We start from the raw sequence: 115343 nt of genomic DNA, 5'->3' as shown, positions 1-115343 counted from the left end.
ATGTGAAAATAAGCGCCCAGAGCGATGGTGTGATCAGACCTTCGGCTTCATCCGGAGAAGAGGTTACTCAAAGAGATGTGGATCAGCTGGTGGATGATATGTATCGGGCCAAAATCGAGCCTAACTACGATGTGTTGCATGTGCTGCCGATGGAATTTGTAGTTGACAATTCAATGGGCGTGAAGGAGCCGGTGGGTAGGACGGGAATTAAGCTCGGAGGGAATTTCCTGATCATTTCGGCGAATAACCAATCTATCCTGCGCACAAAGAAGAGCCTTGCAGATGCAGACCAGAATCTGAGGTGTGATAAAATGGTATTTGGACCGCTGGCGACGAGCTTGGCGGTTTTGACAGATAATGAGATCAAAGCCGGAATTGCTTTGGTAGATATTGGTGACCATACTACGGACCTGATCATTTACCAGGACCGCATTATCCGTCACATTGCTTCTTTCCCGATCGGAGGCCGTCACATTACCAGTGATCTTGCCATTGGTTGCGGCATTCAGTTTGAAAATGCGGAACAACTTAAAAAGGAATATGGTGTAGCTGTTTCTGCGGACATTCCTCTTAACATTGAAATCCTTGTCAATTTCCTTGCAGGAAGAGCTCCGAAACAGGTTTTGAAAAAGAATGTTGCGCTGATTATTGAGGAAAGACTGAAAGAGATCGCGGCCATGGTGTATGCGGAAATCATCAAATCAGGCTACCTGGATAAACTGATCGGTGGTATCGTACTGACGGGCGGATCTGCAAACATTGATGACATTGAAGTCCTTTTTGAAAGGGTTACCGATATGTCGGTGCGGGTAGGGTATCCCGAAAACCTGGAACGCACAGCGAAAGCGGATGCAGTGAGCAATTCATCATTCAGTACTGCCATAGGGCTTGCCTGGGCTGGTCTGAAATCCATTGATCCAAGGGTAAAATCGGTGTGTAAGCCTGCGACTGCATTCAACACCGGTGCAGGGATTGTACAGAAAGAGAAGCCAAAAGAAGTGAAAGAACCGGTGAAGAAAAACGGTACTTTTTGGGATAATATTAACAGCATTATTGGGAAAAAAGATGATAGTCTGGACGACTATTGATCATAAACGAAGTTACACACTCAATCAACCCCGGAAGATATGAATACAAGCTTGTTGCACTCGTTAGACCAGGACTATATAGTGAACGAAATCATAAAGGACCAACCCAATGGCGAAAACCGCAGCGAACCAGCTATCATTAAGGTGATCGGGGTTGGTGGTGGTGGTAGCAATGCGGTCAACTACATGTTTGAGAAAAAAATCAAAGATGTAGAATTTGCTGTTTGTAACACTGACAGACAGGCGCTTGCCAATAGCCCTGTGCCCGTTAAAATCCAGCTTGGAGCGACTTTAACGCAAGGACTTGGAGCAGGTACGGACGCTACAAAAGGTAAGGAAGCTGCTCTGGAAACCATTGAAGAAATTAAAGGCTTGTTGGGCGGCTCTACTCAAATGGTGTTTATCACCGCGGGTATGGGTGGTGGAACGGGTACCGGTGCTGCTCCCGTGATCGCGCAACTTGCGAAGGAAATGGGTAAGCTTACGGTGGCAGTCGTGACCGCTCCTTATACCTGGGAAGGACTTGATAAAAAGGAACAGGCACTGGAAGGTATCGAACAACTGAAAGAGTACAGCGATACGGTTCTGGTAGTGCTTAATGATAAGCTGGAAGAGCTTTATGAGGATATGACGCTCACGCAGGCATTTGCCGAGGCGGACGGAATCCTTTTGAATGCCGTGAAAAGTATTTCCGAGATCATTACGACAAACGGTAACATCAATACGGATTTCAAGGACGTTGAAAAAGTACTCAAAAACGCCGGACAATCGGTAATGGGAACTTCCGAAGCTACCGGCGCTGATCGTGCACAGCTTGCTATTAAAGAAGCATTGGATTCTCCGCTTTTGAACGATCGTGATATCCGGGGTGCGAAACGTATTCTCGTGACTTTGGCGACCAGCAAGAAGAAGGAAGCGACTATGAAAGAGCAGCGCGACATCTGGCGCTATGTACTTTCACAGGTTGGCGGTGAGGCAAGGATGTTCAAACTGGGTACCATTACCGATGATTCTCTTGGTGATAAGCTACGGGTTACCATCGTTGCGGCAGGTTTCGACAGCATTGAATCGCCAATTCCAGGTATTGAGTTGAAAACAACCTTAAAAGGAAAACAGGAAGAGCCTGTTGTGGTGGTGTATGAAGAGAAAGTACAAGAAGTATTTGAAGAAGATCCCAAACTTGTACTGACTGGCGAACTCGAAGAAAACACGCCCACCGGAGCAATCGATCTGGTTATAGAAAAAGACATTGTTTCACCAGGCTTCCAATCGTTGCAAGGTTCGATCACCGACATGGTGGAAAGTAGCGACTGGTCTAATGAGGAAACAGAAAAGCTTGAACTCATGGTCCAGTCATTTAAAGACGGGCTTGTAAAATATGCCGATCTCGAAGGTCCGGCGTTCCGTCGCAACAGGGTAGAGCTCTGGAAAAGACCAGGAATTCCGGCCAGCGAAATGGAACAACATTGGTTGAAATGAAAAGAAAGAGGAGCAAGCCGCTCCTCTTTTTTGGTTAAAAGTGAATAATCTGCCCGGCCTGAATCTCCAATAGTTCTTTGTATAAAGCATTGGAAATCACTTTGTCATTATAATGGGATTTGATCTGTGCCAACTTTACCCTAAGTGCCAATGTATTCATTCCCAGGTAACTGAATACATCATTTAAATGACTTAATGCAATGGCGGCACCCTGCATATTGGAGGATAGTCCGACCAGGGCCGCTTTTTTATTAGCGAAACTGTTGGGATAAGGCAGGCCGTCGATAAATGCTTTCAATACACCCGGATAAGAACCATTGTATTCCGGAACTACAAAAACGAATTTGTCTGTTTTTTCAAGCAATGATTTCAGATCATTAAAAGCTTCATTTTTGCCGCTGTTCTCATACAAGGCGGAAACCGTGAAATCATGCGGCAGATTAACCAGGTCCAGAATAATGCTGGATGCATTCAACTGAGCTAGTATATCCTGATAGTATTCGGCAATTTTCCGTGACATTGAATTGGGCCTGTTGGTTCCAACTATTATCACGATCGGAGAAGATGTTGTTGTCATTTGTGAGCAATCAATGAGTCCCGGATTGTCAATTGTACCGGTTCGGTATTAAGCTGTTTATGTAACAAATTATGATCAGAATTGTTCATGCAAAGGGACGAGGCGCAGCCAAAACTAGTGATCAATAAAATACGATACCAGGCCTGATTTCAGGATAGATAACAATTATTGTTATATTTGAGCCCAATATTCATCATGAAAATGCGATAAGTTGCTGATATACAGTAATTTATTTAGATATTAACCCACATACAGATATGTCCTGGTTTATTCGGAAAGAAAAAGGTATCAATACGCCCACCGAAATGAAGCGTGAGGCTCCGGACGGATTATGGTATCAATGTCCAAATTGTAAAAAAATTACCCCTACCAGAGAACATAAGCAGAACGCTTTTACCTGTCCGCATTGCAATTACCATGAGAAGGTAGGATCGGATGTGTATTTCAATCTTTTATTTGACGACAACGAATTCACAGAACTTGATGCCAACCTGACTTCCGGCGACCCGTTACATTTTGTGGATACTAAGGCTTATCCGGACAGGATTAAGTCTACTATGAAAAAGACGGGTTTGAAGGATGCTGTTCGTACCGGTTACGGCAAAATGAATGAAGTGGACATTGTGATTGCCTGTATGGATTTCAATTTCATTGGCGGTTCCATGGGTTCAGTAGTTGGTGAAAAAATAGCACGTGCGATCACGTATGCGCTCGATCATAAAATCCCGTTCCTGATGATTTCGAAATCGGGTGGTGCGCGGATGATGGAGGCAGGTTTTTCATTGATGCAAATGGCCAAGACATCAGCTCGCCTTGCACAACTTTCGGAAGCAAAAATTCCATATATCTCACTTTTGACTGACCCTACCACTGGCGGTGTTACTGCGTCTTATGCTATGCTTGGCGATTTCAATATCTCGGAGCCAGAAGCATTGATAGGATTTGCAGGCCCACGGGTAATCCGGGAAACGATTGGTAAGGACCTTCCCAAAGGATTCCAGAGTGCAGAATTTGTTCTGGAACACGGATTCCTTGACTTCATTGTGGACAGAAAAGATTTGAAGGATAAATTAACCAGTCTTCTCTCTATGCTTCGTTGATATGCGTTTGGTATCCCATCCGGTCCTGTGTAATTACTATGTAACATACCGTTGCAATGCGTCATGCAGTTTCTGTGATATCTGGGAAAAACCTTCGCCATACATTACCGTTGAAAATCTAAGAGAAAATTTAAGGGATTTAAAGCAGCTCGGGGTTAAAGTAATTGACTTCACCGGAGGCGAGCCGTTGTTGCACCGACAACTGGATTTGCTGTTGAAGGAAGCCAAAGCCCATGGCATGATCACCACCGTGACCAGCAATGGGCTGCTTTATCCCAAGCAAGCGGAGAAGCTTCGCGGCCTGATTGATATGCTGCATTTCTCGCTGGATTCGCCGGATCGGGATGAGCATGATAAATCGAGAGGGGTCAAATGCTTCGACAAGGTGATGGAGTCTATTGAAATCGCCAAATCTTTTGGCGAGCGGCCTGACATTATTTTCACTGTTTTTGAAGACAATGTCAGCAAGATCCGTCAGTTATGGGAAGAGGTTTGCTTGCCGAATAATTTGGTACTGATACTCAATCCTGTTTTTGAATATAACAATGTAGGCTCCAATCTTTCGAAGGAAGCATTGAATGAGTTGCTTTGGTGGGGTAAGCAGAAGAATGTGTATCTCAATGAGGCATTCATCCAGCTCAGGATCGACGGAGGTAATCATGTAGACGATCCTGTTTGCAAAGCCGCCAGTACGACCATTGTTATTTCTCCTGAAAACAAGCTCGTTTTACCTTGCTATCATTTAGGATTGAAGGATTTTCCAATCGATGGAAAACTTTTCGATCTATATCATTCCGATGAGGTTCAGAAACTGGTCGCATTGGAAGGGCGCCTTCCTGCATGCGAGAGCTGTGCGATCAATTGTTATATGCAGCCTTCATTTGCCGTCGAAATGAATAAGTACTGGTGGAAAGCACTTCCCAGTACGATCAAATACAATCGCATGAAAGGTACCTGGAAGCAAATGGTAAGGTTTTAAAACTTACCGGCAAACGTCTTTTCTACGCGTATCAATAATGGAAGAAATTTTCCATTCGTTTTTGATTTGGATTAATGTAAAAACATTGACCCCACAATGTGAAAACTTATCTGTCAAAAAGAATTTGTAAGGGGCCCAGACAATTGCCATAGGCCCATCTACTGAAATCTTCACGTCGTATATTTGTTCATTCCATACTTCTGAATGAGGTTTGCCAACTGCTTTTACAAACCCATCTATCGAAACTTTTTTTAATGCAACAGAGTCCTTGGGATTTTCCGGGACCGACATCATAGTGCTTCCGTAGGTAAAGACACTTCGTACTTTCGAAGAATCTCCTGCACGCATTCCGTCGAAAAGGGCATCTACGGTTCCCATAATGCCAGGGTCATACTTTTGGCAAATACCGCTTTTGGCGGATAAAATAAAGGCGGTAAATAACAGAGCAAATCTTAAACAGTTCATACGTGCGTGATTTTTCATTTATTGGTATAGTTTTAACAAAAACTTAATTTTGATGCTCTTTGCTAATTCAGAGAATTAATATGTCAGAAAAAATAGTTAAAAAAGTAGATATAAAGAACAGGCGGGCGTCATTCGAATACTTTTTCCTGGAAGATTTCACGGCCGGTATCTCCTTGACGGGTACCGAGATCAAATCTATCAGACAGGGAAAGGTGAATTTTCAGGATGCCTACTGCCTGTTTATGGATGGAGAGCTATTCATACGCAGCCTGCACATTTCACCATATACCGAGGGTACACATTATAATCACGATCCTATGCGTGACCGGAAACTGTTGATTACCAAGCGGGAGCGCAAGAAGTTGATAGAAGGGCTTAAAGATCAGGGGCAAACCATTATCCCGGTGAGATTATTCACCAGTGAGCGGGGGTTTGCCAAGTTGCACATTGCGTTGGCCAAAGGTAAAAAGCTTTACGATAAACGGGACACGATCAAGGAGAGAGATATAAAACGCGAAACTGACCGCATTAACTACTAACGGTCAGCGATTTGTGAAAACCGTAAACCTGTAATAGAATGCCTCTTTTGACAATATCTTTTCACAATATTTGAAATAAAGAGAGCGTTTATTTTGGTAAAAAATTCCTATATTGTCGGAATTAACTACCACAGGGCACATGGGTAAAGTACTGGTTCTTAATCAAGATTATAGTGCGTTAAGTGTTTGCACAGTTCCAAAGGCGTTTTTGCTAGTCTACATGAATAAGGCCGAAATGTTGGCCGAATCTCCACGACATTACCTTCGGACTGTCAATGATCAATTCCCCATGCCCATTGTTATCCGTTTACATCGCTACATACATATTCCGTACAAAGGTGTGGTCATGACCAGGCAAAACCTGTTTAAACGGGACGGTAACCGATGTCAATACTGCGGAACGCATGATAATCTCACACTCGACCATGTAATCCCGAAGTCAAGAGGAGGGAAAACAACCTGGGATAATCTTGCCACCGCCTGTAAAAGGTGTAATTCAAGAAAAGGTGATCATACGCCGGAGGAGGTAGACATGCCATTGCGGCAGCGCCCTTTCCGGCCTTCTTTTTTAATGTTCATTCGTGATTTTTCAGGTTTGGCCGACGATGAATGGATGCCATACCTGGGCGTGAAGGAAAGAAGCTATTAATCCTGTCCAATATTTTTCCTTCGTAATACATTGCCAGGCTGTCAATTGCCTGATTCTCCGTTATTTTCAAATAAATTCCCCTCTGGCTATGGAATTGCATTTGAAAAGTCATAATTTTGCGCTCTAATTTTTCAAAAAATACTTGTTTAACTAATTTTCAGCTATTTAGCTCGTGAGCTGATGTATTCCAGAGCGATAATTCCTATTTATGTCTAAGGAAAAACAAAATCAACCACTTCCTGATTTCGATTGGGATAAAGCAGCAGACAAAGGTTTCGGTACAGGTTATTCAACTGCTGACCGCGATCGTCTGGAACAAATGTATGAGACTACCATTTCTCCTGTACAGGAAAAAGAAGTAGTAAAAGGTGTTGTAGTTGGAATTACAGACCGTGAGGTGATCCTTAACATCGGTTTCAAATCTGATGGTATCGTTTCATCCAATGAATTCCGTGACTTGCCGGGAATGAAAATCGGCGACGAAGTGGAAGTTTACGTAGAGAACCAGGAGGACGCACAAGGTCAGCTTGTTCTTTCGCGCAAGAAAGCAAAAGTTATTACTGCATGGGATAACATTCAGAAATCGTTTGACGAGGATGTGGTTATCGATGCTAATGTGAAGAGAAGAACCAAAGGAGGTCTTATCGTTGATATATTTGGTATTGAGGCTTTCTTGCCAGGTTCACAGATTGACGTGAAACCAATTCGTGATTTCGACATTTTTGTTGGAAAGCGTATGGAAGTTAAAGTTGTGAAAATCAACTATGCAAATGACAACGTTGTAGTTTCTCACAAAATATTGATTGAAAAAGATCTTGAAGCACAACGTCAGCAAATCCTGAACAACCTTGAAAAAGGTCAGGTATTGGAAGGCGTTATCAAGAACATGACAAACTTCGGTGTGTTCATCGATCTTGGTGGTGTAGATGGTCTTTTGCACATTACCGATATTTCATGGGGCCGTATCAACCATCCATCTGACCTGCTTGCATTGGATCAGAAATTGAACGTGGTTGTTCTGGATTTCGACGAAGAGAAAAAACGTATCTCTCTTGGTTTAAAACAACTTCAGTCTCACCCATGGGATTCACTGGCAGAAGAAATCCAGGTTGGATCGAAAGTTACTGGACGTATCGTCAATGTAGCTGATTACGGTGCATTCCTTGAAATTAAACCAGGTGTTGAAGGTTTGATCCACGTTTCTGAAATGTCATGGTCTCAGCACCTGCGCAATCCTCAGGAGTTCATGAACGTAAATGACGAGATCAGTGCAGTAGTATTGACACTGGATCGTAACGAGCGCAAAATGTCTCTTGGTATTAAGCAATTGACAGAAGATCCTTGGACACAAGCTTCGTTGAAAGAGAAATATGCGATTGGAACACGTCACAAAGGTGTTGTTCGTAACCTTACTAACTTCGGTTTGTTCATCGAGCTTGAAGAAGGTATCGACGGTCTTGTACACGTTTCAGATCTTTCTTGGACTAAGAAAATCAAACATCCTTCTGACTTCGTGAAAGTAAATGACGAACTGGAAGTAGTTGTTCTTGAACTAGACGCTGACAACCGTCGTCTGGCTCTTGGTCACAAGCAATTGGAAGAGAACCCATGGGATACTTTCGAAAGCATCTTTGAAGTTGGTTCTGTTCATAAATCTACGATCGTTGCAAAAGGCGATAAGTTTGCAACTCTTGAACTTCCTTACGGAATCGAAGGCGTTTCAGCTATCAAAAATCTGACGAAAGAAGATGGTACAGTTGCAGAAGTAGGCGAAAGTCTTGACTTTACAGTACTTGAATTCCTGAAAGACGAGAAGAAAATCGTTTTGACTCACTCGAAAGTGAAAGCTGCCCCAGCTTCGGAGGAAAAGAAAGAAGATAAGCCTGCAAAAGCATCTTCTCCGAAAGCAGCTGCAACAACTGAGACTTCATCCAGCAAGGAAGCAGAGAAATCCACTTTTGGAGATCTTAGCGTTCTTTCTGCTTTGAAAGAACAGATGGAAGAGAGCGAAAAGAAAGGAAAAAAATAAACAATAGTGCGAAGTAGAAAGTTTTTTTAATACTTTTGCACCCGGATTAGCTGTCAGCCTTTTGGACGGCAGCTAATCCAAATTTGGTTCCGTGGCCGAGTGGCTAGGCAGAGGTCTGCAAAACCTCGTACAGCGGTTCGAATCCGCTCGGAACCTCACTTACAAAAGTTGTGCTTTTTTAATATTTGAGCGCACAAATAAATACTTAAAAAATACCATTTGGCAGAAACTTCAACAAGGGTTTCCAAATGGTATTTTTTTTGTTAAATATCTGAAAATCAGCCCCTGACTAAGACGAGATTAAATTAGAATTAACGCTACAAATTAGACAAATTATAAATAAGAAGGCGGTTTAAAATATCCCTGAAATACTTTTGTGGATAAAAAAACGTGAACTAGTTTTGTCTGTTGAAGAATAATGAATAGTTGATTATGAATATACCATTCCGAAAGGACGCTAAGTTTTGTTCCTTCTTTAGTTACTCAAAAACTTTTGTAGCTATCGCCATAGCTCTCCTATTAAGTGTACCAAACTTAGTATTTGCACAAGATAGCACCGCCGCAGCTCCCGCAGGTGGAGGCGATGCTGCTAAGGGCGAAACGATTTTCAAAAACAATTGTGCTCAGTGCCATGCTCCGACTGATGAGCGAGTGGTTGGTCCCGGATTGAAAGGTGCCAGCTCACGTCACGATTTTGCCTGGCTATCCAAATGGGTTCGTAATTCTCAGGCAGTGATTGCTTCCGGCGATCCTTATGCTGTCAAAATCTACAATGAGTATGCCAAAGCTCAGATGACAAGCTTCCCTAATTTATCAGATGATGATATCAAGGGGATTTTTGCATATGTGGACAAAGCGGCAACTGCTGCTCCTGCGACAGCGGCTGCTGGTGGCGGAGCGGCTGCATCAGCCTCAGGCGATGAAAAGGGCGGCGCGCCATCTGACCTATTTGTTATTGTACTGGCGGCACTGGTTGTTGTAATGGTATTGGTACTGGGTGTCTTACTGGTAATCGTATCATTGCTGTCTAAGGCTGTTACCGGAGAAACAGAAGAAGCTGGCAAGCCTGACTTCATGACACGGTTCGGAGCTTCATTGAAAAAGATATCGACGGATCCTGCTATCAGATCTGCTACACTTTGGATTTTTGTTCTTTTAGTATTGAAAGCAACCATCGACGGTGCGTATAGTGTAGGTGTTCAGCAAGGATATGCTCCTAAGCAGCCAATTACATTCTCTCATAAACTGCACGCGGGTGAATACAAGATAGATTGTAACTATTGCCACACAGGGGTTAATCGTGGTAAATCTGCGCACATTCCTTCGGCTAACATTTGTATGAACTGCCACGGTGTTATCAAAAAGGAATCTCCTGAAATTCAGAAAATTTATACTTCCATTGAAAACAATCAGCCGATTGAATGGGTAAGAGTTCATAACCTTCCAGACTTGGCGTATTTTAACCACGCACAACACGTAAATGTTGGCGGATTGGAATGCCAGAATTGCCACGGTGAAGTTGAAAAAATGGAAGTGATACAACAACGTTCGTCATTGACGATGGGATGGTGTATTGATTGTCACCGTAAAACAGAAGTAAATACAAAAGACAATCAGTATTACGATAAGCTGGTACAGCTTCATGCATCTGAAAGTAAAGAAGCTCTCAAAGTAGCTGATATAGGTGGTTTGGAATGTTCTAAATGCCACTATTAATCAATAGAAATTAATACCTGATACAACTCATTTGTATTGAATAGTTTTATGGAAAATACTAATAAAAGATACTGGCGGGGACTTGAAGAGCTGCGGAACGATGAGAAGTTTGTAAAAGAAGCAAGCTCGGAGTTTGCCGCTGCGCCAACTGAAGGACAATATGAAAGTCTGGTGGACGGCGGAGGTACTCATCGTCGTGATTTTCTGAAAGTACTTGGCTTTGGAATGGCAGCGGTATCTTTGGCTGCTTGTGAAACACCGGTAAAAAAAGCAATACCTTACGTAAATAAGCCAGAAGGAGAGTTTCCAACGATAGCAAACTGGTACGCTTCGACTTACGCTGAAGGTGGTGACTATGCAAGCATTCTGGTTAAGACCCGTGAAGGCCGACCCATAAAAATTGAAAGTAATTCACTATCGAATGCATCATATGGCGTTAGCGCCCGTGCTCATGCATCTCTGCTGGGATTATATGATAACGAAAAATTAAAAGGTCCTAAGAAAGGGGACGATACAAAAGTTAGCTGGGATACAGTTGACAAGGAGATACTGGAACAACTTACGTCTATCTCTTCAAAAGGCGGAGCTATCAGGATTATTTCTCCGACAATTTTAAGTCCTTCTACAAAAGCGGTTATCGCCGATTTTACGGCAAAATATCCTACTACAAAGCATGTTACTTATGATGCTAACTCTTCTTCTGCAATAGTAAAGGGGAATGAGCTTTCATTTGGGAAAGCAGTTTTGCCTTCTTACGATTTCAGCAAGGCAAAACTAGTTGTAGGCATTGACGCCGATTTTCTTGGAACATGGATTGCTCCTGAAACATACTCTTCTCAATTTGCCGCAACACGTGTAGTAGGTAGTGCGAAAGAAGGAAAAAAAGAAATGTCGCGACACTACCAGTTTGAGGCAATCTTGTCATTGACTGGATCAAATGCGGACTATCGTACTGCTGTTAAGCCTTCTCAATTGGGATTGGTTGTTACTGCATTATATAATAAAGTAGCTGCCAAACTTGGTGGAAAGAGCATCACAGCCTCAGCTATCGAAGTTGCAAACCTGGATAAAGCTGCTGCCGAACTGGTAGCTGCAAAGGGACAAGCTCTGGTTGTTTGTGGTATTAATGATCCTTCGGTTCAAGTTGTGGTTAACGCGCTGAACAGTTTGCTTGGAAGCTACGGATCAACCATTGATATCGACAATCCTGTTTATCTCCGTCAAGGAAATGACATCGCAATGAATGAATTCGTTGACGAAGTTAAAGGAGGAAAAGTGGCAGCTGTAATTGTTTACGGTGCTAACCCTGTGTACGATCACCCTCGTGGTGCGGAGCTTGCTTCGGCATTGCCAAAAGTAGCGTTGGGAGTTTCTTTCAATGATCGTGCGGATGAAACTTCATCACTTCTGAAATATATCTGCCCTGCGCCTCACTACCTGGAAGCATGGAGCGATGCAGAACCAAAGGCTGGATTTTATAGCTTGGGTCAACCGACTATCAGTTTGATATTCAGTACACGTCAGGCTCAGACCAGCTTGTTGAAGTGGGCAGGTTTACAATCTGACTTTCACGAGTATATCAAGTCTTACTGGAGACAAAATATTTATACACAAGGTGGTACCGGAGATTTTGAGAAATTCTGGATACAATCTTTGCACGACGGTGTGTTTACAAGCAATCGTGCGGTAGCGCCATCAGCAGCGACATTTACGGGAAATGTAGATGCAGCAGCGGCAAGCATCGCCAAAAAATATAAGGCAAGTTCGACTGGCATTGAGCTTGCGATATTTGAAAATGTGGGTATAGGTAATGGATCGGCAGCAAACAACCCTTGGTTGCAAGAACTCCCCGAACCGGTTACAAAAGCATGCTGGGACAACCATGCAGGCCTTTCGCAGAAAACAGCAACAGAGCTTGGCGTAGTGCAGGGCGATATTGTTAAAGTTGAATTGAAAGGTAAGTCAATTGAGGTACCGGTAATTATTCAACCAGGCCTTGCTCACGGGACAGTGGCAGTAGCAATTGGATACGGTCGTGAGAAGGCAGGTAAGTCAGCCAACGGAGTCGGTAAGAATGTTTATCCATTCGCATCGTTTTCGGAAGGATTCTTGTCATTCGCTCCCGGAGAAGTGACTGTTTCCAAAACTGGTGAAACAAGAGAAATCGCTCAAACCCAAACGCATAATACTGTAATGAACCGTAAATCGGTTTTGCAGGAAACGGTGCTTTCTCACTTCCAGAAGGATCCACTTGCCGGTAGGTTTGTTCCTCAAATCCAGACTTCAGAAGGAACAGTAGACGCGACGGATCTGTCTCTTTGGAATGGTCATAAGTATAAAAACCATTCATGGGGCCTTGTAATTGACCTAAACACTTGTTTTGGTTGCGGGTCCTGTGTGGTTAGTTGCCAGGCAGAAAATAATATTCCGGTTGTAGGACGTCAGGAAATTATTAACAGCCGCGAAATGCACTGGCTGCGTATTGACAGATATTATAGCAGTGATGCAGATGTTGAAGACTTAAGAGGATTGGAAATAGCTTCGGAAAATCCTGAGGTAACATTCCAGCCAATGATGTGCCAACATTGTAACAATGCTCCTTGCGAGACTGTATGTCCGGTGTTGGCAACAACGCACAGTTCGGAAGGTTTAAACCAAATGACTTACAACCGTTGTGTAGGTACAAGATATTGCGCAAATAACTGCCCTTATAAAGTACGTCGTTTCAACTGGTTCAAATATTTTGATAACGATAACTTCGATTACAACTTTAACAATGATCTGGGTAAAATGGCCATCAATCCTGATGTAACCGTAAGATCACGCGGAGTTATAGAGAAGTGCTCAATGTGCGTCCACAAAATACAAGATGCTAAATTGACTGCTAAAAAAGAGAGAAGACGCATTGTTGATGGAGAGGTAAATGTAGCTTGTGCATCGTCTTGCCCCACAAATGCCATCACTTTCGGAGATATGAACGATCCTGAAAGCAAAATCTCCAAACTTCTGGAGGTTGAGCGTGAAGGACGCGCTTTCCATATGCTGGAAGAAATCAATGTACGTCCGCAGGTTTCTTACCTGACCAAGGTTCGGAACAAGGATGTTGCCGCGAAAGCAGAAGAGAAAAAAGAACACGCTTAATTTCCAGGAGATAGAATTTTTTGAAGATTAAATCATTATAAATAATAGTAGTATGCATGTTACTTCACCTGTAAGAGAACCGCTGATTCAAGGTGGGAAAACGTACGCGGACGTAACGGAAGATATATGCCGCCACGTGGAGGGAACTCCTACAAAAGAATGGAAGATCGCTTTCGGGATCTCACTTCTGGTGTTGGCTTATGGATCTGTTTGTCTTGCATGGACCTGGTGGGAAGGCCTTGGAGTGTGGGGGTTAAATAAAACTGTGGGCTGGGCCTGGGATATTACCAACTTCGTTTGGTGGGTAGGTATCGGTCACGCAGGAACACTTATCTCGGCAATCTTGCTCCTGTTCCGTCAGAAATGGAGAACATCTATTAACCGTGCAGCGGAAGCGATGACAATCTTCGCCGTTATTTGCGCCGCATCTTTTATTCTTATGCACATGGGCCGCCCATGGATGGCTTACTGGGCGCTGCCTTTGCCGAATGCATTTGGTTCACTTTGGGTTAACTTCAACTCTCCTCTTGTTTGGGACGTTTTTGCGATCAGTACATACTTCTCCGTTTCACTTGTATTCTGGTACATTGGTCTGATTCCTGACCTTGCTACAATCCGCGACCGTGCTACCAGCAAAGTTTCGAGATTGATGTATGGTACTTTCGCAATGGGCTGGGATGGATCAGCAAAAACCTGGGCGCGTTACGAGTACATCAGCTTAATCCTGGCCGGTTTGTCAACCCCTCTTGTACTTTCGGTTCACACGATCGTAAGTATGGACTTTGCAACATCGGTAATTCCGGGATGGCATACCACGATTTTCCCTCCGTACTTCGTTGCGGGTGCGATTTTCTCGGGATTTGCAATGGTTCAAAACCTGATGCTGATCACCAGGGTTGTTTACAAGCTGGAAGATTACATTACGCTGGAACACATTGAAACAATGAATAAGGTAATCACGCTGACAGGTTCTGTTGTGGGTGTTGCCTATATCACAGAGTTCTTTATCGCATGGTACAGCGGCGTTGAATATGAATATTATGCATTCTTTAACCGTATGACCGGACCTTACTGGTGGGCATACTGGGCGATGATGACTTGCAACGTAATTTCTCCACAGCTTTTCTGGTCAAGAAAATTACGCCGCAGTATTACTTTTACCTTCTTCATTTCAGTAGTAGTAAACATTGGAATGTGGTTTGAGCGATTTGTTATCATTGTAACATCTCTTCACCGTGACTATATTCCTTCGAGCTGGGCAATGTTCTCTCCAACCAGATATGATATCGGGGACTATATCTTCTCGTTTGGTCTGTTCTTTACATTGTTCCTGTTGTTCTCCAAGTATTTACCTGTTGTGAACATGGCGGAAGTGAAGGCAGTGATTCGCTCAACTTCGGCAAATCTTCCAAGCAAGATTGCAGGTGTGGCGAAGGTAAGACAACGCGGAGCCGCTGAACCGGCTTTTAACAAGGATCAAGAATAAAAGTAATTTCGAAAGAGCGATTACAGGCATTTAATATAGTAGTAGTATGGCAGAATTATCTGGTAAATATTTAGTCGGAGTTTATGACGATGACGATACTGTTCTTCACGCAGTACCGAGGCTTAGAAAGGCCGGAGTGAAAATAAAGGAAGTGTATTCTCCTTTCCCGATTCACGGATTGGACGAAGCGCTGGGGCATCCAAGAACAAGAATTGGTATTGCTGCCTTTATGTTCGGTGTTACAGGATGCTGCTGTGCATTGACCTTGATGATCTGGACAATGGGGATCGACTGGCCGATGATCGTCGGAGGTAAGGATCCTATTTCGATTCCTAACTACATTCCAATCACATTCGAGCTGACTGTATTGTTTACAGCATTTGGGATGGTTACAACATTCTTTATCTCAAATGGACTAGGACCCGGTACTCATTTTCATCCACGATTTGACGTTCGTTCAACAGACAACAAATTTGTAATGGCGATTGATCTTGGTAGAAACTCCATGAGTGTGGAAGAAATATCACGTGCTTTGAAGGACAGTGGAGCGGAGGAAGTCAACATTAAGCAATTTTAATGGAGTTTGTACAATGAAATTTAAAAGTTTATATAGATATCTGTTAGTTGCCGGAGTATTACTTACTGCCGCTGCTGGTTGTAAAAAGGATCCCAATAATCCTGGAACAGAATACGCGCCGAATATGTACTTGCCGGTGGGTTACGAACCTTACAAGCAAGAAAAAGCGAACCCAATTAATCCAATGGGATTGACAATGCGTTTGCCGGTTGCAGGTACTGTGGCAAGAAGAAACTACAAAACTTCTTTTGGTAATGCTGATTCAGCTTCTGTGGATCTAATGGTTTACAATATTCCTGCGGACAGCATTTCTATCGCTGAAAGAGTTTTGAAAAACCCTGTTCCTTTGAATGAAAAATCATTGGCAGAAGGAAAAGTATTGTATGACAGATATTGCCAGCACTGCCACGGAGCTTCCGGCGCAGGGGACGGTAAAGTAGGTGCTATGTATAAAGGGGTACCTAACTACGCCAGCGACGCATACAAGAATTTGAATGAAGGCCATATTTTCCATGTCATTACACACGGAAAGGCTCGCATGTGGCCTCACGGATCTCAGATTAATCCTGAGGAACGCTGGAAAATTGTACACTACGTACAAAAATTACAGAAAGGGGCTTAATTATAATTTTGATAACAGAGAAATAAAATTAGATAATGGCATCAGCACATTCGATTCCTTCTATTGAAGAACGGTTTGAATTTACATCGGAAGCTAAACGAAACTTACTCATCGGTGGTGGCGTAGGACTGGCTCTTGTTTTGCTGGGAGTATACCTTGCAGCTAACGGAGCTGGTGGACACGAGGCAGCTGCCCATGGAGCAGAGCATGCCGCGAGCGCCGTTGGACATGCGGCAACCGAACATGCAGCCGCTTCGGGACATGAGGTAGCAGCAGCAGGCGGACATCATGAAAAGGGATGGATGACTCGTGTTTGGGCAAATCTTTGGGTAAACGGCGTTTATTTTACTGGTATCTCAGTAGTAGGAATGTTCTTTATCTCATATAACTATCTGGCTCAGGCAGGGTGGTCAGCAGTGTTTAAAAGAATTCCCGAGGCGCTTCCTGCATTTCTTCCTTTCACAGGGATTGTAATGCTGGTAACGTTTTTTCTGGGCGGACATGATTTATTTCACTGGACGCATGAAGGACTTTATGAAGTAGGAGGGCCGGAATATGATCCTATTATCGCAGGAAAAAGAGGCTTTTTGAATACACCTTTCTTCGTAGCCCGATTGATATTTTATTTCGCGGTTTGGTACGGAATGTGGAGAGTGATTAGAAACCTGTCATTGCAGGAGGATGAAATAGGTGGAACCGAGTTTTACGAAAAGTCGATCCGTTTTGGGACGGCGTTTCTGGTAGTATTTGGGGTAACCTCATCTACGTCAGCATGGGATTTCGTGATGTCTATCGATACGCACTGGTTCAGCACGATGTTTGGATGGTATACTTTGGCGAGCTGGCACGTGGCTGGTCTGGCGGTTATCACGTTGACGATCGTCATGCTAAGAGAAAGAGGTTATTTGAGAGCTGTCAACTCCAGCCATTTGCGCGACCTTGGTAAATTCGTTTTTGCCTTCAGTATTTTCTGGACCTATGTTTGGTTTGCGCAGTTCCTGTTGATCTACTACGCCAACTTACCCGAAGAAACGATTTACTTCATCGAGCGTTTCAGAGGTTATGGAGAATATTACAAGGCTCCGTTCTTTATCACATTGTTTCTGAATTTCTTTTTCCCATTCCTGGTATTGATGACCAGGGACGCGAAGTTTACGCATTCAATTCTTAAAGTTGCTTGCTGGAGTGTGATCATCGGACATTATATGGATTTTTATACCAATATAATGCCGGGTTCAGTAGGAGCTGGCGCTGGATTTGGTCCGTTGGAATGGGGATTTTTCCTGATATTCCTTTGTGCGTTTGGTTATTCAATTGCGAGTCAGTTAGAAAAGGCGAATTTGATACCAAGAAATCACCCAATGTTGGAGGAATCATTGCATCACGATATTGCCTAATTGCAAAACCAGTTTATCATTATGTATATTATTATCGCATTAGTTGCTCTTGTTTTCGTGGTTCTCACAGGTATTGTGATTTCCAGACTTCAGACTGTACTTAAAAGTGTCAATAAATCGGATTCTCCAGATGCGGAGCCATCGGGCAACAAATGGAATGGAGCGATGTTTATAGTAATTCTTATTGGTGGTGCGATTAGCATTACCTGGTCTTACATGCATGCCCGGGAATTCTTTTTACCGGAAGCATCGTCGGTACACGGCAGAAGAACAGATGACCTGTTCTGGTTCTCAATGGCTATTCTGACCATTCCGTTCATCTTTGTTAACTTCCTTATTTTCTTCTTTGCATGGAAGTATCAGCACAAAAAGAATCACCGCGCGTCTTTTTATCCTGAAAACCATAAGCTCGAATTGATCTGGACTATTGTTCCGGCAATTGTTATGGCTTTGCTTGTTTTCACAGGTTGGAAAGCATGGTCTGATATTACATCGGATGCGCCTCGGGACGCAGAGGTTATCGAAATCACAGGAAAGCAATTTAACTGGATAGTTCGCTACGCCGGGGTTAATGACAATAAACTTGGAGATTACAACTACAAGCTGATTGACGCGCAGAATGAAGTAGGTATTGATTTGTCAGATGAAAATTCATTCGATGACTTTACCAATCCTAGCGAAATGCACATTCCGGTAGGCCGTCCAGTGCTTTTGAAAATTCGCGCACGTGACGTTTTGCATAGTGTATTTATACCTCATATGCGTGTGAAAATGGATGCAGTGCCGGGTATGCCAACCAAATTCTGGTTTGTACCGGACAAAACTACTGCGGATATGCGCTCAGAGCTCAATGATCCAAAGTTTGACTACGAAATAGCTTGTACTGAGGTTTGCGGACAAGGGCACTTTTCTATGAAAATGAGATTGATCGTAGAAGACGAGGCATCGTATAAGAAATGGTGCGCTGAGCAAGCGACATTCTTACAAACTTATCCGGAGTATCTTGCAAAAGTACCTGAGAATTTGAAAGCTAAGGCAATGAAATATGTGCCAGCCGAAGCCGCATCTCCAGCTGATAGCTCGTCCACTTCTGCGGGCGGTGCAGGAGCAAGTACCAGTTTACGCTAATTTGTTAATTTAAATACATTAAAAGTATATGTCAGCTATTGAAGGATTGGAAACAGCTCACCACCACGAAACTGAGCATGAACACCACCATGAAGCACAAAACTTTTGGCAGAAATATATATTTTGTGAAGATCACAAGGTTATAGCGAAGCAGTATCTGATTACAGGGATACTATGGGCTGTAATTGGTATTTCCATGTCCGTTATTTTCCGTATTCAATTGGGATTGCCAGATTCGAATTTGTCATGGCTTAAACCTATTTTGGGTGGGTGGATCAGTGATTCAGGAAAGTTGGATCCTAACTTTTACCTGGCATTGGTTACGATGCACGGTACCATCATGGTATTCTTTGTTTTGACTGCCGGGTTGAGCGGTACGTTCAGTAACTTCCTTATTCCATTGCAGATCGGTGCCCGTGATATGGCATCAGGTTTCATGAATATGCTATCCTACTGGTTCTTCTTCCTTGCCAGTGTGATCATGTTTGTTTCCCTGTTTCTGCAATCAGGTCCCGCCGCTGGTGGCTGGGTTATTTATCCACCATTGAGCGCGCTGCCGCAGGCGCACCCAGGCTCAGGAATGGGTATGACGCTCTGGTTGGCAAGTATGGCATTCTTTATTGTTTCTCAGTTATTGGGAGGTATCAACTACATTACTACGGTTATCAACCTGCGTACACGCGGAATGTCATTTGACCGTCTGCCATTGACGATCTGGTCATTTTTGATCACAGCTGTTCTGGGTCTTATTTCTTTCCCTGTTCTATTGTCATCAGTATTGTTGTTGATTTTTGACCGTCATTTCGGAACAAGCTTCTATCTGTCAGATATTTACATTAATGGTGAAGCACTTCCTAACGTGGGAGGTAGCCCTATTTTGTTCCAACATTTGTTCTGGTTCCTGGGACACCCTGAGGTTTACATCGTTTTGCTACCTGGTTTGGGTATCACTTCTGAGGTTATCGCTACCAACTCACGGAAACCTATCTTCGGATACCGTGCGATGATCGCGTCTATGTTAGGTATCGCTTTCCTTGCATTTATCGTTTGGGCCCACCATATGTTCGTAACAGGTATGAATCCTTTCCTGGGATCGGTATTTATGTTCCTTACATTGATCATTGCGGTTCCTTCTGCGGTAAAAGGCTTTAACTACATTACTACACTCTGGAAAGGGAATATCGTTTTCACACCGGGTATGTTGTTTTCGATCGGTCTGGTTTCCCTGTTCGTTTCAGGTGGTTTGACCGGGATTATCCTTGGTAACAGTGCTTTGGATATTCAGCTTCACGATACCTATTTTGTAGTAGCTCACTTCCACCTAGTAATGGGTGCTGCGTCGGCCTTCGGACTTTTTGCCGGAGTTTACCACTGGTTCCCAAAAATGTTCGGACGAATGATGAACACGACATTGGGACAAATCCACTTCTGGTTAACATTCATCGGTATATACCTGATATTTATCCCGATGCACTACGTTGGTATCGCCGGTTTCCCACGTCGTTACTACCAGTTTACGAGCTACGATTTTACGCATAAGTTTATGGATATGAATATGTTCATTTCCGTGGCAGCGATATTCTCGTTCCTTGCACAGTTCATTTTCCTTTGGAATTTCTTTTACAGCATTTTCAAAGGTCGTAGAGCACCTCAAAACCCATGGCGTTCCAATACCCTTGAATGGACCGCGCCGATTATTCCGGGACATGGAAACTGGGAAGGAGAGATACCAGCAGTATACCGTTGGTCTTACGATTACAGCAAACCAGGAGCGAAGGAAGATTTTATTCCTCAAAATATACCGTATTCTCAAACGCTTGAATCCAATTTCCCTCATGAAAATGAGTTGATCGCTACGGAAAAGGCAATTGAGTCACAAAACTTCAATGACCAGTTCAAAGTCTCGCATTGATTCCAAAGCCAATCGCCTGTTCCGGCGATTGGCTTTGAATACTGTCATAACACTCTATTTTCTAATTATTGCAGGTGGAGTGGTGCGTAGTACAGGTGCGGGTATGGGATGTCCGGACTGGCCAAGGTGTTTTGGTAGCTGGGTGCCCCCGACAGAAGCATCGCAATTGCCATCGAATTATAAGGAGCTTTACGGTGCTAAATTAAAAGGAGAAGTGGAGTTCAATCCGGTTAAAACATGGATTGAGTATGTCAACCGCCTGCTGGGAGCCTTTACGGGAATTATGATTTTTCTTACCCTGCTGGCGTCTACACCTTTTTTAAAATCCCGGAATAAGCATATTTTTTTTTTCAGTCTTGCCGCATTCATATTGGTGGGGGTACAGGGCTGGCTCGGTGCAAAGGTAGTCTCCTTTGAGTTATTGCCGGTAGTGGTAACATTACACATGTTGTTGGCTATCGTAATTGTTTTCATGCTGCTATATCTGTACACATGGGCAGAGTATGCTGAAAGTAGCTTGAAATTGAATTCTGATAGCAAGAAGACAATAAGCAGAATTGGACTGGTTGTAATGACTTTGTCGTTGTTACAAATTTTGTTAGGAACGCAGGTTCGGGAAGTAATGGACGAGGTGATTGCGAAGCTGGGTTATGGTGCAAGGAGTGAATGGATAGACTCTTTGGGGATCAAATTTTACATCCACCGCTCTTTTTCAATAGTTGTTTTCGCGCTGAATATTTGGTGGATCGCAAAAATTGTTAAATCCGAAGCCAGAGAATCAGTAACTGTGAAGGTTGCGAAGGCTTGCCTTTGGATACTCATTGCCGAGATAGCGACCGGAATTATAATGGCTTACATGGGAGTTCCTCCTTTCGCACAGCCATTACATTTGACTTTTGCCATTCTGTTAATAGGCCTTCAATTTGTGGTTTGGCTGGTGGTAAATGGAACAAAATATCTTAAATACAAAGAGAGTTTTCAAATCGGATAGTATGCCATTTGGAAGTAAATAGTTGAGTAAAATGATTTCAGCGGAAGAAGGAGTAGGAGGAATTGGCAGGATCAGAGAGAGACTGGGAGTTTTATTTGAATTGCTAAAATTCAGATTGGCTTCGCTGATTGCGTTTTCTGGTGCAATGGGTTATTGCCTGGGCTCTGATAATGTTAAGACGGCGGACCTTATTCTTTTTATAATTGCATCAATTGGTATAACCGGCGCAGCAAACATTATCAATCAGATCCTGGAAAAGGATTTTGACAAATTAATGAAAAGAACTGCTTCCCGGCCATTGCCGAGCGGCAGAATTACCAGCGAACAGGCTGCTTTGTGGGCTGTTTTTCTGGGTGTTTCGTCATTGGTGATCTTTGTAATGGTATTCAATCTGAGCACCGGACTAATTTCGTTGCTTTCGCTGGTACTTTACGGTTTTGTTTATACTCCCCTGAAAAGAGTCGGACCGATTGCAGTATTTGTAGGAGCTTTTCCAGGAGCATTTCCTCCAATGATCGGATGGGTTGCAGCAACAAATCATTTCGGTCTGGAACCGGGAATTTTGTTTGCGATTCAGTTTTTCTGGCAATTCCCGCATTTTTGGGCCATTGCCTGGGTTTTGGACGAAGACTACAAAAGAGCAGGTTTTAAGCTTTTACCCGCTAATGGCTTGAAGGATTCTGATACGACTTTGCAGATCATGATTTATACATTGTTTCTGCTGCCTATCGGCTGGTTGCCGTATAAGTTGGGGATGACGGGAATCAATTCAGCGTTTATTGCGACGATTTTTGGGGTATTGTTTTTGGCACAAACCTTTCATTTAATGAGAACTTGTACTGATAAAACCGCCCGTCAATTGATGTTTGGATCATTTATATATTTACCGATTGTGCAGATAGCATTCCTTTTGGATAAATTGTGAAATTGAAATATTAGGTGAAATGGAGAATGTTCAAGAATATAAAATAGAAAAAGGGCCACGGGAAACATTGGCAATGGATCCAAAGAAGTTTATTCTTTGGCTGTTTCTGGTGAGTATCATTATGCTTTTTGCGTCTCAAACCAGTGCTTATCTAGTTCGCAGGGCGGAAGGAAACTGGCTTGAATTTGAAATGCCGAAGATTTTCTGGTACAGTACAGCGGTATTATTAATCAGCAGTCTGGCTATGCAATGGGCTTACTTTTCGGCAAAAAAAGATCAGTTCAAACAATTGAAAATAGCAATTTCTATTACTTTTGTACTAGGCCTGATTTTCTTGTGGATGCAGTTTGAAGGGTGGAAACAGCTGGTAGCAATGAATGTGTATTTTGTTGGAAATCCGTCAGGCTCATTCTTTTATGTATTTACCGGTCTGCACGGTTTTCATATCATTAGCGGACTAATTGTTTTACTATTGGCATTGGCTTCTGCTTTTCGTTTGAAGGTCCACGCCAAGAATTTGAGAAGAATTCAAATCTGTGCTACCTACTGGCACTTTTTAGATATACTCTGGTTATACCTTTTTGTTTTTTTATTGACCTTTAATTAATATTTTTTATCAATGGCTGCAAATGTAACAACACCTGGCGCGGTAGAACCCAAAATGTGGATGGGGGGTATTGAGCCTATGAAAGCGAGTTACGGAAAACTGATGATGTGGTTTTTTCTCATCTCAGATACGTTTACTTTCTCCGCCCTGCTGGTGGCATATGGCACAGCCCGGTTTAGTTTCCCTGCATTCACCGGAAAGCACGCGGATTTTACATTTTCAAATATGTACTGGCCTGTTCCTGAAAGGGTATATGAGTCGGTACCATTCCTGCACGGAGTGTCCCTGCCATTGGTTTTTGTTGGTATCATGACATTCATTCTGATCGCGAGTAGCGTTACAATGGTACTTGCTGTGGAAGCGGGTCACCGGCTGGACCGCGCGAATGTTGAGAAATATATGCTTTGGACGATATTGGGAGGATTTACTTTCCTTGGATGCCAGGCTTGGGAATGGTCTCACTTTATCCACGGAACAGACGCGGGTAGTGTGATGAAGGTAATTGAAAACGGTACCTGGATTGAAAAGACAATATTTGGAGCGAATCTGACGGAAAACCAATATGGCCCTCCTGCATTTGCCGACTTCTTCTTCTTTATCACCGGCTTCCACGGAACCCACGTTTTTAGTGGTGTGATATTAAATATCCTTATTTTCTTTCGCTCGGCAACCGGTTTTTACGATAAAAGAGGAAGCTACGAAATGGTAGAAAAAGTAGGGCTTTACTGGCACTTTGTGGATTTGGTGTGGGTGTTCGTTTTTACATTCTTTTATCTGGTTTAAGTTACTGAACAATATTAATCTTTAAGTAAAATGGCAGAAGTACATCATGTTCACAATCAAGATCCTAATGCAGGAGCGGAGCAACGCAAAGCAATATGGAAAACGTTTTGGATCCTGTTGATCCTTACGACTCTTGAATTCGTGATCGCTTTTACAGTTCCTCACGGTATCTTGAAAATTACAATTTTCATAGTAATGACAATCGTGAAGGCATTTTATATTGTCGGTGAGTTTATGCACTTAAAGCATGAAACCAAGTCATTGATCTGGTCCATTCTGGTACCGGTCATCTTTGTCGCGTGGTTGATACTTGCATTGATGCTCGAAGGCAATGCGATTTTCAAAGCTATTTTCGATTAAGAAGTATACATGAAGAATTTTTCCAAGGCCGGATTACTGATTGTCACATTAGTAATTCCGGCTTTGATTTTTACTTTTTTGAGATTTTTTGCGACTAATCACTACGATCTCGGGTATTTTAATCCTGAACTGGATTTAACAGGAAAGGTTGTCGTTCAAAATGGAGACACGCTTTTTCGGAGAATCTCAAATATTTGTGGAGAAACGACAGGAGGTCAGATTAAAGGATTAACCGTTGTAAATTATCTGCCGGAAGTGTGTGACGATAGCTGTAAATTGGCATTGTCCCAGCTTCAAAGAATATTTGATTTACGAAGTGATATTGGTGACCTGAACATGGTAACCTTAGCCGTAAAAGGTACTGATAACGGAGCGGCGTTGCCAGCAGGAGCAGAAAGGCCTGGCTGGAAATTGATCGAAGTTTCAAAGGAAATGATCGATACCTGTTTTGCCAGTGCATTGGGATTCGATTTGAACCCGGCGAGTGCATTTAAACAAAATAGTCTGGTGCTGATAGACAGGCAGGGATATGTCAGAGGGTACTACAATGGTGCGGATGCAACGGAAGCGGATCGTCTGATGGCCGAAATTAAGATCCTCGATTATGAAAGTAAAACGAGTGGAAAGTAAAACTTATGGCAACAATAACAATAGAAAAGAAACCAAAATACGAGCGTATCATTAATGTGCTTGCGATTGCGATTCCGGTTGCAGTAGCAGTATTGCTGGGAATACGTCAAAAAATTGACCTGGGCGAATGGACTAAGGTCTTGCCACATGTAATTGGAATGATCAATTCGCTGACTGCGGTCTTGTTGTTATTGGGATACTATTTTATCCGAAACAATAACCTTACTGCGCACCGGCAAATGATGACCGCGGCGTTCTTGCTTGGAGCTGTGTTTTTGGTTTGCTATATTTTGTATCATGTATCAAACGAATCAACACCTTTCGGTGGAGAGGGGGCGATTAGGCCTGTTTACTATTTTTTGCTGATTTCGCATATTCTGTTGTCGATAGTGGTCGTTTGGTTTGTATTGCGTGCAGTTTATTTTGGTTACACCAATCAGATTTTACAGCATCGGAAAGCGGTTAAATGGGCTTTGCCTATCTGGCTTTATGTAAGTATAAGTGGTGTAATCGTTTATTTGATGATCAGTCCTTATTACGTATGAGAAAATTTGCAGTAGTATTCGGTTTAATGTTGCAATTCGTAATGGTGGGAGCTGACACCTGGGCTCAATGTGCAATGTGCCGTGGATCGGTTGAAAGTTCAATGGGCAATGGGCGGAACAACGTTGGAGTTGGGCTGAATACCGGCATTATGTTTTTATTTGTGATGCCTTATCTGCTGGTTGCCGTGATCGGTTATCTGTGGTACCGCAATAGCAAGCAAAATCAAAGAGAAAGAGAATTTATATCATCCCGTGTGAATCAGGCTTTTCACAGCTAGGATGGATAAACACATATTGAAAAGCGAGACCGTTTGCCGGTTTCGCTTTTTTTATGTCCAATCGCTAGCTAGAAATATGCCAAATGCAAGGTAGAAAAGCAATTTGAAGCCTTTAATCAAAAACTTTCATATGCGGCCGATCCTACTTTTTTTGCTTCTGTTAAAATGTACTCTGCTCAGCGCACAGGATATTTCCACCGCCAAACCATGGACATTCTGGTGGTGGATGGGTAGTGCGGTTAACAAGGCTGACATTACCAAGCAACTGGAATATTTTGCGAAATCTGGGATCGGAGGAGTTCATATTATACCGATTTATGGAGTAAAAGGATACGAATCACAGTCCATTTCATTTTTGAGTAAAGAATGGCTGGAAGTAATGGGCCATACAGTGCGAGAAGGAAAGCGGCTGGGTGTTGGCGTAGATATGACAACTGGTACTGGCTGGCCATTTGGCGGACCTAATGTCTCCGTAGAGTCAGCGGCGAAGAACATGACGGTTCAAAATAATAAATTGGTTGTCACTCCCACGAAGCAAAAGGTGAAGCGAGCTGCCCCCGGAGGTGACGGATTTGTTCTGGATCCGTTCAATGCGTCAGCGATGGATAAATATCTGTCCAGGTTTGACTCTGCTTTCGCGACAATAAAGGATTTGCCGAGATCAATGTATAACGATTCTTATGAAGCATACGGAGCCAATTGGACTGACGATTTTGCAGAACAGTTTAAAAAAAGAAGAGGCTACGATCTAGAACAGAATCTGACACTTCTGGCGGACAGTACCAATAAGGCGGACGGAGTTCTGGTCAGAATTGATTATCATCAAACCATTGCCGAACTACTACTGGAACGTTACGCATTACCCTGGACAAAATGGAGCACTGCGCATGGTTTCCTGACCAGGTATCAGGCTCACGGCTCTCCCGGGAATTTGCTTGATTTGTATGAGGCTGCTGATATCCCCGAAACGGAGTCTTTCGGAACCAGCCGTTTTCCGATACCGGGACTAAGAGTAGATCCTGATTATTCTATCGACCAGTTTGGCACTCCTAACGTGCTGGCAATGAAGTTTGCCTCATCGGCCGCTAATTTTTCTGGAAAAAAACTAGTTAGTTCAGAAACGGGAACCTGGCTTGCGAATCATTTCAAAGTTTCGTTATCGCAGATCAAGCCGCAGATTGACGAGCTTTTTACAGCGGGTATCAATCACATTTTTTATCACGGAAGTACCTATTCGCCGGAAAATGAGCCTTATCCGGGGTGGTTATTCTATGCTTCTACCAACTTTGGTAAGAGCTCACATTTCGCTGAGCACTTTTCTATCTTAAATGAATACGTAGAATGGTGCCAGAAGCTTCTTCAAAATAGCAAACCGGACAATGATGTGCTCGTGTATTTTCCTGTCCATGATCTTTGGTCGATGCCTGCGAAGTCTTCGGGTAATGTGCATTTGCTCGAAGTGCATCACGTGGATCGTTGGCTTCTGGATCTGCCATTTGGGAAGCTCACTCAATGGTTGTGGAAAGAAGGGTATGCATTCGACTATGTATCCGACTTGCAATTGACCAAATTGAAAATCGACAAGAATGGTGATCTAAATTCGGGTAGTACTTCCTACAAGACATTACTCATTCCCGCCAGTACTTATATGCCGGAGGAAACGCTCGCTCAGTTAAAGCGATTGGCTGCGGCGGGGGCTAAGATTGTTTTTGAAAAGCAGCTTCCATTGAAAGTTACCGGATACGCTGAACACACAAATAGGCAAAATGAATTTTTGACGGAATTAGAAAACCTACGCGGGGCTAGCAATGTTCGTGTTTCAAATGATCTTGAAAAAGACCTGAAAGCAAATGGCGTAATCGCGGAGGAATTATCAAAAAAGGGATTGACATTCATTCGCAAAAAGAACGAACGAGGGGTATTGTATTTTGTTGCCAATCTTGGAAATACCTTTAAGGAAGGTTGGGTTAGAATTGGAAAGTCGGAGATGGTTTCCAGGAACAGACCATTAAGGGGAACATCATTAATGTATGGAAGAACTACGAAGGATGGATATGAGGAAGTGTTCCTATCGTTACCTCCTGGTGAATCGTGTTTTTTACAGTCGGGAGATGGCTCGGAGTATGCTTACAAGGATATCAAAAAAAAGAAATACCCAGTTGTGGGTGAATGGAGCCTCTCTTTTTTGAAAGGAAGACCCTCACTTCCCGCACCTTCAAAGTCAACGGAGTTGAAATCTTGGACAACATTGCCAGATTCTGCGTCCTACTTTTCGGGAACTGCCAGATATACAATCAAATTTGATGTTCCGGCCTCTTTGCTTAAAAACGGGTCGTGCAAGCTTGACCTTGGAGATGTGAGGGAAGTGGCTAGTGTGAAGTTGAATGGAAAAGATATTGGAGTAGCCTGGCACATCCCTTTTCAACTCAGTATTGGGAATTTAAGACTAAAAGATAACATCCTGGAAATTGAAGTAACCAATCTTTCAGCTAATTATATGCGGCTCCGTGACCAGCAGAAGCCTGACTGGAAGAAATTTTATGATATCAATATTGTGGACATTACTTACAAGAAGTTTGATGCTTCGAAGTGGGAGCCAATGCCTTCCGGCCTGCTGGGACCCGTTACATTGATTTATGACTAAATTATTCCCACAAAGGATAATGCTCTAATTGAATCTGCCGGCCAAAAAAGATATTGGTTGACTGTTCAAATGAAAGTGTGTAATCTGACACATAGAATTGTCTTTTGCCGGACCCTTTTTCATTCACCAGATAATGTTGTTCCAGCCATGCTTTCAATGATCGGGCTACAATCTCAGACGTATCCAATATTTCTACTTTCTCTCCGTAAAAGTTGCTGATCTGGTTTTTAATCAGTGGATAATGCGTGCAGCCAAGGATGAGTGCTTCAATGGATGAAATGGACTGATCCGATAAATAGCTCGCTATAATGCTTTCACTAATGTTGTTGTCAAAGAAACCTTCCTCGATCATCGGCGCGAGTAATGGAGTCGCAAGGGATTTCAGATTGATATTTTTGCCTAATGCGTCTACCTTCTTTTTGTAAACATTGGAAAGTACTGTCTGTTTTGTTCCGATCAAGCCAATGGTCTTGCCATCATAGTGCTCCTTAATGTAGTCAACGACAGGATCGATCACATTCATAACCCTGGCTTTGCTGCCTACATACTCTTTCACCAATTCATAGGCCGCCGCAGAAGCTGAATTACAGGCAATTAGAATGAGCTTGCAATTTTGCTGCAAAAGCATATTGCAAATTTTAATCGAGTATGCCTGAATGGCCGCTGTGGACTTGTCCCCATATGGAAGGTGTGCAGTGTCACCAAAATAAATCGTGTTTTCCTGCGGCAAAAGCCTTGTCACTGCGCTGGCAACGGTCATACCGCCGATACCACTGTCAAAAATTCCTATCGGAGCCGAAGAGTCAAGCATGGGGGAACGTAAAGCGGGCGCTTTACCTGTTAAATGGATATTTGCCCAAAGCTAAAAAAAATCTGAAAAAACTTTTTAGGAACATGCAACCTCACGGTCAGGAATACGCATCTTGCTATTGAAACCACCAGAAAGAATGGGTAGAATTTTATCACTATTTAGCCAGGAAGCACAGCTTGTCAAAGCGCTACGGAAGGAGGATCCGAAAGCACAGCGGCAAGTCTATGATAAATACAGCACTCGCATGCTGGGTTTATGCTTTCGCTACATCTGTGATGATATGGCTGCTGAGGATGTGATGGTGGAAGGGTTTTTAAAGGTATTTGCGAAAATTGAGCAGTTCAATAGTGACGGGAGTTTTGAAGGCTGGATCCGCAGAATAATGGTTAATGAGGCGTTGGGCTATCTGAGAAAGCAAAAGAAGGTCTTGGAAGACACATTGTCTGACGAGGCGAACAATATACCCGACTATGTGTACGCGGACCAGAATTTGGAGGCGCAGGAGTTATTGAATCTGATCGAGGGATTGCCAATAGGATACAGAACGGTTTTTAACTTATTCGCAATCGAGGGATATGCTCATAGTGAAATCGCTCAAATGCTAAATATTACAGAAAGTACTTCCAAGTCGCAGCTGCACCGGGCAAGGGCGCTGTTACAAAGAATGGTTTCTAATTGGGAAAATGATTTTAAAAAAAAAGTAGACTATGAAAAAGCATCCTGTTGATGATCTTTTCAAACGTAAGCTGGCGGAGTTAGAGAGAAAACCTTCTTCTGATGCCTGGCTCAAAATACAGGAAGGAAATAAAACGCAACGTCGCCATGCCGGATGGCCGTGGTATGCAGCAGCCAGCATCCTGGTGGTCATGTTGGGAGGTTATCTGGTTTGGAGAAGTGAGGCCAATGGCTTGATTCATCCGGACAACAATCAGAATGTGGTTGCAAAAATGAATAAGAAAGAGCCGACTCCCCCGACAAAGGAAATTGAAAAAGAGCATGTTGCTGAGCTTCCGGAAGTTATCGTTGAAAGTGCAAATGAGAATTCTATTTCGAAAGCAACACCTGCGGGAAGAAATGAGAAGAATCACAAGGTGGAAAAGGCAAACCCCGAAAATATACCGACTACCCAAAATGAAATAGCCGTTGCTGCATTGCAAGAGAAACAGGCTGCAACGCACATTGAACCCAATTATGAAAGACCTTCAATAGCTCCGAAAATTGAAGAAGTAAAAATATTACCTGATGAGCCAGCTGTTAGTCAGGTAAGTAAGCAGGATACAGAGCCGACACGGACCATCATTGTGGCCGTCGAGACCAGTGGAAGTGAATTGGATGATAAACCTAAAAATTCCAGATTTTCAAGAGTATTTCGTCAACTTAAAAATGCGAGAGCGGGCGAACGCGTGGACTGGGAGGAAGTGGGCTTTAACCCCAAAACACTTGTAGCAAAGGTAGACGACCGTTTGCATAATCGTGAAGACAAAGTATCAGGAAAAGATCAAACCCCAAAAGAAAGAACAAAATTATAATCTGTTATGCCATGAAAACTAAAATAGGTGCCGCAATAATATTAGTACTCTCATTTGTGAACGCGGGCGCAAGTAATATAAAGAGTCTGATTAACAACGATAATTCGGAGAAAGACTCTATCATAGTAACATTCGGCGATAAAACCCGGCTGATCATTTACGCTGAAAACAGGAAGGAGCTTGAAAAGATGATGAAGTACGATCTCAATACACTTCTCAAGGACCTGAAAATTAAACTAGATAGTACGGAAACTGACACTACTTTTCTCAAAGAGGAGGTTGAGGGGAATGCTTACCTGAAAAACAAGGACGATAAGGACGAAAAGGACTATGTCAGGATTGGTCTTCGGGGAATTCATATCAAGGACGGCGATACAAGGGTAACCATTGATTCCAAAGGTGTTGAGGTCAATGAGCAAGGTACTACGGACTCCACGTATCGCAGAACAGGAAAACGATTTTACAGATCCAATCGAAATTCAAGTCCACGCAAGGGATTTAATATAGCTGTCGGCCTTAATACCTATGGAACTAATGAGACAACAGTCGGCTATAACAAGTCCGATTATGATCTCAAACCTTTCGGGTCGCGTTTTATAAGCCTTGGATACATTGCGAGCACGACGTTGGCACGGGGTGAAAATGCGAGATTTCATCTGGATTTTGGAGTGGATTTCTCCTGGTACAACCTGATGTTTGATGGCAATAACACTATTTCAAAAAACGATGACCGTGTCGAATTCCCGCTCGTGACAGATGATGCCGGAAAAGAAGTAGACATGAAAAAAAGCAAACTGGTGGTTCCCTACGTCAACTTGTCTTTTATGCCGACGATTAGTTTTCCACACTCATTCATTTCTTACCTCAGTGCGGGCGTGTATGGAGGTTACAGGATCGGGAGCTACACCAAACTGCGGAGGGAAGGTAGTAAGGATAAAGACCATGTACGCAAGAATTTTTACCTGGAAGAGCTGCGGTATGGGCTAGCGGCAGAAATTGGGATCAGAAATTTCCCAGATCTGTTTGTTAACTACGATCTGAACAACCTTTACCTGGCGAACCGTGGGCCGTCAGTTCGAATGTTGAGCTTTGGCGTGAGGTTATTTTGAATTTTGAAAAGTACGAATAGTGGCTGGATTCGATGTTTTTCGGATCGGCCACTATTTTTATTTATTTTTTTTTCAAAAGAATTTGAGAATTTAAGAAAAGGGTATAATTTTGCGACTCCAAAAAGTGAAACAAACGGTTTTCACGGTTGTGTTGAAATGTTGAATGGGGGTGTACCAGAGTGGCCAAATGGGGCAGACTGTAAATCTGCTGGTGTACGCCTACGGTGGTTCGAATCCATCCGCCCCCACAGTTTATGCCAGATATTGTTCTTGAAATACCAGTCAGGAACAGGCAAAAACAAATGCGGAAGTAGCTCAGCTGGTAGAGCGATAGCCTTCCAAGCTATAGGTCGCGAGTTCGAACCTCGTCTTCCGCTCATTTAAAAACACCATCGAAGCGATTAGCGAAAACATTCAACTGAAACTTTTTCGCTAATCGCTTTTTGGTTGTAAAAAATATATTTCGCCGTTGTAGCTCAGGGACGGTTTGGAATTTTTGCCGTTGTAGCTCAGGGGTAGAGCACTTCCTTGGTAAGGAAGAGGTCAGGGGTTCAAATCCCCTCAATGGCTCAGGAAGAATGAAAAGTTGAGTAGGGCACTTCCTTGGTAAGGAAGAGGTCAGGGCCGGGCGGCCGGTGCCGTTCAAATCCCCTCAATGGCTCGATGAAATGTTTAACAAACATTTCTGACCTTTTTCAGATTACTAAGTGTTCTCTAGTAATGCGGGTAATCAAAAAGATTTTGATCCTTGTATTTGTTTAATTGGTTTTGAAGTGCTTGGTATAGTAAGCTAAACAGGATCAATCATTAGTGTTTAATAAATTCGTAATAACTTTTAATTTTAAGCGTACTTAAGTCATGGCAAAAGAGACGTTTGACCGCTCGAAACCCCACGTAAATATTGGTACTATCGGGCACGTTGACCACGGTAAAACTACCCTTACTGCAGCTATCACAACTGTGTTGGCGAAAAAGGGTCTAGCTGTACTACGTGATTTCTCATCAATTGATAATGCTCCTGAAGAGAAAGAGCGTGGTATCACAATTAACACATCCCACGTTGAGTACGCGACAGCAAACCGTCACTATGCTCACGTTGACTGTCCAGGTCACGCGGATTATGTAAAGAACATGGTTACTGGTGCTGCCCAGATGGACGGTGCTATCATCGTAGTTGCTGCTACTGATGGACCAATGCCACAAACTCGTGAGCACATTCTTTTGGCACGCCAGGTTGGTGTTCCTCAGCTTGTTGTATTCATGAACAAAGTGGATATGGTTGATGATCCAGAACTTCTTGAACTTGTTGAAATGGAAATCCGTGAGCTTTTGAGCTTCTACGATTACGATGGAGACAACATTCCTGTAATCCAAGGTTCTGCTTTGGGTGGTTTGAATGGAGAAGAAAAATGGGTTAAAACGATCGAAGATTTGATGGATGCTGTTGATAGCTACATTCCAATTCCTCCTCGTATGACTGATCTTCCTTTCTTGATGCCTGTTGAAGACGTATTCTCGATCACTGGTCGTGGTACTGTTGCAACTGGTCGTATCGAGCGTGGTGTGATCAACTCAGGAGATCCTGTTGATATCCTAGGTATGGGTGCAGAAGGTCTTAAATCAACCGTAACTGGTGTTGAGATGTTCCGTAAGATCCTTGACCGTGGTGAAGCTGGTGACAACGTAGGTCTTCTTCTTCGTGGTATTAACAAAGAAGATATCCGTCGTGGAATGGTAATCTGCAAGCCAGGTTCTGTGAAGCCTCACGCTGCTTTCAAAGGAGAGGTTTATGTACTTTCGAAAGAAGAAGGTGGACGTCACACTCCATTCTTTAACAAATATCGTCCTCAATTCTACTTCCGTACCACGGACGTAACTGGTGAAATTACCCTTCCAGCAGGTGTTGAAATGGTAATGCCAGGTGATAACATCACAATTGATGTGAAATTGATCAACAAGATTGCTATGGAAAAAGGTCTTCGTTTCGCTATTCGTGAAGGTGGACGTACCGTAGGTGCTGGTCAGGTAACAGAGATTGTTGACTAATCATAATAAGAATACTAAAACAAGTGCATTTCTTCATGAGATGCACTTGTTTTTTGTAAATAAATTGTATCTTTGCAGCCCGAAAGAAATGGTTGCGTGATAAACGGGTGTAGTTCAAGGGTAGAATAGCGGTCTCCAAAACCGTTGATGGGAGTTCGAATCTCTCCACCCGTGCATAATCAAAAGGACAAATGGAAAAATTTACTTCTTTTTTGAAAGCGTCTTGGGAAGAAATCACCCAACATGTAACATGGCCTCCTTTTAATGAGCTTCAGGCCAACACAACTCTAGTGCTTGTCGGCTCCCTCATTTTTGCCTTTGTGGTAGGTGTGATGGATTTCGTCTTCGAGAATGCACTGAAACTGTTTTATCAGTCTTTCTAAGGCTATTTTATTATCGCGGCACAACCCCTTAATGGTATGAGTAGTCTAAATTGGTTTGTATTAAGAGCAGTGTCCGGACAAGAGAAAAAAATCAAGTCCTACATTGAAAACGAAATAACACGGCAGAAACTTAATGAATTCGTTCCTCAGATTCTAATCCCTTCGGAAAAGATATATGAGATGCGTAACGGAAAGAAACGTGTTAGGGAAAAGAACTTTTTCCCAGGATACATAATCATTTCGGCTGATTTATCTAAAGGTGAGGTGTTGCACATTATCACCAGTATTCCAGGTGTAATTGGCTTCCTTGGAAATGCGGAGGGAAACTCAAAAGTTCCCGTGCCGTTGCGCCAATCTGAAATCAACAGGATTTTGGGTAAAGTTGACGAAGCCGAGCAGCACGAAGAAGCACCAAGCATGTCATTCATTAAAGGTGAAACTGTGAAGGTGGTAGATGGTCCTTTCAGTGGATTCATCGGGCTGGTTGAAGAAGTATTTGATGAGAAGAAAAAACTCAATGTAGTTGTAAAAATATTCGGGCGTAATACACCCGTGGAACTCAGTTACGCACAAGTAGAAAAGGATAGTTGAGCGAATAGCGGGCAGGTAAGCTTCCACTTGCATGTGAGCCGTTAATCAAACAATGAACCGACAAATTCCAAAACAATGGCAAAAGAAATAGGTGGATACGTCAAACTACAGGTAAAAGGTGGCCAAGCCAATCCTTCACCTCCGATTGGACCTGCATTAGGTTCGAAGGGTTTGAATATCATGGAGTTTTGCAAGCAATTCAATGGCCGTACCCAGGACAAAATGGGTGTGGTATTGCCGGTAGTTATTACATACTATAAGGATAAGTCTTTTGACTTCGTCATTAAGACCCCCCCGGCCGCGATTCTGCTTCTGGAAGCATCAAAAGTAAAGACAGGTTCGGCTCAGCCAAACCGTTTGAAGGTAGGTTCGGTATCATGGGATCAGGTTCGTACGATCGCTGAGACTAAAATGCCAGATCTTAATTGCTTTACAATTGATTCTGCTATGAAAATGATTGCGGGAACGGCTCGTAGTATGGGTATTACTGTAGCAGGCAAAGCCCCGTGGGAAGAAAACAACTGAGCGTAGATTAAATATACGCCAAAGAAACAAAGAACATGGGAAAACTGACCAAAAAGCAAAAAGAAGCTCTTTCGAAATTCGACGCAAATCAGGCTTACTCACTAGAGGCAGCAGCGGACGTACTTAAGACGATTTCTTATACCAAATTTGATTCTTCCGTGGATATCGATGTCCGTTTGGGCGTTGATCCTCGTAAAGCTGATCAGATGGTACGTGGCGTGGTAACATTGCCACACGGAACCGGAAAAGAAGTTCGTGTATTGGTTTTGTGTACTCCGGATAAGGAGGCAGAAGCGAAAGAAGCAGGAGCAGATTTTGTTGGTCTTGACGAGTATATCACTAAGATAGAACAAGGCTGGACTGACATTGACGTAATTATCACAATGCCTAGTGTAATGGCAAAAGTGGGACGGTTAGGTAAAGTATTGGGTCCTCGCGGTCTGATGCCAAATCCTAAATCAGGAACGGTAACTCCGGATGTAGCGAAAGCTGTGAAAGAAGTAAAAGCAGGTAAGATTGATTTCAAAGTTGATAAAACAGGGATCATTCATACAAGCGTTGGAAAGGTTTCATTTGGAATCGACCAGCTTACACAGAACGCTCAGGAAGTTATCAATACCTTGGTTCGCCTTAAACCATCTTCGGCAAAAGGTACTTACGTAAAGAGCATTCACTTGTCAAGCACGATGAGCCCGGGTGTTACTATTGATAAAAACACGATTCCAGGATTATAATATGACACGGGAAGAGAAAGCAGTAATTATAGACGAATTAAGTCAAAAATTCGCTAGCACTCCATACTTCTATATTACCAATGCAACCGGCATGTCCGTTGGCGAGGTAAATACCCTGAGAGGCCTTTGCTTCGAACGTGGTATCGAGTATCGTGTTGTGAAGAATACATTGATTAAGAAAGCACTAGAAACATTAGATACGGATTATTCCTCTTTTGACGAAGTTTTGAAAGGAATGTCCGGAGTTATGTTTCACCCGGAGTCAGGTAAAGTACCTGCGCAATTGATTAAGGAATTCAAGAAAAAATCAGGTAGCGACAAGCTTAAATTTAAAGGAGCTTCTGTTGATACTGCGGTTTTTGTTGGTGAAAGCCAGCTTGACGTTCTGATCTCTCTGAAATCGAAACAAGAAATGATCGGTGAGATTATCGGATTGCTGCAATCACCTGCTAAAAATGTTATCGGCGCTCTTCAAAGCGGAGGAAACAAATTGGCTGGTATTCTCAAAACTTTATCTGAGAAAGAAGACTAATTAAATAGCCAGGCTTAGCTCCCCGGGTAGTTAAAAATGGAGCTTTTTAAATCATCTTATTGTATAATCAAAAAAATCTAAATAAAAATGGCAGATTTGAAAGCTTTCGCAGAACAGCTTGTTAACCTAACGGTTAAAGAAGTGAACGAATTGGCTACAATTCTTAAAGACGAGTACGGTATTGAGCCTGCAGCTGCTGGTGCAGTGATGGTGGCAGGTCCTGCTGGTGGTGCTGGTGCTGACGCTCCTGTAGTTGAAGAGAAAACATCTTTTGATGTTATCTTGAAAGCTGCTGGTGCAAGCAAACTGGCTGTTGTGAAATTGGTTAAAGACCTTACTGGTCTTGGACTGAAAGAAGCAAAAGAACTAGTTGACGGTGCTCCAAAACCTGTTAAAGAAGGAGTTGCGAAAGACGAAGCAGAAGCTTTGAAAAAACAACTTGAAGAAGCAGGTGCAGAAGTTGAAGTGAAGTAATTTGCTTTTCAACTACAACCTATAATTCTAAGGAAATAGGCCTGACTCGCGTCAGGTCTTTTCCTATTTTGTGTATAGACCAAACGAAATAAGTTTTTCTGACGTTTGGATTAAGGGTGCAACGGTGAAATATCCATAAATCCCATCTCCTTTCCGATAATTTGCCCGAAACACTTCTTTACTCGTAGAAAAGACAGAAAAGGGGCGATTATTTATTCTCTACGAGGCATTAGATTAGGTTAAAACTAATTAATACCATGCGTGCTGTAAAGGTTACTTGTACGCATTAGTTTTTCTGCTAACCCAAATCAAACATAGCCTTGGCTACAATTAAAGCAACACCTAGAAAAAATTTCTCAAGGATTAATCAGATCATCGATTATCCGGATCTTTTAGGAATCCAGGTACAATCGTTCCGTGATTTCTTCAGTCTGGATACTTCTGTGGAAGATCGTTCAGGAGAAGGTTTGTACAAAGTTTTCGCTGAAAACTTTCCAATTGCTGATTCGCGCGACAATTTCGTGTTGGAGTTCATTGATTATCTTCTTGAACCACCGAAATATTCAGTCGATGAATCCATTGATCGTGGTCTGACTTACGCAGTACCATTGAAAGCAAAATTGCGGTTGATCTGTAATGATGCTGATCATGAAGAATTTGAAACCATTGAGCAGGAAGTGTTCTTAGGAAATATTCCTTACATGACTGAGCGTGGTTCATTTGTAATCAATGGTGCAGAGCGCGTAATCGTTTCGCAATTGCACCGTTCACCAGGTGTGTTCTTCTCTATGAGCAAGCACACAAACGGTTCTAAGCTGTATTCTGCACGTATTATTCCATTCAAAGGTTCGTGGATTGAATTCTCGACCGATGTGAATAACGTCATGTATGCGTACATCGACCGTAAGAAGAAATTCCCGGTAACAACGCTGTTGAGAGCGATTGGATTTGGTTCTGATAAAGACATTCTTGATCTGTTCGGTTTGTCAGAAGAAATCAGTGCTACTCCTACAAACCTTAAAAAGGCAGTAGGCCGTCGCTTGGCAGCAAGGGTTCTTCGTACCTGGACAGAAGATTTCGTAGATGAAGATACTGGGGAGGTTGTTTCGATTCAGCGTAATGAAGTGTTGTTGGAGCGTGATTCAACAATCTCTGCTGAGGATATCGAAGTGATCGTGGAGTCAGGACAGAAATCTGTTATTCTGCACAAAGAGGACATGAATGTTGCGGATTATAATATCATTTATAATACGCTGCAAAAAGATAGCTCGAACTCGGACAAAGAAGCCGTTGAGCAAATTTACCGCCAGCTACGTAATGCAGAGGCACCTGACGAGCAAACAGCGAGAGACGTAATTCAAAGCTTGTTCTTCAGTGATAAGCGTTATGACCTTGGTGATGTTGGCCGTTACAGGATCAACAAGAAATTAGGTTCTGATACTAGTCTGGACGTTCGCGTTTTGACAACAGGAGATATTGTTTCGATCGTGAAATATCTGATCGGTCTGATCAATGCGAAAGCAGTAGTCGATGATATTGATCACTTGTCAAACCGTCGTGTTCGTACCGTTGGAGAGCAGCTTTATGCGCAGTTTGGTGTAGGTCTTGCCCGTATGGCGCGTACTATCAAAGAGCGTATGAATGTTCGTGACAACGAAGATTTCAAGCCTGTTGATTTGATCAATGCGCGTACGCTTTCTTCTGTTATCAACTCATTCTTTGGTACAAACCAGTTGTCACAGTTCATGGATCAAACCAATCCATTGGCTGAGATTACGCACAAGCGTCGTATGTCCGCACTTGGGCCTGGTGGTCTTTCTCGTGAAAGAGCAGGTTTCGAGGTTCGTGACGTTCACTACACGCACTATGGTCGTCTTTGTACCATTGAAACTCCGGAAGGACCAAACATCGGTTTGATTTCATCACTTTGTGTATTTGCCAAAGTAAATGGAATGGGCTTTATCGAAACACCATACCGTGTTATCGATGGCGCCGGAAAGCTGACGAATGAGCTTATATATATGACTGCCGAGGAAGAGGATTCCAAATACATTGCACAAGCTAATGCTTCTGTGGATGATAAAGGAAACTTTACGGTAGAAAAAATCAAGACACGTTTTGAAGGTGACTTCCCGATGGTGGATCCTTCACAAGCGTCATTTATGGACGTTGCTGCCAACCAGATCGTATCTGTTGCGGCATCTCTTATTCCATTCCTTGAGCATGATGATGCTAACCGTGCATTGATGGGATCTAACATGCAGCGTCAAGGTGTTCCATTGTTGCGCCCACAAGCGCCAATCGTTGGAACTGGCCTTGAAAAGCGTGTTGCGATGGATTCACGTGCATTGGTAGTTGCTGAGGGAGACGGCGTAATCGAATTTGTTGATGCTAAGAAAATTGTTGTTAAGTATGACAGAACAGATGACGAACGTCTGGTAAGTTTTATTGAGGACAGTGTTTCTTACGATCTTGTTAAATTCCGCCGTACCAACCAGGATACTTGCCTTAACCTTCAACCAATGGTCCTTAAAGGGCAGAAGGTGAAGAAAGGGGAGGCACTTTGCCAGGGTTATGGAACAGAAGGTGGCGAACTTGCACTAGGCCGTAACCTGTTGGTTGCGTTCATGCCTTGGCAGGGATACAACTTTGAGGATGCGATTGTAATTTCTGAAAAAGTAGTTCGCGACGATATTTTCACTTCGATTCACATTGAAGAATTCGAATTGGAAGTTCGTGATACAAAACGTGGAGAAGAAGAACTTACAGCTGAAATTCCAAACGTAAGCGAGGAAACTGTTAAAAATCTGGACGAAAATGGTATTGTTCAGGTTGGTACAGAAGTAAAAGAAGGAGATATATTAATCGGTAAGATTACTCCAAAAGGAGAATCAGATCCAACTCCTGAAGAAAAACTACTTCGTGCGATCTTTGGTGATAAAGCCGGTGATGTGAAGGATGCTTCTAAAAAAGCGCCTCCATCCATGAAAGGTGTGGTTATCGATACCAAACTTTTCTCCCGTCCTACCAAAGAAGAGCGTGCTAAACATAAAGATGAGCTTCGTCTGTTAATGAAAAAATACAGCCGCGAGCTGACCGCACTTCGTGGTCGTATCATTGACAAACTGGTTGCCCTTGTTGATGGGAAAACTAGCCAGGGAGTCAAGCACAAGTTCGGTGATGAGTTGATCAGCAAAGGAATGAAGTTCAATGTGAGAAATATCTCAGAAAACTTGTTCCCAGCCAACAACCCATACCGTGACGAAAGCCAGTATGCAGTTGTTGAGGAGGTTAACCTTATCGGCGACGTTTTGACTGACTCTTGGACAGAGGATAGCGAGACAAACAGCCAGGTTTCATTGGTTCTGAAAAACTACCTGAATGCACGTAGCGAATTGATGGGCCGTTTCAAACGTGACCGTTTCGCTCTTGAAGTAGGTGATGAACTTCCTGCTGGAATCGTGAAATTAGCGAAAGTATACATCGCCAAGAAACGTAAGCTGAAAGTTGGAGATAAAATGGCGGGTCGTCACGGTAACAAAGGGGTAGTTGCCCGTATCGTTCGTGATGAAGATATGCCATTCCTGGAAGACGGGACACCAATGGACATCGTGTTGAACCCACTTGGGGTACCTTCACGTATGAACATTGGTCAGATATATGAAACCATTCTTGCATGGGCAGGTTTGAAACTCGGTCGCCGCTATGCTACTCCCATCTTCGATGGAGCTACGGAAGCAGAAGTAGCAGCAGAGCTAAAAGAAGCCGGATTGCCCGATTGGGGACGTACATATCTTTACAATGGATTGAGCGGAGATCGTTTCGATCAGCCGATCACAGTTGGATTGATGTACATGATGAAGCTGGGCCACTTGGTTGACGATAAGATGCACGCGCGCTCTATCGGGCCGTACTCGCTTATTACGCAGCAACCATTGGGTGGTAAAGCACAGTTCGGAGGTCAGCGTTTTGGAGAAATGGAAGTGTGGGCACTTGAAGCATTCGGTGCATCTCACATTTTGCAAGAAATCCTGACGGTTAAATCCGATGACGTTGTTGGCCGTGCCAAAGCATACGAAGCAATCGTGAAAGGTGAAAACCTTCCGAAACCAAATATTCCGGAGTCATTCAACGTACTTGTGCACGAACTTCGTGGACTAGCATTGGAAATTACGCTGGACTAATTTTTAGTCGTAAGCGGTGCATTGAGAAGTGCACCGCTTAGAAATGCAATCAAAATTGAGTTTCGACTAACAGACAAACGACTTTTTAATTATGTCTTTCAAAAAGAACAAAAAACTTAATAGTGATTTTTCCAGAATGACCATCAGTCTGGCTTCACCTGAGTCTATCCTTGAGAGCTCATTCGGTGAAGTAACCCAGCCTGAAACCATCAACTACCGTACTTACAAGCCGGAAATGGGTGGGTTATTCTGCGAACGTATTTTTGGGCCTGTAAAGGACTGGGAATGTCACTGTGGGAAATACAAACGTATTCGTTATAAAGGTATCATCTGCGACCGTTGCGGTGTAGAGGTTACTGAGAAAAAGGTACGTCGTGAGCGTATGGGACACATTGAATTGGTGGTTCCTGTTGCACACATCTGGTACTTCCGCAGCTTGCCGAACAAAATCGGTTACCTGCTTGGATTGTCTACCAAAAAATTGGATCAAATTATCTACTACGAGCGATATGCCGTAGTTCAGCCTGGTATCAAAGAAGAAGATGGCGTCAGCTACCTTGACTTCCTTACTGAGGACGAATACCTGGATATCATTGACAAGCTTCCTCGCGAAAACCAAATGCTTCCCGACACGGATCCAAATAAGTTTATCGCGAAAATGGGTGCTGATGCGCTTGAAATGCTTTTGAACCGGATCAAACTGGATGAGCTTTCATACGAACTTCGTCACCAGGCAGCAACAGACACTTCGCAGCAGCGTAAAGCAGAAGCTTTGAAACGTCTTAAAGTTGTTGAAGCTTTCCGTGATGCAAATACACGTATCGAAAACCGTCCAGAATGGATGGTGATCAAAATGGTTCCGGTTATTCCACCAGAACTTCGTCCGCTTGTACCTCTTGACGGTGGTCGTTTCGCGACTTCCGATTTGAATGACCTTTATCGTCGTGTAATCATCCGGAACAACCGTTTGAAACGTCTGATCGAGATTAAAGCGCCTGAGGTAATCTTGCGTAACGAAAAAAGGATGTTGCAGGAAGCGGTTGACTCGCTTTTCGATAACAGCCGTAAAGTAAACGCGGTACGTTCAGAAGGTAACCGTGCATTGAAGTCACTTTCTGACATGCTGAAAGGTAAGCAAGGACGTTTCCGTCAAAACTTGCTTGGTAAGCGTGTCGATTATTCAGGTCGTTCGGTAATCGTCGTTGGTCCTGAATTGAAACTGCATGAGTGCGGTTTGCCAAAAGATATGGCGGCGGAATTATTCAAGCCGTTCATTATCCGCAAGCTGATCGAGCGTGGAATTGTTAAAACTGTAAAATCAGCTAAGAAAATCGTAGATCGTAAGGATCCTGTGATTTGGGATATCCTGGAAAACGTTTTGAAAGGACACCCTGTTCTTCTAAACCGTGCTCCAACATTGCACCGTTTGGGTATCCAGGCGTTCCAGCCTAAGCTGATCGAAGGAAAAGCGATCCAGTTGCACCCATTGGTTTGTACTGCATTCAACGCTGACTTTGACGGTGACCAGATGGCCGTTCACGTGCCATTGGGTCAGGAAGCCGTTTTGGAAGCTTCGATGTTGATGCTTTCGTCACATAACATTCTTAACCCTGCCAACGGTGCGCCGATCACGGTACCATCACAAGACATGGTTTTGGGTCTGTATTATGTAACCAAAGGCCGTGTAAGCACTCCTGAGTATCCGATTATCGGAGAAGGAATGATTTTCTACGGTCCTGACGAAGTGATCATTGCAATTAACGAAGGCAAAGTTTCAAAACATGCTAACATCAAATGCCGTCTGAGAGTACGGAATGATGATGGTACTTTTGAAATTAAACTGGTCGACACTGTTGCCGGACGTATCCTGTTCAACCAGGCTGTTCCAGCAGAAGTAGGTTATATCAATGAGCTGTTGACCAAGAAAAAATTGCAGCAGATCATTGGTTTGGTATTCAAACTGGCGGGTGTTGCCCGTACAGCTCAATTCCTTGATGAAATCAAAGAACTTGGTTTCCAAATGGCCTTCAAAGGTGGTTTGTCAATGGGATTGAACGACGTAATGGTACCAGACGAAAAAGTGAAACTGATCGAGCAGGCGAAACTGGACGTTGAAAACGTTTGGAGTAACTACTTGATGGGTCTTATCACTGAAAACGAACGTTACAACCAGGTTATCGATATCTGGACACGTGTTAACTCACGTATCACAGAAACTTTGATGAAGCAGTTGGAAACAGATCAGGGTGGATTTAACTCTATCTATATGATGATGCACTCTGGTGCGCGTGGATCACGTGAGCAGATTCGTCAGCTGGGTGGAATGAGGGGTCTGATGGCCAAGCCTCAGAAAAACATCGCGGGTGGTGCAGGTGAAATCATCGAGAACCCGATCCTTTCTAACTTCAAAGAAGGTCTTGACGTTCTTGAATACTTTATCTCAACACACGGTGCTCGTAAAGGTCTTGCCGATACAGCCTTGAAAACAGCGGATGCAGGTTACCTGACCCGTCGTTTGCATGACGTAGCTCAGGATGTTGTAGTTGTGGAAGAGGATTGCGGATCACTTCGTGGTATTGCAATTTCAGCTCTGAAAGACAACGAAGATATCGTTGAACCGTTGTCAGAACGTATTTTGGGTCGTGTAAGCGTTCACGATGTATTTGATCCTCTTTCTAATGAGATGATCTTGGCTTCCGGTCAGGAAATTACGGAGGAAATTGCTTCGTACATTGACGAAACCAGCATTGAAACCGTTGAAATCCGTTCGGTACTGACTTGCGAGACACGTAATGGTGTTTGTGCGAAATGTTACGGACGTTCTCTGGCTTCGGCGCACATGGTTAACATTGGTGAAGCTGTGGGTGTAATTGCATCTCAGTCAATCGGTGAGCCAGGTACGCAGCTTACACTTCGTACATTCCACGTCGGTGGTACTGCTTCCAACATCTCTGTTGAGGCAAACATCAAGGCGAAATTCGATGGTGTAATTGGTTTTGAAGATCTTCGTTTGGTTCAATCTGTTAATTCAGAAGGAGACGAAGTGACGGTAGTAATGGGTCGTTCAGGAGAAGTTAAAATTACAAACCCTGAAACTGGCCAATTGCTGATCTCGAACAACGTACCTTATGGTGCCCACCTTTTGGTAAAAGACGGAGAGAAAGTTCTGAAAGGACAAGAGCTTTGTACCTGGGATCCATATCACGCAGTAATCCTTTCTGAATTCACTGGTACCGTGTCATTCGATGCTATTGAAGAAGGAATTACATACCGTGAAGAATTTGATGAGCAAACTGGTTTCCAGGAATCAGTAATCATTGAAACACGTGATAAAACCAAAAACCCTGCGTTAGTGGTAAAAGGTAAGAGCACGTTGTTGAAAGATCAAACTGAAAAAGGATATAACTTGCCAGTAGGAGCCCGTTTGGTGGTGAAAAATGGTACGGCTATCAAAGCAGGTCAGCCATTGGCGAAAATCCCTCGTGTTGTTGGTAAAACACGCGATATCACGGGAGGTTTGCCACGTGTAACTGAACTTTTCGAAGCTCGTAACCCGTCCAACCCAGCAACGGTTTCTGAAATTGACGGGGTAGTTTCTTACGGAGGTGTGAAACGCGGTAACCGTGAAATTCATATCGAATCAAGAGACGGAACGCAACGTCGTTATATGGTTGCCCTGTCGAAACACATTCTGGTTCAGGATGGGGACTTCGTAAGAGCAGGAGATCCATTGTCTGACGGAGCGATCACACCGGCTGATATCTTGTCTATCAAAGGACCAACTGCTGTTCAGGAGTATCTTGTGAATGAAATTCAGGAAGTATACCGTCTGCAAGGTGTGAAGATCAATGATAAGCACATTGAGTGTATTGTACGCCAGATGATGCAGAAAGTAGAGATTCTCGATGCAGGTGATACCAACTTCCTTGAAATGCAACCGGTTGACCGCGTTGTGTTCCGCGAAGAGAATGACAAGATCCTGGATATGAAAGTGGTAGAAGACGCAGGTAGCTCTGAAACATTGAAACCAGGTATGATCATTTCGGTACGTCGTTTGCGTGATGAAAATTCAAGCTTGAAACGTCGTGACTTGAAACTGGTTACTGCCCGTGATGCTCAGGCTGCGGTTGCGAAACCTACTTTGATGGGTATTACCCAGGCTTCATTAGGTACTGAAAGTTTTGTTTCTGCGGCTTCGTTCCAGGAAACAACCAAAGTATTGAGCGAAGCAGCGGTACGTGGAAAACGCGACGAACTGAAAGGCTTGAAAGAAAACGTGATCGTAGGTCACCTGATCCCAGCTGGAACGGGAATGCGTCAATACGAAAGCCTGATCGTTGGATCAAAAGAAGAATACGATGCATTGACTGACTCACGTGAAAAACAATCACGTAAAAAGAAAGAGTTAGTGTAGTTGATGTTCTGAATATAAAAAGAGCCGGTTCTGCTTATGTGGGACCGGCTCTTTGCTTTTTGATGCTATTTATTTTTAGTAATTTCCGCTGCCAAAGCAAATCGCTCAATGAATAGCAGATGCTATTAACAAAATAATCAATGGAAGATAACAGTAAAGAAAACGAGCAACAGATTAACGTAGAATTATCCGAAGAAATGGCGGAAGGTGTTTACTCTAATCTGGCTATGATAGCGCATTCAAACAGTGAATTTATATTGGATTTTATCCGATTGATGCCGGGTGTACCGCGCGCAAAAGTAAAGGCCCGCATCATTATCACACCGGAGCATGCAAAACGTCTGATCGCAGCTTTGACAGATAATATCCAGAAATACGAAGACCAGTACGGCCTCATTCAAAGCTCACAGGATAATGAGCCAACTTTCAATTTTCCCATCAGTTTCGGAGGACCCGGCGGAGAAGCATAGCATTACTTCTTGACGATCTTCCAGGCGAGTTTGCTTCCTAAATGATCCGTCGAGAGAATGTATGCACCGGATGGAAGCGTACGGATATCCCATTCGGTAACTTTCTCCTGAATTTTCATGGAACGGATCATTGTTCCTTTTAAATCAGTAATGTAGAAGAAGCTGCGTTTTGCACCGGCTGCATTGCTTTTGATCACAATTTTATCCTCGCTGGGATTTGGGAAAATAGTGATCTCTGGCAAGCTGGCATGAGGTAGACTGGTGATTACAATTGGATTGACTTTGACTGCAAATGTTGTGTCGGCAGTAGCGCAGTTTTTACTGTTGCAACGAGCCGTAAAAGTCGTGTTGGAAAGCAGTTTCAATGTCAATGTCCCTTCATTTTGTATCAGCGAATCTTTCACCGAACCTTCTGAGTTCGTCCATGACCACAACTGGCCTTCCGGACAATTGGTTATTCGGAATTTCACTTCGTCACCAGACTCCACCACATTTTTAATGTTGCTGAATAAAGGCGGGTCCATTGGCGGACAATTGGTCATACGTATATACCCGAAAATTCCGCTGAGCCACATATTTTCTTTGTCGTCAACCAGCAGATCATTTGCCACGTACTCATAAGGAATGGAGGTACCTGCCTGAATCCAGTTTCCGGATTCGCATCTGAAAACTTTCGTTTCAAGTCCCGTCGCAAGCACAAAAGCGTCACCCGCAGGCGAGAGCGCCAAACCGGAAAGATTACGGCCTAATGGTGAATTGGTATCATCAAAAACCTTCCATTGCTCCCCGTCATACAACGCAATGGACCCCATTGAAGTGAACGGATCGTACTGTCGCAACCACAAGTGCCCGGCATTGTTTACATGCATCTGATAAATGTTCTTTTTAATATTCGGATTTCGGGTATAGTCAATGGTTTCCAGAACATTGTAATTGTTCAGGTCAAGCACAGCAACCTCGCCCGATACACCATAGGAGTTACTAAGCAGAATCCAGGCCTTGTTGCCATTAGGGATTACCTGCAAAATCGACTGGGGTTCCGGGAAGCTTTTGACAGGGTTCAGGGTACCATTAACTTTCGTGAAAATGGTATTATAATTCCAGAGAAGTTTGGCGTCGGAATCAAAACCAGTGATGAGATTATAATGAATAAAAGGCTCGACGGGAACCTTCGGATCTTCATTTTGAATGTCATTGACGCGGAATGACCCATAGGCACCTTGTGTCATAATGTGGATACCCTGCTTTTGATCACTCTTCATGACCAGCCCATAACTCAACCCGAGGAGACCATTGGTATTGTCGCGGGTGAAAAGGTCATATGTTAATTCCTGCTGGTCCATTTTTACAATCCCTTGGTTGGTCCCAGGTAGCCATATGTTGTCTTTGGTGAGGACCGCTTTCACAGTGGGATACCCAAACAATTCCTGGTTGTGATCGCTCAAAAACTTGACATTAGCAGGTAACTGTTTATTTCCAGTCGTGAATTCAATGGTCACATCGGTCAGGTAACCTTCCGGGTAGTAAGAACGATCAAAATTAGTTTCCTCTATCCGAAGGAATAGCTTGCTATTTTGACGGTAAATTTTTGATAAATCCAGTGAATAGCTCGTAGTAATGATAGGTTTTTTTGAAAACAGGATTAGCCATTTCCAAATTGTTCGCAACGGTCACCGTCACGTCTGAATAACGTCCAATCGGGTGAAAGGAAAAAGGAAAAGACAGCGGGACATTCTGCAAATTGTTCGGGATAGGCATAAAAAGCCGGTCGTTTTTTGCAGGATTTGCTGAAAAAGACGCAACTTCCGACCAAGCCCCTCTTTTCTCACCTTGCATCGCCCGAACTCTCCATCTGAAACTGGCTCCATACGGAGGAACGTAATACAGGTTCGTTTGCTGTACAATGAAGCTGGCTGTCAGGTTAGTGAAACCAACATCAAAGGCGTGGGCAACCTCGATCTCATAATCGGTAGCTCGTTCCGCAGTTGAAAAAGTCAGATCAAGACCTGCTCTTGGAGGTATTACTTTGCCGCCCTGCGATTGGGTCAATATATCTGGTGGGCCCAGCTCCTTTGGTATAACTTTAATCACCCGAACTTCCGACCAGGCAGAATTCCCAAAAGCATTTACAGCCCGGATACGGATATAATAGTCTTTATTGGCCACCAGTATTTTTGTGGACAAGAGATTTACAGGCAAATTGAGGCTCGCAGCGCCCTGAAATCCCGAGTTATCTGCATAATTGATTTCGTACGACAAAGCCGTCGGAACCGCAGCCCAGGAGTAGAAATCACCCTTGTTAGTGGTCATATCTTTCAACGCATCAATGGCAGGGGCTGCTGTTTCAGCTTTTTTAAGAGTGCTCTCAGCATGCGTGCGCATTACAGTTTGGCACAGCGGATGAAATGTGTGCTCATCGCCGCAGTAACTCATAAGGCTTCCATTATCAAGCTGATTCAGCGATTTATCATAGCAACCACCCTCTGGCGAGGTACAATAGTCAATCGGGCCGCCCGGCCAGAAGCAGCTATGGGTATGTGGGGAACCAAAATTATGTCCGAATTCATGCATAATGGTGCCGTAGTTGCCGAGAGGGGATACATTATGCAGCCCGCCAAGGTTTGCAACACCGCTCGCCTCGGTCACATTCTTTGTAAAGAGATAAGTACGCTTGTCGAACGGAACATTCACCGCGGGGGTACTCCAGAGAAAGATCCTCGTCGTTCGTACCGCAAGTCAGTTGCTTTTTCTGGGCAACGCTATCAAAAAGGATGAAAAGGAAAAACAGGGCGTAGAGAAACTTCATTGACGAACGGATAAAGGGCGAGTACTGGTCAACTAAAAAGACACAACCTTGAATTTTTTCGTTGTATTATAGCGATATATTTTTCAATTCTCGGGTGAGAAAGTGGGCTGAATTTTCTTTATAGTTTAAATACCTTGTAATCAGCATTTTTGAAGCATTCTTTGTAAATTTCGGGAGCGGCTTCTTATCCGCAAAAGATATTTCTAGACCTAATCTATTCACCATGGCGTTATTTAAATTATCAATCAACAATCGTGCATACAATGCAGATGTAGAAGGGGATACCCCGTTACTCTGGGTATTGCGCGACAATTTTGGCCTCGTAGGGACCAAATACGGATGCGGTATCGCGCAGTGCGGTGCCTGTACCGTTCACCTGGACGGCAAAGCGGTGCGCTCCTGTGTGCTTCCTGTTTCGTCAGTCGGCAAAGCAAAAGTTACTACCATTGAAGGCTTGTCAGAAAAAGGAGATCATCCCGTACAAAAGGCGTGGGACGAGGTGGATGTGGCACAATGTGGCTACTGCCAGGCTGGCCAGATCATGACGGCAGCAGCTTTGCTGAAAGAAAAACCCAAACCAACTGACGAGGAGATTGTGTCTACCATGAGCGGAAATATTTGTCGTTGCGGTACTTATCACCGCATTAAGGAAGCAGTAAAAGTAGCAGCCACTAAATCCAACTGACCATGAAGACATTAGAACAAACTTCGAGGCGGGATTTCATGAGAATCGCCGCAGCAGCAGGTGGTGGTCTGTTTTTGGGTTTCAATTGGTCCAATTCGTCGGCACTTCCGGTGGTAGTAGATGCTAAACAGATAGCCGCAGGCTCCATTCATTTCAATAGCTATTTGTCCATCGGTACCGACAACAGCATTACCATTGTATCACCGAACCCGGAGATCGGGCAGGGTATCAAGACTGCATTTCCAATGGTGGTGGCGGAAGAACTGGACGCCGACTGGAAACAGGTTAAAACCGTTCAGGGAAATCTCGATACTACCATATTTGAAAGGCAGGTCACCGGCGGTAGCGGCGCAGTGCCGCATTCATGGGAAAGGCTACGCAAGGCTGGCGCCACAGCCCGTTATTTACTGATCGAAGCAGCGGCTGCCACCTGGAAAGTACCAACTGCTGAATGTAGTACCGAAAACGGAAAAGTCTTGCACAAGGCCTCCGGCAAATCGCTTTCATACGGACAACTTGCCGAGGCTGCTTCCAAACTAACGGTACCGAACGAAATTAAATTAAAGAACGAAAAGGATTTCAAACTGATCGGACAGTCTGTCCGTAATGTTGATAACAACAATATTGCTACCGGTAAACCACTTTTCGGGTTGGATTTTTACCGCGAAGGAATGTTGTTCGCATTAATTCAAAGACCTAAGGCATTCGGATTGAAATTAAAATCAGTCGATGCGGTAGCTGCGAAAGCAATGCCGGGGATTGTGGATGTAGTGACCTTTGATAACAGCGTAGCCGTAGTCGGCAAGTCTACATGGCAGGTGAAAAAGGCCAGGGAGGCATTGAAAATAGAATATGAAAAAGGTGGGGAACTGGAAAGCTCTTCGGATCACAACCGTATTTTCCAAAATCTGCTGGATAATGGAGAAGCTACTGTCCGCCGTAAAAACGGAGACGTTGATACTGCATTCAAAAATGCAGCGAAGGTGATCAAGGCTGAATACCAATGCCCGTTCTTACCGCATAGCCCGCTGGAACCGATGAATTTCTTTGCACACGTGCGGGAAGACGGGGTTGAACTGGTAGGGCCTACGCAAACGCCTGACCGCGCACGTACGGAAGTAGCGAAGCTGACCGGCATTGCCCCTGAGAAAATTACCGTCGAAATCACTCGTCAGGGCGGAGGATTTGGCCGCAGACTTGCTGCTGATTATGTAATGGAAGCCGCCAATGTATCCAAACTGATGAAGGCTCCCGTGAAGGTGATCTGGACCCGTGAGGATGACATGACCGGTGGCATTTATCGCCCTGCGGTACGTTATCGTTTCGAAGCAGCTTTGGACAAAAACGGAGAATTGATCGGATATAAATTAAGAGGGGTGGGCATTAATTCCGGAAATCCGACGAGAGAAGATAATTTCCCGTCAGGATCTGTGGATAACCTGCTGATCGACTCGGTTGAACATAAATCTCCCATTACGACCGGACCATGGCGTGCGCCGATCACCAATTTCCTGGCCTACGCTGAGCAGTCTTTCCTCGATGAGGTAGCTGAGGCAGCTGGCAAAGATCCCATTGAATTCCGTCTCGCTCTGCTGGAAAAGGCAAAAAAATCTCCGGCAGGCGATGTGAAATATGATGTAGACAGGATGATAGCCGTCATTAAAATGGCTGCTGAAAAAAGCAACTGGGGCAAGAAGAAAGGCGTTCATCAGGGTTTCAGTGTCTATTTTTCCCACCGGTCGTACGTGGCTCAGGTAGGAGAAGTAGTGGTGGAAAAAGGTAAGCCTGTTCTTAAGAACATCGTTGCGGCCGTGGATTGCGGTATAGTGATCAACAAAAGCGGCTCTTTACAGCAAGTAAGGGGCGGAGTTGTGGACGGTGTAGGCCACGCGATGTTTGGTAACATGACATTCAAAAACGGAACACCGGATCAGAGCAATTTCAATGGTTTCCGGTTGATACGGATGAATGAAATACCCGAGGTAGACGTGCATTTTGTAGACAACGGAATTTCACCGACGGGACTTGGCGAGCCTGCATTACCTCCGGCGGGAGGAGCCGTGGCTAATGCTTTTTACAAAGCAACCAAGCAACGGTTGAGAAACCAGCCTTTTATTAACGAGGAAGCATTCAAAGGCATTTCTTAAAATTATAGTGGAAACAATTATCAGACAGTAAGGTGAAAATGTGATACTGCATTTTTATCTTACTGTCTTTTATTTGAAATCAATCATATGCCCTTTAAGCGTGCCGCGACCATTCCATTTTCCTAAACCACTGATCTGTAAAATGAAAAAGACCATTACATCGCTACTTGCATTGCTATGCCTTTGTATCAGTGCGTATAGGCTGGCAGAATTTCCGGGTACTGAGATTACCAATGGCATTATCCAGGCCAAGTTGTACCTGCCCGATGCTTCCACCGGCTATTACCGGGGCACCCGTTTTGACTGGGCCGGCGTTGTGCCCAGTCTGGAATACAAGGGGCATTCTTACTTCGGTGTCTGGAATGCGGCACCTTATGATCCTAAATTGCACGATGCCATTACCGGTCCCGTGGAAGAATTCACGCCGCTCAGTTTTGATGACGCCAAAGCCGGAGAAACATTTGTAAAAATCGGTGTAGGCGTATTGGTGAAACCGGATGACAAAAAATACTCATTCGCAACCGATTACGAAGTCAAAAGCCAGGGGAAATGGACCTTGAACAAACAAAAGGACAGAGTAGAATTCACACACGAGTTGAAAGACGAGTCAGGATATGCCTACATTTATACCAAAACATTGAGATTGGTAAAAGGCAAGCCTGAACTTGTGTTGGAGCATAGCCTCAAAAATACGGGTACCAAGGACATTGCGACGAGTACGTACAATCATAATTTTTTCATGATTGACAAAGAACCGTCCAATCAAAATATCAGGATTAGATTCCCTTTTGAAGTGACAGGAGAAGGCAAGGGTTTCGGGACAATTATTAATGCAAAAGACAAAACGCTGAGCTATTCCAGGGAAGTTGTGAAGGGCGATCAGGTTTTCAGCAGCGGGTTGCAAGGTTTCGGGCCCACAGCCAAAGACTATGATATCCGCATTGAAAACATCAAAACCAATGCAGGGGTAAGGATTACCTCAGACCAGCCGTTGGAAAAACTGGTGTACTGGGCTTGCCCGACCACCTCTTGCCCGGAACCGTATATTAAATTGGCGGCAAAGCCTGGTCAGGAGATAAAATGGAAGATTAATTACGAATTTTACACTTTTTAAGCTTAAAGACGGCCGATAAGGTTTGTCCTGTTCTCAACAAAAGATTCAATGGGTAAACACGTTGATAAGGCATCTGCCGCCGGACTGCTGGTCGCACTGGGTATCATTTTCGGTGACATCGGTACTTCTCCACTTTATGTAATGCAGGCTATCATTGGCGATAATAGCATTTCGCCGGAAGTAGTGTATGGTGCAGTCTCCTGTATTTTCTGGACGCTTACATTACAGACAACGATTAAATATGTGATTCTTATCCTTCGTGCTGATAACAAAGGGGAAGGGGGTATACTTGCATTGTATGCGTTGGTGAGGAAAAAAGCTGCCTGGCTGACGGTACCGGCCATTATCGGTGCCAGTACATTGCTGGCCGACGGTATTATTACCCCGCCCATTTCCGTTTCTTCGGCGGTAGAAGGTTTGCGCATTCTTTATCCACGCATTCAAACCATTCCGATCGTAATTGGAATCCTCACGTTGCTGTTTATCATTCAGGTGTTTGGGACAACCATTGTCGGCAGGGCATTCGGCCCCGTGATGATGATCTGGTTCCTTATGCTCGCAGTTTTGGGGATTTCGCAGGTAGTTGCCCATCCTGAGATATTTAAAGCGCTTAATCCTTACTATGGTTACCAACTGCTGGCTAATCATCCGGGCGGTTTCTGGATGCTGGGGGCAGTTTTTCTTTGTACCACAGGAGCCGAAGCGTTGTATAGCGACCTTGGGCACTGCGGCCGTGGGAATATTCGCATCAGCTGGATTTTTGTTAAATCCTGTCTCATTCTCAACTATTTCGGGCAAGGAGCATGGCTGATCGTCCATTCAGGTGCCTTCCTGAACGGAAGAAAGCCATTTTATGAAATCATGCCCGACTGGTGGCTGCTGCCGGGTATTTGTATTGCTACCATGGCAACAATTATTGCAAGCCAGGCATTGATCAGCGGCTCGTTTACATTGATTTCAGAGGCGATCCGGCTAAATTTCTGGCCAAAAGTACGGCTCGTTTACCCCAGCGACCAGAAAGGACAACTTTATGTACCGAGCGTCAACTGGCTGCTATGGGCTGGCTGTGTGGGGATCGTGCTCTATTTTAAGGAATCGGCCCATATGGAAGCTGCGTATGGTCTGGCGATCACATTGACCATGATCATGACGACCATTCTGATGTCAGTCTATTTATATGTGAACAAAGTCAGTAAATGGCTGCTAGCTGTTTTTCTGATCGTTTATCTAGCCATTGAAGGCTCCTTTTTAGCTGCTAACCTGCTTAAATTTACACATGGAGGCTGGGTATCGCTGCTGCTGGCGACCATTATTGGCTTTGTGATTACGGTATGGCTCAAAGCATATTTTATCAAACTGAGACTGACCGAATTCGAGAGTCTGGTCAAGTACATTGGCCCGCTGCGGGAGCTGAGCAATGATATTAGTATTCCAAAGTACTCCACTCACCTCATATTCATGTCCAATGCATCGCATGAATCCGAAATTGAGAACAAGATCATTTATTCAATCTTTTATAAACGACCCAAAAGGGCTGACATTTATTGGTTTGTACACGTTGAAACCACCGATGAGCCTTACACAATGGATTACCATGTGAATATCATGGCTGAGGACGATGTGATCAAAGTTACGTTCAGGCTTGGTTTCCGGATTGAACAGCGCATGAACCTGTTCTTCCGAAAAGTGGTGGAGGATATGGTGATGAATAAGGAAGTGGACATTACCAGCCGTTATGAATCGCTGAGCCGTCAGAACATTACCGGGGACTTCCGGTTTATCGTTCTCGAACGTTACCTGTCCATTGATAACAACCTGCCGTTTATCGAAGACATGATCATGAAAATTTACTTCGGGATCAAAAGCATTACGACCTCGGAGGATAAATGGTTTGGTTTGGACAGCAGCTCGGTAAAGGTTGAAAAAGTACCACTGGTTCTCACCCCGACCGAGAAAATTCGGATCAAAAGAGTTTATGGTTAAAATTGGCGTTAGAATTACTTCGATGCACGTTTTGGGCTGAGAAAATCGTATTTCTGCCAGAGTTGATCGCTCAATGGGTATTCTAATACGCACTATGTGGATAGGCACCGGGCCTTTTAGTGACTCATTATGAAGCAATAACAGCCAAAGCCTGGAAAACGGGCTTGTGTTAGTTTAGATTAAACATATTTCAAAAAACTTTTAGAGCTTGAAGGAAAGCATCTTTTGGAATGCTTTTGGTAGCAGTTGACGCAATTAATTTTTTCAACGATTATTTACTTAATCAGGCTTTAAAAATGAAAAATCTAACCGCACTATTATTTGTGATGCTCCTGGCGATAGCGGGAACAATTCACGCACAGACGGTACCCGCACCTACTCAGCCCGTTCCGGAACAAAATCCGGTTCCAACGACGCCGACAGAAGATAAAAAACCTGACTTTAATTCGCCACATTCACCCGTCAGGCCTCCCAATACACCATCGGAAGATACGCTGATTAAAGGGCAGAAAAGCTCGGGAGCAGTTATCAAAGACACATTGATGCCATCGAGAAGCAAGAGGAGTGAGCGGGTGAATCGTCGGAACAGCAGAAAAGGAACTGCTGAAATGGATGATACGATCAAGACGGGCACTTCATCCGATCCGGTCAAAAAGCCGTAAATTTTAAAACTTAGTGTCAAATAAAATGCCTGGAAGACTGCTTCCGGGCATTTTATTTGTTAGGGTGTTAAAATCGATCAGCGGATGTCGATCGATAATGAATCACATGATCAACCCCGGGGGGAAGACTCAAACCTTCGAGTGATTAGGGGAGGCCGCTTCCAGGTCCGATTCCCAAAAGGGTTCTGTTACCACGGTTTTGTTTTCAGTGACCCACGTACACCAGACCCTTCCGTTGTAGGTGCGCCTGACGATCGGTAACGAGGGGTTTCCATCAGCATAGGTTGTGGTTTCAACGATTTGGTATTCATCCACTTGCATCAACCTGGATCCATTCTTCTCTTTGACCCAGTCGTTTTTGATAAAATTTAACGTAACCATTGGTAATGAAATTTTTATAACGCTGAATAGGAAAATTAAAATGTTATGCCATGAAATAACGTAGGCGAACCCAATACCGACCGCCTGTCAGTAGTATAGAATTAACTGGTAGAATTATTTTTATTTTGTTACTAACGCATCCATTTTGCTATTAAGTATCATACTTGCATAAGTGTAGCTTTTTTGATACATCATGACTAACCCCGGCTGGTGCTTTTTGTTCTTACCTGCTTCTCCAATTATCAACTGAATTCCGCCGGTTTTTTTCAAAATCGGCCCGGATGTCAATTCTGGCAATTCTCCCTGCATTTATGACTCATTTTTAATGTGATAATTTATCCACAAAATAAAAATATGAGCATGGGACGTGGCGAACAAGTTACCAAAAAAGTCGGATTCAAGGCTGCCAAAGACTGGCTTCGGCGATTCCTGGAAAGAGGTTTCGACTGGATTGCCTTGTTCATTATTGCATTGATTATACTTCTGAGCCTTGTTTTCTTTTGAATTTTTTATACTCATCCCGCAACAGTCATGAAATCGTTCCTCATTTATTTGGCATTGAGTACATTGTTAATAATTTGCTATTGCGAAAAGAAATACGCAGGTACCGAGCGGGAAGCGGTTTTCAATGCTTCGGTAGTAGGGTCGCGGTTTTTTGTAGGTCGGTTTGCTAAAAGCGAAGGGCCTTCCGACGATCCTACTTTTAGGATGCAATTGCAGATCAATGATAGTTTTGTAAGAGGATCGTATCGCCCTCTGAATTCAAACGTTGATGTGGAACTGATAGGTGCGGTGAACAGCCTGAATGAACTGATACTGATTGAGTCCGGCAATGGTAAGGCGACCGGTACATTTAAAGGCAAATTGGTAAACGGGGGCAATCGGCTGCTCCGTTTGTCGGGTGTTTGGACAGGAGTAGACGCTGCGGACCCGTACTATTTTTTGGTAGATGAAGTCCGCTAGCTACAATGATAGAATGATATGACAGATTTATGAATTATTATACAATTGTATTAATTAACAGCGTTTTATGGGGTTTTTAAAGGGTCTACTACTGATTTTGATAGCCTGTTCTCAGATCAATGCCCAAATGCCCATGCTGACGCTCGAACACCTCACCACAAAAGAGGGGCTTCCTTCTAACGAGGTATGGTGCATTTCCAATGATAAACAAGGCTTTTTATGGATTGGGACTGGAAGGAATATTTGCCGCTACGACGGCTACGACTTCCTGCGGCTGGATAGTCTGCAATTGGGCTATTGCTCCGGAGTCTCTACTAGTTCCAATGGCGATATCTATACATCCAATGATACCAGAGGCCTCTCGAAAATAGAAGCCAAAACACTTGCAGTCAGTACAATTGCTGTTAATAATTATGACGATGCGGATCCGGGAAACGACCTGCATGAGCAGAGCATGGTGGACAGCTACGACCAGGTATGGGTGTGTGATTACACTTCCGTAAAGCGGTACGATCCGGCCACGAAGAAGCTTCACCGCTATACATTTTCAACCACCGTGTCAGGAGGGGACGTGTATCAGTATGCGAGCTTTTACGAAGATGCCAGCGGTACATTCTGGATTGTTTCTGAACTAGGCCTGTATCGTTACGACCGGAAAGCTGACAAATTAGTCTGTCACCTGGGAATGGAAGCCATTTTACCAAAAAACAGGGTGCCGGTCCGCCTTTGCAAAGCCTCTGGCGATGGGGCAGGAAATCTCTGGATCGGTGGCTACGAGTATGGCTTGGTCTGGTATTCCCCGAAAACAGATGAATTCAAGATCCGGAAAGAAGGTTTCGAACATAATAATGTGATATGCGCCCAGGAATCAAAAGATGAAAACGGCAAGAGGATCATTTTCATTGGTACCAATGATGGGATCAGTGTGTTTTATCCCTACAAAAATGAGTTGTACCATTTACCGCAGTTTTACAACGATGGTATCAAGGTCAAGGGTATGTTTGACGACCGCGCAAACAGCATTCTATGGATCGCGACCAACGATGGCGTTTACAAGTACCGTTACCGCAATGCAGGGATACGCACTACCGGTCTCGCACCTGGCGTAGTGAGGTTACCGGTTCAGGTGACCAGTATTTTACCGGCACCCGGCGGGAGCTACCTGCTGGGATTGTCTCATTCAGGTGCGCTGTGCTGGAAGCCAGCCAGCAATCAGTTTCGCTTTCTGCCTTTCCCTATTGACGCGCTAACTGACAAAATAAGGTGGATCATGGATCGGCCTTTCGCATTCACGGATAAGGGGATTTTTACCGGAGACATTGAAAATGGACGTTTTACCCTTTGGAAACCTTCCGTCGAACTATTTAAAAATAAGGATTTCCGCGACGGACTGCTGGACCGGAAGGGGCGCCTGTGGATTGCTAATTTGAATGAGGGGTTAAAAGTAATTGATCCTAAAACAAATAGGGAGATCAAAGTTTTCCCTGATGAAGAAGCGCGCAAGCTCGTGCAGCTTAGCTATGTTAAAGGCATTATAGAAGGGAATGACGGGCGGATCTGGGTTGCGTCCTGCTCGCGGGGATTGTTTTTCTTTGACGAAGAACATTCAAAATTTGTGAACATAGAAAAGCTGCCGGAAAATAAAGGCCTCAGGATTGGTGGGGACTGCATTAATGGCTTGCAGAAAACCGCTGACGGTTCTATCCTGATCGCTAGCTGGGGAGGAGTATCCAAGATTTCGTCAAAAGGAAAGATACTGACAACATTTGAGTTCAAATCAGGCTTGCTGATCGACACTTATTGTGCAAACATTGCAGAGATGCCAGACGGAAATATCTGGTTTAGTACCAATGAAGGTATCCACATTGCCAATCCCAAAACACGTACAGTCCGCTACCTCACGACGATTGACGGGCTTCGAAGCAACGCTCCTGTCGGGTTTTATTATAACCAGAAGAATGAGCTGATGCTGGGGCTGACGAATGCTATTAATATTTTGAATATCAGCCAGCTGAATGGCGACGTTACCAAGCCGCGCGTCGAAATGAGTTCGATCGAAGTGAAAGGCAAAATGCTGCATCATGATCTTGCAAACGAAATAGAATTGCAGCCGGACGAAAATTCGATCACGTTCAATTTCACCACACTCAATTTTGAACCGACTTCGAAGAATTTATTCAGTTATCAGCTCGAAGGATTTGAGTCATCCTGGGTGGATCTGGGAAATCAGCATTCGGTATCTTTTACCAATTTGTCGGCCAAATCATACACACTGCGTGTCAAAAGCAGCAACAGTTCTGGCCAGGGGAGTGATAAACCATTGATCGTCAGGTTCTCGGTGAAGCCATACTTTACCAGTACCTGGTTTTTCAGGACGCTGATCGGGCTTACCATTGCGGCGCTGATCGTGCTCATGATGCGGTGGCGGGTTAATACCCTTGCTGAAAGGAACCGACTTGATCTGGAAATTACCGAATGGAGGCTTAAAGCTCTCCAATCGCAGATGAACCCCCATTTTCTGTTCAATTCACTGAACTCTGTGCAGAATTACCTGCTGACGAACCGGGGTGTTGAGGGAGCCAGATACCTTTCCAAATTCTCTAAGCTCGTACGGCGGATCATGGAAAACTCAAATCATCAGTACCTGTCTTTCGAGCAGATCATTGACACGCTGAGAATGTATGTCGAAATAGAGTCTTTCCGGTTCAATCACGAGTTTACCTACGACTTTGACATTGAAGAGAACGACGTGCTGCTCGACGCACATTTGCCGCCAATGCTCCTGCAACCGTATGTGGAGAATGCGATCTGGCATGGACTGATGCCCAAGGAAGGAGAGAAAAAGCTGAAAATTACCGCCAGGGTGGAAAAGAAACACCTGGTATGTACGATTGAAGACAATGGCGTGGGGCGCACTTTCGCGCCGAGATCAGAGGGGCATATTTCGCGTGGACAGGAAATGACCAAGGGGATTTTTGAGTCACTTCGCCGGAAAGAGAGCGAGGCGAAAATTGAAATGATTGATTTGTTTGATTCTGCAAATAATCCCGCCGGGACGCGGGTAAGGCTCACGATTCCACTTGAAAACGTATGAAACAACATCTACGCGCCATTATTATTGATGACGAAACCAATGCCCGCGAGGCGCTGACCAATCTGCTCGCATTGATTTGCCCCGAAGTGGAAATTTGCGGCGAGGCCAAAAACGCCGATCTCGGTATTGAGCTCATCAGCAAAGTAAAACCCAATCTGGTATTCCTTGACATTCAGATGCCCGGTAAGACGGGATTTGACTTGCTAGCATCATTTGAAAAAGTAGATTTTGGGGTCATTTTCACGACGGCTTACCAGGAGTATGCGATCCGGGCATTCCGGTTCAGCGCGATTGACTACCTGCTCAAACCCATTGATCCCGAAGAGCTGGAAGCGGCCGTCGCCAAGTTTAAATCGCAGGTGGCGAGTGTAAATCCGCAGCAATTGCAAATTTTACAGGAACACCTCGATCCCGCGCGTAGCCTGCGCCTGGTTCAGCGTACCCGGAATGACAATCAGCGCATTGCATTGCCTACTGCTGAGGGGATACATTTCGTGCAAATGACGGACATCATTCAATGTGAGTCACTAGGTTCCTATACCAAATTTCACCTGGTCAAAGGCCCGGCGATTGTCGTATCGCGGTTATTGAAAGAGTACGAAGAGATTCTGGACAATTACTATTTCTTCCGCGTTCACCAGTCCAATATCATTAACCTCGAACACATTAAAAGATATGTGAAGGGAGACGGTGGGCAGGTGTGGATGAGCGATAATACCGAAATAGAGGTCTCCCGTCGCCGCAAAGATGAATTTCTGTTGCTACTGTCGGAATTCTACGTGAATTCGGGCAAACTGAAATAAACCCTCCGCTTCCCCGGCTCCGTTGCGCTGCCTTTTATTTTCAGCCGGATGTAGAGTTAATTCCGCCGACTCTAAACCAAAACCAGCCTCATACATAGTCCCTTCTACGGAGCCTTTTTGTTGTATTAGTTTTGAAATGTCAAAAGGGAACAAAGACAAAAAATAGCATCCTGTCTGTTTCCCGGTTCAAAATCTTAAACAACAATCCAATCATTTATTAGTTATGAAAACTTTACAAATCGCAGTTCTTTTCGCCATTATCGGTCTTGTTACTTTCAGCTCATGCAGCAAAAAATCGGACGATGTTACTCCTGATCCGGCAGCAACAGTAGGATTTCAGGTGAAAGTGGATGGCAAAACTTACGCACCGGATTACGCTTATGCACTGGCCAGCTTTCCGGGGGCAAATGGTTACTATGCTGTTTATGGTCTGGATAGCAAAACCAGTGATGTAGTTGCGATCGCCTTGCCAAATTCAGCCGTAGAAGGTACATACCCTATCAATGCAGTTAATTTCGGCATCCTGACGTTGAATAAGGAAGACTTTTCAACTATCAACGGTGGAGATGGTAAAGTGACGATCACCAAGAAAACGGCAACACAACTGCAGGGCACGTTCAGTTTCACCGCTTTTGATGCAGCAGGCAAAGTAAAACGCACCCTGACAGAAGGAAGCTTTAATGTCAATATTCGCTAAGATCCGGTAGTTATATTAATCTATACCCACACGAGGCTGTCTTTCGGGACAGCCTTTTTTGCATTACTCGCTCTGCAAACTTCTGACCGGATCGAGCAAAGCTGCGCGGATCGCCTGGTAACTCACAGTGAGTAACGTAATGGCCAATGCCCCGATACCAGAGGCTGCAAATATCCACCATGATATTTCGGTACGATAGGTGTATTTCTCCAACCAGCTATTCATCAAAAAGTAAGCGACGGGCCCGGATATCAGGCAAGATAAAATGACCAGAAAGACAAAGTCTTTCGATAATAGCTGCCACAAATTGGCAATGGAAGCGCCCAATACTTTACGGATTCCAATTTCTTTGGTACGCTGCTCGGCAACGAACGAGGCCAGCCCGAACAAGCCGAGGCAGGAGATGAATATGGCAAGTGCTGCAAAGAAAGTGGCCAGTTTGCCTATCCGCTCTTCGCGGGCAAATTTCTTGGCATATTCTTCGTCTACAAACTGATAGTCGAAGGGTGCCGAGGGGATCAGCTTCTTGAAAACAGCTTCAATTCGCGGCAATGCTTTGCTGGTACTCATGTTTGGGTTCATTTTAATGTTGATCCAATCCACGCCACCGTTGTGTCCTTTTACAAAAAATATCGTTGGTTCAATGGCGTCATAAGGAGACTCCATGATCATATTCTTGATAACCCCCAGGATTTTGTAGTCCAGTACCTTGTCACCCCGGTACCATTTCCAGCGAACAGGCTCCCCGATCGGATTTTCCAGTTTCATGAATTTCATCGCTGCCTCATTGATGACAATTCCGGAAGAGTCGGTAGCGATTTCCCTTGAAAAGTCGCGGCCTTTGATAAATTGCCAGCCGACGGTTTTTCCGTGCTCATGCGTTACAGCCAGCGTTCCGAAGTCTTGCTCGGCATTGCCATTCTTCCATTCAAAACCGGAATTGCCGGAAGCGACATTGGTCACGGTACCCATTGATTCAGACATTTCGGATACCGCGCCGGTCGCTTTCAATTCATCCCTCAGTAAGTCATATTTTCCGTAGAAATCATCAGAAACCATTCTTAGCATGATCAAACCATCACGTGTGTAGCCTACCGGCCTGTTTTTGGCAATCTGGATCTGACGAATGATCACGATCGTGCTGATGATCAATGTCACTGAAACGGTGAACTGCATCACGACCAGTACTTTACGGGGAATGGTGGCGAAACGTCCGACACGGAATGCGCCTTTCAGAACTTTAACCGGTTGGAATGCAGACAAATAAAGTGCAGGATAACTGCCCGCCAGTAAACCGGTTACTAAAACAAAACTCAGACTGGACAGCCAGAAATACGGATTCCCCCAAAGCATGGACATTTGCTTCGCGGCCAGATCATTAAACCAGGATAATAAAGCGGTAGCCATCAATATCGCGAAAACAAAGGCGATCAGGACGACGAGTAGTGATTCGCTCAAAAACTGATTGACCAATTGGGTACGAAGCGAACCGATAGCTTTACGGATTCCCACTTCCTTCGCCCGTTTTTCGGAGCGGGCGGTACTTAGGTTCATAAAATTGATGCAGGCCAATAGTAGTACAAAAGCCCCGATAATGCCCACTGTCCAAACCAGCCGTACCGGTTCGGCGTCGGCTGCTCCCCGGTTGAAACCATGCAAATGCCAGTTATCCATTGGATGTAGGAAAACCTGAGGCCTCTGCGCAGCCTGATCCTTGTAATTGGTCAGATTTTTCAGTTCCGCGTCCTTAATGATGGTTGAAACTTTCGAAAAGTTATCCTCCGGCTTTATTTCAGCATAAATCGTCAGAAAATGATTGCTCCAATCCTGCGTGGCCCTTTCTTCGATCCAAGTGTTTTGGGTAAGCCACAGATCAAATGGTGAAACGAATTTCACTTCGTTGAAATGACTGTTCATAGGCATATCTTCATATACCCCGGTTACCCGAACATCAATCTTGTTATTCATTTTTAATGTCCGGTTCACAGGGTTCTGGTCACCAAAAAGCGATTTGGCCGTTGTAGCGGATAGCATAATGGAATACGGGTCCGCCAGGCCGGCATGCGAACCATGAATCATTTTCAGCGAAAGCATATCGGGAGCCTCTTTATCCCAGAACTGCCCTTTTCTGGAAATCTTTTTATCTCCGGCCGAAAGAATGTAATCCTGCCGCCACGAAACCCTCACCAGATTATTGAAATTGTTCTGATAATGGTTTTTCAGTTCGGTAAACAGCGGATAGGGCATGGAATTGTTGATACCATGCTCGCCGGTGCCTGTGAACCGTGTCATTACCTGGGCAATGCTGCCGTGACGGGTGTGGTACCTGTTAAAACTCAGTTCGTCGTAAAGCCACAAACCAATCAGAATGGCTACGGCCATACCCACGGCCAGTCCGCCAATGTTAATGGCAGAGTAGCCTTTGTTTTTCAGAAGATTTCGAAAGGCGATTTTGTAATAGTTGCGTATCATAGTCTAGGTGTTAAAGTCTTTATTCTGAGCGTAAAGACTTCACCGGATTCATTAACGCTGCACGGATCGCCTGAAAACTTATTGTTAGTAATGTCACAATCAATGCTCCGCCCGCGGAGGCAGCAAAGATCCACCAGGAAATTTCGGTTCGGTACGTATATTTCTGTAACCAGCCTGTCATCAAATACCAGGCAATGGGTGCGGAAATGATACACGAAACGATCACCAGGATCACAAAGTCTTTGGACAAAAGCCGCCATAACCCTGCTACTGATGCTCCAAGTACCTTGCGTATTCCAATTTCCTTGGTACGCTGTTCGGCTACAAAAGAAGCAAGCCCAAACAGCCCCAGACAGGAGATCAAAATGGCAAGTACTGCAAAGAATGTAGTCAGCTTCGCGATACGCTCTTCATCACTGAATTTCTTTGCATATTCCTGGTCTGCGAAACTGTATTGGAACAAATTTTCCGGATCATATTTTTTGAAAACAGCCTGAATTTGAGTCAATGCCTGCGAAGCACTGGCAGAAGGCTTGATCTTCATATTGACCAGACTTATCCTTTTATAATTAATAAAGAAGATCGTCTGTTTCGCCGGCTCATAAGGTGATTGGGTTACGAGATCTTTCACTACACCAATGACCTTGTAACCGCCATTTTTGCCCCATTGAATGATTTGACAAACCGGATTTTTCAGTCCCATGTATTTGACAGCGGCTTCATTCAGTATAAAACCCATTGAATCCGTGGGGAATTCTTTGGAAAAATCGCGGCCTTCCTTGATTTTCCAATCAATGGTTTTGCCAAATTCATGGGTCACCCGCAATGTTACAAACTCGTCGGCCATCGCCGGATCTTTGCCTGGCCAGGTAAGCCCACCGTTAGTGACGTAGGTGTTGGTAACCGGGCTGTCGGTTGCGGCCATTTCCTCCACTGCTCCGGTGTTGAGCAAATCGTTCCGAAAGGCTGCAAAGTGTTTAATGATCTCGTCAGATTTAATCGGACTGCTGACAAGTTGTTGTCGGCTGTAACCGATTGGCCGGTTTTTAGCAAATTGTATCTGACGGAAAACGATAATGGTGCCGATGATCAGCGTTACTGAAACGGTAAACTGCAAAACGACCAAAACCTTGCGCGGCGAACCCGACAAACGCCCCGTATTTAATTTCGCTGTTATGCCTTTTAACGCTGCAATGGGTTTGAATGAAGACAGATAAAGTGCAGGATAACTGCCGGCAAGAAGTCCGGTAAAAAGCACAAAACCCAAACACGAGGCCCAGAAATAAGGCACATTCCAGGGAATATTGATCCGTTTGTCGACTACCTGATTGAATTGGGGAAGACAAAGCCTTGTGAGGATAATAGCGAAGAAAAAAGCAATGAAAACGACCAGTAACGATTCGCCCAGAAACTGCAATGCCAGCTGGCTTTTTGCCGAGCCTACTGCTTTGCGAACGCCTATCTCTTTTGCTCGCTTTTCACTTCTGGCCGTGTTCAGGTTCATAAAATTGATGCAGGCCAATAGCAGTACAAACATTCCGATGACGCCAAACAGCCTTACATTCGCGATCCTGCCTCCAACGATTTTGCCGTTCTTGAATTCAGAATACAAATTCCATTTAGCCATAGGCTGTAAAAAGACAACCGGGTTATACTTGGTTTCTTCGGCGTCGATATTATTAAGCTTCGACTTGCTAATGTTGGCCGATACCTGCTCCATCTTAGCTTTTTCGGCGATTTGTACATAAATCTCAAACCAGTTGTTCCCCCAGCCAAGCCATGGCGGTAAATTCTGTTCCACCAGTTTCCACGGCGCAATGAAAGCTAGATTAGCAAACGTAGCATTACGTGGCAAATCGGCATAAACGCCTGTTACTTTGACAACCTGGTCATTATCGATCTTCACGACCTTATCCATTGGCTCGGCATTTCCAAAAATCGCTTCACTGGCCGATTCGGAAAGCATGATGGAGTTGGGATCTGAGAGACCTGATCGGGTGCCTTTCAGCATTTTCAATGAAAGCATTTCAGCAGCTTCCGGTCCCATGTAGTAACCGTTCTGATTGATCTTTTTAGAGCCAAAAGTCAACAGGTGATCTCCACGTCCGCCAGCCAGTACTATATGTTTGAAATTATTGCCATACTTGTTCCGGAGTTCCGGTTCGAGCTGCATAGGCGCATTTCCACCCGTTTGAATTTCACCATTGAATGTTTGATGTTGCATTACCTGAGCGATGCGGTCATAGTTTTCGTGGACTCTGTTAAATGAAATCTCGTCAAATACCCAGAGCCCGATCAGCATAGCCACCGCCATTCCCACGGCCAATCCGCCAATGTTAATGGCAGCATAACCCTTGTTTTTTAACAGGTTCCTGAAAGCGATTTTGAAATAATTACGGATCATGGCGTGACTGAAGAAATAGGTTTTGGAATAATCATTGGAATTTTTTTCTCTGGCAAATGGGCGTAGTAATTTAAATACGCTCAGAATATACCGCCACCGTGCCTTTCGCTCACCGTCGGTTTTTAACCAATAATTGTGCATTTCCAACAAGTCGCCCTGAACCTCTTCCAAGGTATTTGGGTCGGCAAGCCAGGCTAGTAGCTTGGTGGCCCAGCGAGGAGGCCTTTGGCTTTCGGCGGTCGGCTTTCGGCTGTCAGCCATTGTTTGTTAAGTTTTGTATAATCAATTACTTATTTGCCTAAAACACCAATCCAAACCTAACCCGACAGCCGACTGCCAACAGCCGAAGTAGTTCCTTCACTCGCTCCGCAACGACTTCACCGGGTTCATCAAGGCAGTTTTAATGGATTGAAAACTCACTGTTAACACTGTGAGTACCAAAGCCCCTCCCCCTGATACCACGAATATCCACCACGATATTTCTGTGTGATAGTTGTATTTCTGCAACCAGACATTCATGAAATAATAAGCGATCGGAGCCGAGATCATGCACGAGATCAGGATGAGCCATACAAATTCCCGTGAAAGCATTTGAAATAAACCAGCAACAGAAGCCCCCAACACCTTACGAATACCAATCTCTTTGGTACGTTGCTCGGCGGTGAACGAGGCCAGCCCGAAAAGTCCAAGGCAAGAAATGAAAATTGCGGTCAGCGCAAATATGGCGGCTAACTTACCCACCTGGTTTTCAGTGGCGAACTTTTGGTCAAATTCGTCATCTACGAAGCTATATTCAAAGGGTAGTGAAGGATTGTATTTCTCGAAAATAGACTGGACGTCGGCTAATGCTGCTTTTAAATTCGTATCTGGTTTGAGTCTCAGAAAAATATTGCTGACAACAGCAGGATTAAACAGGATGGCCAACGGATAAACAGGCTGAAACGGATCTTCCAGGATCAGGTTTTCCACAACACCCACAATCGTCAGCACCCGGTTGCCTGAGCGCATAGTTTTCCCGATTGGATCCTTGTAGCCGATCACTTTAAGAGCAGCTTCGTTCAGAATAACTGCATTAGAATCGGATTTATAATCTTTGGAAAAAGGGCGGCCTTGCTTGAACTTTAACCCAGCCGTTTTTTCAAAATCCCATTCGGTCATAATTGCATCCAGGGCGATGTCGGAATTTGGCTCCTTGCCTGTCCAGGAAAAATCACTCCACCGGTTATAAACGCGCGTCATCGGTTGGGAGGCTTTCGAAACGGATGCTATGAAGCCATTGTTCAACAACTCCTGTTTTAAAGGGATAAAGTTTTTTACAAGATCATCGGTGGAATTAATGGAGATCAGATTGTCGGTATTATAGCCAACTGGGCGGTTTTTTGCGTAGCTAATTTGTTTGTAGACGATGACAGTACTGATTATCAAACCAATCGAAACGGTAAACTGGGAAACTACCAGGACCTGGCGCAGGGTGACCGATTTTTTTCCCTGAATGAATTTTCCTTTTAAAACTTTGACAGGAGCAAAAGACGAAAGGTACAATGCCGGATAGCTTCCGGAAATCAGGCTTGTCAGGATACAAACCAGGAAAACCATCGCCAATAAGTTCAGATCGTTCAAATTCAGCGCGATATTCGCGAAACCAATGTCTTTAAGGGCTGGAATAATCAGCTTGATCAGGAAAATTGACACCATGAATGCGAGGAGTGCGGTTAGCAACGATTCACAGAAAAATTGAAGTATGAGTTGCTTGCGCTGCGAACCCACTGCTTTGCGAATGCCAACTTCCCTGGCCCTCTTCTCCGAACGTGCTGTGGACAGGTTCATGAAATTAATACAGGCGATCAACAGCACGAAAATCCCGATCATGCCGAACAAGCGTACATACTCGATTTTCCCGCCCGCATTGGTCCAGTTTACATAATTGTCATACAGGTGCCACTTGGTTAGCGGATGTAAAAACAGCGTCTGATTCTTCTGGTTCTTGTCTCTCAGAACATTCAAGGGTGCTATCTTTTTGGAAAAAGCCTGCATATCAGCCTCTTCTTCAAGCTCTACCACATTCAACAGGAAGTTATTTCCCCAATTGGTCTTATTATTTTTGACAAAATCACTAACCAGCACGCCAAACTCATATGGCACGAGGAAGTCAAATTGTATGGTGGAATTCCCTGGGACGTCTTGTACAACTGCGGTTACCTGCAATTGATAATTATTGTCCAGTTTAACCAGCTTCCCAATGGGATCAGCTTTTCCAAACAGCGCCCCTGCAAGTGACTTGGTAAGAACAATGGTATTGGGGTTGCTCAATGCTGTTTTGATGTTGCCTTCAAGGAGTGAGAAGGAAAACATTTCTAAAAAATCCGGGTCAACAAACTGCCCTTCTTTAATAAAACTATTGTTATTGGCCGCCAGGCTGTGCCGTCCGCCCATATCCATCCGGGTTATTCTTTTAACCTCCGGATAATTTGCCCTGAGCTCATAGTACAGGGGCAAAGGTGTGGCATCCTGTGTCTTTTTTTCATTGTTATACAGCGTGTTTTTCTTTATCAGGGCAATGCGTCTGCCGTTTTTATGAAATGTATCAAAACTTATTTCATACCGGGCCCAAAGCCCTATCACTATCGCAAAGGCCATCCCCACTGCCAAACCGGAAATGTTAATGACAGAATAGACCTTATTTTTTACAAGATTTCGAAAAGCAATTTTGAAATAGTTACGTATCATATCATTGCTGAATAAATAGGCTCTCGAATAATCATTAGACTTTTTTTCTCTGGCAAATGGGCGTAGTAATTTAAATACGCTCAGAATATACCGCCACCGTGCCTTTCGTTCACCGTCGTTCTCAGACCAATAAGCATACATTTCCAGCAAATCGCCCTGCACCTCTTCCAAAGTGTTCGGATCGGCCAGCCAGGTTAGTAGGTTGGTGGCCCAGTGAGGGGGCTTTGGGCTTTCAGCAGTCGGCGGTCGGCTTTCGGGCATCTTTTTTACTTTTATAAGTTCTCCGTTTTGCTAAGGTCAATGGTCGAAAGCGAAGCCATTTACTCGCTTCGCAGGCTTTTCACCGGATCCAGTAATGCTGCCCGGATAGCCTGATAGCTGACGGTCAGCAATGTTAAGGTCAATGCACCTGTTGCGGATGCGGCAAAGATCCACCAGGAAATTTCTGTCCGGTAGGTGTACTTTTCGAGCCAGCTACTCATATAATACCACGATGTCGGGGCGGATAAAAGGCAGGCAATGGCAACCAGCAACACAAAATCCCCCGAAAGCAGCAGCCAAAGGTTTGCGACCGAGGCCCCTAGTACCTTTCGAATGCCAATTTCCTTGATCCGCTGCCCGGCGACAAAAGATGCCAGCCCGAAAAGGCCCAGACTCGAAATAAGAATGGCCAATACTGCGAAGAAAGCGGCGAGGGTTCCTATCCGTTGCTCATCGGCGAATTTGAATGCGTATTCATCATCCACAAAATCATACTGAAACGGAGAGGCAGGATCATGTTTTTTGAAAACACTTTCAATGTTCCGCAATGCATCGGCTGCATTGGCTTTCGGGTCAATCCGGATCGTGATAAAGTTTCCGGCGCGACGGCCTATAAAAAAGATCGTTTGCTTTACAGGCTCGTAGGGCGAAGTCATGATCATGTCTTTCACCACTCCGATGACTTTGAAACTTTTATCCTCCCATTTTACAAACTCACCGGGCGCTTTTCCAGAAAAACCCATCAGGCGCGCGGCGGTTTCGTTGAGGACAAAGCCAGAAGAATCAGTCGAAAATGATTTGGAAAAATCCCTCCCTTCGACAAATTTCCAACCCACTGTTTTGCCAAAATCGTGGGCGACAGCCATTGTCACAAAGTCAACCTGCATGGCGGGATCCTTACCTTTCCAGTTGAATCCTTTGTTTACGGACCGCACGTCGGTGGTAGGCCCCATTGATTCCGACACTGCGCTTACTGTGCCAGTTTTGATCAATTCATCACGGAATGCGTCGATATGTTTGTGGATCTCGGGCGTGCTCACATGAATGGAGACCAGTCCTTCGCGGTCATAACCGACCGCCCGGTTTTGCCCATGCTTTATCTGACGATAGATCACAATGGTGCCGATAATGAGCGTAACGGATACTGTGAACTGCAAAACCACCAGTATTTTGCGCGGGGCAACATTGACAAAACCTCCCAAAACCCTGGAAGGAAGCAGGCCACGAAGTGCCTTTGCAGGATCGAAAGACGAGAGGTACAATGCGGGATAACTACCTGCAACCAGACCTGTAAGAAGGCAAAAGCAAATACTGATCACCCAGAACCAGGGACTTGTCCACATCAGGACCATTTCCTTATCCGCTATTTCATTGAAAAGCGGCAATGCCAGTTGCGCCAGAAGAATAGCCAGCAAAAAAGCTGAAATGACGATCAGATACGATTCACTCAAAAACTGTATCGCCAGTTGCAACCTGACCGAACCGATTGCTTTTCGGATACCCACTTCCCGCGACCTTTTTTCAGACCGGGCCGTACTCAGGTTCATGAAATTAATGCAGGCCAGCAACAGCACAAAAACGCCGATAATGCTGAAAAACCAAACAGTCTGGATTTTTCCGCCGGTATTGACGCCATTCTGCCATTCCGAATACAGATGCCACCGGCTCATTGGATGCAGTAGGATCTGTGGCTTGAATTTGAGTTCTTCCTTATCCCCTTTATCGATCTTAATGTTTTTGATTTTGGCTGAAACAGTCGCCAGATCGGCTTTTTCGCTAAGTTGTGCGAAGATCTGGAATGAGCTGCCAGCCCATTCATTGTTGTCCCTTGCGTTACGGACCCAGTCGGTAGTGGACACGTACAAGTCCCAGGGCGCTATGAAATGAACATCGCGAAAATCGGAAGAGTGTGGAATGTCTTCATATACGCCCGTAACCCGGACGTCCAGCTCGCTATCTATCTTGATCATTTTCCCAAGCGGTTCGGCGCTTCCAAACAGTGCTTTGGCGACAGATTTGGAAAGAAGCACGGAGGCCGGGTCATTCAATGCACTCCAACTGCCTTTGACCATATTCAACGAAAGCATTTCGGGCGTGGTAGCAGACATGAAGTTGCCCATTCTGGTGAGTTTGTTATCACCGTAAGTAAGCAAATGTCTCACCGTCCACGACGACATAACAACGTGTTTGAAATGATCTCCGTAGTAGGTTTCAAGTTCTTTTCCTACCGGAATGGCCACATTCTGACCAGTTTGCGTCTCACTGTCCAGGGTTTGCTGCTCCATGACCTGTACGATGCGGTCGTAATTTTTATGGTTTTTGTTGAAAGAAATTTCATCATAAATCCAAAGTCCTATCAACATGGCAACGGCCATACCCAATGCCAGGCCGCCAATGTTAATCGCAGAATATCCCGGATTTTTCACCAGATTTCTGAAAGCAATTTTGAGATAGTTACGGAGCATATCGAGAAGAATTATTGGGCTGTCGGCTTTCGGCCGTCGGCCATCGTTTTATGTTTTTTAATTAAATACTAACTAACCTGAGACAAAGAGTTGACCGCCGATTGCCGACGACCGAAGTTCCTAGTCACTCACTTCTTAAAGACTTCACTGGATTCAGTAACGCTGCTTTGATGCTTTGAAAACTTACGGTGAGCAATGCGGTTAATGTCATCAGGAGGCCGGTGACTGCGAACATCCACCATTCTATTTTTATCTTGAATTCAAAGTTTTGCAGCCATTGGTTCATGACGTACCATGCAATGGGCGAGGCGATTACGATGGCGATCAATACCAATTTCAGGAATTCTTTTGAAAGCAATGCAATAATGCTGCCGACAGACGCTCCCAGCACTTTCCGAACGCCAATTTCTTTGGTACGCTGCTCGGCGGTAAATGTAGCCAACCCAAACAAGCCCAGGCATGCAATGAAGATGGCCAGAAGGGTGGATACTTCGATGAGGGAAGCAGTGCGGGTTTCTGACTGGTATGCCTGGGCGAGCGTGTCGTCGAGGAAGCTGTATTCGAATACCTGATTTGGGAATGTTGCTATCCACGATTTTTCAATGTGTGCCAATGCGGCTTGCATTGCTTCCTTGGTTGGTTTCTCAGTCAGCAATTTAATACCCGCCTGGTAAAAATTATTGGGTATGACCTGGATTAAAGTAGGGTCGATTTTTTGATGTAATGAGTTGACATTGAAGTTTTTGGAAACACCAATGATGATGGCAGATTCCTGGCCGTCGCCAAAATATACTTTTTGCCCGATAGCGTCTTCTGCACGCATGATTCCCGCCCGGCTGAGGAAAACCTCATTGGCAATGACTTTAAAAGAAGCAGTATCTCCCTCCCGGAAACCGGTACCTGCCAGCAATTTTATTCCGTAAGTGTCCAGATAATGGCTGTCGCCCATTTTCATTTGGGTTTTAATTTGCACGACTTTTGGGCCTTCCCGGTATTCGATCCCCTGCATCCAGTTGCTTTCAGCGGAGGCGCTGTTGTAAGAGAAGCTAACGTCCTTGATCTGAGTAGATTCGTTCAGCTTATTGCGGAAAGCGTCCAGTTTTTCGGGCTTGTTATCAGGTAATCCGACGGTAATGATGGCGGATTTATCGAAACCCAGGTCTGCATTTTTGAAAAATGTGAGCTGTCTGTTGATCAGCATTGCGCTGCTGATGAGTACGAGGGAAACCGTAAACTGGATCACCACAAGTCCCTGCCGCATTGAAAACCATTGATTGGTCTGCAACAAAACTTTACTTTTCAAAGCCCAGATAGGAGCCATGCCGGACAAGCGGAAAGCCGGGTAAATGCCTGCCAGGAAAGTTGTTATAATGGCAAGCCCTGTCAGAAACAATGCGGTATCTAATCTATACAGATCGGCAAAAGTGAGTGGAATAGCCAGAGTAGAAGCCAGAGACGGCAGCGCAAGCTGGCTGATCAGTATCGCGACCAATGTAGCCAAAGCGGTTATTAACCCTGCCTCGGTAAGAAACTGGTATACCAATGATAGCCTGTTGCTGCCGATTGCCTTGCGAATACCTACTTCCTTGGCGCGCTTGAACGCCTGAGCGGTGCTCAGATTGATAAAGTTGAAACACGCCATCAGCAACACGAGCAGGCCAATGAAAGACAGGGTTTTGAGCAATGGCGTGTTGGCAGAACGGCCACCCAGATTTCCTGAATAATGAATTTCAGACAGCGGACTTAGCAGAAAACGTTTATCCGCCAATGCTTCTTTACCCATGTATTTGCGTACAATGTGCGAGAATCGTTTTGCCAGTTGTGCGGTATCAGCCTTGTTATCCAATAAAACGAAGACCTGAAAGTTGTCATTCCAACCGTTCCATTTTTCCAGGTCCAGATCCGGATTCAGGTTTTTCAAGGTAGCGTACGAAACCAGTATGTTGAATGGGAAATTGGTGGTCGACGGAAAGTCTTCCACAATTCCGGCTACGGTGAGGTCTTGCTTATTGTCGATACGCAGCGTTTTTCCGGTAGCATTATCAGTATTTCCAAAATATTTATCCGCATAAGAGCGCGTGATCACGACAGTATTGGGCTGTGACAGTGCTTGTTCAGAATTCCCGGAAATCCAGCGGTAATCGAGCAGCTGGAAAATCGCATTGTCCGCAAAGACCATCGATTCCCTGAATTTTTTGTCGGCCGCGGAAACCGTACTGCCGTAGGTTTTGAGCATGGGGGCAACAATTTTCGCTTCCGGCAAATCGGTACGCAAAGCGGTTCTCATACCTGTATACGTTCCCGGGTAGGTGTGGTTTTCGTTGATATTCTGGGTTTCCACCCGATAAATCCGGTCTGCATGAGACTGGAATTTGTCGTAGCTGGTTTCATGTTTTACAACCAAAAAGATCAGTACCGCACAAGCCATTCCCACAGCCAGACCGGTAATGTTGATAAACGAGTAGCCCTTGCTTTTGGAAAGGTTACGAAAAGCGATTTTAAAGTGGTTACGGATCATGGCTGGACTGGCTATGGGGGTTCGTGAATATTTATCAGATCTTTTAAGCCTCGCAAAAGGCCTCAGTAATTTTAGTGTACTCAAAATATATCTCAGGTCGGCGTGCCGCGTACCTGCTGTTTTGGACCAATAGGCATACATTTCCAGCAGGTCACCTTCTACCTCTTCCACTGTATTGGGATCGGCAAACCAGGTTAACATCTTACCTGCCCAGCGGGGTGGCTGGGGGCTTTCGGCTGTCGGCTGTCGGCTTTCAGGCATTGTTCTTGTTGTTATGGGTTGTTTAATTTGACCATTGACCGCTGACCAGTGACGATAAAGAAGACAATGGACAGTGGTTAATCGTCGACTACTCGCTCCTCAGCGACTTCACCGGATTCACTAGCGCCGTTTTAATGCTTTGAAAACTGATTGTCGCTACTGCGATAAGTACAGAAAGCAACCCGGCTAGCGCGAACATCCACCATTCGATGTCGATTTTATATGCGAAACCCTGCAACCATTGGTCCATCAGCCACCAGGCCAGGGGCGAAGCGATTACGATGGCAATGCCTACCAGTTTCAAAAAGTCTTTGGATAGCAAGCCCACGATACCGGCTACCGACGCGCCGAGTACCTTACGTACACCGATTTCTTTCGTGCGCTGCTCGGCGGTGTATGTTGCCAGCCCGAACAGTCCCAGGCAGGAAATGAAAATGGCCAGAAACGCGAAATAATTGGATAACTTGCTCACTACCTGTTCACTCTGATACTGCCGCGCATATTCCTGATCGGTGAATAAATAGGTGAAAGGGAATTTAGGGTTGAGTTTTTTACAAATTTTCTCGATCTCAGCAAGCGTTTCAACGGTCTTACCCGCCTCAATTCTGATGATGACATTGCCTGATGGCTGCCTGGCGCCAAGTCCGGCGATCAACGGCCTGATCGTACTGTGCAGTGACTGGAAGTGAAAGTCCTTCAAAATCCCAACGATCCTGCCTTCACGGTCTCCCCATTTCAATGTCTTGCCAATCGGGTCTTTATAACCGATCACTTTGAGCGCTGCTTCGTTAATGAGAAAACCTGTCGAATCCGTCGCAAATGCCTTGGAGAAATCACGACCGCCGACCAGTTTCAGCTTCATTGTTTTGACAAAATCATAGCCTATCCCAACCGGCGTAAACCTGACCTTATCGTTCGGATCGGCTCCCGTCCAGCTAATTCCCTCGGTACCGGAACCATTTGAAGCAGGAGAAGATGTCATGTGGGATATTTGCTTCACGCCCGGAATCTGCGAAAGCTCATCATGCAGTACTTCGTAATTTTTACTCAAATCGCCTTCCATTGGAAAATAAATGAGGTTTTCTCTGTCGTAGCCCAGATTTTTGTGCTGAACATAATCCACCTGCTTGTAAATAATGATCATTCCTACAATGAGTATAATAGAAAGCCCGAACTGAAACACGACCAGCCCTTGCCTTAGCCAGGCGGATTTGGTGTCAAACTTCAAGGCACCTTTCAGGATACGGACGGGACTGAGCGACGATAGGAAGAATGCGGGATAACTACCAGCAACGAAGCCAGTCACAAGTAGTAATCCGGCCAGAATTCCCCAGAAGGATGGCTCGCCGAACGGCAGAGTTATTTGCTTTTCTGTGAGGACGTTAAATGATGGAAGTATGAGGCCGACCATTAAAACTGCCAGTATAATTGAAAAGACCGTCAGCAAAATAGCTTCGCCCATAAATTGCCCCACGAGCATGGACCGCATCGCCCCTACGACCTTCCGGACGCCTACTTCCTTTGCACGCTTGGCCGATCGTGCTGTGGCGAGGTTCATGAAATTGATACAGGCAATGAGCAGTATAAAAACGGCCACGAGGCTGAATAAACGTACATATTCAATACGTCCGCCGTCCATATGCGCGTCCTTGATGTTGCTGTTGAGGTAGTATTCATGGAATGGCTGCATGGCAAGCTGCGTCTTGAATGGCTTGCCCTGGTCACGGTTATATTTGTCCAGCAGGTGCTTGATCTTTGCTTCTACTTTGACTGGATCGGCGTCTTTGCGGATCATAAAAAACGTAAGCGGGTCGGTACTATCCCAGCCTTTTGCCCAGTCATTGTCCTCCGCAAAATTTTCCCAGGAGCGCAGGCAATCAAATTTCAAGGTGCTGTTTTGACCAATGTTCTCAAATACAGCCGTTACCAGCAAATCTTTACGGTTGTCAAAACGAATGGCTTTACCGATGGCTGCTTCGGGGCTTCCGAAGAAACGCTCTGCCATACTTCGTGAAATGGCAAGGCTATTCCTGTCCTTCAATGCGGCTTCGGCTGTTCCCTGCAACAATTTGTAGCTAAACATTTTGAAGAAATCAGCACTAGCTGCATTCGTTTGCTGCTTGTGGATCTTGTCGCCCAGAGAGAAAGTTTCGTTGCTGGCCCATTCGTAAGGCGTAGTCAATTCAATTTCGGGGACCGATTTTTTCAGTTCTTCGGCGAGCGGGCCGGGTGTCCATATCACGCCCTGCACTTTTCCGCTGAAATGCTCGCGCATATAAATCCGGTACAGCTGCTGTTTGTTTGCATGAAAAGCGTCCACGCTCAGCTCGTCTTTGATCCACAGCATGATCAGCAGGCTGCAAGCCATCCCCAATGCGAGTCCGACTACATTAATGCCAGAAAAAGTCTTGCTTTTGACAAGATTCCTGAGTGCGATTTTGAAATAATTCTTGATCATATCATGACTGAATAAATATATCTTCGGGTAGTCTTTTGACCTTTTTCGTTGGGCAAATGGTCGAAGCAATTTGAGCACATTCAATATGTACCGCCAGTTTGCTTTTCGTTTTCCATTCGTTTGCAGCCAATAGGTGTACATTTCGAGCAAATCACCATCTACTTCTTCCAAGGTTTCCGGGGCGGCGAGCCGGCTTAGTAGCCTGCCTGCCCAGCGGGGCGGTTGTGCAGTTTGGGTATTAGCCATCGGATCGTTGGTTTTCATGTCAGCCGCCCATTAGCTGGAGAGTTTGCGGAGGCAATGCATTCCACAATTCTTCCCTGACCTGCTTCACTTCCGTCAATGCCTTTCGCCCGAAAGCGGTGACCGTAAAAAAACGTTTGCGCCGACCACCGCGCTCGGCGGTTGCGCCACCCATTTTGGAAGACAAAAGACCTTTTTCCTCCATGCGTTGCAGGGTGGTATGCACGGTGCTGAATCCGACGGACCGACCGGTTTTCTGTTCAAGTTCCTGGGTGACGGTAACTCCGTAGGCCTCTTCGCCCAGTATGGCTACGGTAAGCAAAACCACCTCTTCAAACTCTCCTAAAAAGGTTCGCTTCATAACAGTTTCTTATTTAATCCGATAATGTCGATCAAATGCCGTGCCATTTTTTAAAAAGTGCTTTTATAGGCAGGGAAAGCTGTTTTGTTACGTAGAAATAGAGAAAAGTGTCCGGTATTGGACGGTATCTGAACTAAAACGGACAACGGGAAGGCTGGTGTTTGTTACAATTTTACGGGCTGTGATAAGTAGGTGGACACAGGATAATGTTCTTAATAGGTTGTCACGCGTACTTTATATATTTTTGAAATTACTACCTTCAGATGTCCCAGTTAAGATCTATATACCCACTTTCGAGCAGGCAAAAATGGGAGCTGGGCGCTGGCGTAGCGGTCATATACCTGCCTTTGCGTATATATATGAACGTGATTGGGATCGATCAGGCAATCTTTTTCCATAAGTTTCCTCTGTGGATCATCGAGTTGACGATCACGATCATCTTTTTTAGTTTGTGGATCATCGTTACCGAACGATTGCAGTACCACATTGCCGGAATTTGGGGGGAGGACGTTTTGGATGAATTCAGGTTTTTGAACCAGCTTTTTACATTGTTGATCGCAATAGGGCTAGCGGTGCTGTTTAATGCTGCTTTCGGTGTTATGTGGCATTGGATGGAATCGGTCTGGGACAATAAAACGTTCGAAATGCCCTCGTTTTCACTCGATCGGCTGAGCAGGCCGAAGAGGCGGGCTAATAATAGTATTACCGTGATGGCGCTGATGGCGACTTATTATTTAGCTTCCAACAAGCGGGCATCGCAGAGACTTCAACAGGTACATATCAATGAAGAGCGGCTGGAAAAGGAGAATATCAAGGCCCATTTTAATGCTTTGAAAAACCAGATCAGCCCGCATTTTCTTTTCAATAATTTCAGCGTCCTTACTACCCTGGTGGAAACAAATCAGGAGCAATCGATTGTCTTTATCGGCAGGCTTTCCAAGGCGTACCGGTACATTCTTGAACAGTCGGATTTTGAATATATCAAGCTGAGGACGGAAATAGAGTTTCTGGAAACATACATGTTCCTGCTCAAAACGAGATTTGAAGACAAAATAAACCTGGACGTCAGTGTGTCAGCAGAGGAAATGGACCACTACTCCATCGTGCCTTTGACGTTACAGCTTCTGATCGAAAATGCAGTAAAACATAACAGTATGTCCGCCCAAAATCCGTTGACAATCAGCATATTCATCGAAGGGGAATTCCTGGTCGTCAGTAACCCGGTGCAACTCCGCGAATTGCCGGAGCCGTCTACCAAGCTGGGTTTGCAAAATATCATTAACCGGTACAAGTTACTGATCGGTAGGGTAGTTTTGGTGGTTCAGGAAGGTGGCCAGTTTATCGTTAAAATCCCGCTGATCCAATGAACGTGCTGATTATTGAAGACGAGGCGCTGAGTGCCAGTCGATTGCAAAACCTCCTTTACCGGTACGATCCTGCAATAAAAGTCCTGCAGACATTGACCTCTATCAGGGAAAGTATACAGTGGCTTGGAAATACAGGTAATGTGACCCCGGACCTGATTTTTATGGACCTGCACCTGGAAGATGGGCTGGCGTTCAAGATCATCGACGATCTGCATCTGAATGTACCCATCGTATTTACGACGGCATATAGTGAATACACATTAAAGGCATTCAAAGCCAATAGTATTGACTACCTGCTCAAACCTATCGACCCGGGTGAACTGGCTTCGGCTATCGATAAATTTGCCATTACCCGTCCGAAGGCGAGCCCGGTGCCGGATATGTCGGCATTGCTGGCTATGTATCAATCCACTGTTCAGGAGCCATTTAAAGAGCGGTTTTTGGCATCGGCCGGCACGAAGTTATTCAGCATCCAGACAACCGACATTGCTTATTTTACCATTGAACAGAAAGCTACGTTTCTTAAAACCTATGAAGGGAAACATCTTGCAATGGATTACAGTCTGGATAAATTGTCGCAGCTGCTGGATCCAAAGCAATTTTTTCGAATCAACAGGTCGCTGATCGTTGCGCTGAACAGCATCCGCACTATCCATACTATTTCGGCAGGCCGTCTCCGACTGGAATTGCACCCATCCATCGGTCAGGAGGTGTTGGTAAGTGGCGACAGAATGGCGGATTTCAAGCAATGGCTGGGGAAATAGCATTAGAGGTATTTTTCTTCTTCCTTGAAAAAAGGCGATTCACAGGCTGTTTCCGGTCATTGGACGCCTTTTATTTTTTCATACGGCTGCTACAAAACACCTTTGATTTGCGAATAGGTGTATCAGCGGTGACTATGCAGCGGATGGTCATCGATTGTGTCATTGGAAGTGGTATTGTGTTTTAAAATTTTATCCTGATTTCGCCATGTTAGAATTCGATATACAGGACAAACTTATTCTTGTGAGCTGCGAATCGCACGAGATGGGGTACCTTTCAAGGTATTCGAACCGGTTCAGGCTGGTTTTTATTGTGGAGGGAACCGGGACTGCTTTTTTGGAAGAAGAGTCTTACCGGTATGAAAAAGACAGTTTTTTTCTGATCGCGCCGAGACAGGACCTCGAATGCATTTCGCCTCAACGGACCCGCGTTCTGGTGATCATATTTGGTCTGTTCCGATCCATAAATCACAAAGCCGAAGAGCCGGTCACGAGCTTTTTGAACCTGTATCAGCATGTTCAGCAGATATTTTTGGCCAAGAATATTAGCCAGGGAATGCGGATAAGCGATCAAACGGACAGGGAATCGGTGGCGCGGCTTGTGCCATTGTTGAGAAATGAGCTGCTGCATCCGCAGGGTTATTCGAAGGAAATTGCCATTAATGTTGTGTTTATTTTGGTCAATATCCTCACCAGAAATATTGACAATGCATCCGGCGGGCCAGTGAGCGAGTACGACTCCGAGACGAACCGGGTACTGAACTACATTAAAGATCAAGTTCAGCAAAACAACCGGCTCACGATCCGGGACATTGCCAAAGGGCTCAACATGTCGGAGTACAATCTAAACAAAATCGTTATCAAAGGGACAGGAACGACCTTGAAATCCATTATTGCGAGATATCAGGTCGAGCTTTTTGCGGAGCCGTGATTGTTGGTGAGGTTTTTAGAATTCATGTCACTACAAAACCACAGGCTATTTTTATTTCACAAGCCTTTCCTTCCATTTTTCTCCTAAATATTTCCTTACGGGGACATCGTAAATGACCATGACAAGGTACGCCGCGCTAACCAGCAGGATTTGTCCTGTTATGATGATAAGGGTCAGTTGTATGGCACTTGGTTTGTGACTGGTGTAATAATTTCCGAACATCCATAACACGGCATAATGCGTCATGTACAATGGGTAGGAGATTTTACCTGAAAAGATGCAAACCTTTTTCATGCCATTTGTTAATGTTGCCCCCGCGCCCAAAGCTATCAGCAACGGAAAGTAAAATAGCACAACCAAAGGTTCGGATAACCAGTTCCATTTGGAAAATGGCATGATAAAGGCCAGCAATAATAATATGGATAGGGCGAGAAATCCAAGCTTGTTTTTGATGATCCAGTTGGAGCGGTAAATAAGTAATCCTGCCAGGAAAGAGTAGGAGACACGTGCGCAGCCGTCCCAAAAAGTCGGGCCGCTCCATCCGCCTAATAAATTGCCGGAACGATAAGCTACAAAGCAAATGGCCACGGCCGATAGTACCGTCAACAGCAGCAGGTAGCTGCGGCCAATTCGATAAAGCACAAATGTGTAAACGAAGCTGGCAATATATTCCCAAAACAACGACCACGCCGGCGCATTGAAGCTGAACAGGTTAAAAGCACGATCGGCTATGACAGGCAAGGGGATCAGGAGTACCGAGCAGAAAAAGGCCAGAATGATTTTACCGGCACTATATATTTCGGGATGGCCGCCAAATGGGTCGAACAAAAACGCTAGCAGACCTAATACTGATCCTGCCACAACCAGCGGATGCAGCCTGATAGCTCTTGATATCAAAAAATTAAGAATACCCATCTTTGCTACACGGTCGTCGTAGGCGTAACCGATCACAAATCCCGAAAGGCAGAAAAAGAAATCGACAGCTAAAAAGCCATGTCCGATGAAGTTCTTGCTCGGATCGGTATAGGCCCATTCCATGAAATGAAACGTAACGACGGCCAGTGCGGCAATACCTCTTAGTCCGTCGAGGATTTCGAAATGTTGTTTTGTTTGCGAAAGAGTTGTGATTTTGTTTGTGTCCGATCTGATCAATGTCTGTCAATTCAAGTTTAATATGGCGATGAGCCTGCAAGATAATCGTCTTGCCGTGATTACGGAGTCAGAACGCGCCGCCATTTTCAATACTGACCGAAGTTACGCGCCCGTAACATTTGCAATCATTGACATATAATAATTTGCACAGTGTATCGAATTCATCAATAGTATTTCTTTCTCAGGAAGAGCCTCAAAGGCTTCAGATGTTGTTATTTGATACTCGTAGTTCATCAGGCTCCATTTCAGGTGTGGCTTCATTACTAAAAGTTCAGTCTCTTCCTGGTCTGTAAGTGTGAATGATGATTTAAAAATGCCATGATGTTTAAAGGCATATCCTTTTTCAACGTCGCTAAAAAAAGTTTGGATAACAATGTCCCCATTCCAATTCATTCCAAATTTTAGTAACCGCTTCTCCGTGTCCAGGAGTTCAATCGTTGTTCCCCAGAAACCTTTCGGCTCAACCTGATAGCGGCTGTTATTCGCAAGCTCGATAACCGCATTAAACTTGAACCAACTTTTGTAAGAAAGTTTTCCAATTGATTTGCTGTCTTTTGTCAAATCAAAAGACAGCGAGTCGCTTGATTTTGTTTGATATTCGGCCATGGTCGTTTTAATTTTTAATGTTTCAGATTTTCCATCTCAGTAATTGTTTCTGCCAATTTGCCGAATACACGTCCATACATTAAACGTACTTCCCACTTGTAGATTTTCGCTGCAAAGAGAAACATCAACAGTACCGTTGCTCCTGCGATAATTATCGCAAATACTTGAAGATCTCCAATGGCTATCAGGTTCGGAAATTTTTGATGTATTTTCAGGGTTAACCCCTGTTTTTCCCATGCAGACCATATTGTACTGATGGCTATCAGAATGTAAAGCGGATAGGAGAAACGCGCTATTTTCTCACTTTTCAAAAGAACCTCTTTAAGCCATCGGTCCAATGACTTGAGATAATCAAGGCTGGTTGTTCCCTGATCCAATGTTTTGATGCTATCTATTTGCCGTTTGTTGTACCATGCCGTCAGTAAAAGCAGCACAGATGCGGCCATTCCTTGCCAAAGTACATCCAGGAAGTAGTGTATAACAGGGAAAACAATTGCCGTGATGATAATAACAGTCAAATTGGCCCTGAACATTCTGATCATTTTGTCGACCAGGTGCATTGATTTCTGGTTATACAAGTCATTGATTTTTGGAGCAACGAGACTTTTTTCATTCAGAAAACCCTCTTTCCAGATTGCCTCAATTGATTTTTCCATGGAGTATTTTTTTTAAACGTTCTTTAATTCTGCTCACGCGAACACCGATATTGTTCGCGCTGGTATTCAGGATACCGGCAATTTCCTGATAAGATTTTTCTTCGAGATACAGGAGAATCAATGCTCTGTCGACCTCTGATAATTGCCTGATTGCGATATACAACAGGTTTAGAGACTCATCCTCAAAGGCCTTGTTTTCAGTGATGACTACATCAGGCAGTACATCGGAAGTGAAATACGTTTTTCCGTCGCTCTTTTTTCGTTTGAGTAGCGTCAGGCAGACATTTAGCGAGATGCGGTAAACCCATGTCGACCATTCGCATTGCTCGCGGAAATTATCTCTGCTTCGCCAAATTTGCAGGCAGACTTCCTGGTAGTAATCCTCAAAATCTTCCTGCGAATTGGTATATGCCCTGCAAATCTTAATGATGATTGCGGAAAAAGGTAAAACCGATATCTGGTAAAAGTCTGTACTCACTTGGATCGTTTTAGCAGCCGGAAATCTCTTCAAGTACCTGGGGTTAATTCCCGGTATGTAAAGCATTCTTTTCCATTTTCCCGTAATGTACTGAACCTGTGTCAGGTAAGGAATGGGCAGCCGTTTTTTAGTTAGTGGCTAAAATCAAAAAACATTACACCTCACGGGAGTTATTTAATTGGCACGGTTTTTATTTTCCACATACCATTTTTTTGTATTTCAGTTGTCAGAGCTCTCGGGTGTTCAACCAAATGATGGAAAAAGAAAGCTTCAATGGAAGAATTGTTATTGAAATCGCATAAAAAGCCGAATTTATGACCAAGGAAACAGGGAGTATCATTTTTGAAGACAGAGAGGACGCTGGCAAACAGCTGGGAAACTTTCTGAAGGAACGTTACAGGCATCTCGACCCGCTGGTATTGGGTGTGCCTAGGGGCGGGGCGGTAGTTGCTCACCATGTCGCGAAGTCACTTGGAACAGAAGCGGAAGTTATTATCTCAAAAAAGTTGCCACTGCCCGGGAATGCCGAGATTGGTTTTGGCGCTATCGCCGAGGACCTCTCTGTTTATATTGCAACCAGATACCCGCTGAACCTGAAACCGGAGACAATCTGCGAAATAATAGACCGGCAAACCGACGAGGTGAACCGACGCATCCATGACTACAGGGGCGGGCGGTCACTTCCCGATATGAAAGACAGGACAGTGATCATCGTTGATGATGGCATCGCAACCGGCGTGACCCTGATTCCTCTCTTGCGCCTTTGTCGTAAAAAAGGAGCATCCAGGATAGTGGTCGCTGCTCCTGTGGGAGGAAGAAATTATGATCCAAACCTGAACGAAGCCGATAACCTGGAGATACTGGTGTTCCCGGAATGGTTTTATGCAGTTGGACAAGTCTACGCATTTTTCAAAGATTTGTCGGACAAGGATATGGAGCGTATTCTTTCGCAATAAGCTAGTTGCTTTTATCGGCTCCGGTTAGCTCGTTTTACAAATTGACGATGATCAGGAACATGAGGCCCCTCGCTTTCTTTCTGGCATGATTTTTAGTTAAAGCGGCTGGATTTTTAACAAAAACGCATTTAATGCTATAACAGAAATGAAAGCGATTTTACTATCAGCAACGTGCGTGCTGCTTGCCGCGCTACTGGCTTTTTCCAACCGTGTCGACACTGATTCTCCCGACAAAAAATTTGTGATGTCTGCTGCTGACGGCGGAATGCTCGAAGTGAAACTGGGGGAGCTGGCCGCCAAAAAAGCTGCCTCGGCCAAATGCAGGGATTTTGGCAAAACGATGATCACCGATCACACCAAAGTCAATGGTGAACTGAAAGCGCTGGCCGCGAAAAAGCAGATCAGCATCCCAACCGGGCTCAGCGCCGCAAAGCAGCAACAATACGATAGCCTGAATGCAATGAGCGGTGAGAAATTCGATATGCTTTACATGAATATGATGATCGCTTCTCACGAGGAAACGATCGGGTTGTTTCAGACGGAATCCAATAAAGGACAGGATCCTGATTTCAGGAAGTGGGCCGATTCTAAAATACCGGCTTTGAAACACCATTTGGAAATGGCAAAGAGATTGTTATCGGAAAAAACAACTGGCACCGCAGGAAACTGATTGGGTCAAAGCCACCTGCGACAATGGAGCTCAGGACTAAAGTCAACCTGTTTCAAAAAGATAGGCCGTCTCAAAATCTGGAACGGCCTATCTTTTAGTGGCTTGTTGTTTCGCCCGTTATTTATCGTGTTTTTTTCTGGTTGAGTCGGCGTTCAGATTTGATTGGTTACTTGGGTACCCCAGTGAGTCATCTTGGTTGTCCTCATTTGTGCCCATCGCGGCCTTACTTTCTGCCCCGCTACTGTCATTCGGTGTGGTCTCAGTTTTGCTTCCTGAGCCTTCTATACCATTCTCTCGATCATTGGTGCTTCCGCATGACGAAAGCCAAACGCCTGCACCTATTGTTATGATTGCCAAATTTACATTTAACCGTTTCATATTTTCGCTGTTTGTTGAGTGACAGACATATTTACAAAAATGATACCCGCAGCCCCTCCGGCAGCTACTGGTGGTCAGCTATCCGAATTATACGAAGCAGAATGGCCTGGATCTGGTAAATACGTCGGAATAGGCAAGCACCTGTCCACAGCATGTGTACATCATTTCGCTGGATAGTGCATTTTCATCATGGTCGCGTAATCAATGTCGGGATCCTGCGTGACTTTCATGGTATGCATTTCATCCATCATATCATGCATGAGCGTCATCATTTGGTTCTGGTTGTGTGCCTGAATATGCTGAAAGGGAGTAATTTGAATATCAATGAAATTTCCTTCCTACTTGGTTTTGATGACCCTAATTACTTTTCGCGATTGTTCAAACGAAATGTTGGATTAACGCCACATGTTTTCAGAGAGCAAAGCTTGAATTAGTTAACGCTATCAAGATTTTCATGCTCCTATTTAACCACTACCCGCACACGGTCCAGATTTTGAATGCGGGTGTATGGGGTCTTGCCATCACCATCCCGCTGAGAGGCAACCCGAAGTGTTGGGAAATAGGTGCCTGGCTTCGAAAATTGGTACGTCGTCTTAATGGTAGCCTTCGAACCGGTTTTATTTGCTGGGAAGATCTTAGCCGCAACAGGGAATTCGTCAGAATCTTCAAAGCTCCATCCGGAACGTTTTTCAACTTCTTTTGGCAGACCTTCGAAATTCCAGGCGGCGGCAACGATCTGACCCATCTTTTCAGGAACCTCAACTTCCGCCGTAAAAGTGACTGACTGGCCGGCCTTTATCTCAGTTCGCTTGCCTCCATTGGCCATTAAAGTAACCACAGGTTGAATGCCTTTGCGTTCATTTGCCGTTTGGGGTACAATCACCTGGCCATCTTCAATTGTATAGCTTGTGGTCGCGGCGGGAGCGATGTCTTTTTCAACCCAGGCACTCAAATCAAGCAGGGCCTGCTGCAATACACCCAGGTAACCGACCGTCCGGGTCGGATCGTCTTCAACAGCGATATCTCCATGCAGCGCGTGGTCGGTGTACCAAAGCCTGAAATGATCATTTAGTTTGTCACCGAGATTGTCTTGTACTTTCGAGCGATACCAGTCTGCCTGCCAGGGAAAAGCTTCCCGGTCCCAAAGTGACTCTAACAAGATCATTTTACCAGTAAACTTACCAGTTGGGAGCACGCCGGCAGCTCCACGGGTAAACAAGGGCCCAAGTAGCATTTGTCGCTGCGGATAAATCGGCTTACCCTCTTTGTCACGGAACTGGTCATAGACATAATATTCTTTCCCAGGAATCTGATGACGATGGAAAGTCTGAACGGCCAGGAAATTGGAATTATCTACCTGGACCCGGTCGCCGGGTTTAATTTGGGCAAGCACAGCCGCATCGGCAGGGCCCAGTACGACTTTGTCTCCTTGGATTTTGGTTATCTGCAAGACTTTTCCAGCACCCGCGCCGCTTAATATGAGCAGATCGCCTCCCAGAAATTCGATGTCAGGTAACGCATCTGTCAACTGAAAAGCAACGGGCATAGATTTTTCCACACCACCGATGACTTTCCAGGCTGCATCTGCGGTTCCTCGCTCGGTAGGTGACATAGCTTGCGTCAACTCTAAACGCACAGCTTCATCAATCGCAATTCCCGCTTTTATCTGGCTTGGCTGCTGAATACGGGCTTTGATTAATGAAGCGGTTGGATTAGCGCCCAGATAACCGGGTGTATTCCAGAAATCCTTTTCAAAATAGCTTTTATCTGCTCCAACTACACCTTGGTACAGCACCAAAAAACCGTGAATACCCATCTTTTTATACCCAAACCAGGATTTTGGCGGGAACCCCATGCTGGTTACTTCCAGAAGTGCCTCCTTTTCTTCCTGATTCAATGTGGCATACATGTCACCGCTCCCCCCGGGCTCTAATGCGTCAATAATTGCGGGGAATTTGTCTTTCAAGATTCGCATGGCGTGCATGCGTACAGTGAAGACATTGGGGATAGCCATAGGCGAACCCAGCACGTATGGAACCACGCCATCCCAAACACCATTTGTGTTTTCAATGCTGCCGACGGTGCGGTATGCACCACCGCTTCCTCCAAATGCGTAGCCGTACGGGCGTTTGCCGTCGTAAATCTGGTTGGCTATTACTCTGGAAAATTGCGCAGTAGCGGCATTTACGCGAAAAGCACCCAGGGTCGGATCGTTCGAACCGGGTTTAGCAAAATCGATGCGCCCGCCACCATTTGTTTCAATGAAATAAGAGCCGTGTGTGATAGCAAAACCTATTTTATCTTCTTCTCCGGAAGCTCCTTGTGAAAGGTTTTCACTGTCTGGGAAAGGCGTAATGTACTGGAAAAAGCGTCCCTGATAATTTTCCTTTGGTGGGAAATATAAAGAGAACCGGGCGCCTGTGCCTTTAAAACCACCATGCACATAGCGATGGCTAACAGGTTTGTCCCGCCATTCTTCCAGGTCTACATACGGCCATGCAAACAAAGTGTCCTGGGTAGTGAATTTTTCTGCTAGCTTGTCGCTCAGCGGCAGTAAACTGGTTTGCGCATGTGAAATCGTTACATGGGTAAGCAGGAGACAAACCCACAGGATGCGAAAAATTTTGGCAGGCATATTGGTATGGTTAATGGTTCTTGGTAGCGAGCCTGTTTTATGCCGACTCGGAAAATGTTAGTGTTTGAATGTGCTCTTCCAGGGCTATCAGGCCATCTGCAGTACACATGCCCCGGATGAAATTGGCGGTTGTTTGCAGCAGCAGGTCTGTGGCCGAAAGGCCGAGACGTGTAAAAGATTCACTCGCCACGGACGCACGGTGCAGTGCAAATACGCTTCGTAAAGCAGCTTCGGGAAGGATATCACTCCGAAAAGCACCTTGTGCTAATCCCCGATTGATGACGTCCAAAAAATGGGCTTCAAACTTCGGCGCAATCACTTTTTCAACTTTCCTGGCGAGCTCCGGATAGTAATATTCAAGTTCCTTGTAGAACGATTGGTTGATCTGATACTCCATTTCAACGGCAATTTGCCAAATGTCAAAAAAATGGCACGCGGCATTTTGCTCATTCGAAAGATTTAAGAGCTTCTCGTATTGCGTGTCATGATATAAATACAAGGCTTCTTCCAGTAACCCTTCTTTGTTCTGGAAGTATTTATAGATGGTTTTAGTAGAGATACCAAGCCAGTCGACGAGCTTCTGATTGGACATCTCTTTGATACCATGCTTCAAAAAAAGCGCTAGCGATCTTTGTAATATCTCTTCCTTCATTATTTAAGTCTTTTAGCCGTCGCCTCGAAGTCGTGCACTGTGCCTTTTAGATGATCGTGATCGACTTTGGCCAGATCCATTATAGTTTCACCTCCTTGTGAAGATTCGAAGTAGACAACCAGCTTTTCAGGATTTTCTTCAACTCTCACTATTTTGCGGCTGGTGGTAGGATCTGACTTTTCAATGAGCTCTCCCGTCAGCTTTTATCTGCACACTAATAATTTCCATTAAAGGTGAGGAAATTATTTTTATAAAAAAAATTTCCACCCAATTGATTAGAGCTATCAAACTAGATAAATTTCCAACCCCGTTGATAAAAACAAAAGAAGGTGCCTTTTTGACACCCTCGATCTGCAATAGAAATCTTCCTTTATTTCGTTTTGTATATACTAAGTAGGAACCGATTTGGCAATTCTTGGGAAAGACCGAAGGAATCAGAATTATCATTTCTGGGGTCTGACTGGATGCTGCATATGAGTGACGACGAGCTTGACTTCAATGCTGCTAAGATCCTCCTGGTCTTGTCGACTTGCGTTTTAAACGCAAAGCTTGTGCCGTCACGATTGCAATCGGGGCAAGTTAATGTAAAGAAACATTCATTCGCTCCGCAAACCTTTGGCAGGGTCTATCAGGGCCGCCCGAATGGCCTGAAAGCTGATTGTCACGATTGCGACAAATCCCGCGACAAGTCCGGCGAAAACGAAAATGTCCCAGGTTATCGTGATTTTGTATTCGTAATCCTGCAGCCACTCTTGCATCATATACCATCCGATCGGCGACGCTATCACTGCTGAGATAAGCACGAGCATGAGGAAATTACCGGTAAGCAACGACAAAATGCTTCGGACCGAAGCTCCCAAGACTTTTCGTATGCTGATCTCCTTGCTGCGCTGTTCCACCATAAAGGCTGAAAGAGCGAACAACCCCAAGCAAGCAACAATTATTGCCAATACAGCAAAGCTGGTGAATATAAGACCCATCCGGTTGACATCATCGTACATCTGTGCAAAACTCTGGTCCATAAACGTATACCTGATCGGTTGATTAGGTGCCTGTGAATTCCATACATCTGTGATGGATTTCAATGCCCCTTTCATATCTGAGGTATTCACTTTTACCGATACAATACCAGGGCTGATCCCCAATTGTATGCACAGCCCTTCGATATTTTCTTTTAGTGACTCGTAATGGAAGTCTTCAACAACTCCGATCACCTCCAGATCATTGCCACTATTGGACCAATTCGTAATGTGCTTTCCTACCGGATCTTTCAGGTTCAAATCCTTCGCTAACTTCTGGTTAATGATCACTGCCTTGGCATCTGTGGTTCTGTCTCTGGAAAAGTTACGCCCTGCAATAAGTTTTATTCCGAGTGTTTCAATGTAGTTTTCATCGGCTACCCAGAATTGCCCTGACACCGAAGCATTTTCCTTTGTTTTACCAAATTGCCAAAAACCATTCCCATTACGCTTTGTTCCCTTAATGGGCAGATAATCGCTCACTGAGGCATTTTTGACCTGAGGTAATTTTTTGATCTCATCTTTAAAAGTATCTATTTTTTTGTCCAGGGTGCCTGCCCCGTGAATAAGAACGATCTGATCCCTGTCGTAACCGACTTTTGCATTCAGGATAAAGTTTACCTGTCTGTAAATCACGAAAGTACCTATGATGAGTATAATTGAGGTAGTAAACTGAAACACAACCAGGCTGCTCCGGATCCCAGAGCCCTTGCTTCCTCTGCTCAATTGTCCTTTCAGAATTTGTATAGGCTTAAAGCCGGACAAATAGAACGCTGGATAAAGACCCGCGACAATTCCGATAACCAAGGAGCTGATAACCAGCAGTGGCGCCAGCCACCAAGCAGTGATGGGAAAAACAAGGGATTTGGCAGCAAGCGTATTAAAAAGGGGAAGTAAAAGCCAGGCCAAAACAACACCAAGGGAGATAGAAATAAAGCTTATCAATAGAGACTCGGTCAGAAATTGATTCACAAGGCCGCTCCTCTCTGAACCAACCGTTTTTCTGAGACCCACTTCAATCGCCCTATTGGCCGATTTGGCGGTAGAAAGGTTCACAAAATTGATACAGGCCAGTAACAGTATAAATCCGGCAACACTGCCAAACAACCAGATAAATCTCATATCTCCATGGCTTAACCCATCCCCAACATCTGCTGAGCCCAGATATATCTCTGATATCGGCTGCAATTTGTAACGGTGTTCCGAAGCAATTTTATTCTCATCGACCTGTTGCCCGCTCGCCTTCTTTTGCGGGATGTAATATTTCCGGGTGATATCTGAAAGTTTCGACTCGAATTTTACGAGATCCGTACCCTTCTTCAACCGCACATAAGTATGATAATTTGTTGCCAGCCAATTCATTTGCTCGCCTTCGTAAAAGACCACACCGGCTATGGTCATAAAAAAATCAAAATTTACATGGAAATTTTTAGGAAAATCAGCGATCACTCCAGTGATTTTCCTTGGCTTAGCCACATCATCACTGATGATCATTGCCCTTCCCAGAGCATTCTCTCCCGGGAAAAACTTATCCGCTTTAGATTTTGTGATCACCAGGCTGTTTGGGTCATCCAATGCGTGTTCGGGATCGCCCTGCAACCATTTTGAGCCCCAGATTTCAAGCAGATCCTGGTCTATGTAAACGAACCGTTCCTCATACACATTTTGTAGTTTATCGACGCGTCTGATTTGATTAGGGCCTGCTCCAAATAGCTCGCTGTTGAGGAATCTGCCTATTTTTTCCACTTCGGGATACTCGTTTTTAACAACATTGGCAAAGGGAGCCGGCATCCAAACGTATTTTTCCCAATCTCCGTCGGCGAGCTCGTCATTAAGGACCCTGAAAATATCATCCTTATTAACAATATCCTGATCATAACTTAGCTCATCCCGGATAAATAAAGCGATAAGAAAACATGCCGCTATCCCAATAGCGAAGCCTCCGATTTTTACGAAAGCGTACATTTTTTGCTTTGCCAAATGCCGCCATGCGAGTTTGAGATAATTACGAAACATAGTTGCTGAAAGAATAGGTGACAAGTCAAGTACTCAACTTTCGTGCCATTCTTGTTAATGGCTGATAGTCAAATAGTTAAAGATATTTTTAACCCGTTTTGTGTCCGAAATTGAACGGAGTTGTTCGGTTATACATAAACCTAAAAAGTTTTCACCCTCAAAGAACGGATCGTAACTCACCTCCTGTGGGTTTTCGATGCGGGTGTATTTGCGACGCAGCCAGTAAAACTTCACCTCTGGCCGGATTTCCATCATATTGTATTTGCGCGATCTGGGCGAGTTCCAAGGAGCGCGGTGCAGGCCAAGCACATTTAAGCCCCCGCCAAGAGATACTCCGTAGCTCCATCGCCCGCCGTCATATATTGGGCGCGATAGTTTGTTTCTGTGCGAATACACCGGTACTGAATGTCAGCAGGATGAGCAAGGAGAATGTAAAGTTTTTCATAGGCGTAATAGTTTTAAATACTAAGCGTGTTAAATATTGGACATTTATGTGCATAGGCTACACCTCACCAGTTTCACTCATTACAAATAGTTCACATGTCAGCCGTTCAAGTTTCCGGAATTGAGTAAATGTCAAAAGTTCCGACCTTATCTTGGACGATATTACTATATATCACTTATTTATATATTAATTTGGGGTACATCATGATTGCCACCTGGCAGGACAAGGGGGAGTTTGGGGATTAGTACCAATTGGATGGTTAAAAAATCGTGAAATTGAAGAAGTCTGGTATGGTAGAACCGATTAAAACTTAACCAAAATGGATAAAAATGTTCGACCTATGTTCGACCTAAGAAAAAAGCCACTCACAACTTTCGCTGTAAGTGGCTGATAATCAATGTCGGGATGACAAGATTCGAACTTGCGACCCCTAGCACCCCATGCTAGTGCGCTACCGGGCTGCGCTACATCCCGAATTCCCGAATTAATGCAACTTGCGCCGCATCCCGTATTTCTTTCGGGTTGCAAATCTAGGAATGTTTTGGATTATTGTCTATTTCAACCTTAAAAAATTTGAAAATCAAAACAGACAATAATCCGTAAAGTTTGTTAGATGGTCTCGTTCTGCCAGTTAGGATTTATAACCTCTTGTTTTCCCTTCCTGAACCATTTGTCGCGGATGCGTTCGTTTACATAATACATACATGGAACCATAATCAGTGTAAGCAACGTCGAGAACGTTAACCCGAAAATGATCGTCCAGGCAAGGATATTCCAGAACACTGAACTTGGGCCACCCACGATCAAATGTGGTTCGAGGTTCCGGAAAAGACCGACAAAATCAACCGTAATACCGAGCGCCAATGGTACAAGTCCAAGTACGGCTGCCGATGCCGTCAGCAATACAGGTGTGAGCCTGATCGCCCCGCCTTCGATGATGGCTTCCCGCATCGGGTACCCACGCCCGCGGAGCTCTTCAATGAACTCAATGAGCAGGATACCATTTTTTACCACAATACCAGCCAGTGCAATGATCCCCACACCGGACATGATGATCGAGAAATCCTTATTGAATATGATGAAGCCAAGCAACACCCCGATCAATGACAGCAGAATGGTAAAGAATATAATGAAAGGCTTCACCACGGAGTTGAACTGTGTCGCCAAAATCAGGTAAATCAACAGGATGGCAGCGCCGAACGCGGTTCCAAGAAATGCCATCGATTCGTTTTGCTCTTCCTGCTCACCCCCCATCTTAATGATATAACCATTCGGAACGTCCATATCCTGGATCAATGCTTCGATCTGGGACACGATTTCATTGGCATTATAACCTGGCAAAACATCCGAGCCAAGTGTCACGATCCTGCTTTGATCCTGACGGTTGATCTGGCTAAAAGTTGTCGAGTAATGAATGTCGGCCACAGAAGTGATCGGAACCTGGCGCAGTGCCCCACCCATAATCATGTCGCGGTATACGATATTAAGGCTCAGCAGTTTTTCTATCTGCTCGCGATCGTCCTTTTCAAGCCGTACCATGATCGGATACTCATCCTTGTCGTCCCTGAACTTGGAAACTTCAAGTCCGAAAAGCGCAGTTCTGACAGCCAACGCAATTTGCTGAGAACTTATTCCCTCGCGTTGCGCTTTTTCACGGTTAATGTCAATGACAATCTCGGGCTTGTTAGTTACCAGGTCGGAGCGCAGCTGATCAATGCCTTCGATACCGGACTGCTGAACTTTCTGTAAAACATCTTTTTCCAGTTTTTGCAAAATCGCGAAGTCGTCTCCCGAAATCTCAATGGAGATAGGTTTACCGGTTGGCGGCCCCACGGCCTCTCTTTCGACGGAAATCTCTGCTCCCGGTATACCCTTTACAGCGTCACGAATCTTGCGCAAAATCGTCTCCGACGAACGTCCACCACGCTCTGTTCCGTACACGAATGCAACAGTCACTTTGGATTTGTGCGGTGTTGCGGAACGGTCGGGGTTGTAAGGGTCACCGGCGTTTTTACCTACATTAGCAATCACAGAGTTGACCATATCCATTGCTTTTTCTTTTTCAAGGACATCAAAAACCCTTTTTTCAATGATCTTGGTCACAGAGTCCGTCACCCGGGCATCTGTTCCGATTGGCAATTTGTTGTACACATACACGTAGTCAGGATCTCCACTTGGGAAAAAGAGCACTTTGGGTTGTACAATGCCGGTGAGGACGAATGTGAAAATCAGTAATCCAAATACCAATACAATGGCAACCACCGGTCTCCAACCTCTCAGCAGCCAGTCGATCAGTTTGCGGTAGCCATTTTTCAACGATGGTAGCAACTTGTCCTGGAATGGTACCAATATTCTTGGTGTCAGAATGTAATGATTAAAAATCCATAGTATTAATATGAATACGAAGAAGTTACCGACTCCGCGATCGATCAGGTAGCCGAGGGCTGCTGCGACGATCAGGATAATTAATGGGCGGCGAATGGCTTTGAAACTGGTATCGTGGGCTTCTTTTTCATCCTCATGCCTGCCCATAAATGACACGGCAAACACCGGGTTCATCACGTAGGCCACAAAAAGCGACGCGCCCAGCGTAATAATGAGCGTTAGCGGCATAAATTTCATAAATTCCCCGACTATCCCTGTCCAGAAGAGCAATGGAAAGAATGGCGCAATGGTAGTAAGCGTTCCTGAGAGTACCGGGATAAATACTTCACCGGCAGCAGCTTTCACAGCTTGCTGGATCGTCCAGTCTTTATGATTGTTGAAAAGCCTGTGCGTATTTTCAATTACCACAATGGCGTCATCCACCACAAGTCCGATACCTAGGAGGAATGCAAAAAGTACAATCGTGTTCAGGGTAAATTCAGTACCTACCAGCGGCCCGATAATCGGCATCATTACAAATGCTACCAAAGCCGAGAGTGGAACGGACAAACCTACAAATATCGCGTCACGGACACCCATGAAGAACATCAGTACCATTACCACAAAGATGAAACCGAGTACAACGGTATTGATAAGGTCATGCAAATCAGCTCTTGTCTGGATAGACTGGTCGGCAGTGATCTTCACGTCCAATCCCGGAGGGAACCGGTTTTCTTTGAAATCTGCAATTACGGTTTCTATCTTGTCGGCGGCTTCCACGAGGTTTTCTCCCGAACGTTTGATGACGTTCAATGTGATAACCGATTTGTTCGCCAAACGGGCAAAATCCTGCTGCTCTTCAAAATTATCTGAAACTTCGGCCACATCACCCAGTCGTATTGTGGCGCCGGTCGATGTTCGAATTCTAATGTTTGCCATATCGGCAACATTAGTATACTCGCCTTTTACACGCAGCGTTCTGCGGACACCTTCTACATTTAACTCACCACCGGAAACGTTGATGTTTTCACTCTGAATGGCGGTTTGTATGTCATAGAATGTCAAACCAGTCGATTTCATGCGGTCCAGGTTTACATTGATCTGGATTTCGCGGTTAAGTGCACCCAGAATGTCCACGCGGGTGATCTCCGGAAGCGCTTCGATCCCGTCCTGCAAATCCTCGGCGTACTGTTTCAGCTGTTTCAATGAAAAGTTACCGGCAATGTTGACGTTCATGATCGGGAATTCCGAGAAGTTAACGTCCTGTGCAGTAGGGCCGGAGTCAAGATTTTGCGGTAAATCCGTTTTGGCTTTATCGATCGCATCCCTGACTCGCTGGAGTGCAACTTCTACGGCTACGTCCGGAGTAAATTCAACCAGGATTACTGAAACGTCCTGTAATGCATTGGATTTGATTTTCTTAACCCCATTCAGCGATTTCAGTTGTTTTTCAATGGGTTTGTTAATCGTGTTTTCAATATCAGCCGGAGCTGTTCCGAAATAAATGGTGTTGATATAGATCTGAGGGATCTTGATATCGGGAAACTGCTCCTTGGGCAGGTTGTTGTAAACCATGAACCCAGCCAGCGTAATGATGAACGTAAAGATGTAAATCGTCGTCCGATTCTCTACGCACCAGTTGGTGAAGCCAAGGGTTTTATATTCTTCAAATTTCATAGCGACAAGTCTGAATGAATGAATGAGCGAATGAGTGAATGACTTAATGACCGGGTCGCCGGGGCGATGAATTGCATCAAAAGTGACAATCCATGACTATAAATGACCTTTTGACGGTCACCACTCTTTTTTTATCAATAGCTGATCGGCTGACCGTCAGAAACTTCCTGGTAACCCAGTGTGATCAGCTGATCGCCGGCGGTTAATCCCGAAAGGATTTCAACCTTGCCATTGTAGCTCAAACCGGTTTTCACTTCGCGGGCTTTGGCTACTTTTTTGTTGCCTTCCGCTACCGCTACATATACTACGTTCCCCTTTTCAGTGCTTTGAACATAGTTTTGGTCAATTGCCAGTGCATTTTTGCTCGTAGCGTCATTGATTTGAACCTGTGCCATCATATTAGGCTTGATATCTTTATCCGAAGGAAGGTTCGCCTCTATCGTGAAAGTTCTTGAAAGCGGGTCTACGGCAGTGCTTACGAAAGTAACCCGTGCCTTAAACTCTTTTTTAAGATCAGGAAATTTGACAATTACTTCGTCACCTTTTCTTACGCTGGCCGCGTAGGTATCAGACACTTTCGCGGACACTTTCAGGTTGCTCAGGTTCACAACCCGAACTACGCCTACTCCCGGAGACGCCATTTCACCTACCTTAACATTCACCATATCGACGACTCCGGCCATAGGCGAAACAATGTTGGTTTGCGAAAGCTGCGTGTTTAATGTGCTTAGCTTTCTTTCCAGCGATTCCTTGTTATTTTTAGCCTGAAGGTATTGCATCTCTGTACCGATCTTCTGGTCCCATAGGTTTTTCTGTTTTTCGAAAATCGTATTGGCAAGGCTCAGCTGTGTTTTCAACTCCTCAACCGTTTGCGTCAAAATACTGTTGTCGATTTTGCCGATGACGGTACCTGCCTTTACAAAATCGCCTTCACGAACGTACATCGCCACTACTGCACCGCCGGTTTTCGGAGTGATCATCACATTGTTTTTGGCATCCACAGTACCCTGCAGCTCCACATAGTGACGGAAAACCGCAGCGTCGAGTGTGTCAATGGCAACAGGTTTTACCTTTGCTTCGACAGTTTTGGCAGGGTCAAGCTTGGCGATTTCGATTTCCAATGCCTTGATTTTTTTCTCGTTTTCCGCCTGTGCCACTTTCAGTTGGGCGAGTTCGTCTTTCTTGCCTTGAATGCCATCTTTTTTCTCTCCGCCGCATGAAGCGAGCAAAGTTGCAACGGCAGTTATCATCAAAATATGTCTTTTCATGAGATTGGTAAGTAGCTGTTTCAAATTTTGTTTAGTGTTAATGTCATTGTCCTGATTCAACATAAAGCTCACCTTTCGCCTTACTCAAATCCACTTTCGCGATCATCAGATCATAAAGTGCTGTAAAATAGTTGGTCTGTGCTTCTTTAAAAGAAGATTCTGCGTTGATAACTTCAATGTTGGAGCCTACGCCTTCTTTATACTTGATCCGCGTTACCCGAATAATTTCTTTCGATAAATCCAGGTTTCGCTGACGTTCTTTCAGCTGTCTCACCAGATTTGAATATTGAATCTGGCTTTGTCTAACTTCAAGATTGATGGATTGCTGCAGCAGTTTCTGGTTTTGCTTGATCTTTTCAAGCGCATTTTTTGACTGGATGATCTTGTTCTTCTTGCTGAAACTATCCCAAATCGGGATGTTCAGGTTGAGGGCAATGGAAGCCTGATTAAACCATGGCTGGGTGAAAAACTTGCTAAATATGTCGGTACCAGAGGAATAACCGTAGTTGGCATTCAAGGTCAACGACGGCAAATAACCGGCAGAAATATTCCTGATGTCCAGCATCTGTAATTTTTCCTGAACTTCCAGGGTGGCGTATTCGACGCGAAGTGAATAGTTAGAAAGCAATTCTTCATTGGCAGCAACAAACTGGCTAACGTCTGTTGTCGATAACTGATCGGTCAGCTTGATCGGTTCATCAACATCCATGCCCATCTGGAATTTCAACAGCATTGTGGCTACTTCCTGCAATTTCATGATGTTTTCCAGCTCGGTAGTGAGGTTGTTTCGCTGAACTTCAAGTCTGTCAACATCGAGTTTTTCAACAAAACCCTGTGTATTCATTTGAACCGTTTCGTTATAGGTCGAATCGAGCCTGGACAAGTTGTTTTGCAAGAGCCCGATACGCTCGTCATTTACAAGTACATTATAATAGGCTTTTGTAACGGCTTCTGCGACCTGGATCTTTGACGCCTGTAAATTTTTCGTAGAAAGTTCCTTATACGTTTGTGAAGCCTTCAAGCCTATCAGATAGGAGCCGTCAAAAATAATCTGGCTGAGGCTGGCGGCAGCGCTGGCTGAATGCGTTACACCGAACTTAGCTGCAACTACCTCACCCTCGGCGGCATTCGGATCAAATGTTTTGGCTGGAATGAAAAAACGCGGAACGGCGGGGTTATTTGTATAATTAACTGTGGCATGCGCCTGAGGTAAGCCGATAGCCTTCACTTCTGCTACACGTGCCGCTGCACTGGACTGGTCGATCTTTGCGTTTCTTATATTAATGTTAGTCTTAATGGCATATTCCACAGCCTGTTTAAGGGAATAACTTCCTTCCTGCGCATGCAGAGGCGCAAAGCTCAGTAAAATCGCCAGCAGCGCTAGACTGCCGCGTATTATCCGGTTATTTTTCATGGGTATTGATTTCAATTGCTGATTTATCTTTGATGGTGTTGTAGTATTCAAATCCTTTTTCCGACAATACCCCTCTTAAAAAATGTAACAGAAACTGCATTTGCGTATGCATCATATTAAATTTTCTGGCCGGGAAAATAGTCGGATCAAATGCCATTACAATTTGCTCGACACGTAACATTGACAGCACATCTACATCTATGTCAGGACGATAAAGCCCCAGTTCGATCCCTTTGATCAGGTTGTCATGGATACTTTTGATAATGTACTCATGTTTATAATTCTGGAAAAGCTCCCATGCAGCAGGGTAGTATTTTTTCAGGTCATACAAAAGCGTCGGGTTCATGTTCGACAATGTATCGCGCATCTGGACCGAAGCATACATCATCTGTTCGATCGGATTGCTGGCCTGCTCATCCAGTTTTTCCATCTCATTTTTTTGAGTCTTGATCTCCTCCTGAATAACCAGGGCCAGGATCGCTTCCTTATCGGAGTAGTGCTGGTAAATGGTCCGTTTCGAAATCCCCAGGTCTTTGGCAATATCATCCATGGTAACGCTCTTGATTCCATAGCGCCAGAATAGATTTAAGGCTGATTTTATAATTCGCTCTTTCACAAGAACAAATTTGAAATATTCGAATGAAAAAAACTAAGAAAACTTTATAAATGTTTGAAGTTTTCTTGGCGCTCTTCTAGCAGTGGCGGTTTAAGATAGAGAACATCTCTTGGAAATGTTACTAAATTGTTAAATAACAGCAGGTTCGGAGGTTTTTTCCGTACTTAGGGGTGGGATTGTAAGGTGTGTTTTCATGGCAGAAGTTGAGTTTGGATGAAGTGTAATGAAAAGTATGAATAGTAATATATTGAGATTTTATATTTCAAAATTACTTAAATCAGACGTTGTAAATGTAACTGATTGGATTCGGTATCTGCGATTAACGGTCCTAAAAGTAGGCAGGCATTTGGCAGAAGATCAATCAAAAAATTATTAAACGGATTATTTGCGGTATGAACTTGGCAAATAAGCAGATAAATTGGTTAAAGACGGGAATGATTTAGCTCTGAATGGTGTTTGGAAATGACACATATTCTGACCAAATTTCGGGTCTTTTTGTCCTTTATTATTAACTCACAATTCACTAATTGCCATCGCTACAAACAAATCAATGAAAAGCTACATTGACCTGATTCAGCAGACGTTCGAATTTCCTACAATGGAATTTAACGTTGATAATAATGAGTTGCTGTTCAACAATGTACCACTGATGGATATCATCAAAGAACATGGTACGCCGTTAAAAATCAATTATCTGCCGAAAATCGGGGAGCATATCGAAAACGCGAATATGTTTTTTCGTAATGCCTTCAAAAGACATAACTACAAAGGAAGCTATACGTATTGCTACTGCACGAAGTCTTCACATTTCAGTTTTGTGCTGGAAGAGGCTTTGAAGCATAACATACATCTCGAAACTTCTTCGTCTTTTGATATACCCATTATCCGTGAACTGTACCGCCGTGGGAAGGTTACCAAAAGCACTTTTATTCTTGCTAATGGTTATAAACTGCCCCGATATACCCAATACCTCAGCGAATTGATCAATGAAGGGTTTAATGTGATTCCAATTCTGGACAACCTGAAAGAGATTGAATCGTACGAGCAGCAGGTTACAGCCGATACGGTGAATTTCGGAATGCGCATTGCGACGGATGAAGAGCCGAATTTTGCTTTTTATACCTCTCGTCTGGGTATCAGGTATAATGATGTGCAGCAGCTGTATAAGGAGAAAATTGAGCCGAATCCGAAGTTTAAGCTCAAAATGCTCCATTTCTTTATCAATACAGGCATCAAGGACAGTGCATACTACTGGAGTGAATTGACGCGCTTTATGTTTAAGTATTGCGAAATGCAGAAAATCTGTCCGGAGCTCGATTCAATCGATATCGGCGGTGGACTGCCAATTCAGACTTCATTGCAGGCTGGCTACGACTATCAGCAAATGATCGATGAGATCATCGAAAACATTCAGTGGATCTGTAACAAGAACAATGTACCTGTTCCGCATATTTTCACCGAATTCGGAAGTTATACTGTGGGTGAAAGTGGCGCGGTGATTTACGAGATCATTGACAAAAAATTACAGAATGATAAAGAGCTTTGGTACATGATCAACGGCTCATTCATTACGCAGCTACCCGACTCGTGGGGCATGAACCAGAAATACATCATGCTGCCGATCAATAACTGGGATAGTCCTTACCAAAAAGTAAACCTGGGTGGACTGACTTGCGATTCACAGGATTTTTATAATAGTGAAATGCACAGTGCCGATTTGTATATGCCGATTTTCGAGGAAGATTCTGAAAAGCAGTACATTGGATTTTTCCATACAGGTGCTTATCAAGAGTCTCTTGGAGGCTACGGCGGTATTCAGCATTGCCTTATTCCGGCTCCAAAGCATGTTTTAGTAGATAAGGATGAGGAAGGCCGGATTGTAACGCGGGTTTTTGCCGAAGAGCAGCATAGTGATTCGATGCTGAAAATCCTGGGCTTTAAAGATGAATCCTATACAGCTCCTGAAACTAACAAGAGTACCGAAATGCAACCGGTGGAAGCTGAAGAGGAATTAGCAGAAACAAAAATTTGATGTGATGTATAAAGTTCTTTGAATGAGTTCGTTATTAGTCAGACTGAAACGCTCATTCAAAGAATTTATTTTCATATTTTTGCGGTGACAAAATCTTATACGAACAGGAAAATGAAAAAAGTAATATTTCTTCTCGCTATCTGCGGAACATTGGCGGCTGCATCCTGCACCAAGCATGCCTGCCCTGCTTATGGTTCGACTCAAAAGGCGACGCAGCCTGTGCCTGCTGAGCGAGTTTAGTTTTTTAACTCAATATTATTTTCGCAGCTTCTAATAAATTGAACGCCGCGAAGTCGCCTGCTGAAGGCTCATTCTCATGGACAATGTGAATTGTCCGCACCCCCGCTTTTTTTCCAGCTTCCATATCCCTGTCACGGTCGCCGATCATCCATGATTGGTCAGGATCGATATTATACTTAGCGATTGCTTTTTCCAGCATCAATGAACCCGGTTTGCGGGAAAGAGAGTTGCCGGAGTAACTTGGATGGTATGGAGAGAAATAAATATCGTCGAGAGCTCCGTCAGATATTTTCTGCACTTCCTCGTGGATAGCGTACACATTTTCAGCATTATACAACCCTTTTGCGATGCCGGCCTGGTTAGTAATGACAATCAGCAGATATCCTGCACGTTTTAACGACTTCAATGCATCCGCCACGCCTTCCGGGATCACCAGCTCGTCGAGGTTATACAAATAGTCCGGGCAATCTTCATTCAGTACTCCGTCGCGATCGAGGAATACGCATTTTGTTTTGGGTAAAGACATAAGCTGAAACTAGGAGGAATATTCTTTAACCGATTCAATAAAACAACGCACTTTGTCGGGATCAGTGTCCGGGTACACGCCGTGACCAAGGTTTGCAATGTAGCGCTGGGTACCGAATTGATTGATCATCTTCTTCACTTCCGCCTTGATCTGGTCGTAGGACGAATACAAAACGCAGGGGTCGAGGTTACCTTGCAATGTCTTGTTAGGGATCAATTCGCGGGATTCTGCAATGTCCATATTCCAGTCCAGGCCCACTACCGAGCAGTTCAGCTCGCTGATTTCCTTGCGGGCAAAGAATGCGCCTTTTGCGAAAACAGTCACCGGAACTTCGTTTATAGCGTCACAGATCTGTTTAATGTAAGGCAAAGAGAAAATCCTGTATTGCTCAGGAGAGAGAATTCCCGCCCAGGAGTCAAATATTTGGAGCAGATCGGCCCCGGCTACAACCTGTGCTTTCAGGTAAGCGATGGTACTGTCTGTTATTTTTTGAAGTAACAAATGAGAGAACTCAGGATCGGCATACAAATGCTTTTTCGCAACAGAAAAAGTTTTGGAGCCTTTTCCTTCGGTCATGTAGCAGAATATTGTGAATGGAGCGCCCGCAAAACCGATCAATGGTACCCGGTCGGCCAACCCTACTTTGGTCAGTTTGATCGCGTCCAGTACGTATTTCAAATCGGTTTCCGGCTCTGCAATGTGCAGTTTGTCGAGATCCCCGATCGTATGCACGGTCGCAGGAAAAACTGGTCCGCGCTGCTCGATCATTTCATAAGGCAACCCCATTGCTTCCGGGATTACCAAAATGTCAGAAAATATAATGGCAGCGTCTACGCCTAAAATATCTACGGGTTGCAATGTAACTTCCGCAGCCATTTCGGGCGTAGTTGCCAATGTTATAAAGCTTCCTGCTTTCTCGCGAACAGCTCGGTATTCAGCCAAAATCCGTCCTGCCTGCCGCATCATCCACACAGGCGTGCGTTCCGTTTTCTCTCCGCGCGCCGCCCGAAGCAAAAGGTCATTTTTCAATTTCATGCGGCAAAGTTATAACAGAAAGCAATCAAAGAGAAGTTTGCTAGACAAGGTGTAGAAATAGATTTTAGGGAAAATAGGAAAGACGAGTAATTTAAAGCCTCTCAAAATCCGTACTTCTTGAAGTACAGCGATATGCAAAAGGTCTGTTTCCCTTGGAAAGCTTCTTTATTTCACGCCACCGTTTTATGATCTGTTCAACCATCTCCCAGTACTGATAACCGGTTTTTGAAGGAGGGCTAAGAAAAAATACGCCAACATGATGTTCTTCAAATAATTCTCTCTGACGTCGCGTTCGATGAATATTCAAATCCTGCGTAATCACGACACCTTTCTCCTTTCCAATTTTTGGCAACCAATCTTCATCCAAGGCACCTCTTCCAAAAACACTTTCAATAGATAAAACCTCAAATGCATCCCCATTCGGTCTTTCAAGTATGTGTAATCCTGATGCCAGATGCGGAGAGATATTTTCATCAATGTAAATTCTATTCATGCCACATTACGATGAAAGTGGATGGCATCTTCCACCTGATCGACAGTCAGATCATAAAGCCCAACGATTACCTCAATGGATTCTCCTCCACGGAAAAGATTAAAAACTGTTTCGGTTAAGACATTGGTACCACCAATAACTGGCTGTCCGAACTGTCTTTTTGGGTCAATAATGATTTTATGTTCTTTGCCCAGTGGAAAAAATCGCTCTGCGAAATGATTTTTATTGAAATCCACTTTTTTGCAAAATGGCTCAAATACTTCTTTGATTGTTAATTGTAACGTTTCATCCGCTTTTATTATCTCTCCAACTTCGCCAGCAAATAGCACTTGAATCCCGTCTGTGAAGATATCAGACTTAGCAAATGGATAATTTGTTTGCAAGGCTTTCTCTAGTACCTGATGTGCCTTTATAATCCTCTGAGTGCTAACACCCTCTTCGCGCAATTGATAGAATGCAAAGAACTCGATAAGGGTATAAAAATTAGTGATGAGGTCCCTTCCAGAACCATCCGAAAATGGAGAAGGGCTAAACTTTCCAAATTGAGCATTCCAATACTCGTGTAGCCATCGCCTGACTTTGGCTTGCGGTAAACCAAGTATGGCTGCTATATCGGGAATAGTGTAAATTCCCGTTCCAAGACCGAATATAGTATCAGTGTCTGATTTCATGCGATAACAGGGTAAATGTGTGTTATTTCAACCGTTCGACGGACTATTAACCAGTAGCAAGTTATGGAAATTTCTTGCTTTAAATATATTCAAAGTCCGAACGGACGGCCTCAGCTAGTACAAGGCACCCTTACACTCATCAAACTATCATTCAAAACCTAAAATTGACCCCGATCAAAAAGTTTCTTCCAGCCTGCGGGAAGTAAAAATTCTCCTGTGTCAACGCGCCGCCAGCGAAATAGCCGTAGGTATAACCATTGGATTCATATTTTTCGTCCAGGATATTGTTGACCAGCAGATTGAACACGATCTCCTTCATCCAGGTAGGCTTGATAGTCCAGGAAAGGCGGACATCATTGGTCAGGTACGCATCCAGTTTTCTGGATTCCGTAGAAGTGTTATCCAGATATTGCTTTCCAACATACTTGGTCAGAAGTGCGACTTCGAGGTTTTTTATCAGATTGTAGGTAAACTGACTTCCGGCGATCACATTCGGAGAAAATGAAATATCAGATTTGCCGTGGTTAATGGTGTTATAGCCGCCATCGTCGTAGTTCACGACATACTCAGTGAAATTGGCGATCTTGTTTTGGCTGAATGTCACATTCACGTTCCATTTCAGGAACTTGTTAAAAGCAACCGCACCTTCCAGCTCCACTCCCGTTCGGTAACTTTTGGGGACATTCACCCGCACCGAATTTCCAACATCATTGATCTGACCCGTCAGTACCAGCTGATTTTTATAACTCATCAGGTAATAGTTTCCCGAAAAGGCCCATTTACCTTGCTGCGTGCGAAATCCAGCCTCAACATTCTGCATTCTCTCACTTTTGGGAAATAATCCTGCGGTGGATGACGTGAAATCGTCGCGGTTAGGCTCGCGGTTTCCGATGCTGTATGAGGCATACACCGAGCTTTGGTCGGCGAGCTGGTAGGTAAGTCCTGCTTTGGGATTAATGAAAGAATACGTCTGATCATAGTTCAATTGGACCAGGTCATTATCAGTCCCTTTGATGTTATGGCTTACATTCCGGTATTGCAGGTCGGCGAATGCATTCAGCTTATCGGTGAACTGGTAGTACAGCTTTCCGTAAATGTTAAAGTCTTTTTTGATGCCCTTGCTTTGGTAGTACTGATGTTCATTTTCAATATTTCCTGCATTGCGCGCCCAGATAATCTGGCCATAATGATCGCCATCGTACTTATTCCAGCCACCACCAATGCTAGCAGTCAGTTTTTTGAAACTGTTGAAATCCAATGAAAACGTCGAACCGTAAAAATAGTTATCCAGCCAGCGGCGACGGATCAGATCGGTGCCTGTAAGTGTATCTTTACCTATTACGACATTTGGTAAATTATATTTACTGTAATCGTCATCAACTCTGTATTGTTCATAATAGCCCAGCCCGCGCACCAGAAAACCATTCAGGTTAAATGTCCATTTATCGCTCAGGTTATGGGAAGAAACGATCTGGTAATGATCCTGGCGGTAGTTGTCAACTTCGTTTTTATAGGTGTACGAATTGTATGTCCGGTCGTCTGAATCCAGGAGGTTTTTGGCGTCCTTTTCGCTCAGGTAATTTCTGTCAATATAGCTCAAAACACCTTCCCGGTCACCGCGCAGCTTAGCCTCGGGAACACCATTCCAGGATTGATATGTCCTTTCTTTTCCTGAAAACACATTGACACGTACAAAGCTTTTTTTGCCAAAATAACCACCGGACAAATAATATGAATGCAGCTCAGAAGAAGCACGATCCACAAAACCATCCGATGAGACACGCGATAGTCTCGCATCAAAAGTGAATTTGTCCTTGATCAGTCCAGAGCCTACTTTCAATGTATTTTTGAATGTATTGAAAGAACCGTAAGAGTTATTCAGCTCAGCATAAGCCTCTTGGCGGAACGCATTGGTATTGATATTGACCGTTGCGCCAAAAGCACCGGCGCCATTAGTCGAAGTTCCTACTCCGCGCTGCACCTGGATGCTGCTCACGGAAGAAGCAAAATCAGGCATATTAACCCAAAAAACACCCTGGCTTTCCGCATCATTATAAGGAATTCCATTCACGGTAACATTGATCCGCGTAGCATCCGAGCCCCTGATCCTGATGCCCGTGTAACCCACGCCACCACCCGCGTCGCTCGTGCTCACGAGAGAAGGTGTGAAATTGAGCAGCACAGGCAGGTCTTGTCCAAGATTTTGCTTGTCTATCGCGGCTGCGCTCACATTGGTATAAGCCATCCCGGTTTTGTCATTCACGCGGGTCGCATTAATGATTACTTCGTCGGCCTGGAAGGTACTTTTGAAGAGTTTGACCTCCAATGTTCCCGAAGAGATTTCGGCTTTGGCTGTTTGGTAACCGATGTAGGAAATGTCCAGGGAAGTAATGTTGTCGGAGATATTCTTCAAAGTGAAATTCCCGTCTTTATCGGTATTGGTTCCACGGATTTCACTCGCTTTGATGGTTGCCCCGGGGAGGGCTTTTCCGTCCTCTGCATCGGTAACACGCCCGGTAATGGTTTTTTGGCCAAAAACGAAAGGGGCATATATGCAGATCATCAGCATGAATAGATAGGTAGTAACGTTTCGCATTGCGATCAATGGTTACAACAGGCAGGGGCCACCTATCAATGGTTCGATAAAATAAATTCAGGATCAGCTGTATGTTTGAGCTTTCTCTTCCTCCGCCGGCATTACCCGGATCAGGTGTATGGGTATGATCTCAGCCCGTTCGGTAGGGCACCCCTTGAGATTATAGTGCAAAACTAATGCAGAACGACCAAGGATTCAAGCTTTTCCCTATTTTTACATAACTAAAACGAACTCACGAGACTACTCAATACAGCAATGTCAAACTATACAGGCGCCATGGATATCAGTGCTTCGCAATATGCGATGGAATTGGAATACCGCTACGGGGCGCATAACTACAAACCAATGCCGGTCGTACTGGAAAAAGGCCTGGGAGTGTATGTTTGGGATGTAGAAGGAAAGCAATATCTCGACTTTTTATCAGCATATAGTGCGGTAAGCCAGGGACATTGCCATCCGCATATTGTGAACGCGATGATAGCTCAGGCGCAAAAACTGACGCTTACTTCCAGAGCTTTTTATAATGACAAGCTGGGAGAATGTGAAAAGTTTCTCTGCGAATATTTCGGTTACGACAAAGTCCTGATGATGAATTCGGGCGTGGAAGGTGGCGAAACAGCTTTGAAACTAACCCGGAAATGGGCCTATAAAGTAAAAGGTATCGCACCCGACAAAGCAAAAACAGTATATGCATCCGGTAATTTCTGGGGACGGACACTGGCTGCCATTTCAGCCTCTACCGATCCATCGAGTACCAACGATTACGGGCCTTTTTTACCTGGTTTTCAAATTATTCCATACGATGACCTCATTGCATTGGAAGATGCATTCAAATCTGATCCTGACATTGCGGGCTTTATGGTGGAGCCTATCCAGGGCGAAGCGGGTGTGGTGGTTCCGGCAGAAGGATATTTGAAAGGTGTCAGGGATCTGTGTACAAAATACAATGTGTTGTTTATCGCGGACGAAGTGCAGACGGGCATCGGACGTACGGGCAAGCGTCTCGCCTGCGACTGGGAAGGCGTAAAGCCCGATATTCTGGTCTTAGGAAAAGCATTATCTGGCGGGACTATGCCGGTATCGGCGGCGCTGGCCGACGACGAAATTATGCTGACCATCGCTCCCGGCGAGCATGGCTCGACTTACGGCGGAAACCCGCTGGCCTGCGCGGTAACAATCGCCGCATTGCAGGTAGTAGAGGACGAAAATCTGGCAGAAAATGCTGAAAAAATGGGTCAGGTTTTCAGGAATAGAATTCTTGCTTTGCAGAAACAATGTTCTCTGATTGAAGTCGTTAGAGGTAAGGGCCTGTTGAATGCAATTGTTATCAATGACGATGAGGACAGCAGTACGGCTATGGATCTTTGTTACAAAATGATGGAGAAAGGGCTGCTTTGCAAACCTACCCACGGCAACAAAATCCGTTTCGCTCCTCCGCTGGTGATCAACGAGGAACAAATGAACCAGGCCTGCGATATTATTGACGAAGTATTTCTTGAAATGAATAGTACTCTATGAAAATAAAACTATTTCTGTCAGTCCTTTTTCTGGGAGTGGCGCTGATTGCATGCAAGGATAAAAATGTGGATCCGGCGAATGATACACAAACCAATCAGTGGATCTACGACAACATGAAATACTGGTATTACTGGACGGACCATATCCCTGCCACGCCGGACTTAACCAAAGACCCTGCTGCATTCTTTGAATCATTGCTTTACAAATACGATGCAACATTGCGCCCGGATGGGGACCGTTTTTCGTGGATTCAGGAAAGTGCCGAAGAGCTCGAAGCGTCACTCGGTGGTGAGTCGAAAACTTCCGGTATGGAGTTCAAGCTCGTGTATTACCCGTCAGGGACTAACAATGTGATCGGTATCGTGTTATATGTGATTCCGGACTCGCCGGCAGCCAAGGCTGGTTTTACGCGGGGAGATATTTTCAGTAGTGTGAACGGAACGAAACTGAATGGCTCCAATTATAGCCAGCTGCTCAATACGCAGGAAAAACTGACTTACACACTGGCGAAGATTGACAAGGACGGCGTACTGGAAGAAGGGGCGGTGAAAAGGGACGTAACACCGATCGTGCTGCAGGAAGATCCCGTTTTCTTTGATACCCTGTATACATATGGTGCCGACAAGATTGGCTATGTTGTTTACCATCAGTTTATTCCCGAACCTTACAAAGCAAATAACAAGCAGTACGACAAAAAGCTCGACGCTATTTTCGACAAATTCAAGTCGGGTAATGTCAATGCGCTGATCATTGATTTGCGTTATAACCCGGGAGGGTATGTCAGCTCAGCCACCAGTTTTGCCAGCTTGATAGCGAAAGCTACTGCTAATGATGTTTTTTATTACAAAGAGTACAATTCACAGGTGACGGAAACAAGCCGGAAGAAGTATGGGGACTCTTATTTTTATGACAAGTTCGTCACCAAAAGCCAGAACATCGGTGCAAATCTCAAACATCTGGTCATACTAACTTCCTCACGCTCGGCCTCTGCCAGCGAACTAATGATCAATGGTTTGAAACCTTACATGAATGTGACCCTGGTAGGTGGTAAAACGGTCGGTAAAAATGTCGGTTCTGTCACATTGAGCGGTACTGAAAAGGGAATCAAATGGGGACTACAGCCCATTGTTTCCAAATCATTGAACAGTTTGCACGAGTCCAACTATCATACCGGTTTTGTGCCCGATGTGGCTGTAAGTGAAGGGAATATCCTTTATCCCTATGGTAATCCCAAAGACCCGCTGCTCGGTGAAGCACTTTTTCAGATCACCGGAACCAGGATTACGAGGCAACAGAAAGGTGCCAGGACTTTGCAGGAGGAAGAGGCTTTGGAGATCACATCTACCATTCAGAACAAGGCGGGAGGCAGCAATATGTTTTATGATAAATAGTAACAGGAAGTCATAAAAGCCTTTATAATTTGAGAGTGGTGAGAAACGGCAGAAACTGTTCTCTCACCATTTTTTATTGCTATTTTTACAACTTTGCAATTGAAGATTCTAACTAATTGATAGCATATGAAGCTGGTGAATGATATGACTGTCTGGTTTTTAAAGCGACGCTTTGAAAGGATCGAGCAGTTTATGAAATACCCCATTGAGACCCAGCAACGCATTTTTTCAGAGTTAATTGAAACGGCGCGTTATACCGAGTGGGGCAGTAAGTACAACTACGGTCAAATGAAGACCGTCAAGGAGTTTCAGGAGCAGGTGCCGGTTTCTTCCTACGAGGAGCTATACCCTTACATTGAGCGGGTTCTCAAAGGCGAGCCGAATGTGTTGTGGCCTTCTCAGATTGAATGGTTTTCCAAATCATCGGGTACTACCAACGCCCGGAGCAAGTTTTTGCCTGTTTCCCCCGAAGCATTGGAAGAATGCCACTATGAGGGCGGCAAAGACATGATGACGCTGCTGATCAATAACCGTCCCGATACCCGTGTTTTTGATGGAAAGGGATTGTCGATTGGCGGTACATTACATGCCAATCCTTTTGATGATTATACTCAGATCGGGGATGTATCGGCAGTTATCATGCAGAATTTGCCTTCCTGGGCCGAGTTTATGCGTACACCGCCATTGGATGTAGCTTTGATGGACCATTGGGAGAGTAAGCTTGAAAAAATGGCATCGATATGCTCGCAGGAGAATGTAACGAGTATTTTGGGCGTGCCCACCTGGACGATCGTGCTGCTGGACCAGATCCTTGCGTTGACGGGCAAGAAGAATATGCTCGAAGTATGGCCCGATTTTGAGGTTTTTGTACACGGGGCCGTCTCATTTGAGCCGTACCGCGATTTGTTCATGACTAAATATTTCCCGTCGGACCAGGTTCTTTATCTTGAAACTTACAGTGCGTCTGAGGGCTTCTTCGCGATTCAGGATGATGTGGGCAGAGTGGGAGAAATGCTGCTGATGCTCGATTACGGTATTTTTTATGAATTTGTACCCGTTGAAGAAGTAGGGAAGCCGCATCCAAAAGCATTGCTGCTGGACGAAGTTGAGATTGGGAAAAATTATGCGCTTGTCATTTCTACCAATGCAGGATTGTGGCGTTATCTGATCGGTGATACCGTCAAATTTACTTCTAAATACCCTTTTCGGTTAAAAGTAAGCGGGCGTACCAAGCATTTTATCAATGCATTCGGAGAAGAAGTGATTGTGGAAAACGCTGATCATGCCATTAAAATAGCAGCGCAGAAAACCGATGCATTGGTGGCGAACTACACAGCCGGGCCTGTGTACATGGGCGACGGCTCTCGCGGCAGACATGAATGGATCATTGAATTTACCAAAGAACCGGAAAACCGGGAAGAGTTTGAGAAAATTCTCGATGATTCCCTACGTGAAGTGAATTCGGACTATGACGCGAAACGTTACAAAGATATGGCGCTATTGCCGCCGCTGATCCATTTTGTTCCGGCTGGAACATTCTACTCCTGGATGGGTAAACTTCACAAGCTGGGCGGACAGAATAAGGTACCACGGCTTAGCAATACCCGGGAGTATCTGGACGATTTGTTGGCAATTATCTAAAAGACCTCGGCCGTCGGCTATCAGCTTTCGGCTATTTTATAATTTTATCAATCATTCATTTTCATCAACTCTTCAAAGCTGACGGCCGACAGCCGACAGCCGAAAGCCAAAATGATCCCTAAGTACCTGAAAATTAAAGGCCTTTATTCTTACCAAACCGAACAGGAGATCGATTTCGATCCTTTGACGGATGCGTCGCTGTTTGGGATTTTCGGATCAGTAGGAAGTGGGAAATCGTCCATTCTGGAAGCCATTACTTTTGCATTATATGGTGATACGGAGCGGCTCAATAAGTCGGGCGACGACCGTACCTACAACATGATGAATCTCCGCTCGGATGATTTATTGATTGATTTTGAATGCATTGCAGGGAAAAATGGCGATCGCTACCGGTTCACGGTAAGAGGAAAAAGGAATAGTAAAAACTTCAAGGATGTAAAAACCTTTGAACGAAAAGCATATATATGGCAGGACAATGCATGGGTCCCGCTTTCGGAAAATGAATCGACAGAAAGTATAATAGGGCTGAGCTACGACAATTTCCGGCGTACCATTATCATTCCGCAAGGACGTTTTCAGGAGTTTATTGAACTGAAGGATGCCGAAAGGACGCGGATGATGAAGGAGCTTTTCCAGCTTGAAAAGTATGATTTGAGCCGAAACGTAGGCTCGCTGAGCAAACAAAATGACATGGCATTGTCCAATGTCGACGGACAACTGCTTGGGCTGGGCGAAGTGACACCGGAAATGGTGGAAGCTGAGGAAAAGAGACGGGATGAGGTCAGGCTTGAAATCAAAAAGATCAATGATGAGCTGATTGTCCAGACTGAGCTAGAAAGCCAGTTTGAGAAGTTGAAATTAACGGCGGAGAAAATTCAGTTGCTGCGGAATCAATTGCAAGGTTTAGAGGCACAGCGGCCTGCCATGCAATTGCGGGAAGAAATATTAAGGACTTTTGAAATCTGTTCGCTGCATTTCAAGTCGCTTTTTGATCAAAAAACGAACCTGACGAGTGGTATCGCCCGAGATCAGAAAATGTATGAGGCAAATCAGGTTCGTACGACAGAATTGGCGGGAGTACTTGAAAAGCAAAAAGAGGTTTTGCTACAATTGAAGCCGCAATATGAAAAGCGCGAGGAGCTTTTGGATACTGCTGAGGAGCTTGAAAAGGTGATCAGAATATTGGAGAATAAAGCCGCGTTGGTCAAAAGAAAAGAGGCATTGATGCGAGGCGAGGAGCAATTGAACGAGAAAGAAAAAAGCATTGACCTGGTCAAAAAGCAAAAACTAGATAAAGAGGCTGAAAATGAGCTGCGCAAGACTCAGATTTCAGACATTCAGGAGATCAGCCTGGTAAAATCCTGGTTTAATACTTTGGATGCGCTTACTGAAAACCGACAAGTTGTCAAAAATGAGGCGGAGGCTTTGCTGGCAGAAATTGTCGCGCAAAATGAGGGATTGAAAAAGAAATTGGCCGAAATAGGCGAATTAGCATCGATCAATTTTAGTGAAAATATAACTCAGGAATTGTTTCAGAATGGCATTCTGGAATTTGTTGGAACGAAGGAAACGGAGAGAAAAACGTTTAACAGACAACTGCTTCAAATCAATACGAAACTGGCCCTGCATCAGTATGCAGGCAGTTTGGAAGACGGTGAGCCCTGTCCGCTTTGTGGCTCGGAACATCATCCGGCCGTCCTGCATTCAGATCACGCGCTTTCCGGTGAAATTTTGGCACTGGAAAAGCAGATCACAACATTGGACGATCAGGAGAAAAATGTAAGACGGCTCCAATCGCCCATTGAAAAGATTTTTAACCAGATCGAAAACCTGGAAAAACAGAAAGCTTCGATCAAGCAGCGGTTTGCAGAAGCGAAATCGCGGTTGGAACTGCATCAGAGTGAATTTGCTTGGCCAAAATTTGATAAAAATGACCGGGAGGGTTTCGAGAAACACTTTGCGGAAGTCAATAAAAACCAGGCTGAAATCAAGGAAATTGAAGCTGCCATTAAATTGTTGTCAGGTAAGATTGAAGCAGAGATCCTGGAAAAAACGGAGAAGATTGAAAAGCCGTTGCAGAATTTGAGGGACGAGATACTACGGCTCGAAAATACGGTACATACATTGACCGATCAATTGACGAAGGTTAAACCTGCCGATTTTGAAGGTCAGGAAAAGTCGGCGATCGATAAGAAAATTACTGAATTAAAACTGCGGTACCGACAGATCACCGAACAATTTGAACAGGCCGAAAAGCAAATTGATATTTTTGAAAAAGAGAAAAATACCTTATCTGGCAGCCAGGCCACATTATTGGCTGCATTGGAAAACAGTCGGAAGGATTTGTGGGAAGTACAGGCGGGAATTGAGGAGCAGTTGAAAAAATACAGGTTTGAGTCCGAAGTGCAGGTGAATGACATTCTTGCAAAACCGATTCAGATTGATGCGGAGCGAAAGGCCATTGACGAATATAAATTTGCATTGGAAACGACTGGCCGCGATCTGCAGAATCTCGTGAACGAGAATCCCGAGCAACTATACGACGCTGAAAAGCACCAGGAAGCAACCCGAATTAAAGAAGTACTTGCCGTGAATCTCCATAATCAGCGGAAAGAAGAGGGCAGGTTGGACGGTCTTTTGAAGAAGATGGCCGAAGATCTTGCTAAAAAAGCATTGCTACTCAAAGAAAAAAGTCGTCTGGAATTGAGGCGGGAGCATTTGGGCGAACTGACCAAACTTTTCCGTTCCAGCGGTTTTGTGGATTATGCTTCGAGTATCTATTTGCAGAACCTGATCCAGGCGGCGAACCATCGCTTTCATCAGATGACGCATCAGCAGCTACATTTGGAACTGGGTGAGGGGAACAGCTTCTGGGTGAGGGACTTGCTGAATGGCGGGCATATGCGTTTGCTCAAAACATTGTCGGGCGGGCAGAAATTTCAGGCTGCATTATCACTAGCCCTGGCGCTGGCCGACCACATTCACATTCGCAATGAGTCCAAACATAACTTCTTCTTCCTGGATGAAGGTTTTGGGTCACTGGATAAAAATGCGCTGCAAACGGTTTTTGAGACATTGAAATCGCTGCGTAAAGAGAACCGTATCGTTGGTATTATCAGCCACGTGGAGGATTTGCAGCAGGAAATTCAGACTTATCTGAGCATTAAGGAGAGTGAGGAAGGTAG

The 115343-nt window shown here is 44.5% G+C and carries 91 protein-coding genes, 6 tRNA genes and 1 riboswitch (2 of these 98 only partly in view); of the genes, 64 read left to right on the top strand and 33 right to left on the bottom strand.

Annotation, left to right across the window (positions count from 1 at the left end; translation table 11 throughout):
* Together ftsA and ftsZ are read left to right on the top strand one after the other, a co-directional pair.
* Nucleotides 1–1088, top strand: the 3' portion of a protein-coding gene (ftsA, locus tag ON006_RS23340) for a cell division protein FtsA (protein ID WP_244822432.1). Its footprint begins 268 nt before the window's first position; only the last 1088 of its 1356 coding nucleotides appear in the window; its start codon lies off the left edge, out of view; its stop codon occupies nucleotides 1086–1088.
* A 39-nt stretch (nucleotides 1089–1127) separates the two neighbouring features.
* A complete protein-coding gene (ftsZ, locus tag ON006_RS23335; protein WP_244822431.1) occupies nucleotides 1128–2567 on the top strand; it encodes a cell division protein FtsZ in 1440 nt (479 codons plus the stop codon).
* A gap of 34 nt (nucleotides 2568–2601) precedes the next feature.
* Here the strand turns inward: ftsZ and ON006_RS23330 are convergent, their stop codons facing one another.
* A complete protein-coding gene (locus tag ON006_RS23330) occupies nucleotides 2602–3144 on the bottom strand; it encodes an NADPH-dependent FMN reductase (protein WP_255772959.1) in 543 nt (180 codons plus the stop codon).
* A gap of 257 nt (nucleotides 3145–3401) precedes the next feature.
* Here ON006_RS23330 and accD point away from each other — a divergent pair, with 257 nt between their 5' ends.
* A complete protein-coding gene (gene accD / locus ON006_RS23325; RefSeq protein ID WP_244822429.1) occupies nucleotides 3402–4244 on the top strand; it encodes an acetyl-CoA carboxylase, carboxyltransferase subunit beta in 843 nt (280 codons plus the stop codon).
* Between the two features lies 1 nt (nucleotide 4245).
* The gene (locus tag ON006_RS23320; RefSeq protein WP_244822428.1) at nucleotides 4246–5223 is read left to right on the top strand and encodes a radical SAM protein; all 978 of its coding nucleotides are present in this window, start codon (nucleotides 4246–4248) and stop codon (nucleotides 5221–5223) included.
* 3 nt (nucleotides 5224–5226) lie between these two features.
* Here the strand turns inward: ON006_RS23320 and ON006_RS23315 are convergent, their stop codons facing one another.
* Nucleotides 5227–5601, bottom strand: coding sequence for a nuclear transport factor 2 family protein (locus ON006_RS23315; protein WP_267609909.1), 375 nt, complete (start codon nucleotides 5599–5601; stop codon nucleotides 5227–5229).
* Between the two features lie 167 nt (nucleotides 5602–5768).
* Between ON006_RS23315 and smpB the strand changes: the two genes are divergently transcribed.
* From smpB to ON006_RS23210, 21 genes are all read left to right on the top strand, one after another.
* Nucleotides 5769–6227 (top strand): SsrA-binding protein SmpB, encoded by a 459-nt coding sequence (gene smpB / locus ON006_RS23310; RefSeq protein ID WP_244822426.1) that lies wholly within the window; start codon nucleotides 5769–5771, stop codon nucleotides 6225–6227.
* A gap of 139 nt (nucleotides 6228–6366) precedes the next feature.
* On the top strand, nucleotides 6367–6876 hold the full coding sequence (locus ON006_RS23305) for an HNH endonuclease (protein ID WP_244822752.1): 510 nt from the start codon (nucleotides 6367–6369) through the stop codon (nucleotides 6874–6876).
* Nucleotides 6877–7084: 208 nt separating this feature from the next.
* Entirely contained in the window at nucleotides 7085–8905 is a 1821-nt protein-coding gene (gene rpsA, locus ON006_RS23300) for a 30S ribosomal protein S1 (protein ID WP_244822425.1), read from the top strand.
* Between the two features lie 85 nt (nucleotides 8906–8990).
* Nucleotides 8991–9061, top strand: a tRNA-Cys gene (locus ON006_RS23295).
* Nucleotides 9062–9337: 276 nt separating this feature from the next.
* Nucleotides 9338–10621: a c-type cytochrome gene (locus ON006_RS23290; RefSeq protein WP_244822424.1), complete on the top strand. Its 1284-nt coding sequence runs from the start codon at nucleotides 9338–9340 to the stop codon at nucleotides 10619–10621.
* A 48-nt stretch (nucleotides 10622–10669) separates the two neighbouring features.
* Nucleotides 10670–13762, top strand: a complete 3093-nt coding sequence (locus ON006_RS23285) for a TAT-variant-translocated molybdopterin oxidoreductase (RefSeq protein WP_244822423.1) — start codon at nucleotides 10670–10672, stop codon at nucleotides 13760–13762.
* Between the two features lie 52 nt (nucleotides 13763–13814).
* Nucleotides 13815–15248, top strand: a complete 1434-nt coding sequence (gene nrfD / locus ON006_RS23280; RefSeq protein ID WP_244822422.1) for an NrfD/PsrC family molybdoenzyme membrane anchor subunit — start codon at nucleotides 13815–13817, stop codon at nucleotides 15246–15248.
* Nucleotides 15249–15294: 46 nt separating this feature from the next.
* Entirely contained in the window at nucleotides 15295–15825 is a 531-nt protein-coding gene (locus ON006_RS23275; protein ID WP_244822421.1) for a DUF3341 domain-containing protein, read from the top strand.
* A 13-nt stretch (nucleotides 15826–15838) separates the two neighbouring features.
* Nucleotides 15839–16447 carry a c-type cytochrome gene (locus ON006_RS23270; RefSeq protein WP_244822420.1) on the top strand — a complete coding sequence of 203 codons (609 nt, stop codon included), beginning with the start codon at nucleotides 15839–15841 and terminating at the stop codon, nucleotides 16445–16447.
* Nucleotides 16448–16482: 35 nt separating this feature from the next.
* Complete coding sequence (locus ON006_RS23265) at nucleotides 16483–17844, top strand: quinol:cytochrome C oxidoreductase (RefSeq protein ID WP_244822419.1); 1362 nt, start codon at nucleotides 16483–16485, stop codon at nucleotides 17842–17844.
* Nucleotides 17845–17865: 21 nt separating this feature from the next.
* Nucleotides 17866–18972: a cytochrome c oxidase subunit II gene (locus tag ON006_RS23260; protein ID WP_244822418.1), complete on the top strand. Its 1107-nt coding sequence runs from the start codon at nucleotides 17866–17868 to the stop codon at nucleotides 18970–18972.
* 28 nt (nucleotides 18973–19000) lie between these two features.
* Nucleotides 19001–20884 carry a cytochrome c oxidase subunit I gene (locus tag ON006_RS23255; protein WP_244822417.1) on the top strand — a complete coding sequence of 628 codons (1884 nt, stop codon included), beginning with the start codon at nucleotides 19001–19003 and terminating at the stop codon, nucleotides 20882–20884.
* Entirely contained in the window at nucleotides 20859–21875 is a 1017-nt protein-coding gene (locus ON006_RS23250) for a COX15/CtaA family protein (protein ID WP_244822416.1), read from the top strand. The genes ON006_RS23255 and ON006_RS23250 overlap by 26 nt, the downstream gene beginning before the upstream one ends.
* Nucleotides 21876–21906: 31 nt before the next feature.
* Nucleotides 21907–22800, top strand: a complete 894-nt coding sequence (cyoE, locus tag ON006_RS23245) for a heme o synthase (protein ID WP_244822415.1) — start codon at nucleotides 21907–21909, stop codon at nucleotides 22798–22800.
* A gap of 19 nt (nucleotides 22801–22819) precedes the next feature.
* Nucleotides 22820–23407, top strand: a complete 588-nt coding sequence (locus tag ON006_RS23240; protein WP_244822414.1) for a cytochrome c oxidase subunit 3 — start codon at nucleotides 22820–22822, stop codon at nucleotides 23405–23407.
* Between the two features lie 12 nt (nucleotides 23408–23419).
* Entirely contained in the window at nucleotides 23420–24190 is a 771-nt protein-coding gene (locus ON006_RS23235; RefSeq protein WP_244822413.1) for a cytochrome c oxidase subunit 3, read from the top strand.
* 30 nt (nucleotides 24191–24220) lie between these two features.
* A complete protein-coding gene (locus ON006_RS23230) occupies nucleotides 24221–24550 on the top strand; it encodes a cytochrome C oxidase subunit IV family protein (protein ID WP_244822412.1) in 330 nt (109 codons plus the stop codon).
* A gap of 9 nt (nucleotides 24551–24559) precedes the next feature.
* Nucleotides 24560–25180, top strand: coding sequence for a hypothetical protein (locus tag ON006_RS23225; protein ID WP_244822411.1), 621 nt, complete (start codon nucleotides 24560–24562; stop codon nucleotides 25178–25180).
* A 5-nt stretch (nucleotides 25181–25185) separates the two neighbouring features.
* Nucleotides 25186–25725, top strand: coding sequence for a DUF420 domain-containing protein (locus tag ON006_RS23220; RefSeq protein ID WP_244822410.1), 540 nt, complete (start codon nucleotides 25186–25188; stop codon nucleotides 25723–25725).
* The gene (locus ON006_RS23215) at nucleotides 25722–26003 is read left to right on the top strand and encodes a CAMCR motif-containing small membrane protein (RefSeq protein ID WP_244822409.1); all 282 of its coding nucleotides are present in this window, start codon (nucleotides 25722–25724) and stop codon (nucleotides 26001–26003) included. Before ON006_RS23220 ends, ON006_RS23215 begins: the two co-directional genes overlap by 4 nt.
* A 130-nt stretch (nucleotides 26004–26133) precedes the next feature.
* Nucleotides 26134–28647, top strand: a complete 2514-nt coding sequence (locus ON006_RS23210) for a glycosyl hydrolase (RefSeq protein WP_244822408.1) — start codon at nucleotides 26134–26136, stop codon at nucleotides 28645–28647.
* A 1-nt stretch (nucleotide 28648) separates the two neighbouring features.
* Here ON006_RS23210 and murI read toward each other — a convergent pair whose 3' ends face one another.
* Nucleotides 28649–29458: a glutamate racemase gene (gene murI / locus ON006_RS23205; RefSeq protein WP_244822407.1), complete on the bottom strand. Its 810-nt coding sequence runs from the start codon at nucleotides 29456–29458 to the stop codon at nucleotides 28649–28651.
* 136 nt (nucleotides 29459–29594) lie between these two features.
* Between murI and ON006_RS23200 the strand changes: the two genes are divergently transcribed.
* The 17 genes from ON006_RS23200 to ON006_RS23120 all read left to right on the top strand — a co-directional run bounded on the left by ON006_RS23200 (nucleotide 29595) and on the right by ON006_RS23120 (nucleotide 46449).
* Nucleotides 29595–30185, top strand: a complete 591-nt coding sequence (locus ON006_RS23200; RefSeq protein ID WP_244822406.1) for an RNA polymerase sigma factor — start codon at nucleotides 29595–29597, stop codon at nucleotides 30183–30185.
* Nucleotides 30166–30987 carry a hypothetical protein gene (locus ON006_RS23195; protein ID WP_244822405.1) on the top strand — a complete coding sequence of 274 codons (822 nt, stop codon included), beginning with the start codon at nucleotides 30166–30168 and terminating at the stop codon, nucleotides 30985–30987. The genes ON006_RS23200 and ON006_RS23195 overlap by 20 nt, the downstream gene beginning before the upstream one ends.
* Before the next feature lie 11 nt (nucleotides 30988–30998).
* Nucleotides 30999–32096, top strand: coding sequence for a hypothetical protein (locus ON006_RS23190; RefSeq protein ID WP_244822404.1), 1098 nt, complete (start codon nucleotides 30999–31001; stop codon nucleotides 32094–32096).
* Between the two features lie 165 nt (nucleotides 32097–32261).
* Nucleotides 32262–32344: transfer RNA gene (locus ON006_RS23185), tRNA-Tyr, on the top strand.
* 56 nt (nucleotides 32345–32400) lie between these two features.
* Nucleotides 32401–32473, top strand: a tRNA-Gly gene (locus ON006_RS23180).
* A gap of 121 nt (nucleotides 32474–32594) precedes the next feature.
* Nucleotides 32595–32666 (top strand) — tRNA-Thr (locus ON006_RS23175).
* A gap of 288 nt (nucleotides 32667–32954) precedes the next feature.
* Nucleotides 32955–34142 carry an elongation factor Tu gene (gene tuf / locus ON006_RS23170; RefSeq protein WP_244822403.1) on the top strand — a complete coding sequence of 396 codons (1188 nt, stop codon included), beginning with the start codon at nucleotides 32955–32957 and terminating at the stop codon, nucleotides 34140–34142.
* Nucleotides 34143–34245: 103 nt separating this feature from the next.
* Nucleotides 34246–34316, top strand: a tRNA-Trp gene (locus ON006_RS23165).
* A 17-nt stretch (nucleotides 34317–34333) separates the two neighbouring features.
* Entirely contained in the window at nucleotides 34334–34525 is a 192-nt protein-coding gene (secE, locus tag ON006_RS23160) for a preprotein translocase subunit SecE (RefSeq protein WP_031528323.1), read from the top strand.
* A 36-nt stretch (nucleotides 34526–34561) separates the two neighbouring features.
* Nucleotides 34562–35116, top strand: a complete 555-nt coding sequence (nusG, locus tag ON006_RS23155) for a transcription termination/antitermination protein NusG (protein WP_015812908.1) — start codon at nucleotides 34562–34564, stop codon at nucleotides 35114–35116.
* Nucleotides 35117–35191: 75 nt separating this feature from the next.
* A complete protein-coding gene (gene rplK / locus ON006_RS23150) occupies nucleotides 35192–35641 on the top strand; it encodes a 50S ribosomal protein L11 (RefSeq protein WP_026631777.1) in 450 nt (149 codons plus the stop codon).
* 35 nt (nucleotides 35642–35676) lie between these two features.
* On the top strand, nucleotides 35677–36375 hold the full coding sequence (gene rplA / locus ON006_RS23145) for a 50S ribosomal protein L1 (protein WP_244822402.1): 699 nt from the start codon (nucleotides 35677–35679) through the stop codon (nucleotides 36373–36375).
* Nucleotide 36376: 1 nt separating this feature from the next.
* Nucleotides 36377–36907, top strand: a complete 531-nt coding sequence (rplJ, locus tag ON006_RS23140) for a 50S ribosomal protein L10 (protein ID WP_244822401.1) — start codon at nucleotides 36377–36379, stop codon at nucleotides 36905–36907.
* 87 nt (nucleotides 36908–36994) lie between these two features.
* Entirely contained in the window at nucleotides 36995–37381 is a 387-nt protein-coding gene (gene rplL / locus ON006_RS23135; RefSeq protein WP_149240891.1) for a 50S ribosomal protein L7/L12, read from the top strand.
* A gap of 320 nt (nucleotides 37382–37701) precedes the next feature.
* Nucleotides 37702–41565: a DNA-directed RNA polymerase subunit beta gene (gene rpoB, locus ON006_RS23130; RefSeq protein WP_244822400.1), complete on the top strand. Its 3864-nt coding sequence runs from the start codon at nucleotides 37702–37704 to the stop codon at nucleotides 41563–41565.
* A gap of 91 nt (nucleotides 41566–41656) precedes the next feature.
* Nucleotides 41657–45979, top strand: coding sequence for a DNA-directed RNA polymerase subunit beta' (gene rpoC, locus ON006_RS23125; protein WP_244822399.1), 4323 nt, complete (start codon nucleotides 41657–41659; stop codon nucleotides 45977–45979).
* Between the two features lie 140 nt (nucleotides 45980–46119).
* Nucleotides 46120–46449, top strand: a complete 330-nt coding sequence (locus ON006_RS23120) for a DUF3467 domain-containing protein (protein ID WP_244822398.1) — start codon at nucleotides 46120–46122, stop codon at nucleotides 46447–46449.
* Between the two features lie 2 nt (nucleotides 46450–46451).
* Here ON006_RS23120 and ON006_RS23115 read toward each other — a convergent pair whose 3' ends face one another.
* Complete coding sequence (locus tag ON006_RS23115; protein WP_244822397.1) at nucleotides 46452–48116, bottom strand: T9SS type A sorting domain-containing protein; 1665 nt, start codon at nucleotides 48114–48116, stop codon at nucleotides 46452–46454.
* Nucleotides 48019–49140 (bottom strand): zinc metalloprotease, encoded by a 1122-nt coding sequence (locus ON006_RS23110; RefSeq protein ID WP_244822396.1) that lies wholly within the window; start codon nucleotides 49138–49140, stop codon nucleotides 48019–48021. The genes ON006_RS23115 and ON006_RS23110 overlap by 98 nt, the downstream gene beginning before the upstream one ends.
* Nucleotides 49141–49478: 338 nt before the next feature.
* Between ON006_RS23110 and ON006_RS23105 the strand changes: the two genes are divergently transcribed.
* From ON006_RS23105 to ON006_RS23085, 5 genes are all read left to right on the top strand, one after another.
* Nucleotides 49479–49940 (top strand): (2Fe-2S)-binding protein, encoded by a 462-nt coding sequence (locus tag ON006_RS23105; RefSeq protein WP_244822395.1) that lies wholly within the window; start codon nucleotides 49479–49481, stop codon nucleotides 49938–49940.
* 2 nt (nucleotides 49941–49942) lie between these two features.
* Nucleotides 49943–52087 carry a xanthine dehydrogenase family protein molybdopterin-binding subunit gene (locus ON006_RS23100; RefSeq protein WP_244822394.1) on the top strand — a complete coding sequence of 715 codons (2145 nt, stop codon included), beginning with the start codon at nucleotides 49943–49945 and terminating at the stop codon, nucleotides 52085–52087.
* 142 nt (nucleotides 52088–52229) lie between these two features.
* Nucleotides 52230–53201, top strand: a complete 972-nt coding sequence (locus ON006_RS23095; RefSeq protein ID WP_244822393.1) for a hypothetical protein — start codon at nucleotides 52230–52232, stop codon at nucleotides 53199–53201.
* Between the two features lie 48 nt (nucleotides 53202–53249).
* The gene (locus ON006_RS23090) at nucleotides 53250–55184 is read left to right on the top strand and encodes a KUP/HAK/KT family potassium transporter (protein WP_244822392.1); all 1935 of its coding nucleotides are present in this window, start codon (nucleotides 53250–53252) and stop codon (nucleotides 55182–55184) included.
* A 296-nt stretch (nucleotides 55185–55480) separates the two neighbouring features.
* Nucleotides 55481–55846, top strand: a complete 366-nt coding sequence (locus ON006_RS23085) for a hypothetical protein (protein ID WP_244822391.1) — start codon at nucleotides 55481–55483, stop codon at nucleotides 55844–55846.
* A 129-nt stretch (nucleotides 55847–55975) separates the two neighbouring features.
* Here ON006_RS23085 and ON006_RS23080 read toward each other — a convergent pair whose 3' ends face one another.
* Nucleotides 55976–56227, bottom strand: coding sequence for a hypothetical protein (locus tag ON006_RS23080; protein WP_244822390.1), 252 nt, complete (start codon nucleotides 56225–56227; stop codon nucleotides 55976–55978).
* Nucleotides 56228–56347: 120 nt separating this feature from the next.
* Entirely contained in the window at nucleotides 56348–56536 is a 189-nt protein-coding gene (locus ON006_RS23075) for a hypothetical protein (RefSeq protein WP_244822389.1), read from the bottom strand.
* 45 nt (nucleotides 56537–56581) lie between these two features.
* Here ON006_RS23075 and ON006_RS23070 point away from each other — a divergent pair, with 45 nt between their 5' ends.
* The 5 genes from ON006_RS23070 (at nucleotide 56582) to ON006_RS23050 (ending at nucleotide 61784) form a co-directional block, all read left to right on the top strand.
* A complete protein-coding gene (locus tag ON006_RS23070) occupies nucleotides 56582–56731 on the top strand; it encodes a hypothetical protein (RefSeq protein WP_244822388.1) in 150 nt (49 codons plus the stop codon).
* 27 nt (nucleotides 56732–56758) lie between these two features.
* Nucleotides 56759–57190, top strand: a complete 432-nt coding sequence (locus tag ON006_RS23065; RefSeq protein WP_244822387.1) for a hypothetical protein — start codon at nucleotides 56759–56761, stop codon at nucleotides 57188–57190.
* Nucleotides 57191–57257: 67 nt separating this feature from the next.
* Nucleotides 57258–60284 carry a sensor histidine kinase gene (locus tag ON006_RS23060; protein ID WP_244822386.1) on the top strand — a complete coding sequence of 1009 codons (3027 nt, stop codon included), beginning with the start codon at nucleotides 57258–57260 and terminating at the stop codon, nucleotides 60282–60284.
* On the top strand, nucleotides 60281–61087 hold the full coding sequence (locus tag ON006_RS23055) for a LytR/AlgR family response regulator transcription factor (RefSeq protein WP_244822385.1): 807 nt from the start codon (nucleotides 60281–60283) through the stop codon (nucleotides 61085–61087). The genes ON006_RS23060 and ON006_RS23055 overlap by 4 nt, the downstream gene beginning before the upstream one ends.
* 223 nt (nucleotides 61088–61310) lie before the next feature.
* On the top strand, nucleotides 61311–61784 hold the full coding sequence (locus tag ON006_RS23050) for a DUF6252 domain-containing protein (RefSeq protein ID WP_244822384.1): 474 nt from the start codon (nucleotides 61311–61313) through the stop codon (nucleotides 61782–61784).
* Between the two features lie 63 nt (nucleotides 61785–61847).
* Here the strand turns inward: ON006_RS23050 and ON006_RS23045 are convergent, their stop codons facing one another.
* The 7 genes from ON006_RS23045 to ON006_RS23015 all read right to left on the bottom strand — a co-directional run bounded on the left by ON006_RS23045 (nucleotide 61848) and on the right by ON006_RS23015 (nucleotide 77954).
* Nucleotides 61848–64256 carry an ABC transporter permease gene (locus ON006_RS23045; protein ID WP_244822383.1) on the bottom strand — a complete coding sequence of 803 codons (2409 nt, stop codon included), beginning with the start codon at nucleotides 64254–64256 and terminating at the stop codon, nucleotides 61848–61850.
* Between the two features lie 19 nt (nucleotides 64257–64275).
* Nucleotides 64276–66921 (bottom strand): FtsX-like permease family protein, encoded by a 2646-nt coding sequence (locus tag ON006_RS23040; RefSeq protein WP_244822382.1) that lies wholly within the window; start codon nucleotides 66919–66921, stop codon nucleotides 64276–64278.
* Nucleotides 66922–67017: 96 nt separating this feature from the next.
* A complete protein-coding gene (locus ON006_RS23035; protein ID WP_244822381.1) occupies nucleotides 67018–69648 on the bottom strand; it encodes an ABC transporter permease in 2631 nt (876 codons plus the stop codon).
* Nucleotides 69649–69707: 59 nt separating this feature from the next.
* A complete protein-coding gene (locus ON006_RS23030) occupies nucleotides 69708–72113 on the bottom strand; it encodes an ABC transporter permease (protein ID WP_244822380.1) in 2406 nt (801 codons plus the stop codon).
* A gap of 124 nt (nucleotides 72114–72237) precedes the next feature.
* Nucleotides 72238–74892, bottom strand: a complete 2655-nt coding sequence (locus tag ON006_RS23025) for an ABC transporter permease (RefSeq protein ID WP_244822379.1) — start codon at nucleotides 74890–74892, stop codon at nucleotides 72238–72240.
* 88 nt (nucleotides 74893–74980) lie between these two features.
* The gene (locus ON006_RS23020) at nucleotides 74981–77614 is read right to left on the bottom strand and encodes an ABC transporter permease (RefSeq protein WP_244822378.1); all 2634 of its coding nucleotides are present in this window, start codon (nucleotides 77612–77614) and stop codon (nucleotides 74981–74983) included.
* 1 nt (nucleotide 77615) lies between these two features.
* Nucleotides 77616–77954, bottom strand: a complete 339-nt coding sequence (locus tag ON006_RS23015; protein WP_244822377.1) for a PadR family transcriptional regulator — start codon at nucleotides 77952–77954, stop codon at nucleotides 77616–77618.
* 263 nt (nucleotides 77955–78217) lie between these two features.
* Between ON006_RS23015 and ON006_RS23010 the strand changes: the two genes are divergently transcribed.
* The 3 genes from ON006_RS23010 to ON006_RS23000 all read left to right on the top strand — a co-directional run bounded on the left by ON006_RS23010 (nucleotide 78218) and on the right by ON006_RS23000 (nucleotide 81013).
* Nucleotides 78218–79321, top strand: a complete 1104-nt coding sequence (locus ON006_RS23010; protein WP_244822376.1) for a sensor histidine kinase — start codon at nucleotides 78218–78220, stop codon at nucleotides 79319–79321.
* Complete coding sequence (locus tag ON006_RS23005; RefSeq protein ID WP_244822375.1) at nucleotides 79318–80085, top strand: LytR/AlgR family response regulator transcription factor; 768 nt, start codon at nucleotides 79318–79320, stop codon at nucleotides 80083–80085. Before ON006_RS23010 ends, ON006_RS23005 begins: the two co-directional genes overlap by 4 nt.
* Nucleotides 80086–80290: 205 nt before the next feature.
* Nucleotides 80291–81013, top strand: a complete 723-nt coding sequence (locus tag ON006_RS23000) for an AraC family transcriptional regulator (protein ID WP_244822374.1) — start codon at nucleotides 80291–80293, stop codon at nucleotides 81011–81013.
* A 51-nt stretch (nucleotides 81014–81064) separates the two neighbouring features.
* Here ON006_RS23000 and ON006_RS22995 read toward each other — a convergent pair whose 3' ends face one another.
* The 4 genes from ON006_RS22995 to ON006_RS22980 form a co-directional block, all read right to left on the bottom strand.
* A complete protein-coding gene (locus ON006_RS22995; RefSeq protein ID WP_244822373.1) occupies nucleotides 81065–82165 on the bottom strand; it encodes an acyltransferase family protein in 1101 nt (366 codons plus the stop codon).
* Nucleotides 82166–82267: 102 nt separating this feature from the next.
* Nucleotides 82268–82771, bottom strand: a complete 504-nt coding sequence (locus tag ON006_RS22990; RefSeq protein ID WP_244822372.1) for a hypothetical protein — start codon at nucleotides 82769–82771, stop codon at nucleotides 82268–82270.
* 14 nt (nucleotides 82772–82785) lie between these two features.
* Complete coding sequence (locus ON006_RS22985; RefSeq protein WP_244822371.1) at nucleotides 82786–83427, bottom strand: hypothetical protein; 642 nt, start codon at nucleotides 83425–83427, stop codon at nucleotides 82786–82788.
* Nucleotides 83411–83938 carry an RNA polymerase sigma factor gene (locus tag ON006_RS22980; protein WP_255772954.1) on the bottom strand — a complete coding sequence of 176 codons (528 nt, stop codon included), beginning with the start codon at nucleotides 83936–83938 and terminating at the stop codon, nucleotides 83411–83413. The genes ON006_RS22985 and ON006_RS22980 overlap by 17 nt, the downstream gene beginning before the upstream one ends.
* Before the next feature lie 281 nt (nucleotides 83939–84219).
* Here ON006_RS22980 and ON006_RS22975 point away from each other — a divergent pair, with 281 nt between their 5' ends.
* Nucleotides 84220–84861, top strand: a complete 642-nt coding sequence (locus ON006_RS22975; RefSeq protein WP_244822369.1) for a phosphoribosyltransferase — start codon at nucleotides 84220–84222, stop codon at nucleotides 84859–84861.
* Nucleotides 84862–85006: 145 nt separating this feature from the next.
* Nucleotides 85007–85531 (top strand): DUF4142 domain-containing protein, encoded by a 525-nt coding sequence (locus ON006_RS22970; RefSeq protein ID WP_244822368.1) that lies wholly within the window; start codon nucleotides 85007–85009, stop codon nucleotides 85529–85531.
* A gap of 117 nt (nucleotides 85532–85648) precedes the next feature.
* Here the strand turns inward: ON006_RS22970 and ON006_RS22965 are convergent, their stop codons facing one another.
* Nucleotides 85649–85888 carry a hypothetical protein gene (locus tag ON006_RS22965; protein ID WP_267609908.1) on the bottom strand — a complete coding sequence of 80 codons (240 nt, stop codon included), beginning with the start codon at nucleotides 85886–85888 and terminating at the stop codon, nucleotides 85649–85651.
* 254 nt (nucleotides 85889–86142) lie between these two features.
* Between ON006_RS22965 and ON006_RS22960 the strand changes: the two genes are divergently transcribed.
* A complete protein-coding gene (locus ON006_RS22960; RefSeq protein WP_310590207.1) occupies nucleotides 86143–86343 on the top strand; it encodes an AraC family transcriptional regulator in 201 nt (66 codons plus the stop codon).
* Nucleotides 86344–86369: 26 nt separating this feature from the next.
* On the opposite strand, the gene ON006_RS22955 is transcribed toward ON006_RS22960, so the two are convergent.
* From ON006_RS22955 to ON006_RS22915, 9 genes are all read right to left on the bottom strand, one after another.
* Nucleotides 86370–88544: a hypothetical protein gene (locus ON006_RS22955; protein WP_244822367.1), complete on the bottom strand. Its 2175-nt coding sequence runs from the start codon at nucleotides 88542–88544 to the stop codon at nucleotides 86370–86372.
* Nucleotides 88545–88581: 37 nt separating this feature from the next.
* Nucleotides 88582–89196: a TetR/AcrR family transcriptional regulator gene (locus ON006_RS22950; protein ID WP_244822366.1), complete on the bottom strand. Its 615-nt coding sequence runs from the start codon at nucleotides 89194–89196 to the stop codon at nucleotides 88582–88584.
* Nucleotides 89196–89345, bottom strand: coding sequence for a hypothetical protein (locus tag ON006_RS22945; protein WP_244822365.1), 150 nt, complete (start codon nucleotides 89343–89345; stop codon nucleotides 89196–89198). The genes ON006_RS22950 and ON006_RS22945 overlap by 1 nt, the downstream gene beginning before the upstream one ends.
* Before the next feature lie 447 nt (nucleotides 89346–89792).
* Complete coding sequence (locus ON006_RS22940) at nucleotides 89793–92195, bottom strand: ABC transporter permease (protein ID WP_244822364.1); 2403 nt, start codon at nucleotides 92193–92195, stop codon at nucleotides 89793–89795.
* An 881-nt stretch (nucleotides 92196–93076) separates the two neighbouring features.
* Nucleotides 93077–93150, bottom strand: a tRNA-Pro gene (locus tag ON006_RS22935).
* Nucleotides 93151–93285: 135 nt separating this feature from the next.
* Nucleotides 93286–96717 (bottom strand): efflux RND transporter permease subunit, encoded by a 3432-nt coding sequence (locus tag ON006_RS22930; RefSeq protein WP_244822363.1) that lies wholly within the window; start codon nucleotides 96715–96717, stop codon nucleotides 93286–93288.
* Nucleotides 96718–96851: 134 nt separating this feature from the next.
* Nucleotides 96852–97985: an efflux RND transporter periplasmic adaptor subunit gene (locus ON006_RS22925; protein ID WP_244822362.1), complete on the bottom strand. Its 1134-nt coding sequence runs from the start codon at nucleotides 97983–97985 to the stop codon at nucleotides 96852–96854.
* A 43-nt stretch (nucleotides 97986–98028) separates the two neighbouring features.
* Nucleotides 98029–99399 carry a TolC family protein gene (locus tag ON006_RS22920; RefSeq protein ID WP_244822361.1) on the bottom strand — a complete coding sequence of 457 codons (1371 nt, stop codon included), beginning with the start codon at nucleotides 99397–99399 and terminating at the stop codon, nucleotides 98029–98031.
* The gene (locus tag ON006_RS22915) at nucleotides 99389–100015 is read right to left on the bottom strand and encodes a TetR/AcrR family transcriptional regulator (RefSeq protein WP_244822360.1); all 627 of its coding nucleotides are present in this window, start codon (nucleotides 100013–100015) and stop codon (nucleotides 99389–99391) included. The genes ON006_RS22920 and ON006_RS22915 overlap by 11 nt, the downstream gene beginning before the upstream one ends.
* 550 nt (nucleotides 100016–100565) lie before the next feature.
* Between ON006_RS22915 and ON006_RS22910 the strand changes: the two genes are divergently transcribed.
* Together ON006_RS22910 and ON006_RS22905 are read left to right on the top strand one after the other, a co-directional pair.
* Nucleotides 100566–102047 carry a type III PLP-dependent enzyme domain-containing protein gene (locus ON006_RS22910; RefSeq protein ID WP_244822359.1) on the top strand — a complete coding sequence of 494 codons (1482 nt, stop codon included), beginning with the start codon at nucleotides 100566–100568 and terminating at the stop codon, nucleotides 102045–102047.
* Nucleotides 102048–102158: 111 nt separating this feature from the next.
* On the top strand, nucleotides 102159–102287 hold the full coding sequence (locus ON006_RS22905) for a hypothetical protein (RefSeq protein ID WP_255772953.1): 129 nt from the start codon (nucleotides 102159–102161) through the stop codon (nucleotides 102285–102287).
* Nucleotides 102288–102291: 4 nt separating this feature from the next.
* On the opposite strand, the gene ON006_RS22900 is transcribed toward ON006_RS22905, so the two are convergent.
* The 5 genes from ON006_RS22900 to ON006_RS22880 all read right to left on the bottom strand — a co-directional run bounded on the left by ON006_RS22900 (nucleotide 102292) and on the right by ON006_RS22880 (nucleotide 107608).
* Entirely contained in the window at nucleotides 102292–102813 is a 522-nt protein-coding gene (locus tag ON006_RS22900) for a D-glycero-alpha-D-manno-heptose-1,7-bisphosphate 7-phosphatase (protein WP_244822358.1), read from the bottom strand.
* Nucleotides 102814–102822: 9 nt separating this feature from the next.
* A complete protein-coding gene (gene hemE, locus ON006_RS22895; RefSeq protein WP_244822357.1) occupies nucleotides 102823–103848 on the bottom strand; it encodes a uroporphyrinogen decarboxylase in 1026 nt (341 codons plus the stop codon).
* A 91-nt stretch (nucleotides 103849–103939) separates the two neighbouring features.
* Entirely contained in the window at nucleotides 103940–104341 is a 402-nt protein-coding gene (locus tag ON006_RS22890) for a PIN-like domain-containing protein (RefSeq protein ID WP_244822356.1), read from the bottom strand.
* Complete coding sequence (locus ON006_RS22885) at nucleotides 104338–105012, bottom strand: DUF433 domain-containing protein (RefSeq protein WP_244822355.1); 675 nt, start codon at nucleotides 105010–105012, stop codon at nucleotides 104338–104340. Before ON006_RS22885 ends, ON006_RS22890 begins: the two co-directional genes overlap by 4 nt.
* Nucleotides 105013–105163: 151 nt before the next feature.
* Entirely contained in the window at nucleotides 105164–107608 is a 2445-nt protein-coding gene (locus tag ON006_RS22880) for a TonB-dependent receptor (protein ID WP_244822354.1), read from the bottom strand.
* 71 nt (nucleotides 107609–107679) lie between these two features.
* Nucleotides 107680–107773, bottom strand: a riboswitch (TPP riboswitch).
* A gap of 90 nt (nucleotides 107774–107863) precedes the next feature.
* Here ON006_RS22880 and rocD point away from each other — a divergent pair.
* The 4 genes from rocD to ON006_RS22860 form a co-directional block, all read left to right on the top strand.
* Complete coding sequence (gene rocD / locus ON006_RS22875) at nucleotides 107864–109126, top strand: ornithine--oxo-acid transaminase (protein ID WP_279680266.1); 1263 nt, start codon at nucleotides 107864–107866, stop codon at nucleotides 109124–109126.
* Nucleotides 109123–110517, top strand: coding sequence for a S41 family peptidase (locus ON006_RS22870; protein ID WP_244822353.1), 1395 nt, complete (start codon nucleotides 109123–109125; stop codon nucleotides 110515–110517). The genes rocD and ON006_RS22870 overlap by 4 nt, the downstream gene beginning before the upstream one ends.
* A 126-nt stretch (nucleotides 110518–110643) precedes the next feature.
* Nucleotides 110644–112158 (top strand): GH3 auxin-responsive promoter family protein, encoded by a 1515-nt coding sequence (locus ON006_RS22865; protein ID WP_244822352.1) that lies wholly within the window; start codon nucleotides 110644–110646, stop codon nucleotides 112156–112158.
* A gap of 111 nt (nucleotides 112159–112269) precedes the next feature.
* Nucleotides 112270–115343: the 5' portion of an AAA family ATPase gene (locus ON006_RS22860; RefSeq protein ID WP_244822351.1), read on the top strand. It continues 25 nt past the right edge of the window; only the first 3074 of its 3099 coding nucleotides appear in the window; its start codon is at nucleotides 112270–112272; the stop codon falls past the right edge of the window.

Source organism: Dyadobacter pollutisoli (assembly GCF_026625565.1).
In the GTDB taxonomy this organism is placed as follows: domain Bacteria; phylum Bacteroidota; class Bacteroidia; order Cytophagales; family Spirosomataceae; genus Dyadobacter; species Dyadobacter pollutisoli.
Note: the sequence above shows the minus strand (reverse complement) of the source record. Positions and strands in the feature narration are given on the sequence as shown.

Excerpts from the sequence above, each read along its gene's own strand:
- ftsZ (WP_244822431.1), top strand. The coding sequence starts at position 1,128 with ATGAATACAAGCTTGTTGCACTCGTTAGACCAGGACTATATAGTGAAC.
- ON006_RS23330 (WP_255772959.1), bottom strand. The coding sequence starts at position 3,144 with ATGACAACAACATCTTCTCCGATCGTGATAATAGTTGGAACCAACAGG.
- accD (WP_244822429.1), top strand. The coding sequence starts at position 3,402 with ATGTCCTGGTTTATTCGGAAAGAAAAAGGTATCAATACGCCCACCGAA.
- ON006_RS23320 (WP_244822428.1), top strand. The coding sequence starts at position 4,246 with ATGCGTTTGGTATCCCATCCGGTCCTGTGTAATTACTATGTAACATAC.
- ON006_RS23315 (WP_267609909.1), bottom strand. The coding sequence starts at position 5,601 with ATGGGAACCGTAGATGCCCTTTTCGACGGAATGCGTGCAGGAGATTCT.
- smpB (WP_244822426.1), top strand. The coding sequence starts at position 5,769 with ATGTCAGAAAAAATAGTTAAAAAAGTAGATATAAAGAACAGGCGGGCG.
- ON006_RS23305 (WP_244822752.1), top strand. The coding sequence starts at position 6,367 with ATGGGTAAAGTACTGGTTCTTAATCAAGATTATAGTGCGTTAAGTGTT.
- rpsA (WP_244822425.1), top strand. The coding sequence starts at position 7,085 with ATGTCTAAGGAAAAACAAAATCAACCACTTCCTGATTTCGATTGGGAT.
- ON006_RS23290 (WP_244822424.1), top strand. The coding sequence starts at position 9,338 with ATGAATATACCATTCCGAAAGGACGCTAAGTTTTGTTCCTTCTTTAGT.
- ON006_RS23285 (WP_244822423.1), top strand. The coding sequence starts at position 10,670 with ATGGAAAATACTAATAAAAGATACTGGCGGGGACTTGAAGAGCTGCGG.
- nrfD (WP_244822422.1), top strand. The coding sequence starts at position 13,815 with ATGCATGTTACTTCACCTGTAAGAGAACCGCTGATTCAAGGTGGGAAA.
- ON006_RS23275 (WP_244822421.1), top strand. The coding sequence starts at position 15,295 with ATGGCAGAATTATCTGGTAAATATTTAGTCGGAGTTTATGACGATGAC.
- ON006_RS23270 (WP_244822420.1), top strand. The coding sequence starts at position 15,839 with ATGAAATTTAAAAGTTTATATAGATATCTGTTAGTTGCCGGAGTATTA.
- ON006_RS23265 (WP_244822419.1), top strand. The coding sequence starts at position 16,483 with ATGGCATCAGCACATTCGATTCCTTCTATTGAAGAACGGTTTGAATTT.
- ON006_RS23260 (WP_244822418.1), top strand. The coding sequence starts at position 17,866 with ATGTATATTATTATCGCATTAGTTGCTCTTGTTTTCGTGGTTCTCACA.
- ON006_RS23255 (WP_244822417.1), top strand. The coding sequence starts at position 19,001 with ATGTCAGCTATTGAAGGATTGGAAACAGCTCACCACCACGAAACTGAG.
- ON006_RS23250 (WP_244822416.1), top strand. The coding sequence starts at position 20,859 with ATGACCAGTTCAAAGTCTCGCATTGATTCCAAAGCCAATCGCCTGTTC.
- cyoE (WP_244822415.1), top strand. The coding sequence starts at position 21,907 with ATGATTTCAGCGGAAGAAGGAGTAGGAGGAATTGGCAGGATCAGAGAG.
- ON006_RS23240 (WP_244822414.1), top strand. The coding sequence starts at position 22,820 with ATGGAGAATGTTCAAGAATATAAAATAGAAAAAGGGCCACGGGAAACA.
- ON006_RS23235 (WP_244822413.1), top strand. The coding sequence starts at position 23,420 with ATGGCTGCAAATGTAACAACACCTGGCGCGGTAGAACCCAAAATGTGG.
- ON006_RS23230 (WP_244822412.1), top strand. The coding sequence starts at position 24,221 with ATGGCAGAAGTACATCATGTTCACAATCAAGATCCTAATGCAGGAGCG.
- ON006_RS23225 (WP_244822411.1), top strand. The coding sequence starts at position 24,560 with ATGAAGAATTTTTCCAAGGCCGGATTACTGATTGTCACATTAGTAATT.
- ON006_RS23220 (WP_244822410.1), top strand. The coding sequence starts at position 25,186 with ATGGCAACAATAACAATAGAAAAGAAACCAAAATACGAGCGTATCATT.
- ON006_RS23215 (WP_244822409.1), top strand. The coding sequence starts at position 25,722 with ATGAGAAAATTTGCAGTAGTATTCGGTTTAATGTTGCAATTCGTAATG.
- ON006_RS23210 (WP_244822408.1), top strand. The coding sequence starts at position 26,134 with ATGCGGCCGATCCTACTTTTTTTGCTTCTGTTAAAATGTACTCTGCTC.
- murI (WP_244822407.1), bottom strand. The coding sequence starts at position 29,458 with ATGCTTGACTCTTCGGCTCCGATAGGAATTTTTGACAGTGGTATCGGC.
- ON006_RS23200 (WP_244822406.1), top strand. The coding sequence starts at position 29,595 with ATGGGTAGAATTTTATCACTATTTAGCCAGGAAGCACAGCTTGTCAAA.
- ON006_RS23195 (WP_244822405.1), top strand. The coding sequence starts at position 30,166 with ATGAAAAAGCATCCTGTTGATGATCTTTTCAAACGTAAGCTGGCGGAG.
- ON006_RS23190 (WP_244822404.1), top strand. The coding sequence starts at position 30,999 with ATGAAAACTAAAATAGGTGCCGCAATAATATTAGTACTCTCATTTGTG.
- tuf (WP_244822403.1), top strand. The coding sequence starts at position 32,955 with ATGGCAAAAGAGACGTTTGACCGCTCGAAACCCCACGTAAATATTGGT.
- secE (WP_031528323.1), top strand. The coding sequence starts at position 34,334 with ATGGAAAAATTTACTTCTTTTTTGAAAGCGTCTTGGGAAGAAATCACC.
- nusG (WP_015812908.1), top strand. The coding sequence starts at position 34,562 with ATGAGTAGTCTAAATTGGTTTGTATTAAGAGCAGTGTCCGGACAAGAG.
- rplK (WP_026631777.1), top strand. The coding sequence starts at position 35,192 with ATGGCAAAAGAAATAGGTGGATACGTCAAACTACAGGTAAAAGGTGGC.
- rplA (WP_244822402.1), top strand. The coding sequence starts at position 35,677 with ATGGGAAAACTGACCAAAAAGCAAAAAGAAGCTCTTTCGAAATTCGAC.
- rplJ (WP_244822401.1), top strand. The coding sequence starts at position 36,377 with ATGACACGGGAAGAGAAAGCAGTAATTATAGACGAATTAAGTCAAAAA.
- rplL (WP_149240891.1), top strand. The coding sequence starts at position 36,995 with ATGGCAGATTTGAAAGCTTTCGCAGAACAGCTTGTTAACCTAACGGTT.
- rpoC (WP_244822399.1), top strand. The coding sequence starts at position 41,657 with ATGTCTTTCAAAAAGAACAAAAAACTTAATAGTGATTTTTCCAGAATG.
- ON006_RS23120 (WP_244822398.1), top strand. The coding sequence starts at position 46,120 with ATGGAAGATAACAGTAAAGAAAACGAGCAACAGATTAACGTAGAATTA.
- ON006_RS23105 (WP_244822395.1), top strand. The coding sequence starts at position 49,479 with ATGGCGTTATTTAAATTATCAATCAACAATCGTGCATACAATGCAGAT.
- ON006_RS23100 (WP_244822394.1), top strand. The coding sequence starts at position 49,943 with ATGAAGACATTAGAACAAACTTCGAGGCGGGATTTCATGAGAATCGCC.
- ON006_RS23095 (WP_244822393.1), top strand. The coding sequence starts at position 52,230 with ATGAAAAAGACCATTACATCGCTACTTGCATTGCTATGCCTTTGTATC.
- ON006_RS23090 (WP_244822392.1), top strand. The coding sequence starts at position 53,250 with ATGGGTAAACACGTTGATAAGGCATCTGCCGCCGGACTGCTGGTCGCA.
- ON006_RS23085 (WP_244822391.1), top strand. The coding sequence starts at position 55,481 with ATGAAAAATCTAACCGCACTATTATTTGTGATGCTCCTGGCGATAGCG.
- ON006_RS23080 (WP_244822390.1), bottom strand. The coding sequence starts at position 56,227 with ATGGTTACGTTAAATTTTATCAAAAACGACTGGGTCAAAGAGAAGAAT.
- ON006_RS23075 (WP_244822389.1), bottom strand. The coding sequence starts at position 56,536 with ATGCAGGGAGAATTGCCAGAATTGACATCCGGGCCGATTTTGAAAAAA.
- ON006_RS23070 (WP_244822388.1), top strand. The coding sequence starts at position 56,582 with ATGAGCATGGGACGTGGCGAACAAGTTACCAAAAAAGTCGGATTCAAG.
- ON006_RS23065 (WP_244822387.1), top strand. The coding sequence starts at position 56,759 with ATGAAATCGTTCCTCATTTATTTGGCATTGAGTACATTGTTAATAATT.
- ON006_RS23060 (WP_244822386.1), top strand. The coding sequence starts at position 57,258 with ATGGGGTTTTTAAAGGGTCTACTACTGATTTTGATAGCCTGTTCTCAG.
- ON006_RS23055 (WP_244822385.1), top strand. The coding sequence starts at position 60,281 with ATGAAACAACATCTACGCGCCATTATTATTGATGACGAAACCAATGCC.
- ON006_RS23050 (WP_244822384.1), top strand. The coding sequence starts at position 61,311 with ATGAAAACTTTACAAATCGCAGTTCTTTTCGCCATTATCGGTCTTGTT.
- ON006_RS23045 (WP_244822383.1), bottom strand. The coding sequence starts at position 64,256 with ATGATACGCAACTATTACAAAATCGCCTTTCGAAATCTTCTGAAAAAC.
- ON006_RS23040 (WP_244822382.1), bottom strand. The coding sequence starts at position 66,921 with ATGGCTGACAGCCGAAAGCCGACCGCCGAAAGCCAAAGGCCTCCTCGC.
- ON006_RS23035 (WP_244822381.1), bottom strand. The coding sequence starts at position 69,648 with ATGCCCGAAAGCCGACCGCCGACTGCTGAAAGCCCAAAGCCCCCTCAC.
- ON006_RS23030 (WP_244822380.1), bottom strand. The coding sequence starts at position 72,113 with ATGCTCCGTAACTATCTCAAAATTGCTTTCAGAAATCTGGTGAAAAAT.
- ON006_RS23025 (WP_244822379.1), bottom strand. The coding sequence starts at position 74,892 with ATGCCTGAAAGCCGACAGCCGACAGCCGAAAGCCCCCAGCCACCCCGC.
- ON006_RS23020 (WP_244822378.1), bottom strand. The coding sequence starts at position 77,614 with ATGAAAACCAACGATCCGATGGCTAATACCCAAACTGCACAACCGCCC.
- ON006_RS23015 (WP_244822377.1), bottom strand. The coding sequence starts at position 77,954 with ATGAAGCGAACCTTTTTAGGAGAGTTTGAAGAGGTGGTTTTGCTTACC.
- ON006_RS23010 (WP_244822376.1), top strand. The coding sequence starts at position 78,218 with ATGTCCCAGTTAAGATCTATATACCCACTTTCGAGCAGGCAAAAATGG.
- ON006_RS23005 (WP_244822375.1), top strand. The coding sequence starts at position 79,318 with ATGAACGTGCTGATTATTGAAGACGAGGCGCTGAGTGCCAGTCGATTG.
- ON006_RS23000 (WP_244822374.1), top strand. The coding sequence starts at position 80,291 with ATGTTAGAATTCGATATACAGGACAAACTTATTCTTGTGAGCTGCGAA.
- ON006_RS22990 (WP_244822372.1), bottom strand. The coding sequence starts at position 82,771 with ATGGCCGAATATCAAACAAAATCAAGCGACTCGCTGTCTTTTGATTTG.
- ON006_RS22985 (WP_244822371.1), bottom strand. The coding sequence starts at position 83,427 with ATGGAAAAATCAATTGAGGCAATCTGGAAAGAGGGTTTTCTGAATGAA.
- ON006_RS22975 (WP_244822369.1), top strand. The coding sequence starts at position 84,220 with ATGACCAAGGAAACAGGGAGTATCATTTTTGAAGACAGAGAGGACGCT.
- ON006_RS22970 (WP_244822368.1), top strand. The coding sequence starts at position 85,007 with ATGAAAGCGATTTTACTATCAGCAACGTGCGTGCTGCTTGCCGCGCTA.
- ON006_RS22960 (WP_310590207.1), top strand. The coding sequence starts at position 86,143 with ATGCATTTCATCCATCATATCATGCATGAGCGTCATCATTTGGTTCTG.
- ON006_RS22955 (WP_244822367.1), bottom strand. The coding sequence starts at position 88,544 with ATGCCTGCCAAAATTTTTCGCATCCTGTGGGTTTGTCTCCTGCTTACC.
- ON006_RS22950 (WP_244822366.1), bottom strand. The coding sequence starts at position 89,196 with ATGAAGGAAGAGATATTACAAAGATCGCTAGCGCTTTTTTTGAAGCAT.
- ON006_RS22930 (WP_244822363.1), bottom strand. The coding sequence starts at position 96,717 with ATGAAATTTGAAGAATATAAAACCCTTGGCTTCACCAACTGGTGCGTA.
- ON006_RS22925 (WP_244822362.1), bottom strand. The coding sequence starts at position 97,985 with ATGAAAAGACATATTTTGATGATAACTGCCGTTGCAACTTTGCTCGCT.
- ON006_RS22920 (WP_244822361.1), bottom strand. The coding sequence starts at position 99,399 with ATGAAAAATAACCGGATAATACGCGGCAGTCTAGCGCTGCTGGCGATT.
- ON006_RS22910 (WP_244822359.1), top strand. The coding sequence starts at position 100,566 with ATGAAAAGCTACATTGACCTGATTCAGCAGACGTTCGAATTTCCTACA.
- ON006_RS22905 (WP_255772953.1), top strand. The coding sequence starts at position 102,159 with ATGAAAAAAGTAATATTTCTTCTCGCTATCTGCGGAACATTGGCGGCT.
- ON006_RS22900 (WP_244822358.1), bottom strand. The coding sequence starts at position 102,813 with ATGTCTTTACCCAAAACAAAATGCGTATTCCTCGATCGCGACGGAGTA.
- hemE (WP_244822357.1), bottom strand. The coding sequence starts at position 103,848 with ATGAAATTGAAAAATGACCTTTTGCTTCGGGCGGCGCGCGGAGAGAAA.
- ON006_RS22890 (WP_244822356.1), bottom strand. The coding sequence starts at position 104,341 with ATGAATAGAATTTACATTGATGAAAATATCTCTCCGCATCTGGCATCA.
- ON006_RS22885 (WP_244822355.1), bottom strand. The coding sequence starts at position 105,012 with ATGAAATCAGACACTGATACTATATTCGGTCTTGGAACGGGAATTTAC.
- ON006_RS22880 (WP_244822354.1), bottom strand. The coding sequence starts at position 107,608 with ATGCGAAACGTTACTACCTATCTATTCATGCTGATGATCTGCATATAT.
- rocD (WP_279680266.1), top strand. The coding sequence starts at position 107,864 with ATGTCAAACTATACAGGCGCCATGGATATCAGTGCTTCGCAATATGCG.
- ON006_RS22870 (WP_244822353.1), top strand. The coding sequence starts at position 109,123 with ATGAAAATAAAACTATTTCTGTCAGTCCTTTTTCTGGGAGTGGCGCTG.
- ON006_RS22865 (WP_244822352.1), top strand. The coding sequence starts at position 110,644 with ATGAAGCTGGTGAATGATATGACTGTCTGGTTTTTAAAGCGACGCTTT.